The 115343-nt window shown below is 55.8% G+C and carries 108 protein-coding genes and 7 tRNA genes (1 of these 115 running past the window's edge); 72 read left to right on the top strand and 43 right to left on the bottom strand.

The window, feature by feature from the left end:
- A protein-coding gene (locus tag JTA15_RS02165; protein WP_014169167.1) for a citrate synthase crosses the window boundary here: on the top strand, positions 1-221 show its final stretch. Its footprint begins 1063 nt before the window's first position; only the last 221 of its 1284 coding nucleotides appear in the window; the start codon falls outside the window, past its left edge; its stop codon occupies positions 219-221.
- A 100-nt stretch (positions 222-321) separates the two neighbouring features.
- On the opposite strand, the gene nei is transcribed toward JTA15_RS02165, so the two are convergent.
- The 7 genes from nei to JTA15_RS02130 all read right to left on the bottom strand — a co-directional run bounded on the left by nei (position 322) and on the right by JTA15_RS02130 (position 6242).
- A complete protein-coding gene (gene nei / locus JTA15_RS02160; protein WP_181239676.1) occupies positions 322-1113 on the bottom strand; it encodes an endonuclease VIII in 792 nt (263 codons plus the stop codon).
- A gap of 21 nt (positions 1114-1134) precedes the next feature.
- Positions 1135-1872 (bottom strand): 5-oxoprolinase subunit PxpA, encoded by a 738-nt coding sequence (gene pxpA / locus JTA15_RS02155; protein WP_014169165.1) that lies wholly within the window; start codon positions 1870-1872, stop codon positions 1135-1137.
- Complete coding sequence (gene pxpC, locus JTA15_RS02150; RefSeq protein ID WP_014169164.1) at positions 1859-2791, bottom strand: 5-oxoprolinase subunit PxpC; 933 nt, start codon at positions 2789-2791, stop codon at positions 1859-1861. The genes pxpA and pxpC overlap by 14 nt, the downstream gene beginning before the upstream one ends.
- Complete coding sequence (gene pxpB / locus JTA15_RS02145) at positions 2785-3441, bottom strand: 5-oxoprolinase subunit PxpB (RefSeq protein ID WP_014169163.1); 657 nt, start codon at positions 3439-3441, stop codon at positions 2785-2787. The genes pxpC and pxpB overlap by 7 nt, the downstream gene beginning before the upstream one ends.
- A gap of 14 nt (positions 3442-3455) precedes the next feature.
- Positions 3456-4199, bottom strand: a complete 744-nt coding sequence (locus JTA15_RS02140) for a type 2 GTP cyclohydrolase I (RefSeq protein WP_086532787.1) — start codon at positions 4197-4199, stop codon at positions 3456-3458.
- A gap of 10 nt (positions 4200-4209) precedes the next feature.
- Entirely contained in the window at positions 4210-5622 is a 1413-nt protein-coding gene (gene phrB / locus JTA15_RS02135) for a deoxyribodipyrimidine photo-lyase (protein ID WP_181239677.1), read from the bottom strand.
- 413 nt (positions 5623-6035) lie between these two features.
- Complete coding sequence (locus tag JTA15_RS02130) at positions 6036-6242, bottom strand: YbfA family protein (RefSeq protein WP_014883027.1); 207 nt, start codon at positions 6240-6242, stop codon at positions 6036-6038.
- 307 nt (positions 6243-6549) lie between these two features.
- Between JTA15_RS02130 and kdpF the strand changes: the two genes are divergently transcribed.
- From kdpF to potE, 9 genes are all read left to right on the top strand, one after another.
- Positions 6550-6639, top strand: a complete 90-nt coding sequence (kdpF, locus tag JTA15_RS02125) for a K(+)-transporting ATPase subunit F (RefSeq protein WP_015386886.1) — start codon at positions 6550-6552, stop codon at positions 6637-6639.
- On the top strand, positions 6639-8318 hold the full coding sequence (gene kdpA, locus JTA15_RS02120) for a potassium-transporting ATPase subunit KdpA (protein ID WP_014169158.1): 1680 nt from the start codon (positions 6639-6641) through the stop codon (positions 8316-8318). The genes kdpF and kdpA overlap by 1 nt, the downstream gene beginning before the upstream one ends.
- Before the next feature lie 18 nt (positions 8319-8336).
- Complete coding sequence (gene kdpB, locus JTA15_RS02115) at positions 8337-10385, top strand: potassium-transporting ATPase subunit KdpB (RefSeq protein WP_014169157.1); 2049 nt, start codon at positions 8337-8339, stop codon at positions 10383-10385.
- A 12-nt stretch (positions 10386-10397) separates the two neighbouring features.
- A complete protein-coding gene (kdpC, locus tag JTA15_RS02110) occupies positions 10398-10973 on the top strand; it encodes a potassium-transporting ATPase subunit KdpC (protein WP_047743909.1) in 576 nt (191 codons plus the stop codon).
- Positions 10974-13661, top strand: coding sequence for a two-component system sensor histidine kinase KdpD (gene kdpD, locus JTA15_RS02105; RefSeq protein ID WP_181239679.1), 2688 nt, complete (start codon positions 10974-10976; stop codon positions 13659-13661). It abuts the gene before it with no gap.
- Positions 13658-14335: a two-component system response regulator KdpE gene (gene kdpE, locus JTA15_RS02100; protein WP_014169154.1), complete on the top strand. Its 678-nt coding sequence runs from the start codon at positions 13658-13660 to the stop codon at positions 14333-14335. The genes kdpD and kdpE overlap by 4 nt, the downstream gene beginning before the upstream one ends.
- A 278-nt stretch (positions 14336-14613) precedes the next feature.
- Positions 14614-14718 carry a leader peptide SpeFL gene (gene speFL / locus JTA15_RS02095; protein WP_106503839.1) on the top strand — a complete coding sequence of 35 codons (105 nt, stop codon included), beginning with the start codon at positions 14614-14616 and terminating at the stop codon, positions 14716-14718.
- Between the two features lie 256 nt (positions 14719-14974).
- Entirely contained in the window at positions 14975-17173 is a 2199-nt protein-coding gene (gene speF / locus JTA15_RS02090) for an ornithine decarboxylase SpeF (protein ID WP_020884975.1), read from the top strand.
- Positions 17170-18483 (top strand): putrescine-ornithine antiporter, encoded by a 1314-nt coding sequence (gene potE, locus JTA15_RS02085; RefSeq protein ID WP_014169152.1) that lies wholly within the window; start codon positions 17170-17172, stop codon positions 18481-18483. The genes speF and potE overlap by 4 nt, the downstream gene beginning before the upstream one ends.
- Before the next feature lie 70 nt (positions 18484-18553).
- Here the strand turns inward: potE and pgm are convergent, their stop codons facing one another.
- Both pgm and seqA read right to left on the bottom strand, forming a co-directional pair.
- Positions 18554-20194, bottom strand: a complete 1641-nt coding sequence (gene pgm, locus JTA15_RS02080) for a phosphoglucomutase (alpha-D-glucose-1,6-bisphosphate-dependent) (RefSeq protein WP_041162495.1) — start codon at positions 20192-20194, stop codon at positions 18554-18556.
- Between the two features lie 24 nt (positions 20195-20218).
- Positions 20219-20767, bottom strand: coding sequence for a replication initiation negative regulator SeqA (gene seqA, locus JTA15_RS02075; protein WP_151712020.1), 549 nt, complete (start codon positions 20765-20767; stop codon positions 20219-20221).
- Positions 20768-20950: 183 nt separating this feature from the next.
- Here seqA and ybfF point away from each other — a divergent pair, with 183 nt between their 5' ends.
- From ybfF to fur, 4 genes are all read left to right on the top strand, one after another.
- On the top strand, positions 20951-21724 hold the full coding sequence (gene ybfF, locus JTA15_RS02070) for an esterase (protein ID WP_219372811.1): 774 nt from the start codon (positions 20951-20953) through the stop codon (positions 21722-21724).
- Positions 21725-21852: 128 nt separating this feature from the next.
- A complete protein-coding gene (gene ybfE / locus JTA15_RS02065) occupies positions 21853-22140 on the top strand; it encodes a LexA regulated protein (protein WP_014169148.1) in 288 nt (95 codons plus the stop codon).
- Between the two features lie 155 nt (positions 22141-22295).
- Positions 22296-22826, top strand: a complete 531-nt coding sequence (fldA, locus tag JTA15_RS02060; RefSeq protein ID WP_008501067.1) for a flavodoxin FldA — start codon at positions 22296-22298, stop codon at positions 22824-22826.
- 288 nt (positions 22827-23114) lie between these two features.
- A complete protein-coding gene (fur, locus tag JTA15_RS02055; protein WP_014169146.1) occupies positions 23115-23561 on the top strand; it encodes a ferric iron uptake transcriptional regulator in 447 nt (148 codons plus the stop codon).
- A 108-nt stretch (positions 23562-23669) separates the two neighbouring features.
- Here the strand turns inward: fur and chiQ are convergent, their stop codons facing one another.
- The 4 genes from chiQ to nagE form a co-directional block, all read right to left on the bottom strand.
- Complete coding sequence (chiQ, locus tag JTA15_RS02050) at positions 23670-23999, bottom strand: ChiQ/YbfN family lipoprotein (protein WP_025204664.1); 330 nt, start codon at positions 23997-23999, stop codon at positions 23670-23672.
- Between the two features lie 47 nt (positions 24000-24046).
- The gene (gene chiP / locus JTA15_RS02045) at positions 24047-25444 is read right to left on the bottom strand and encodes a chitoporin (protein ID WP_020884980.1); all 1398 of its coding nucleotides are present in this window, start codon (positions 25442-25444) and stop codon (positions 24047-24049) included.
- Between the two features lie 446 nt (positions 25445-25890).
- Positions 25891-27558 (bottom strand): glutamine--tRNA ligase, encoded by a 1668-nt coding sequence (gene glnS, locus JTA15_RS02040; protein ID WP_181239681.1) that lies wholly within the window; start codon positions 27556-27558, stop codon positions 25891-25893.
- 169 nt (positions 27559-27727) lie between these two features.
- Positions 27728-29677, bottom strand: coding sequence for a PTS N-acetyl glucosamine transporter subunit IIABC (gene nagE / locus JTA15_RS02035; protein WP_149376176.1), 1950 nt, complete (start codon positions 29675-29677; stop codon positions 27728-27730).
- Positions 29678-30003: 326 nt separating this feature from the next.
- Here nagE and nagB point away from each other — a divergent pair, with 326 nt between their 5' ends.
- The 12 genes from nagB to JTA15_RS01975 all read left to right on the top strand — a co-directional run bounded on the left by nagB (position 30004) and on the right by JTA15_RS01975 (position 36876).
- A complete protein-coding gene (gene nagB, locus JTA15_RS02030) occupies positions 30004-30804 on the top strand; it encodes a glucosamine-6-phosphate deaminase (protein ID WP_008501061.1) in 801 nt (266 codons plus the stop codon).
- Between the two features lie 55 nt (positions 30805-30859).
- Positions 30860-32008, top strand: a complete 1149-nt coding sequence (nagA, locus tag JTA15_RS02025) for an N-acetylglucosamine-6-phosphate deacetylase (protein ID WP_020884983.1) — start codon at positions 30860-30862, stop codon at positions 32006-32008.
- A gap of 8 nt (positions 32009-32016) precedes the next feature.
- The gene (locus JTA15_RS02020) at positions 32017-33237 is read left to right on the top strand and encodes an N-acetylglucosamine repressor (protein ID WP_014169139.1); all 1221 of its coding nucleotides are present in this window, start codon (positions 32017-32019) and stop codon (positions 33235-33237) included.
- A gap of 45 nt (positions 33238-33282) precedes the next feature.
- Positions 33283-34035: a ribonucleotide monophosphatase NagD gene (nagD, locus tag JTA15_RS02015; RefSeq protein WP_020884984.1), complete on the top strand. Its 753-nt coding sequence runs from the start codon at positions 33283-33285 to the stop codon at positions 34033-34035.
- Positions 34036-34284: 249 nt separating this feature from the next.
- The gene (gene asnB, locus JTA15_RS02010) at positions 34285-35949 is read left to right on the top strand and encodes an asparagine synthase B (RefSeq protein WP_078774867.1); all 1665 of its coding nucleotides are present in this window, start codon (positions 34285-34287) and stop codon (positions 35947-35949) included.
- Positions 35950-36176: 227 nt separating this feature from the next.
- Positions 36177-36253: transfer RNA gene (locus JTA15_RS02005), tRNA-Met, on the top strand.
- A gap of 8 nt (positions 36254-36261) precedes the next feature.
- Positions 36262-36346: transfer RNA gene (locus JTA15_RS02000), tRNA-Leu, on the top strand.
- A gap of 23 nt (positions 36347-36369) precedes the next feature.
- Positions 36370-36444 (top strand) — tRNA-Gln (locus JTA15_RS01995).
- A gap of 32 nt (positions 36445-36476) precedes the next feature.
- Positions 36477-36551 (top strand) — tRNA-Gln (locus JTA15_RS01990).
- A 17-nt stretch (positions 36552-36568) separates the two neighbouring features.
- A tRNA-Met gene (locus JTA15_RS01985) sits at positions 36569-36645 on the top strand.
- A 44-nt stretch (positions 36646-36689) separates the two neighbouring features.
- Positions 36690-36764: transfer RNA gene (locus JTA15_RS01980), tRNA-Gln, on the top strand.
- A 37-nt stretch (positions 36765-36801) separates the two neighbouring features.
- A tRNA-Gln gene (locus JTA15_RS01975) sits at positions 36802-36876 on the top strand.
- A 96-nt stretch (positions 36877-36972) separates the two neighbouring features.
- Here JTA15_RS01975 and ubiF read toward each other — a convergent pair.
- Positions 36973-38148 carry a 3-demethoxyubiquinol 3-hydroxylase gene (gene ubiF / locus JTA15_RS01970; protein WP_219372810.1) on the bottom strand — a complete coding sequence of 392 codons (1176 nt, stop codon included), beginning with the start codon at positions 38146-38148 and terminating at the stop codon, positions 36973-36975.
- A 136-nt stretch (positions 38149-38284) separates the two neighbouring features.
- Between ubiF and miaB the strand changes: the two genes are divergently transcribed.
- The 10 genes from miaB (at position 38285) to rihA (ending at position 48493) form a co-directional block, all read left to right on the top strand.
- Positions 38285-39709 (top strand): tRNA (N6-isopentenyl adenosine(37)-C2)-methylthiotransferase MiaB, encoded by a 1425-nt coding sequence (gene miaB / locus JTA15_RS01965; protein ID WP_020884986.1) that lies wholly within the window; start codon positions 38285-38287, stop codon positions 39707-39709.
- 164 nt (positions 39710-39873) lie between these two features.
- Entirely contained in the window at positions 39874-40920 is a 1047-nt protein-coding gene (locus JTA15_RS01960; RefSeq protein WP_020884987.1) for a PhoH family protein, read from the top strand.
- Positions 40917-41384, top strand: coding sequence for an rRNA maturation RNase YbeY (gene ybeY, locus JTA15_RS01955; protein ID WP_014169133.1), 468 nt, complete (start codon positions 40917-40919; stop codon positions 41382-41384). The genes JTA15_RS01960 and ybeY overlap by 4 nt, the downstream gene beginning before the upstream one ends.
- Positions 41385-41473: 89 nt before the next feature.
- On the top strand, positions 41474-42352 hold the full coding sequence (gene corC / locus JTA15_RS01950) for a CNNM family magnesium/cobalt transport protein CorC (RefSeq protein ID WP_014169132.1): 879 nt from the start codon (positions 41474-41476) through the stop codon (positions 42350-42352).
- Between the two features lie 5 nt (positions 42353-42357).
- Positions 42358-43896, top strand: a complete 1539-nt coding sequence (lnt, locus tag JTA15_RS01945) for an apolipoprotein N-acyltransferase (RefSeq protein WP_219372809.1) — start codon at positions 42358-42360, stop codon at positions 43894-43896.
- A gap of 331 nt (positions 43897-44227) precedes the next feature.
- A complete protein-coding gene (locus tag JTA15_RS01940) occupies positions 44228-45133 on the top strand; it encodes an amino acid ABC transporter substrate-binding protein (RefSeq protein ID WP_020884991.1) in 906 nt (301 codons plus the stop codon).
- Between the two features lie 155 nt (positions 45134-45288).
- A complete protein-coding gene (locus JTA15_RS01935) occupies positions 45289-46029 on the top strand; it encodes an amino acid ABC transporter permease (RefSeq protein WP_020884992.1) in 741 nt (246 codons plus the stop codon).
- Positions 46029-46703, top strand: a complete 675-nt coding sequence (gltK, locus tag JTA15_RS01930; protein WP_014169128.1) for a glutamate/aspartate ABC transporter permease GltK — start codon at positions 46029-46031, stop codon at positions 46701-46703. Before JTA15_RS01935 ends, gltK begins: the two co-directional genes overlap by 1 nt.
- Entirely contained in the window at positions 46703-47428 is a 726-nt protein-coding gene (locus JTA15_RS01925) for an amino acid ABC transporter ATP-binding protein (RefSeq protein ID WP_014169127.1), read from the top strand. The genes gltK and JTA15_RS01925 overlap by 1 nt, the downstream gene beginning before the upstream one ends.
- Before the next feature lie 120 nt (positions 47429-47548).
- On the top strand, positions 47549-48493 hold the full coding sequence (gene rihA, locus JTA15_RS01920; protein ID WP_219372808.1) for a pyrimidine-specific ribonucleoside hydrolase RihA: 945 nt from the start codon (positions 47549-47551) through the stop codon (positions 48491-48493).
- Between the two features lie 79 nt (positions 48494-48572).
- Here the strand turns inward: rihA and JTA15_RS01915 are convergent, their stop codons facing one another.
- Complete coding sequence (locus JTA15_RS01915; protein WP_025204671.1) at positions 48573-49055, bottom strand: zinc ribbon-containing protein; 483 nt, start codon at positions 49053-49055, stop codon at positions 48573-48575.
- A 214-nt stretch (positions 49056-49269) separates the two neighbouring features.
- Here JTA15_RS01915 and leuS point away from each other — a divergent pair, with 214 nt between their 5' ends.
- From leuS to lipA, 14 genes are all read left to right on the top strand, one after another.
- Positions 49270-51852: a leucine--tRNA ligase gene (gene leuS / locus JTA15_RS01910; RefSeq protein ID WP_047743927.1), complete on the top strand. Its 2583-nt coding sequence runs from the start codon at positions 49270-49272 to the stop codon at positions 51850-51852.
- Positions 51853-51866: 14 nt separating this feature from the next.
- The gene (lptE, locus tag JTA15_RS01905) at positions 51867-52436 is read left to right on the top strand and encodes an LPS assembly lipoprotein LptE (protein ID WP_020884995.1); all 570 of its coding nucleotides are present in this window, start codon (positions 51867-51869) and stop codon (positions 52434-52436) included.
- A complete protein-coding gene (gene holA, locus JTA15_RS01900; protein WP_014169122.1) occupies positions 52436-53467 on the top strand; it encodes a DNA polymerase III subunit delta in 1032 nt (343 codons plus the stop codon). The genes lptE and holA overlap by 1 nt, the downstream gene beginning before the upstream one ends.
- Positions 53460-54125, top strand: coding sequence for a nicotinate-nucleotide adenylyltransferase (gene nadD, locus JTA15_RS01895; RefSeq protein ID WP_049023577.1), 666 nt, complete (start codon positions 53460-53462; stop codon positions 54123-54125). Before holA ends, nadD begins: the two co-directional genes overlap by 8 nt.
- A gap of 270 nt (positions 54126-54395) precedes the next feature.
- Positions 54396-54713: a ribosome silencing factor gene (gene rsfS / locus JTA15_RS01890; protein WP_003858696.1), complete on the top strand. Its 318-nt coding sequence runs from the start codon at positions 54396-54398 to the stop codon at positions 54711-54713.
- Positions 54714-54716: 3 nt separating this feature from the next.
- Entirely contained in the window at positions 54717-55184 is a 468-nt protein-coding gene (rlmH, locus tag JTA15_RS01885) for a 23S rRNA (pseudouridine(1915)-N(3))-methyltransferase RlmH (protein WP_003858701.1), read from the top strand.
- Positions 55185-55212: 28 nt separating this feature from the next.
- Positions 55213-57114, top strand: a complete 1902-nt coding sequence (gene mrdA / locus JTA15_RS01880) for a peptidoglycan DD-transpeptidase MrdA (protein WP_014169119.1) — start codon at positions 55213-55215, stop codon at positions 57112-57114.
- A 2-nt stretch (positions 57115-57116) separates the two neighbouring features.
- Complete coding sequence (mrdB, locus tag JTA15_RS01875; RefSeq protein ID WP_014169118.1) at positions 57117-58229, top strand: peptidoglycan glycosyltransferase MrdB; 1113 nt, start codon at positions 57117-57119, stop codon at positions 58227-58229.
- A 16-nt stretch (positions 58230-58245) separates the two neighbouring features.
- A complete protein-coding gene (gene rlpA, locus JTA15_RS01870; protein ID WP_032677680.1) occupies positions 58246-59358 on the top strand; it encodes an endolytic peptidoglycan transglycosylase RlpA in 1113 nt (370 codons plus the stop codon).
- 139 nt (positions 59359-59497) lie between these two features.
- Positions 59498-60709, top strand: a complete 1212-nt coding sequence (gene dacA, locus JTA15_RS01865; RefSeq protein ID WP_014169116.1) for a D-alanyl-D-alanine carboxypeptidase DacA — start codon at positions 59498-59500, stop codon at positions 60707-60709.
- A 105-nt stretch (positions 60710-60814) separates the two neighbouring features.
- On the top strand, positions 60815-61078 hold the full coding sequence (gene ybeD / locus JTA15_RS01860) for a DUF493 family protein YbeD (protein ID WP_003858718.1): 264 nt from the start codon (positions 60815-60817) through the stop codon (positions 61076-61078).
- 95 nt (positions 61079-61173) lie between these two features.
- The gene (lipB, locus tag JTA15_RS01855; RefSeq protein WP_020885000.1) at positions 61174-61815 is read left to right on the top strand and encodes a lipoyl(octanoyl) transferase LipB; all 642 of its coding nucleotides are present in this window, start codon (positions 61174-61176) and stop codon (positions 61813-61815) included.
- Between the two features lie 291 nt (positions 61816-62106).
- Complete coding sequence (locus JTA15_RS01850) at positions 62107-63060, top strand: YbeF family transcriptional regulator (RefSeq protein ID WP_020885001.1); 954 nt, start codon at positions 62107-62109, stop codon at positions 63058-63060.
- Positions 63061-63267: 207 nt separating this feature from the next.
- Positions 63268-64233 (top strand): lipoyl synthase, encoded by a 966-nt coding sequence (gene lipA, locus JTA15_RS01845; RefSeq protein WP_014169113.1) that lies wholly within the window; start codon positions 63268-63270, stop codon positions 64231-64233.
- Positions 64234-64314: 81 nt separating this feature from the next.
- Here lipA and tatE read toward each other — a convergent pair whose 3' ends face one another.
- Together tatE and JTA15_RS01835 are read right to left on the bottom strand one after the other, a co-directional pair.
- Complete coding sequence (gene tatE / locus JTA15_RS01840; protein ID WP_014169112.1) at positions 64315-64518, bottom strand: twin-arginine translocase subunit TatE; 204 nt, start codon at positions 64516-64518, stop codon at positions 64315-64317.
- A 126-nt stretch (positions 64519-64644) separates the two neighbouring features.
- Positions 64645-65433: a deaminated glutathione amidase gene (locus JTA15_RS01835; RefSeq protein WP_219372807.1), complete on the bottom strand. Its 789-nt coding sequence runs from the start codon at positions 65431-65433 to the stop codon at positions 64645-64647.
- A 67-nt stretch (positions 65434-65500) separates the two neighbouring features.
- On the opposite strand from JTA15_RS01835, the gene crcB reads away from it, so the two are divergent.
- Positions 65501-65884, top strand: a complete 384-nt coding sequence (gene crcB / locus JTA15_RS01830) for a fluoride efflux transporter CrcB (RefSeq protein ID WP_014169110.1) — start codon at positions 65501-65503, stop codon at positions 65882-65884.
- 220 nt (positions 65885-66104) lie between these two features.
- On the opposite strand, the gene cspE is transcribed toward crcB, so the two are convergent.
- Both cspE and pagP read right to left on the bottom strand, forming a co-directional pair.
- Positions 66105-66314, bottom strand: coding sequence for a transcription antiterminator/RNA stability regulator CspE (gene cspE, locus JTA15_RS01825; protein ID WP_002439184.1), 210 nt, complete (start codon positions 66312-66314; stop codon positions 66105-66107).
- Between the two features lie 190 nt (positions 66315-66504).
- Positions 66505-67122, bottom strand: coding sequence for a lipid IV(A) palmitoyltransferase PagP (gene pagP, locus JTA15_RS01820; protein ID WP_014169108.1), 618 nt, complete (start codon positions 67120-67122; stop codon positions 66505-66507).
- Positions 67123-67617: 495 nt separating this feature from the next.
- On the opposite strand from pagP, the gene dcuC reads away from it, so the two are divergent.
- Both dcuC and rna read left to right on the top strand, forming a co-directional pair.
- On the top strand, positions 67618-68985 hold the full coding sequence (dcuC, locus tag JTA15_RS01815) for an anaerobic C4-dicarboxylate transporter DcuC (RefSeq protein WP_020885003.1): 1368 nt from the start codon (positions 67618-67620) through the stop codon (positions 68983-68985).
- Between the two features lie 94 nt (positions 68986-69079).
- A complete protein-coding gene (gene rna, locus JTA15_RS01810; protein ID WP_041162488.1) occupies positions 69080-69889 on the top strand; it encodes a ribonuclease I in 810 nt (269 codons plus the stop codon).
- Here the strand turns inward: rna and JTA15_RS01805 are convergent.
- Complete coding sequence (locus tag JTA15_RS01805) at positions 69883-70500, bottom strand: flavin reductase family protein (protein ID WP_025204679.1); 618 nt, start codon at positions 70498-70500, stop codon at positions 69883-69885. The two genes, rna and JTA15_RS01805, sit on opposite strands and share 7 nt — an antisense overlap.
- Positions 70501-70589: 89 nt before the next feature.
- The gene (locus JTA15_RS01800; RefSeq protein WP_020885006.1) at positions 70590-71420 is read right to left on the bottom strand and encodes an alpha/beta fold hydrolase; all 831 of its coding nucleotides are present in this window, start codon (positions 71418-71420) and stop codon (positions 70590-70592) included.
- A 254-nt stretch (positions 71421-71674) separates the two neighbouring features.
- On the opposite strand from JTA15_RS01800, the gene rnk reads away from it, so the two are divergent.
- The gene (rnk, locus tag JTA15_RS01795; protein WP_014169101.1) at positions 71675-72085 is read left to right on the top strand and encodes a nucleoside diphosphate kinase regulator; all 411 of its coding nucleotides are present in this window, start codon (positions 71675-71677) and stop codon (positions 72083-72085) included.
- 137 nt (positions 72086-72222) lie between these two features.
- Complete coding sequence (gene yldA / locus JTA15_RS21880) at positions 72223-72312, top strand: small membrane protein YldA (RefSeq protein WP_271661446.1); 90 nt, start codon at positions 72223-72225, stop codon at positions 72310-72312.
- A gap of 9 nt (positions 72313-72321) precedes the next feature.
- On the opposite strand, the gene JTA15_RS01790 is transcribed toward yldA, so the two are convergent.
- Positions 72322-73560: a zinc-dependent alcohol dehydrogenase gene (locus tag JTA15_RS01790; RefSeq protein ID WP_020885007.1), complete on the bottom strand. Its 1239-nt coding sequence runs from the start codon at positions 73558-73560 to the stop codon at positions 72322-72324.
- 180 nt (positions 73561-73740) lie between these two features.
- Here JTA15_RS01790 and uspG point away from each other — a divergent pair, with 180 nt between their 5' ends.
- Positions 73741-74169 (top strand): universal stress protein UspG, encoded by a 429-nt coding sequence (uspG, locus tag JTA15_RS01785; RefSeq protein WP_020885008.1) that lies wholly within the window; start codon positions 73741-73743, stop codon positions 74167-74169.
- Positions 74170-74228: 59 nt separating this feature from the next.
- Here uspG and ahpF read toward each other — a convergent pair whose 3' ends face one another.
- Together ahpF and ahpC are read right to left on the bottom strand one after the other, a co-directional pair.
- Positions 74229-75794 (bottom strand): alkyl hydroperoxide reductase subunit F, encoded by a 1566-nt coding sequence (ahpF, locus tag JTA15_RS01780; protein WP_219372806.1) that lies wholly within the window; start codon positions 75792-75794, stop codon positions 74229-74231.
- Positions 75795-75969: 175 nt separating this feature from the next.
- On the bottom strand, positions 75970-76533 hold the full coding sequence (gene ahpC, locus JTA15_RS01775; protein WP_008501015.1) for an alkyl hydroperoxide reductase subunit C: 564 nt from the start codon (positions 76531-76533) through the stop codon (positions 75970-75972).
- 639 nt (positions 76534-77172) lie between these two features.
- Here ahpC and JTA15_RS01770 point away from each other — a divergent pair.
- A complete protein-coding gene (locus tag JTA15_RS01770) occupies positions 77173-78072 on the top strand; it encodes a LysR family transcriptional regulator (RefSeq protein ID WP_025204682.1) in 900 nt (299 codons plus the stop codon).
- 154 nt (positions 78073-78226) lie between these two features.
- On the opposite strand, the gene JTA15_RS01765 is transcribed toward JTA15_RS01770, so the two are convergent.
- Positions 78227-79387 (bottom strand): pyridoxal phosphate-dependent aminotransferase, encoded by a 1161-nt coding sequence (locus JTA15_RS01765; protein WP_068795111.1) that lies wholly within the window; start codon positions 79385-79387, stop codon positions 78227-78229.
- Positions 79388-79510: 123 nt separating this feature from the next.
- On the opposite strand from JTA15_RS01765, the gene JTA15_RS01760 reads away from it, so the two are divergent.
- The 3 genes from JTA15_RS01760 to JTA15_RS01750 are packed head-to-tail and all read left to right on the top strand — an operon-like array spanning position 79511 to position 81350.
- Positions 79511-80125, top strand: coding sequence for a methylthioribulose 1-phosphate dehydratase (locus JTA15_RS01760; protein ID WP_020885012.1), 615 nt, complete (start codon positions 79511-79513; stop codon positions 80123-80125).
- A complete protein-coding gene (gene mtnC / locus JTA15_RS01755; protein ID WP_149376185.1) occupies positions 80122-80811 on the top strand; it encodes an acireductone synthase in 690 nt (229 codons plus the stop codon). Before JTA15_RS01760 ends, mtnC begins: the two co-directional genes overlap by 4 nt.
- Complete coding sequence (locus JTA15_RS01750; RefSeq protein WP_014169089.1) at positions 80808-81350, top strand: acireductone dioxygenase; 543 nt, start codon at positions 80808-80810, stop codon at positions 81348-81350. Before mtnC ends, JTA15_RS01750 begins: the two co-directional genes overlap by 4 nt.
- 40 nt (positions 81351-81390) lie before the next feature.
- Here JTA15_RS01750 and JTA15_RS01745 read toward each other — a convergent pair whose 3' ends face one another.
- A complete protein-coding gene (locus JTA15_RS01745) occupies positions 81391-81861 on the bottom strand; it encodes an SRPBCC family protein (RefSeq protein ID WP_219372805.1) in 471 nt (156 codons plus the stop codon).
- A gap of 43 nt (positions 81862-81904) precedes the next feature.
- Positions 81905-82921, bottom strand: coding sequence for an S-methyl-5-thioribose-1-phosphate isomerase (gene mtnA, locus JTA15_RS01740; protein ID WP_219372804.1), 1017 nt, complete (start codon positions 82919-82921; stop codon positions 81905-81907).
- A gap of 105 nt (positions 82922-83026) precedes the next feature.
- Here mtnA and mtnK point away from each other — a divergent pair, with 105 nt between their 5' ends.
- A complete protein-coding gene (gene mtnK, locus JTA15_RS01735) occupies positions 83027-84226 on the top strand; it encodes an S-methyl-5-thioribose kinase (protein ID WP_219373227.1) in 1200 nt (399 codons plus the stop codon).
- A gap of 54 nt (positions 84227-84280) precedes the next feature.
- Here mtnK and JTA15_RS01730 read toward each other — a convergent pair whose 3' ends face one another.
- Genes JTA15_RS01730 through JTA15_RS01715 form a run of 4 tightly spaced genes read right to left on the bottom strand, consistent with a single transcriptional unit; the run spans position 84281 to position 89108 of the window.
- The gene (locus tag JTA15_RS01730; RefSeq protein WP_219372803.1) at positions 84281-85522 is read right to left on the bottom strand and encodes an LVIVD repeat-containing protein; all 1242 of its coding nucleotides are present in this window, start codon (positions 85520-85522) and stop codon (positions 84281-84283) included.
- Positions 85519-86583 (bottom strand): sugar ABC transporter substrate-binding protein, encoded by a 1065-nt coding sequence (locus JTA15_RS01725; RefSeq protein ID WP_020885017.1) that lies wholly within the window; start codon positions 86581-86583, stop codon positions 85519-85521. The genes JTA15_RS01730 and JTA15_RS01725 overlap by 4 nt, the downstream gene beginning before the upstream one ends.
- A 30-nt stretch (positions 86584-86613) precedes the next feature.
- A complete protein-coding gene (locus JTA15_RS01720) occupies positions 86614-87609 on the bottom strand; it encodes an ABC transporter permease (protein ID WP_025204689.1) in 996 nt (331 codons plus the stop codon).
- Positions 87606-89108 carry a sugar ABC transporter ATP-binding protein gene (locus JTA15_RS01715; RefSeq protein ID WP_219372802.1) on the bottom strand — a complete coding sequence of 501 codons (1503 nt, stop codon included), beginning with the start codon at positions 89106-89108 and terminating at the stop codon, positions 87606-87608. The genes JTA15_RS01720 and JTA15_RS01715 overlap by 4 nt, the downstream gene beginning before the upstream one ends.
- Before the next feature lie 161 nt (positions 89109-89269).
- Here JTA15_RS01715 and JTA15_RS01710 point away from each other — a divergent pair, with 161 nt between their 5' ends.
- Both JTA15_RS01710 and JTA15_RS01705 read left to right on the top strand, forming a co-directional pair.
- Complete coding sequence (locus JTA15_RS01710; RefSeq protein ID WP_219372801.1) at positions 89270-90358, top strand: oxidoreductase; 1089 nt, start codon at positions 89270-89272, stop codon at positions 90356-90358.
- Between the two features lie 57 nt (positions 90359-90415).
- Positions 90416-91159 carry an SDR family NAD(P)-dependent oxidoreductase gene (locus JTA15_RS01705; protein WP_014169080.1) on the top strand — a complete coding sequence of 248 codons (744 nt, stop codon included), beginning with the start codon at positions 90416-90418 and terminating at the stop codon, positions 91157-91159.
- A 53-nt stretch (positions 91160-91212) separates the two neighbouring features.
- Here JTA15_RS01705 and JTA15_RS01700 read toward each other — a convergent pair whose 3' ends face one another.
- Together JTA15_RS01700 and cstA are read right to left on the bottom strand one after the other, a co-directional pair.
- Positions 91213-91410 carry a YbdD/YjiX family protein gene (locus JTA15_RS01700; RefSeq protein ID WP_014169079.1) on the bottom strand — a complete coding sequence of 66 codons (198 nt, stop codon included), beginning with the start codon at positions 91408-91410 and terminating at the stop codon, positions 91213-91215.
- A gap of 58 nt (positions 91411-91468) precedes the next feature.
- Positions 91469-93574: a pyruvate/proton symporter CstA gene (gene cstA / locus JTA15_RS01695; protein WP_014169078.1), complete on the bottom strand. Its 2106-nt coding sequence runs from the start codon at positions 93572-93574 to the stop codon at positions 91469-91471.
- A 281-nt stretch (positions 93575-93855) separates the two neighbouring features.
- On the opposite strand from cstA, the gene JTA15_RS01690 reads away from it, so the two are divergent.
- From JTA15_RS01690 to JTA15_RS01680, 3 genes are read left to right on the top strand one after another with little or no spacing between them, the layout of a single operon-like run.
- Positions 93856-94578 (top strand): nucleoside recognition domain-containing protein, encoded by a 723-nt coding sequence (locus tag JTA15_RS01690; protein ID WP_020885022.1) that lies wholly within the window; start codon positions 93856-93858, stop codon positions 94576-94578.
- Complete coding sequence (locus tag JTA15_RS01685) at positions 94575-95039, top strand: YjiG family protein (RefSeq protein WP_219372800.1); 465 nt, start codon at positions 94575-94577, stop codon at positions 95037-95039. Before JTA15_RS01690 ends, JTA15_RS01685 begins: the two co-directional genes overlap by 4 nt.
- Before the next feature lie 13 nt (positions 95040-95052).
- Positions 95053-96165, top strand: a complete 1113-nt coding sequence (locus tag JTA15_RS01680; protein WP_219372799.1) for a M20 family metallopeptidase — start codon at positions 95053-95055, stop codon at positions 96163-96165.
- 47 nt (positions 96166-96212) lie between these two features.
- Here JTA15_RS01680 and entH read toward each other — a convergent pair whose 3' ends face one another.
- The 5 genes from entH to entC are packed head-to-tail and all read right to left on the bottom strand — an operon-like array spanning position 96213 to position 101042.
- A complete protein-coding gene (gene entH / locus JTA15_RS01675; protein WP_219372798.1) occupies positions 96213-96626 on the bottom strand; it encodes a proofreading thioesterase EntH in 414 nt (137 codons plus the stop codon).
- Complete coding sequence (gene entA / locus JTA15_RS01670; RefSeq protein ID WP_020885024.1) at positions 96627-97382, bottom strand: 2,3-dihydro-2,3-dihydroxybenzoate dehydrogenase EntA; 756 nt, start codon at positions 97380-97382, stop codon at positions 96627-96629.
- Positions 97382-98236 (bottom strand): isochorismatase, encoded by an 855-nt coding sequence (locus JTA15_RS01665; RefSeq protein WP_014169072.1) that lies wholly within the window; start codon positions 98234-98236, stop codon positions 97382-97384. The genes entA and JTA15_RS01665 overlap by 1 nt, the downstream gene beginning before the upstream one ends.
- Positions 98237-98246: 10 nt before the next feature.
- Positions 98247-99857, bottom strand: a complete 1611-nt coding sequence (gene entE, locus JTA15_RS01660; RefSeq protein ID WP_032677663.1) for a (2,3-dihydroxybenzoyl)adenylate synthase EntE — start codon at positions 99855-99857, stop codon at positions 98247-98249.
- A 9-nt stretch (positions 99858-99866) separates the two neighbouring features.
- Positions 99867-101042 (bottom strand): isochorismate synthase EntC, encoded by a 1176-nt coding sequence (gene entC, locus JTA15_RS01655; RefSeq protein WP_014169070.1) that lies wholly within the window; start codon positions 101040-101042, stop codon positions 99867-99869.
- Positions 101043-101229: 187 nt separating this feature from the next.
- Here entC and fepB point away from each other — a divergent pair, with 187 nt between their 5' ends.
- On the top strand, positions 101230-102189 hold the full coding sequence (gene fepB / locus JTA15_RS01650; protein ID WP_032677662.1) for a Fe2+-enterobactin ABC transporter substrate-binding protein: 960 nt from the start codon (positions 101230-101232) through the stop codon (positions 102187-102189).
- Between the two features lie 44 nt (positions 102190-102233).
- Here fepB and entS read toward each other — a convergent pair whose 3' ends face one another.
- The gene (gene entS, locus JTA15_RS01645; RefSeq protein WP_014169068.1) at positions 102234-103481 is read right to left on the bottom strand and encodes an enterobactin transporter EntS; all 1248 of its coding nucleotides are present in this window, start codon (positions 103479-103481) and stop codon (positions 102234-102236) included.
- Between the two features lie 108 nt (positions 103482-103589).
- On the opposite strand from entS, the gene fepD reads away from it, so the two are divergent.
- Genes fepD through fepC form a run of 3 tightly spaced genes read left to right on the top strand, consistent with a single transcriptional unit; the run spans position 103590 to position 106380 of the window.
- Entirely contained in the window at positions 103590-104594 is a 1005-nt protein-coding gene (gene fepD / locus JTA15_RS01640; RefSeq protein WP_032677660.1) for a Fe(3+)-siderophore ABC transporter permease, read from the top strand.
- Positions 104594-105583: an iron-enterobactin ABC transporter permease gene (fepG, locus tag JTA15_RS01635; protein ID WP_106504357.1), complete on the top strand. Its 990-nt coding sequence runs from the start codon at positions 104594-104596 to the stop codon at positions 105581-105583. The genes fepD and fepG overlap by 1 nt, the downstream gene beginning before the upstream one ends.
- Positions 105580-106380: an iron-enterobactin ABC transporter ATP-binding protein gene (gene fepC, locus JTA15_RS01630; RefSeq protein WP_219372797.1), complete on the top strand. Its 801-nt coding sequence runs from the start codon at positions 105580-105582 to the stop codon at positions 106378-106380. Before fepG ends, fepC begins: the two co-directional genes overlap by 4 nt.
- A 46-nt stretch (positions 106381-106426) precedes the next feature.
- Here the strand turns inward: fepC and entF are convergent, their stop codons facing one another.
- The 3 genes from entF to fes are packed head-to-tail and all read right to left on the bottom strand — an operon-like array spanning position 106427 to position 111703.
- Positions 106427-110284, bottom strand: coding sequence for an enterobactin non-ribosomal peptide synthetase EntF (gene entF, locus JTA15_RS01625; RefSeq protein WP_219372796.1), 3858 nt, complete (start codon positions 110282-110284; stop codon positions 106427-106429).
- Entirely contained in the window at positions 110281-110493 is a 213-nt protein-coding gene (locus tag JTA15_RS01620; RefSeq protein ID WP_014169063.1) for an MbtH family NRPS accessory protein, read from the bottom strand. Before JTA15_RS01620 ends, entF begins: the two co-directional genes overlap by 4 nt.
- Before the next feature lie 10 nt (positions 110494-110503).
- Positions 110504-111703: an enterochelin esterase gene (gene fes, locus JTA15_RS01615; protein WP_219372795.1), complete on the bottom strand. Its 1200-nt coding sequence runs from the start codon at positions 111701-111703 to the stop codon at positions 110504-110506.
- Between the two features lie 251 nt (positions 111704-111954).
- Between fes and JTA15_RS01610 the strand changes: the two genes are divergently transcribed.
- Positions 111955-114204, top strand: a complete 2250-nt coding sequence (locus JTA15_RS01610) for a TonB-dependent siderophore receptor (RefSeq protein WP_047357082.1) — start codon at positions 111955-111957, stop codon at positions 114202-114204.
- Between the two features lie 120 nt (positions 114205-114324).
- Complete coding sequence (gene entD / locus JTA15_RS01605) at positions 114325-115011, top strand: enterobactin synthase subunit EntD (protein WP_063156284.1); 687 nt, start codon at positions 114325-114327, stop codon at positions 115009-115011.
- Between the two features lie 64 nt (positions 115012-115075).
- On the opposite strand, the gene JTA15_RS01600 is transcribed toward entD, so the two are convergent.
- The coding region (locus JTA15_RS01600) for a hypothetical protein (protein WP_219372793.1) at positions 115076-115343 on the bottom strand (268 nt) is incomplete at its 5' end.

The raw sequence follows: 115343 nt of genomic DNA, 5'->3' as shown, positions 1-115343 counted from the left end.
AGAAGAAACTCTACCCGAACGTCGATTTCTACTCTGGCATTATTCTGAAAGCGATGGGCATTCCGTCTTCCATGTTCACCGTGATCTTCGCCATGGCACGTACCGTTGGCTGGATTGCGCACTGGAACGAAATGCACAGCGAAGGCATGAAAATCGCCCGTCCTCGTCAGCTGTATACTGGCTACGAGCAGCGTGATTTTAAGTCTGACATCAAACGCTGATGTTAACGGGGTGTGGCCTGATGTCCTCACCCCATCCCTCTCTTACTCCGAGAGAGTGAAGACATTAAAAACGGTAACCCCCTGGGTTACCGTTTTCATTTTACTTCTGGCAGTGCGGACACCAGTAAAACGGTCTCGATGACAGCGTGGTTTTCGCAATTAACCCGCCGCACCGCTCACACGCCTTCCCTTCACGATGAAACACCTTAAAGCGGAACAATGCCCCATGGTGCTTGTTGTCATCCACCATGCCACGCGTGTTGTACGACAGGCGCGGGATATCCAGCAGTGTGTGGGATAACGCCTCCAGCTGTTCATCACTGAGTTGCGATGCCTTATGCTGCGCCGCCAGGCCCACCTCCCAGAGGATCTCCACCCGCAGGTAATTTCCTAATCCAGCCAGAAACGCCTGATCGAGCAACAGTCCGGAAAACTGTCGGTTACGAAACCGAGGTGACACCAGACGGGTTTTCACCTCGCCCGGGGTCAGGCTCATATCCAGCACATCCGGCCCGACGCGCTGCAGGAACGGATGAGTGAGCAGCTGCTCTGGCGTTAACATTTCGATATCGGATGCGCTGTAGAGCAGAATCGCGTTGTCTGCCGTCTGTAGCCTGACGCGCAGCACGCGGGTAGTTTGCGGCTGCTCGTTTGCCTTCACCACGCGCCAAACGCCGTACAGCTGATTATGGCTATATAACGTCAGGTTATGGGAGAAATGCGTAAGCAGCGCTTTGCCGCGCGTTTCAATGTGTGTCACCGTCTGCCCCACCAGCTGGGTTTCAAACGGTTTCAGTTGAGGAAAAGCAAACCAGACATCCGTCAGCGGTTTGCCCTTTATCGCCGCCTCGAGGCTATCCGCTGCACGGCGGATCTCCGGGCCTTCAGGCATTTTTCTGTCCTTATCGTTATGTCATGCACTCACGAGAATACCCTGCTCCGCAAAGGCCGTCCGTAAGCGGCGTGCAAACTGCAGCGCATGCTCACCATCGCCGTGTAAACACACCGTATCCGCCTGGACTCTGGCCGTTGAACCATCAATTGCCTTTACCGAGCCCTCACATACCATCGCCAGCGTTTGCGCCAGCGCCTGTGATTCATCGGTAATAAGCGCACCGGGCAGTGAACGGGGAACCAGGCTGCCGTCCGGCTGATACCCTCTGTCAGCAAAAACTTCCTGACGGGTGGTTAACCCCAGCCGCTGTCCCGCGCGAATAAGCTCGCTCCCCGCCAGCCCCACCAGGATGAGCTGCGGGTTGCAGTCCCGCACCGCGCGGGCAATGGCATCCGCGAGAGCCGGATCTTTGGCCGCCTGATTGTAGAGCATGCCGTGGGGTTTCACATGGCGCAGCACGCCCTGCTGGGAACGCACAATCGCCTCCAGCGCGCCCGTTTGATAAAGCGTCTGGGCATACACCGTCTCAGGAGGGAGATCCATTGCCGTGCGGCCAAAATTATCCCTGTCAGGAAAACTGGGATGTGCCCCTATCGCCACGCCGTGCTTAATCGCATTACGCACGCTGTCCAGCATGGTTTGCGCGTCACCCGCGTGAAACCCGCAGGCAATATTGACCGAAGAGACCAGCGTCATCAGTTCAGCATCGGCACTTCCGCCCTCACCCAGATCGGCGTTTAAATCAATCTTTGCCATCGAGCCTCCATGCCAGTTGTTCCAGATAACGCTGCTGATCCTGGCGTGCCTTCAGCGCCTCCTCCAGCGAACATTGCACAAAATGAATCGGCTGTCCGAGAGGAATTTGCGCCAGATGGTAGCGATCTGCTTCAATGATGCAGGCAATACGCGGGTATCCCCCCGTGGTTTGCGCATCGTTCATCAGCACGATCGGCTGACCGTTACCCGGCACCTGAATGACACCAGGCAATAAACCGTGTGAGAGCAATTCCCGATCTGTCGTACGGGTCAATGGCTGCCCCTGCAGGCGGTATCCCATACGGTTACTTTGCGGGCTGATCTTCCACGGCGAACGCCAGAACGTCTCCTGAGCGACTTCATCGAACTCCTGATATTCCGGCCCCGGTAAGGCACGGATTTGGTTGGTCCATAACAGCTGTTTTACCCCCTGGGCCGTCGAGAAGTGGCGCGTTGAGGGGTTAACCGCCAGACGATCGCCGTCACGCAGCAGGCGCCCTTCATGACCGCCAATGCCGGCTTTCTGATCGGTACTGGATGAACCCAGAACCTCTGGCACATCAATCCCTCCTGCGACCGCAAGATAGCTTCGCACGCCGTGCACAGGACGTTTAAGGGTCAGACGCTGCCCGGCTTTCGCCCGCAGCCGCCAGCCTGTCCAGACCGCTTTGCCATCCAGCTCGGCGTCACAAGCGGCCCCGGTTAAGGCAAACCAGGTCTCCTCGCCGAATTCAATCACACACTGGCCAAGCGTAATTTCGAGTGCCGCCGTGCTGCCAGGGTTGCCCACCAGCACGTTAGCAATCTCCAGCGCAGGCCTGTCCAGCGCACCACAGTAGCTCACGCCCGACTGACGCATGCCAAAGCGGCCGGCATCCTGTACGGACGTGTAAAGCCCGGCGCGAATCAGCGTTAACATACCCCCTCCTTCTGCGGGATAAAGCGCAGGGTATCGCCGGGACGAAGGAGTATGGGAACCTCCTGCCCTGGTTCAAATAACGGCCTGGACGTATGCCCGATAAGCTGCCAGCCCCCCGGTGACGTCAGAGGATAAATGCCGGTCTGTTCACCACCGATAGCCACCGTGCCCGCCGGCACGCTCAGGCGGGGTTCGGCGCGACGCGGCGTATGCAATTGCGGTGAGAGCCCCCCCAGATAGGGGAAGCCCGGCTGGAAACCTAAGAACCAGACCACGTAATCAACGCAGGCGTGCAATTCAACCACCTGCTTTTCCGTTAATCCGCAGTGTTCCGCCACTACGCCAAGATCGGGTCCATGCTCGCCGCCATACACCACCGGGATCTCAATTGTCCGGGAATCCGGCTCCAGCGCCTCGCTCTCTTCCCACCAGCGCTGCAAACGTTCAATAGCATCCAGCGCCAGCGTATGCGGATTACGCAGCACCACGGTGATGTTATTCATACCCGGAATCGCTTCAACCACTTCAGGCACATCGGCCAGGCGCTGCGTTAGCCGCCAGATACGCTTTTGCGTGGCAAGGGTCACTGGCGGTTCCAGCTCCAGAACCACTGCCGTTTCCCCCAGAAGATAACAACGCGCTCGCTGCACTCAGATACCTCTCATCAGGCCGGGTTAGGGATATCAATAAACGTGACATCCAGATCGGTATTTTCGGTCAGCCATTCACTGAGGGCGCGAATTCCGCCACGCTCGGTGGCATGGTGACCTGCCGCGTAAAAATGCAGACCTTGTTCACGCGCCGAATGGACGGTCTGCTCGGACACTTCTCCAGTGATGAAGGCGTCGACACCAAAGCGTGCCGCGCTGTCAATAAAGCCCTGACCACCACCAGTACACCAGGCAACCCGCTTCACCGTATCCGGACCGGTGTCACCGCACCAGAGCGGACGGCGTCCCAGACGCGCTTCAATCCATGAGGCCAGCTCCAGGCCGGGCACCGGCATGGCCAGCTCTCCCCAGGGCACCAGCGGCTCAATTTCACCCATGACGGTAATCCCCAACAGCTGCGCGAGCTGTACGTTATTGCCCAGCTCCGGGTGCGCATCCAGCGGCAGATGGTAACCGTACAGGTTGATATCATTTGCCAGCAGCGTTTTCAGGCGGTTTCGCTTCATACCGCGAATGATCGGTGCTTCGTTTTTCCAGAAATAACCGTGATGGACAATAACGGCATCCGCTTCCTGACGGACGGCTTCGTCCAGCAGCGCCTGGCTTGCCGTCACGCCAGTGACAATTTTCTGCACCGTTTCGCGTCCTTCAACCTGGAGGCCGTTCGGGCCGTAATCGCTGAAGGAGGCGCTGTTCAGTTTTTCGTTAATCAGGCTTTCCAGTTCGCTGTTTTTCATCATCACTCTCTTAAGCTTTGCGGGCGGCCTCGTACGCCGCCAGCGTGGCGACACGCGCCTGTTTATGGTCAACAATCGGACGGGGATAATCGAGCTTCACACCCTGTTTATCCGCCCATGCCCACGGGTCGTGGATCGCTTTTGCAGGGACATTGCTCAGCGCGGGCAACCAGCGGCGGATAAACTCGCCGTCTGCATCAAATTTTTGTCCCTGCGTGGCAGGATTAAAAATACGGAAATAGGGCGCGGCGTCGGTTCCAGTGGACGCCGCCCACTGCCAGCCGCCGTTATTCGCCGCCAGATCGCCATCGATCAGCTGAGAAATAAAATACCGCTCCCCGACACGCCAGTCGATAAGCAGATCCTTCACCAGGAAGCTGGCGGTAATCATTCGCAGCCGATTGTGCATCCATCCGGTTTCATTGAGCTGGCGCATCGCGGCATCAACAATCGGGAAGCCCGTTTCGCCTTTCTGCCAGGCCTGTAAGTGGCTCTCGTTGTGTTGCCATTTTACGTTATCAGTCCAGGGTATAAACGGACGATGCTTACATAAATCAGGGTGATACGTCATCAAATGGCGATAAAATTCGCGCCAGATAAGTTCGTTAAGCCAGACGGAGCCGGGCCCCCCGTCCAGTGCCTGCGGTTGTTCCGCCAGAAGACGATGCAGACACTGGCGCGGAGAGAGCACGCCCAGCGCCAGACAGGCCGATAAACGGCTGGTGCCCTCTGTCGCGGGAAAATCCCTGCGCGCGTCGTAATCGCCTGCGCCCGCTTTACAAAACTGGCGCAGCTTCGCGATAGCGTTTTTTTCGGTAGCCGGGAACAGAGTCTCATCAAACGCCTGTTGCGGATAGTCAAACTCCCGCTCGGGTATCTCCGTTATGGCGTCTCCCCTCACGTTAGGTGCAGCCACGCATTCCGGCAGTGCCTCCTTCAGTCTTTTAATGAAGGCATTTTTAAACGGCGTAAAGACTTTATACATCTCGTGGTTGCCGGTCATGACACTGCCCGGCGGCAGCATGACGCTGTCATCAAAACCCTGACACTCTACATCCTGCAGGATTTCCTCCAGCTGACGATCCCGCTGACGTTCATTGAATTCGTACTGATAGTTGTAAAAAAGGTGGGTGACATCGTACTGCTCACAGATTGCCTTCACAGCCTGGCATTGCGTGGAGAAGTCACTGACCTCTTTATAAATGAGCGGGATCCCTTTTTCGGCAAGCGAACACTGCAAGCCATTCAGATGTGAGCTGAGGTAAGCCGCCTGGCGTGGTGCCATAGCATGCTGCTGCCACTGCCCGGGGGTGGCGATAAACACCGCCAGCACGCGGGCTTCCGGGGAGCGGCAGGCAGCCGCAAGGGCGAGATTGTCATGTACGCGCAGGTCCGCGCGAAACCAAACCAGATGGGTGGGCATAAAACTCCTGGCAATTATCCATTATGTCCGTAAGGCCATGCCATTAAAGAGAAAATGCGGCTGGCTTTTATCTACTTTGCCATGAAGTGTAGACGCGATGAAATAAAAAAGGCCGCCCGGGGCGGCCTTAACGCTACGTGTCCTGCGCCATCATGGTAAAAGCAATAAACACTGTCGGTTCATCACGTCTTACCACGAGTACGCTGGTGACAATGAACGCAATGCAAAAAGAGCGTTTCATCATGCGGCCCCTGCTGCTAACCGCTCCACCGTTCACCACCGATGATAAGTCGGTGGACACACGCTCTGACGAGAGCCCAAAAACGGCCCAACGGACCGCGGACCCTGAGGAATAAAAAAAACCGCCACATTGCTGTAGGCGGTTTTTTTTATTGCTGTGTGTCGTCTTCGTATCAGTAAAAATCGCAGGTCGCTTTCTCGGCCTGATCCATCCACACCGGCTTCTCGCTGGTTTTGGCCCAGACGCGGTGCAAATAGCTATAAAAACGTGCGCGGTCTTTCCAGAAGAGCATCACCGGCAGGGCCAGCACGCCAGCCACTACGGCGAAAGTGCGACGCATGAAAACGATATGAGCCGGATACGCTTTATAAAGATCCATATTTTCTCCCCTATAGTTGGCCGGAAACATGCTCCGGAAAATTTGAAATCTGTGATCTGGCTAAAATAATACCGCTTTGTTTGTAATTTTACTACTCATCAGACCAGTTATTTTCATCCATTTAGTGAATATTTACATTTCCGCCGTAAGTAAGTTACAAAAAAGTTAACGATTTACTTACCAATAGTTAAATTGTGCCTTTTCCATTTTTATACTTTTTTTACACCCACCCTGCGGATTTTTGCGAAATCTTTGCGCCATAAATCCTACCGTTAACACAAATACAAATGTCACTCGGAGGTGGATTGTGAGTGCAGGTCTGATTACCGGCATCGTGCTGGTGTTCCTGTTATTGGGTTATCTGGTCTACGCCCTGATTAATGCGGAGGCCTTCTGATGGCTGCTCAGGCGTTTTTACTTATAGCCAGCTTTTTACTGGTCTTATTGGTGCTTGCCAGACCGCTGGGAACGGGGCTCGCGCGGCTGATCAACAACGTGTCCTTACCGGGTACGGGAAGTATCGAAAAAGGGATCTGGCGCGTACTGGGAATACGCGATCAGGAGATGAACTGGCGTCAGTATCTGGTCGCTATTCTGTTGCTGAATATTGTTGGGCTGGTCGCGCTCTTTGTTATGCTGATGTTGCAGGGTAGCCTGCCGCTGAACCCGCAACAGTTACCGGGCCTGTCCTGGCATCTTGCGCTGAATACGGCCGTCAGCTTTGTCACCAATACCAACTGGCAATCCTACGCCGGCGAAACCACGCTGAGCTACTTCAGCCAGATGGTGGGATTAACCGTACAAAATTTCCTCTCAGCAGCCAGCGGCATCGCGGTTGTCTTCGCGCTGACGCGTGCGTTTGCACGTCAGAATATGGGTACGCTGGGCAATGCCTGGGTTGATCTCACGCGCATTACTCTGTGGGTCTTACTTCCAATTGCTCTGCTCATCGCGCTGTTCTTTATTCAGCAAGGTACGCTGCAAAACCTGCTGCCTTACGCCCCTTATACCTCGCTTGAAGGGGCAAAACAGCTTCTGCCGATGGGGCCTGTGGCCTCACAGGAAGCCATTAAGATGCTCGGTACGAATGGTGGCGGTTTCTTCAATGCCAACTCATCGCATCCGTTTGAAAACCCAACGGCACTGACCAACGCTGTGCAAATGCTGGCGATCTTCCTGATCCCCGCAGCGCTGTGCTTTGCTTTTGGCGATGTAGTGAACGATCGTCGTCAGGGTCGCACCCTGCTCTGGACCATGTCGCTCATCTTTGTCGTCTGTGTTGCGCTGGTGATGTGGGCCGAATGGCAAGGTAACCCGCATTTCCTGACGCTGGGCGCTGACGGCACCATGAATATGGAAGGGAAAGAGAGCCGCTTTGGCATTCTCGCCAGCAGCCTTTATGCCGTGGTCACGACGGCGGCATCCTGCGGGGCGGTCAATGCTATGCACGACTCCTTCACGGCACTGGGCGGCATGATCCCGATGTGGCTGATGCAGATCGGTGAAGTGGTATTCGGCGGCGTAGGCTCGGGTCTTTACGGCATGCTGCTGTTTGTTCTGCTGGCGGTGTTCATTGCGGGTCTGATGATTGGTCGCACCCCGGAATATCTGGGCAAAAAAATCGATGTCCGTGAGATGAAGTTAACCGCGCTGGCGATTCTGGTCACCCCCGCCCTCGTGCTGGCTGGTACCGCACTGGCACTGATGACGGAGGCCGGACGCAGCGGCATCTTCAACCCTGGCATCCACGGCTTTAGCGAAGTGCTTTATGCCGTCTCTTCTGCTTCTAACAATAACGGTAGTGCCTTCGCAGGCTTAAGCGCTAACTCACCGTTCTGGAACTGTCTGCTGGCGTTCTGCATGTTCGTGGGTCGTTTCGGGGTCATTGTGCCGGTGCTGGCGATTGCCGGGTCGCTGGTGAGCAAAAAAATTCAACCGACCACCAGCGGGACGTTGCCGACCCACGGCGCGCTGTTTATCGGACTGCTGACCGGTACCGTGCTGCTGGTCGGCGCCCTGACCTTTATCCCCGCCCTCGCGTTAGGCCCGGTCGCGGAATACCTCTCTTTACGCTGATTTTGCGGAGAATTTGTCATGAGTCGTAAACAAATGGCCCTGTTCGAACCGTCGTTAGTTCGACAGGCCCTCATGGATGCGGTGAAAAAGTTGAGCCCGCGCGTGCAGTGGCACAACCCGGTGATGTTTATCGTCTGGATAGGGAGTTTACTCACCACCGCGCTGGCGATTGCCATGGGAACGGGTCATCTGCAGGGGAATGCGATGTTCACCGGCGCTATCAGCCTGTGGCTGTGGTTCACCGTACTGTTTGCCAACTTTGCGGAAGCGCTGGCGGAAGGCCGCAGCAAAGCGCAGGCCAATAGCCTCAAAGGGGTGAAAAAGACCGCTTTTGCGCGCAAATTACGCGAACCGAAATACGGTGCCCAGATGGACCATGTCCCGGCAGATGAACTGCGTAAAGGTGACGTGGTGCTGGTCGAAGCCGGGGACATTATCCCCTGCGACGGTGAAGTCATCGAAGGCGGCGCGTCGGTAGATGAAAGTGCCATCACCGGGGAATCCGCTCCCGTCATACGTGAATCCGGGGGTGATTTCGCCTCCGTGACGGGCGGGACACGCATTCTCTCCGACTGGCTGGTGATCCAGTGTAGCGTCAACCCGGGTGAAACCTTCCTTGACCGTATGATTGCCATGGTGGAAGGCGCGCAGCGTCGTAAAACACCAAACGAAATTGCCCTGACCATCCTGCTGGTGGCGCTGACGATTGTCTTTCTGCTGGCAACCGCCACGTTATGGCCATTCTCCGCTTACGGCGGTACCGCGGTCACCACCACCGTCCTGGTGGCGCTGCTGGTCTGCCTGATCCCGACCACCATCGGGGGGCTGCTGTCGGCCATCGGCGTGGCCGGTATGAGCCGAATGCTGGGCGCGAACGTCATCGCGACCAGCGGACGTGCGGTCGAGGCCGCAGGGGATGTGGACGTTCTGCTGCTGGATAAAACCGGGACAATTACCCTCGGTAACCGCCAGGCGTCAGAGTTCTTACCTGCCCCCGGCGTGGATGAAAAAACGCTGGCGGATGCGGCGCAACTCTCTTCCCTCGCCGATGAAACGCCGGAAGGCCGCAGTATCGTGATCCTCGCCAAGCAGCGCTTTAACCTGCGCCAGCGCGACGTTCAGAGTCTCCATGCGACTTTCGTTCCCTTCACGGCACAAACCCGAATGAGCGGCATCAACATTCAGGACCGCATGATCCGTAAAGGCTCCGTCGACGCAATTCGTCGCCACATTGAAGCCAACAATGGTCATTTCCCACCAGAAGTGGACAACCTGGTCGAGAGCGTGGCACGTCAGGGCGCGACGCCGCTGGTGGTGGCTGAAGGGGCACATGTGCTGGGGGTGATTTCGCTGAAGGATATCGTAAAAGGCGGGATCAAAGAGCGCTTTGCCCAGCTGCGGAAAATGGGGATCAAAACGGTGATGATCACCGGGGACAACCGTCTGACCGCCGCCGCGATTGCTGCCGAAGCGGGCGTGGATGATTTTCTCTCGGAGGCAACGCCTGAAGCCAAGCTGGCGTTAATTCGTCAGTATCAGGCGGAAGGTCGCCTGGTGGCGATGACGGGTGATGGCACCAACGATGCCCCAGCCCTTGCGCAGGCCGACGTGGCGGTGGCCATGAACTCCGGTACCCAGGCGGCGAAAGAGGCGGGCAACATGGTCGACCTCGACTCGAACCCGACCAAGCTGATTGAAGTTGTGCACATCGGTAAGCAGATGCTGATGACGCGCGGTTCACTGACAACGTTCAGTATCGCCAACGACGTCGCAAAATACTTTGCCATCATTCCCGCGGCGTTTGCAGCCACCTATCCGCAGCTTAATGCGCTGAACGTGATGCATCTGCACTCGCCAGCATCAGCCATTCTCAGTGCGGTTATTTTTAACGCCCTGATTATTGTCTTCCTGATCCCGCTGGCGCTCAAAGGGGTGAGCTATAAACCGCTGACCGCGGCCGCCATGCTGCGCCGCAACCTGTGGATTTACGGGCTGGGTGGGCTGATTGTCCCCTTCATCGGTATCAAGGTTATCGACCTGCTGTTGACGCTGTTTGGGCTGGTTTAAAAGGTGAATCAAATGACGATGTTACGTCCCGCTATACTTCTGTTTATTCTGTTGTCGCTTATTACCGGCGGGCTTTACCCGCTGGTGACCACCGCGCTGGGCCAGTGGTGGTTTAAGGATCAGGCCAACGGCTCGCTGATCATGCAAAACGGTGAAAACCGCGGTTCGCGTCTGATTGGACAGAATTTTACCGACGCCCGTTACTTCCAGGGACGCCCTTCCGCCACTGCCGAAAGCCCGTATAATCCGATGGCATCCGGTGGCAGTAACCTGGCCGGCAGCAACCCGGAGCTGGATAAAGCCATTGCCGAACGTGTAGCCGCCCTGCGCGCCGCAAATCCACAGGCCAGCCGGGAGGTGCCTGTGGAGCTGGTGACGACCTCTGCGAGCGGGCTGGACTACAGCCTGACGCCGAAGGCGGTGGCATGGCAGATCCCCCGCGTCGCGGCGGCCCGTCAGCTGACGGTGGAACAGGTGAGCAAGCTGGTCGCAGAGCATACGCAAAAACCGCTGGTCAGCTTCATCGGCATGCCCGTGGTGAATATTGTTGAGCTGAATCTGGCGCTGGACGCGCTAAGGAAAAACTAAATGACCGACGAGCCCATGCGCCCGGATCCGGACAGGCTGCTTGAACAGACGGCTGAAGCCCATCGCGGCAAACTGAAAATCTTCTTCGGCGCCTGTGCTGGCGTCGGGAAAACCTTCGCCATGCTGACAGAAGCCCAGCGGCTTCGGGCGCAGGGGCTCGATATTCTTATCGGCGTGGTGGAAACCCACGGCCGGAAAGAGACGGCAGCACTGTTGAAGGGGCTGGCGACACAGCCGCCTCGCCGTATCAGCCATCGTGGGCGTCTGGTCACGGAGTTCGATCTCGACGCCGCCCTCGCCCGCAGGCCCGCGCTTATCCTGATGGACGAACTGGCACACAGTAATGCTTCAGGCTCGCGCCACCCCAAACGCTGGCAGGACGTTGAAGAACTGCTTGAAGCAGGCATTGATGTTTTCACCACGGTAAATGTTCAGCATCTCGAAAGCCTGAACGACGTGGTCAGCGGCGTGACCGGGATTCAGGTTCGCGAAACCGTACCCGATCCCTTTTTCGACTCTGCGGACGAAGTGGTGCTGGTCGATCTGCCTCCAGACGATCTGCGCCAGCGACTGCATGAAGGAAAAGTCTATATTGCAGGTCAGGCCGAACGCGCCATCGAACATTTCTTTCGCAAAGGCAACCTGATAGCCCTGCGCGAGCTGGCCCTGCGTCGCACGGCGGATCGCGTAGACGATCAGATGCGCGCCTGGCGTGACCTGCAAGGGCAGGAGCGCGTCTGGCATACGCGGGATGCCATTCTGCTGTGTGTGGGTCACGGCAGCGGCAATGAAAAGCTCGTCCGCACCGCAGCGCGCCTGGCGGCCAAGTTTGGCAGCGTCTGGCATGCGGTCTATGTCGAGACGCCGCAGCTTCACGCGCTGCCTGAAAACCAGCGCCGCGCGATCTTAAGTTCGCTGCGTCTGGCACAGGAGCTGGGCGCAGAAACCGCCACTCTCTCCGATCCCCAGGAAGATAAAGCCATTCTGCGCTACGCGCGTGAGCACAACCTCGGGAAAATTGTCATTGGCCGTCGTCAGCATCGTCGCTGGTTTAGCCGCGAATCCTTTGCTGACAAACTGGCCCGGCGTGCTCCCGACCTCGATCTGGTGATTGTCGCACTGGATGACAAACCCACCCCTTTACCCAACCGCGCACCGGACAGCCGCACTTTTAATGATAAATGGCGAATTCAGATCCGCGGCTGTCTTGTTGCCGTCGTGCTCTGCGCGCTGATCACCGCGATTGCCAGCCACTGGCTGATTGCCTTCGATGCGGCCAATCTGGTGATGATCTACCTGCTCGGCGTGGTCGTGGTGGCGCTCTTTTACGGGCGCTGGCCCTCGGTACTGGCAACGTTCATCAACGTCATCAGCTTCGATCTGTTCTTTATCGCGCCCCGCGGAACGCTCGCCGTTTCGGATGTGCAGTACATTCTCACCTTTGCCGTGATGCTTACCGTTGGGCTGGTGATCGGTAATCTGACGGCGGGCGTACGCTATCAGGCCCGTATCGCCCGCTACCGCGAACAGCGCACACGGCATCTCTATGAGATGTCTAAATCGCTGGCGGTTGGCCGTACACCGCTGGATATTGTGCAGACCAGCGAGCAGTTTATCCGCTCGACCTTTCACGCCAGCAACCTGATTTTACTTCCGGACGAACACGGGAAACTGCGCCCGCTGACCTCGGCCTCAGGTATGACGCCCTGGGATGAAGCCATTGCGCGCTGGAGCTTTGATAAAGGACTCCCTGCGGGTGCAGGAACGGACACCCTGCCCGGCGTACCGTATCAAATTCTGCCGCTGCGCAGTGCCGATAAAAATCAGGGGCTGGTGATCGTTGAACCTTCGAATCTGCGCCAGCTGATGATCCCCGAACAGCAGCGATTGCTGGAAACATTTACCCTGCTGGTGGCAAGCGCGCTGGAACGGCTGGCGCTTACCGCCAGCGAAGAACAGGCCCGTCTGGCAAGCGAGCGCGAGAGCATTCGTAACTCATTGCTGGCCGCCCTCTCCCACGACCTTCGCACCCCACTCACCGTGCTGTTTGGCCAGTCAGAAATTTTGACGCTGGATTTGGCAGCGGAAGGCTCGAAACATGCGTTGCAGGCCAGCGAGATCCGCCAGCATGTGCTGAACACCACACGCCTGGTAAATAATCTGCTTGATATGGCGCGTATTCAGTCGGGCGGATTTAACCTCAAAAAAGAGTGGCTCACGCTCGAAGAGGTGGTGGGTAGCGCCCTGAAAATGCTGGAGCCAGGCCTCGGTGGGCGCCATATTGCGCTGAACATGCCCGAACCGCTGACGTTAATTCACGTTGATGGCCCGCTGTTTGAACGCGTGCTGATCAATCTGCTGGAAAATGCCGGCAAATACGCAGGAGCAAACGCCCGGATTGGGGTGGATGCCACAGTGGAAGATCACACGCTACGGCTTGACGTCTGGGATACCGGGCCGGGTATCCCTGCCGGACAGGAGTTCGCTATTTTCGAGAAATTTGCCCGCGGTAATAAAGAGTCGGCCATTCCCGGCGTGGGTCTGGGGCTGGCGATTTGCCAGGCGATTATTGACGTTCATGGCGGTACCATTTCGGCGGAGAATCGCCCGGAAGGCGGCGCACGTTTTTGTGTTAAACTTCCTCTGGAAGCCCCGCCAGAACTTAATGAATTACCAGAGGATTTGTGATCAACGTTCTGATTGTTGAAGATGAGATCGCCATTAGCCGGTTTCTGCGTGCTGCGCTGGAAGGCGATGGCCTGCGCGTTCATGACGCCGGCACGCTCCAGCGGGGTCTGATTGAAGCGGCCACGCGCAAACCTGATCTGGTGATCCTCGATCTCGGCCTGCCGGATGGCGACGGCATCGATTTTATTCGTGAGGTTCGACAGTGGAGTCAGATGCCCATTCTGGTGCTGTCAGCCCGTACCGAAGAGTCGGATAAAATCGCGGCGCTGGATGCCGGAGCGGATGACTATCTGATTAAACCTTTTGGTATTGGCGAACTGCAGGCTCGCCTTCGTGTCGCACTGCGTCGTCACAGTGCCACCACCCCTGCCGACCCAACATACACGTTTGGTGATATTCGGGTTGATCTGGCAGCACGGCGCATTGTTCGCGGTGAAGAGGAAATCCATCTCACCCCCATCGAGTTTCGGCTACTCGCCGTTTTGCTCAATAATCACGGTAAGGTACTCACCCAGCGCCAGCTGTTGAGTCAGGTGTGGGGGCCAAACGCCGTGGAACATAGTCACTATTTACGCATATATATGGGACACCTTCGACAAAAACTGGAAGTTGACCCCGCGCGTCCTCGTCATTTATTAACTGAAACCGGTATCGGTTATCGGTTCATGCTTTGAATAACTATTCAGTTTATTTTTAAATAAATACCTACCCTCCCATAAAATACGCGCAAAAATAATCTCCGGGTTATTTTTTGGTGTATTTATGTCCATTCAGCACATTCATAACACAATCCGTTAACGCAACATCAACATATCAGCATTTTGATCTGCGATATTCATCAAAAGCGAATATTTATTTCTGATTTGATCGGTTAACGGTGATCTGTTTCACAGTTAATCGCTTTTTCCAGGATAAAATGTCCATGCTTTCAATTACTGAAAGGAAATGAAACATGGAAAACAATAATCGTTTAATGCCCCATATAAGGCGGACAACTCATATCATGATGTTTGCCCACCGAAACTGTTTTGACTTTCATATCTTTAATGCCCGGTAGTCCTTCGACTTCTGGCGCACCCGCTTACAGGTTATCCTGAAACACCCTATTTTACAGGCCTTTGCCTGTGAACCCGTGCGCTCATTCATCTTAATTCAGGCTCATCCGCGACCGGGCGGACTGAATTCTATTCAGCAAAAAACGCATTACTGATTTTTTTAATCAGCGGCCTCCTTTTGCTGTTTTCCGGCATATTATCGATTTCTTTTCTGCAAGAAATCGAGGGACTGTTATTACCTAAAATAAAGAGAGAAAGATGAAAAGTTTAAAAATTGCAGCCAGCCGCGCCTGCCCTGATTGCTTTACCACTCACCGTGAACTGGTGGATATCAACGCCACGGATTATATTGATGTTGCCGCCATTGTTCTGGCCGTCAGCGATATTTTCACTGGTCGTATAGAAGAAATAGAAGCAACCGGATTTGGCATTCCTGTTTTTGTCGCGACGCATAAAGAAGAAATTATCCCGGCAGAGTATTTATCGCGGATCCACGGCGTATTCGAAGCATCAGACACCAGCAACGACTTCCACGGACGCCAACTGGAAGCGGCCGCACAAAAGTATGAAACCCAACTGCGTCCGCCGTTTTTCCGGGCTCTGGTCGACTATGTCAAACAGGGTAACAGCGCCTTCGACTGTCCGGGTCACCAGGGCGGGCAATTCTTCCGCCGTCACCCTGCCGGCAATCAGTTTGTTGATTTCTTTGGCGAAACCCTTTTCCGCTCAGACCTGTGCAACGCCGACGTGGCGATGGGCGATCTGTTGATCCACGAAGGGGCACCCTGCATTGCGCAGCAGCATGCGGCGAAAGTCTTTAATGCCGATAAAACCTACTTCGTGCTGAACGGAACCTCATCGTCCAACAAAGTGGTGCTCAACGCCCTTCTCACTCCGGGCGACCTGGTCCTGTTCGATCGCAACAACCATAAATCCAACCATCACGGAGCACTTCTTCAGGCGGGCGCAACGCCGGTCTATCTGGAAACCGCACGTAACCCGTACGGCTTTATTGGCGGCATCGACGCCCACTGCTTCGAGGAGAATTATCTGCGTGAGCTGGTGTCCGAAGTGGCGCCGGGCCGTGCCCGCGACGCGCGTCCGTTCCGCCTGGCGGTGATCCAGCTGGGTACCTACGATGGCACCATCTATAACGCTCGCCAGGTCGTGGATAACATCGGCCATCTGTGCGACTACATCCTGTTTGACTCTGCCTGGGTGGGTTACGAGCAGTTTATTCCGATGATGGCCGATTGCTCTCCGCTGCTGCTGGAACTGAATGAAAACGATCCGGGGATTCTGGTTACCCAGTCAGTCCATAAACAGCAGGCCGGTTTCTCGCAGACCTCGCAAATCCACAAGAAGGACAGCCACATCAAAGGCCAGCAGCGCTATGTTCCGCATAAGCGGCTGAATAATGCCTTCATGATGCACGCGTCCACCAGCCCGTTCTATCCGCTGTTTGCTGCACTGGACATCAACGCCCGCATGCATGAGGGACAGAGCGGTCGCAACATGTGGATGGACTGCGTGGTGACCGGTATCGAAGCCCGTAAGCTGATCCTGCAGAACTGCCAGTATCTTCGCCCGTTCGTGCCGGAACTGGTTGATGGCCGTCCGTGGGAAAGCTGGGACACCGCTGAGATTGCCACGGACCTGCGCTTCTTCCACTTCGTGCCCGGTGAACACTGGCACGCCTTCGAAGGCTATGCCGAACATCAGTATTTTATCGACCCGTGCAAACTGCTGCTGACCACGCCGGGTATTAACGCCAGGACCGGTGAGTACGAGGATTTCGGCGTCCCCGCCACTATTCTCGCCAACTTCCTGCGTGAAAACGGCATCGTGCCGGAAAAATGCGATCTCAACTCCATCCTGTTCCTGCTCACGCCTGCCGAGGATATGGGCAAACTGCAGCAACTGGTCGCGCAACTGGTACGCTTCGAAAAACTGCTCGAGACGGATGCCCCTCTCAAAGAGGTACTGCCTTCTGTCTGTAAACAGTATCCGGAGCGCTATGCAGATTACACCCTGCGCCAGATTTGCCAGGAAATGCATGAGCTGTACGCCCGCCACAACGTGAAGCAGCTGCAAAAAGAGATGTTCCGCAAGTCTCACTTCCCGCGCGTCATGATGAACCCGCAAGAGGCGAACTATGCCTACCTGCGGGGTGAGGTCGAGCTGGTCTCGCTGCGCGATGCGGAAGGTCGCATTGCCGCCGAAGGTGCCCTTCCTTATCCACCGGGGGTGTTGTGCGTTGTGCCGGGTGAAGTCTGGGGCGGTTCCGTGCTGCGCTACTTTGCTGCGCTGGAAGAGGGTATCAACCTTTTACCGGGCTTCGCGCCGGAACTGCAGGGCGTTTACGTTGAGGAGTGTGACGGTCGTAAACAGGTTCGTTGTAACGTCATCAAACACGCTGCCGCTCAGCCATCGCTGCTGAAAGGAGAAAAATTATGAGCAAGTCCAATAAAATGGGCGTGGTGCAGCTGACCATTCTCACCATGGTAAACATGATGGGGTCCGGGATCATCATGCTGCCCACCAAGCTTGCGGAAGTAGGAACCATTTCGATTATCTCCTGGATGGTGACCGCCGTGGGGTCAATGGCACTGGCCTGGGCATTCGCCAAGTGCGGTATGTTCAGCCGCAAGCCCGGCGGGATGGGCGGCTACGCCGAATATGCCTTTGGCAAATCCGGTAACTTCATGGCCAACTACACCTACGGCGTCTCTTTGCTGATCGCTAACGTGGCGATTGCCATTTCCGCCGTGGGTTACGGTACGGAGCTATTCGGTGTGGCGCTGACCCCGGTGCAAATCGGGCTGGCGACCATCGGCGTGCTGTGGATCTGCACCGTGGCTAACTTTGGCGGCGCGCGCATTACCGGACAGATCAGCAGTATTACCGTCTGGGGGGTCATTATCCCGGTGGTTGGGCTGTGCATCATCGGCTGGTTCTGGTTTAGCCCCACGCTGTACGTCAACTCCTGGAACCCACACCATGTTCCGTTCTTCACCGCAGTGGGCTCTTCCATCGCCATGACGCTGTGGGCCTTCCTGGGGCTGGAATCTGCGTGTGCTAACGCCGAAGTGGTGGAAAACCCGGAGAAGAACGTACCGATTGCCGTGCTTGGCGGTACGCTGGGCGCTGCGGCCATTTACATTGTCTCAACCAACGTGATTGCAGGGATTGTACCGAACATGGATCTTGCCAGTTCCACGGCACCGTTCGGTCTGGCCTTTGCGCAGATGTTTACGCCGGGTGTCGGAAAAGTGATCATGGGGCTGATGGTGATGTCCTGCTGCGGCTCGCTCCTCGGCTGGCAGTTCACCATTGCTCAGGTCTTTAAATCATCCGCTGACGAAGGGTATTTCCCGAAAATCTTCTCCCGGGTCAGCAAAGCAGAGGCACCGGTTCAGGGCATGCTGGCGATTGTTATCTTCCAGAGTGGGTTATCTTTAATGACCATCAGCCCGTCGCTGAACAGCCAGTTCAACGTGCTGGTCAACCTGGCAGTAGTGACCAATATCATTCCATATATTCTGTCGATGGCGGCGCTGGTCATCATTCAGAAGGTGGCGAAGGTGGACGCAGGCAAAGCGAGGGTGGCGAATATTGTGGCACTGATTGGGGCAATTTACAGCTTCTATGCGCTCTACTCTTCCGGCCAGGAAGCCATGCTGTATGGTGCGATGGTGACCTTTATGGGCTGGACGCTGTACGGTCTGGTATCACCACGGTTTGAATTGAAAAATAAACACAGTTAATGCAAAAGCAAAACGGCAACCCTGGGGTTGCCGTTTTGACTGCATCGTGAGGGCATCAGCCCACCGCGATTTACGCGTTTTTCAGCACTTCGCTGACAATCTCTACCGCTTCTTTCTCAATCAGCTTACGGTGTTCGTCGCCGAGGAAGCTCTCACAATAGATTTTGTATGCATCTTCCGTACCGGATGGACGCGCGGCAAACCAGCCGTTTTCGGTCATCACTTTCAGACCACCGATAGAGGCACCGTTACCCGGGGCCGCCGTCAGACGGGCCGTGATAGGGTCACCGGCCAGCGTGCTGGCACTGACCATCTCCGGAGAGAGTTTAGACAGCGCCGCTTTCTGCGCAGAGGTCGCGCCAGCCTGAATACGGTTATAGCTTGGCGCGCCAAAGCGTGCCGCCAGCTCGTTATAGTGTTCCTGCGGATTTTTACCGGTGACAGCGGTGATTTCCGCCGCCAGCAGGCACATGATGATCCCGTCTTTATCGGTAGACCATGGCGTGCCGTCGAAACGCAGGAAGGATGCGCCCGCGCTCTCTTCACCGCCAAAACCGAAGCTGCCGTCGTGCAGACCGTCAACAAACCATTTGAAGCCTACCGGTACTTCCACCAGCTTACGGCCCAGCGCCTCAACCACGCGGTCAATCATCGCCGAGGAGACCAGCGTTTTACCTACAGCCACCTCTTTGCCCCACTGCGGACGATGCTGGAACAGGTAGTTGATGGCAACCGCAAGATAATGGTTCGGGTTCATCAGCCCTGCCGGGGTGACAATACCGTGGCGGTCATAATCCGGGTCGTTGGCAAACGCCAGGTCAAATTTATCACGCAGCGCCAGCAGGCCCGCCATCGCACACTCGGAAGAGCAGTCCATACGGATTGCGCCGTCTTTATCCAGGTGCATAAAGCGGAAGGTCTGATCAACGTGATCGTTAACGATGGTCAGGTTCAGCTTGTAATGCTCTGCGATGCGTTTCCAGTATTCGATACCGGAGCCGCCGAGAGGGTCAACGCCCAGCTTCAGACCGGCTTTCTGGATGGCCGCCATATCGACAATATCCGCCAGACCTTCCACAAATGGCTGCACCAGATCCTGCTCTTTCACATGGCCGGACGCCATGGCTGCATCCAGAGAGAGGCGTTTCACCCCATTCAGGCCATCCGCCAGCAGCGCATTGGCACGATCTTCAACCACTTTCGTGACGTTCGTGTCTGCCGGTCCACCGTTAGGCGGGTTGTATTTGATCCCACCGTCTTCCGGCGGGTTGTGTGATGGGGTGATCACAATCCCGTCAGCCAGCGCGCCGCCTTTTTTGTTGTGGACAAGGATCGCGTTAGAGACCGCAGGGGTCGGCGTGAAGCCGTTATTTTCCTGAACAATGACGTCAACGCCATTCGCCGTCAGCACTTCCAGCACGGAAATGAACGCCGGTTCAGACAGAGCATGGGTATCTTTTCCCACATAGCACGGACCGGTAACGCCGTTTTTAGCGCGCTCTTCCGCGATGGCCTGAGCAATAGCCAGAATGTGCGGTTCGTTAAAGCTATGGCGCGCCGCGCTACCGCGGTGGCCAGATGTACCAAACTTCACTGCGTGTTCTGCGTTGCCCACGACCGGTTTCAGCACGTAATACTGCGCGGTCAGCTGAGCGACGTTAATCAAATCGCTTTGTTGTGCAGGTTGGCCTGCACGGCTGTGATTTGCCATTACCGGGTCCTTCTGATGCAAGGGTTAAATTGTACCGCAAACCTTTTCAATCAATTCCGAAGGGAACTGCATGGACTGCATGATGTGTTCAACCATGCTGCACTTGCGGCCCGTATTGGTATTGGTGATGACCCAGTACGGCGTGCCTGGGACATGTTTAGGTTTGGTTTGGTTGCCATTTTGCAGCAGCGTTTGCTCGTCGCCCGCGAAATAGACGCGGGTACGACCGTGCAGCGACTCAGTCGCTTCAGCAAACGCTTTGTTATCCAGTGAATAGAGTGTAGACAGCACCAGCATGAAGCGGTTAACCGCTTTTTTCTGCTCGGCGTACTCATCAGAGAGCAGCAACTCGCGCATCGCACGTACTTTGTCTTTCACTTGCGCGACGGCAGGTTTTGCTTGTGCAACAACGTTTTGTTGAGACACGACATCTTTAGTGACTGGGGTAGCAGGCTGTGAGGCGGCGGAAATTTTAAGCATGCGCCGTAAAATGTCGGACGCGCTCTCCCCGATATGCCGCGTCTGGCTGGCAATATACTGATAGAGTTCGTCATCAACTTCGATTGTTTTCATCTTAATCCAGTGCGATATCTTATCTGAATACAAGTCGTTGGGATTATAAAGTTAAATTCCAACAGCGGATAGCGTCAAACCAGGTTGGCGGCAAAAGTCAGATTAAACTGGAACCTTGCAGCCGGGCGGCAGAATGGTCAACATGATACCCTAACCTGACATACGTAAAAAAAGAACTTTGCCATGAAATTGAATACCCGAGCGCAAACTGCACAATCGCCGAACAATAATTATCCCATCGTACTGGTTCACGGGCTTTTTGGCAGCCTGGATAACCTGGGGGTGCTGGCGCGCGATCTGGTTACCGATCACGATATTTTGCAGGTCGATATGCGAAATCACGGTCTTTCCGGGCGTTCAGAGGAGATGACCTACGCGGCAATGGCCCAGGATCTGCTCGATACGCTTGATGCCAACCATCTTCAGAAGGTGACGCTCATCGGGCATTCTATGGGTGGCAAGGCGGTAATGGCCCTGACGGCGCTGGCACCGGACAGAATCAACGGTCTGGTCGTGATCGACGTTGCCCCGGTGGATTACGACGTGCGCCGTCATGACGACATTTTTGCTGCCATCACTGCGGTGACAGAGGCTGGGGTTTCAACCCGCCAACAGGCCACAGCCGTCATGCGCGAACATCTTAATGAAGAAGGCGTAATTCAGTTTCTGCTGAAGTCGTTTGTCGACGGCCAGTGGCGTTTCAACGTGCCGGTACTCTGGGCGCAGTACAACAACATCGTCGGCTGGGATACGGTGCCCGCCTGGCAACACCCTACCCTCTTTATTCGCGGCGGTAACTCCCCTTATGTCACCGACGCCTATCGCGACACCTTGCTGGCGCAATTCCCGCAGGCCCGCGCCCATGTCATCGCCGGTGCCGGACACTGGGTTCACGCGGAAAAACCTGACGCCGTGTTACGCGCCATCCGCCGCTATCTCTCTGATACTGCGAATTGATTAAAAAGAGAGCGACTGGAAGGATGCGGGCTTCCAGTCGTTGGCGTGCCGTTTTTGGTGATGTATGATGGCGCGCTCATCGCCCGGGCAATAGCAGGGCGGCTTGTTTCCCCCGAAGTCTCAGAATCATGGCCAAAGAACAAACGGACCGTACGACACTAGATCTGTTCGCGAATGAGCGTCGACCGGGACGACCGAAAACGAATCCGCTTTCGCGCGATGAACAGCTGCGTATTAATAAACGCAACCAGCTTAAACGCGATAAAAATCGTGGGCTTAAGCGTGTCGAACTGAAGCTCAATGCCGACGCCGTCGATGCGCTTAACGAACTGGCTGAAGCGCGTAATATCAGCCGTAGCGAGCTCATTGAAGAGATGTTGATCGCCCAGCTTGAGACGTTGCGCCGCCAGGCATAAGTCTGAAAATCCCCTTTCTTACCCTTTTCATGTAGCACAGAGTGCAGTCCTGCGCGATAGCTGTTTCCGCGGGGTTGCCAGTTCTGCTATTATTGCCCTTATCCGTGGACAAATTGCGCCACCATACCATTAAGTTTCAAGAGGTTATTTTACTCATGGCAATCATCGGCATTTTCTTCGGCAGTGATACCGGCAATACCGAAAATATCGCAAAAAACATTCAAAAACAGCTCGGTAAAGACGTTGCCGATGTGCATGACATCGCCAAGAGCAGCAAAGAAGATCTCGAAGGCTATGACATCCTGTTGCTGGGTATCCCAACCTGGTACTACGGTGAAGCCCAGTGTGACTGGGATGATTTCTTCCCGACGCTGGAAGAAGTGGACTTCAACGGCAAGCTGGTCGCCCTGTTTGGCTGCGGCGATCAGGAAGACTACGCTGAGTACTTCTGTGACGCGCTGGGCACTATCCGCGATATCATTGAACCGAATGGTGCAGTTATCGTAGGCCACTGGCCGACTGCCGGTTACCACTTCGAAGCGTCTAAAGGCCTGGCCGATGACGACCACTTCGTGGGTCTGGCGATCGACGAAGACCGTCAGCCAGAACTGACCGCAGAGCGCGTTGAGAAGTGGGTGAAGCAGATCCGCGAAGAACTGCACCTGGACGATATTCTTAACGCCTGATTGTTATTGTGGCGCAACCCCGGTTGCGCCCAGGAACCAGGTCAAACGATTAAATTAATCGCTACAATCTTTTAACTTTTTCGCCCAGACCTGTACAATGTCTCCCAGGTAAAATGGGGTGCCATTGAGCAAGTTTGTCGGTGATACCACGTTTTTATAAGCATACTTTGCCTGAGACTTGCAGTTTTCATTTAGCCATGGCAGTTCTATAATGAGACGCATTATTCCAGGTGCATTTTCTGTCACTTCCTCCAGAAGTGAATCGTTTAGCAACAGGACAGATTCCGCATGACTGACAACAATACCGCATTAAAGAAGGCTGGCCTGAAAGTTACGCTTCCTCGGTTAAAAATCCTTGAAGTGCTTCAGGGTCCAGACAATCACCATGTCAGTGCGGAAGACCTTTACAAGCGTCTTATCGACATGGGTGAAGAGATTGGGCTGGCAACCGTCTATCGCGTGCTGAACCAGTTTGATGACGCGGGCATTGTTACCCGTCATAATTTCGAAGGCGGTAAATCTGTATTCGAACTGACCCAGCAGCAGCACCACGATCACCTGATCTGCCTGGATTGTGGCAAGGTCATTGAATTTAGCGATGATTCCATCGAAGCACGTCAGCGTGAAATCGCTGCTCGTCATGGTATCCGCCTGACCAACCATAGTCTGTATCTGTATGGTCACTGTGCTGAAGGTGATTGCCGCGAAGACGATCACGCACACGACGCCAAATAAGTCGAACTTTCATACTCTGAGCCAGCCGCAAGGTTGGCTTTTTTTTGCCTGTCACCCGGCGAAAAAAAGCCCGGTAAGCACAGCGCCACCGGGCCTTAACACGCTTAATTAATTTCCGTTGTTACTGCGTATTTCCTTCCAAATCTGGTCGCAACGCTTCGCCACTTCCTGATCGTTACCGGTTTTACGCGCCTGAATACAGGCCTGATAGTCCATTACGCGAACATTTTCCTGCGTCGCAAACTGCTCATGCGCCTTCTCTTTCTTCAGCACATTCAGTACGCTCTGGCAGGCTTCAATTTTCTCCGGTGAGCCTTCAGCGGTGTTAATGCAGGCGCTGTAAGCCTCCTTCAGACGAGAATCTTCTTTCGGCGCCGGGTCCTGGGCGCAAGCCACCAGCCCCGAGGCCAGCAACGCGACGATTACCATTTTTTTCATCATGTGCAGTCTCCATTCCGGCGGGACGGAACCCGCCGGAGCGTTCATCAGAAGATAGTGAATGGTGCGATAACCATGAATTTCACGTCACGTTCATCCTGGAAGATGTTGCCGTAACCGCCCGCGTAGCTTGGAATATCAGAGTGGTTGTCATACTGCGTGAAGTGCAGCTTGAACATCGTGCCTTTCGCACGTCCATCCTGCACGGTATAGATGGCATCCAGGCTGTAAGAGGACTCTTTCAGACGGTAGTTCGGATCGTAGTACGCATCCGGTGTGGCCATGTCGCCCGGTTTGGCATCCCAGGCATACGCGTAGGAGGCGCCCACCGCCCAGCCCGGCAGGTTCCAGTTTTTCAGGTCATACATTGCGCCGAAGAAGACCGCTTTTTCGCCGTCGGCGTTGAAGTCAGAGCGGTTATCCCACCAGATATCCAGACGACCGTTGGAAGATGCGTAAGTCGGGGTCATACGCTGCAGGAAGTAGCCCTGCTGCCCTTCCGCCTTCACCCATGTTCCTTCCAGACGCAAATCCACCTGACCCACTTTATAGCCAAAGGTCAGCGCCTGCAGCCAGGCCGTGCCGTCATAAATATCGTTGACGCCACCATCGCTGACTTTGTCTCGCGTGCCGTAGAACTGGTAACTGGTACTCAACGGACTCCCTGCGATATCAAACTTGTAGCTGGCTTTGGCAAAATACTGATCGATATAACCTTCAGCCTGACCAAAAGCGGCTTCTAACACGAGGTCGTTTTTAAAATCGTACTTCGCACCCAGCGAGTGGAGGTAATCCACTTTGGTCTTTTTATCGTTCTGGTAAAACTTATCCATTTCGATATGCCACGGGGCTTTGTATTCGTTGGTCCACATATAGGAGAAACTCAACGCACCCGCATCACCGTAGTCAAAGTTAGCGCCAGCTTCAGCGCCCTGGTAAGTACCAGGCATAAAACTCCAGTGTGGCGCTAACAGGGTTTGGCCAGTTGGCTGAATATATCCGCCGCGCGCCCAGACTGGACCATATTTGAATTTCGCAGCGGCTTTATACAGGCTGATACCGCTTTTATCGCCGGACCAGTCTTCTTTATAGGCCTTATTGCTGGACGAGAAGGCAATTTCGTTCGGATGTCCGCTGTCGCCATTTTCCGCCATTTCAATTGCCGTGAACGCGGCAATATCCAGGCCGAACATATCGGCGGCATAGCCTGACTGGAAGTCGAGGTTGGCGTTCCAGGTAGAGTGAGAAAGGTTGGTTTTGTATTTGTCTTCGGTAACGTCTTTACGGTCACGTTCACGCTGCCAGTAATAAATACCGCCCGTGAGGGTAGAATCTTCGATGAAACCTGCTGCCTTAGCCTCTGGCGCAATCACCAGGCCTGACATTGCTGTCACACCGGCGATAGCCAGCGCCAGCGCACTACGTTTGCCACTGAACGTACGCATAGATTATTCCTCTTTGACGAATTAAAACGCCTGAACGGCGAAAAATATAAAAGACCAAAAGGTCAGGGGTAGTCAGAAATACCCTCGAATTAACTACCGCCTTTAGGTTATTTTTCGCGACGCGAATTATCAATGCTTTTCAGTGGGCAAAAGTCAGGATTATGACGAAGTGCACATAATTAGTAGTGCTTTGTAACATTTAGCGGGAGACGAGATTTGGCGGGGCAAGTCATTAAATTTAAGCCAGTAATTGTGTAAATTACTGGCTATTTTCAGGCCTTCACTATTTTCAGAAATATACAAACTTTTTTTAGAAAAATAAGTAGCACCACATTGACCTGAATATTGCGCAGACATTATTTTTGCTCGCGCTTAACGATATGATCATTCAATAAAAAAACGCCGCATTACGCGGCGTTTGTCTCTCATTGACCAGAGCAGCGTTATTATTCGCCGACTTTAGTCCAGGTATCACGCAGACCAACGGTACGGTTAAACACCGGTTTTTCCGAGGTACTGTGACGGCTGTCGAGGCAGAAGTAGCCTTCACGTTCGAACTGGAACGCTTTGCCCGCTTCAGCGACTTTCAGAGACGGCTCAGCATAACCCTGCTTGATGACCAGAGATTCCGGGTTGATTGTCGCCAGGAAGTCTTCTGCTGCACCTGGGTTAGGCACGCTGAACAGACGATCGTACAGGCGAATTTCAACCGGCAGCGCATGTGTTGCACTTACCCAGTGGATCACGCCTTTCACTTTGCGGCCATCTGCCGGATCTTTGCTCAGGGTTTCAGCGTCGTAAGAGCAGAAGATGGTGGTGATATTCCCTTCTGCATCTTTCTCAACACGCTCAGCTTTGATCACGTATGCGTTACGCAGACGCACCTCTTTACCCAGCACCAGACGCTTGTACTGCTTGTTCGCTTCTTCGCGGAAGTCAGCACGATCGATCCAGATTTCACCGCTGAACGGCACGTCACGGGTGCCCATTTCCGGCTTGTTCGGATGGTTAGGCATGGAGACCATTTCGCTCGCGCCCTGCGGGTAGTTTTCGATAACCAGTTTTACCGGATCGATGACGGCCATTGCGCGCGGCGCGTTGTCGTTCAGATCTTCACGAATGCAGGATTCCAGAGAGGCGATCTCAATGGTGTTATCCTGCTTGGTCACGCCGATGCGCTTACAGAACTCGCGAATAGACGCGGCAGTATAACCACGGCGACGCAGACCAGAGATGGTTGGCATACGCGGATCGTCCCAGCCCTCAACGTGCTTGTCGGTCACCAGCAGGTTCAGCTTACGCTTGGACATCACCGTGTATTCCAGATTCAGACGAGAGAATTCGTACTGACGCGGATGCACCGGGATGGTGATGTTATCCAGAACCCAGTCGTACAGACGGCGGTTGTCCTGGAACTCCAGCGTACACAGGGAGTGCGTAATGCCTTCCAGCGCATCGCTGATGCAGTGGGTAAAGTCGTACATCGGGTAGATGCACCACTTGTTACCGGTCTGATGGTGTTCAGCGAACTTGATACGGTACAGAACCGGATCGCGCATCACGATGAACGGTGATGCCATGTCGATTTTGGCACGCAGGCACGCTTTACCTTCCTCGAAGCCACCCGCACGCATTTTTTCAAACAGCGCCAGGTTCTCTTCAACACTGCGATCGCGGAACGGGCTGTTTTTACCCGGCGCGGTCAGCGTGCCGCGGTATTCGCGGATCTCTTCAGCAGACAGCTCGTCGACATACGCCAGACCTTTATTGATAAGCTCGACCGCATAGGCGTACAGCTGATCAAAATAGTCAGAGGAGTAGCAGATATCGCCAGACCAGTTGAAGCCCAGCCATTGCACGTCATTCTTAATAGACTCAACGTATTCGATGTCTTCTTTTACTGGGTTGGTGTCATCGAAACGCAGGTTGCACTGTCCCTGGTAGTCTTGCGCGATGCCAAAGTTCAGGCAGATCGATTTTGCATGACCAATATGCAGGTAGCCGTTTGGCTCCGGTGGGAAACGGGTATGAACTGTGGTGTGCTTACCACTGGCCAGATCTTCATCGATGATCTGACGAATAAAGTTACTCGGGCGGGCTTCAGCCTCACTCATCGTGGATTCCTCAAAGCGTAAACAACGTATAACGGCATATGATCTTATAAGCCGGACGTAGTGACAACCCTTAAAACGTCTCTGAAGAAAATAATGGGGGCAATTGCTGCAAAAAAAAGCGGCGGAGGAAAACCCCCGCCGCTTAAGGCATGACTCTACTCAGGAGCGATTACTTGCCTTTAATCTCATACAGTGGCGTCTGGCCCGCAACGACCTGACCTTTCGCCTGAATCACCAGGCCGCTGAAGTCGTCGATATTGCTGCAAACGACCGGGCTAATCATGGAGCGCGCGTTAGCGTTCAGGTAATCCAGATCCATTTCCAGAATCGGCTGACCTGCCACCACGTCGGCCCCCTCTTCCACCAGACGAGTAAAGCCCTGACCGTTCAGCGCGACGGTATCGATACCCATATGGACAACGATCTCCGCGCCCTTTTCAGTTTCGAGGCAGAACGCATGGTTGGTGTTGAAGATTTTAACGATGGTCCCGGCAGCCGGTGACACCACGGTTTTGTCCGTTGGTTTCACCGCCACACCGTCACCGACAGCTTTGCTGGCAAACGCTTCGTCAGGCACCTGCTCAATCGCAACCACTTCACCGGTAATCGGTGAAACCAGCGCGGCAATGGTCGTTGCGTTAGGGACGGCCTGCGGTTTTGCCGCCGGGGCTTCCGTCACTGGCGCGCTGTTCGCTGCAGAAGCCGCGATCGGTCCACGGGCAACTACTTTCTTCATTTCATCGCCAATCGATTCCGCTTTCGCACCCACGATAACCTGGATGGTCTGCTTGTTCAGTTTCACCACACCGGATGCGCCAAGGCGTTTACACATGGCATCGTTAACGCGCGCAGAATCACCTACCGTCAGGCGCAGACGGGTAATACATGCATCGATAGCTTTCAGGTTATCCGTACCGCCTACTGCGGCAATATAATTGGTTGCCAGCTGGGTCAGCCCTTCTTCGGTATTGCTGTTAGCTTCGCCAGTAACGATGTCGTCTTTCGTATCTTCGCGGCCTGGTGTTTTCAGGTTAAACATACGAATGACTGCGCTGAACAGAACGAAGTAGATAACGAAGAACACCAGACCCATTGCGACCAGCATCCAGACGTTCTTGCTCGCCGCGGGCAGGTTGTACATCAACACGTAGTCGATCGCGCCGGCGGAGAAGGAGAAGCCCGCATGGATACCCAGCAGCGTTGCAACAAACAGGCTAATACCCGTCAGCACAGCGTGCATGAGGTACAGCAGCGGAGCCAGGAACATGAACAGGAATTCCAGCGGCTCAGTAACACCGGTCAGGAACGCGGTGATGGCAACTGACAGCAGCATCCCGCCAACCATTGGACGACGCGCTTTCGGTGCGGCCAGGTACATAGCCAGCGCCGCGCCCGGCAGACCAAACATCATGATAGGGAAGAAGCCCGACATGAACATGCCCGCGGTGCCGTCACCTGCATAGAAGCGGTTGATATCCCCGTGGAATACCGCGCCCGCGGCGTTGGTAAACTCACCAATCTGGAACCAGGCAATGGTGTTCAGCACCTGATGCAGGCCGGTTGGGATCAACAGACGGTTGATGAAACCGAAGATACCCGCACCCACTGCGCCAGCGGAAACAATCCACTCACCGCCCGCATGGATAGCGTGCTGCACCGGTGGCCAGATGTAGCCAAAGATCGCGGCCAGAATCAGACAGAAGAAGCCTGTCGCAATCGGCACAAAACGTTTTCCACCGAAGAAGCTCAGGAAGTCTGGCAGTTTGATCCCCGCCCAACGGTTATAAACAGCCCCGCCGACCAGACCGGTAATGATACCTGCCAGAACGCCCATGTTAATTTCTGGGTTTATCGTCACCATCGCTTTCGTCAGGATGAAGTAACCGACAGCCCCGGCCAGCGCCGCTGCACCCGCGCTGTCTTTTGACCAGCTGGATGCCACACCGATGGCGAAAATCAGCGCCAGATTGTCAAAAATCGCGCCACCCGCTTGCGCGATAAATGGCACATTAAGCAGATCGGGTTGCCCGAATCGCAGCAGCAGTGCTGCAACCGGTAGCACGGCGATAGGGAGCTGCAAAGCCCTACCGAGGCGCTGGAAAAAACCTAAAATATTCATCCTATTCCCCCTACGAGACCCTTATTAAGGCTCGTGCATAAACTATGTTTTTATTGTGTCGACAACGATAAATACAGTTGATGATTCACTGGCATTGTGAGTGTGTGAAAAATTAATTCGTATCGCAAATTAAACACGTATTTTTTGTGATTTTTGTCACCAAATATCGTTAATAACCCTCCCTTTCTCTGGCTAACAGTGAAAACTTATTTTATCATTCAAAAAATCAAGACGGATTGATCCGGCCTGAAAGGTTCCAGGTTACGCTTAGTTCAGGTTCCGATAGCCATCCGCCCACTCTTCTACTTTAACTCTTGAGGTGAACAATGAGACTGATTCCCCTGGCAACTGCTGAACAAGTCGGTAAATGGGCCGCCCGTCATATCGTTAACCGTATTAACGCGTTCAAACCCACCGCCGATCGTCCTTTCGTTCTCGGCCTTCCTACCGGCGGTACGCCGCTGACCGCGTATAAAGCCCTGGTTGAGATGCATAAAGCAGGCCAGGTTAGCTTTAAACATGTTGTGACCTTCAACATGGATGAGTATGTCGGCTTACCCAAGGATCATCCGGAAAGCTACCATAGCTTTATGCACCGTAATTTCTTTGATCACGTTGATATTCCGGCTGAAAACATTAACCTGCTGAATGGAAACGCGCCTGATATTGACGCAGAATGCCGTCAGTATGAAGAAAAAATCCGTTCCTACGGTAAAATCCACCTGTTCATGGGTGGCGTGGGCAACGATGGTCATATCGCGTTCAACGAACCGGCCTCTTCTCTGGCTTCCCGTACGCGTATTAAAACCCTGACCCATGACACGCGCGTGGCAAACTCCCGCTTCTTTGACGGTGATGTTAACCAGGTTCCAAAATACGCCCTGACCGTAGGCGTAGGCACCCTGCTGGATGCCGAAGAAGTGATGATTCTGGTTCTGGGCGGCGTGAAAGCGCAGGCGCTCCAGGCTGCCGTTGAAGGCAACGTTAACCACATGTGGACCATCAGCTGCCTGCAGCTGCATCCAAAATCAGTCATCGTGTGCGACGAACCGTCCACGATGGAGCTGAAAGTGAAAACGCTGAAATACTTCAACGAGTTAGAAGCTGAGAACATCAAAGGTCTGTAATTGAATAACCGCCTCTTCATCAAGAGGCGGCCGCTTTTTTTAACCGGGGGTCGTTATGTACGCTTTAACCCACGGTCGGATTTATACCGGCCATGATATTCTGGATGACCATGCGATTGTTATCGCCGATGGCCTGATTGAACGTGTTTGCCCGCTGGCAGAACTGCCGCCGGGGATTGAACAGCGCTCACTCAATGGAGCAGTAATCTCCCCCGGTTTCATCGACGTACAGCTGAACGGCTGCGGCGGTGTGCAATTTAATGATACCGCGGAGGCGGTGACGGTCGACACGCTGGAAATCATGCAGAAAGCCAACGAGAAATCGGGCTGCACCAGCTATCTGCCAACCCTCATCACCAGCAGTGATGATCTCATGAAACAGGGTATCCGCGTGATGCGCGACTACCTGGCAAAACACCCTAATCAGGCGCTGGGTCTGCATCTTGAAGGACCGTGGCTGAACATCGTGAAAAAAGGAACGCATAACCCGGATTACGTGCGTAAACCTGACGCTGAGCTGGTCGACTACCTGTGTGCCAACGCCGATGTGATCACCAAAGTGACGCTGGCTCCTGAAATCGCGGGACCTGACGTTATCAGCAAACTGGCCGCCGCCGGGATTGTCGTTTCAGCGGGCCATTCAAACGCAACGCAAAAAGAAGCGAAAGCAGGTTTCCGCGCCGGCATTACCTTTGCGACGCACCTGTACAACGCGATGCCGTATATCACCGGTCGTGAACCTGGGCTGGTCGGGGCAATTCTCGATGAGCAGGACGTTTACTGCGGCATTATTGCTGACGGCTTGCACGTCGATTACACCAACATTCGCAACGCCAAGCGCCTGAAAGGTGACAAACTCTGTCTGGTAACCGATGCCACCGCACCGGCAGGGGCAAATATTGAGCAGTTCATTTTTGCCGGTAAAACAATATACTACCGCAATGGACTGTGTGTTGATGAAAACGGTACGCTGAGTGGTTCCTCCCTGACGATGATTGAAGGGGTGCGTAACCTGGTTGAACATTGCGGGATTGCGCTTGATGAAGTCCTGCGTATGGCGACCCTTTATCCTGCGCGCGCGATGGGCGTAAATAAACAGCTTGGCGGAATTGCACCAGGTATGGTTGCAAACCTGACGGCATTCACACACGATTATAAAATTATCAAGACCATCGTTAATGGTAACGAGGTCGTCACTGAGTAAGTAAAAGTATGACACCAGGCGGACAAGCTCAAATCGGTAATGTCGATCTCGTTAAACAACTTAACAGCGCGGCGGTTTATCGTCTGATTGACCAACACGGGCCAATCTCGCGCATTCAGATAGCCGAACAAAGCCAGCTTGCTCCCGCCAGCGTGACAAAAATTACCCGTCAGCTCATTGAGCGCGGACTGATCAAAGAAGTCGATCAGCAGGCCTCCACCGGAGGCCGCCGCGCCATCTCCATTATTACCGAAACCCGCAATTTTCAGGCGATCGGCGTCCGTCTTGGTCGTCATGACACCACCCTTACGCTCTATGATCTGAGCAGCAAAGCCATCGCGGAAGAACACTACCCGCTTCCGGAGCGCACTCAGGAGACGCTGGAACACGCGCTGCTGAATACCATTGAACACTTTATCGAGAGCTGTCAGCGCAAAATCCGTGAACTGATTGCGATCTCGGTGATCCTGCCAGGCCTGGTAGACCCCGAAAGCGGCGTGATCCGTTATATGCCCCATATAAAGGTTGAGAACTGGGGGCTGGTAGATGCGCTGGAAAAACGCTTTAAAGTGACCTGTTTCGTGGGGCACGACATCCGCTCTCTGGCCCTGGCAGAGCACTACTTTGGTGCGAGCCAGGATTGTGAAGATTCGATTCTGGTGCGCGTACACCGGGGGACAGGGGCAGGCATCATCTCTAACGGCCGCATTTTTATTGGCCGCAACGGTAACGTCGGTGAGATTGGTCATATTCAGGTAGAGCCGCTTGGCGAACGCTGCCACTGCGGAAACTTTGGCTGTCTGGAGACGATTGCCGCCAACACGGCGATTGAACAGCGGGTGCGCCATCTGCTTGAACAGGGTTACCAGAGCCGCGTCACGCTGGACGATTGCAAGATAGGGACTATCTGCAAAGCCGCCAACAAAGGCGACGCGCTGGCCTGTGAAGTTATTGAGCAGGTGGGTCGCCATCTGGGTAAAACCATCGCCATCGCCATCAACCTGTTTAACCCGCAAAAAGTGGTGATCGCCGGTGAGATTGTGGAGGCCGAGAAGGTCCTGCTGCCCGCCATTGAAGGCTGCATTAACACTCAGGCGCTGAAAGCCTTCCGCCAGAACCTTCCCGTCGTTCGTTCTAAGCTTGACCATCGCTCAGCGATAGGCGCATTTGCGCTGGTTAAACGCGCCATGCTCAACGGTATTCTGTTGCAACATTTGCTGGAAAGTTGATCGGGTCTTATAGTAACGCCTTCTTTTTTTGATGTCGGAATGTCCATGACCATTAAGAATGTAATTTGTGATATCGACGGCGTGCTGATGCACGACAACGTTGCTGTACCAGGTGCTGCGGAATTTCTTCACCGCATCATCGACAAAGGAATGCCTCTGGTTCTTCTCACGAACTACCCTTCTCAGACCGGTCAGGACCTGGCAAACCGCTTTGCCACAGCAGGCGTCAACGTGCCGGACAGCGTGTTTTATACCTCTGCCATGGCCACCGCTGATTTCCTCAAGCGCCAGGAAGGAAAAAAGGCCTACGTGGTGGGTGAAGGGGCGCTGATCCACGAGTTATATAAGGCAGGGTTTACCATCACAGATGTGAACCCGGACTTTGTGATCGTTGGCGAAACGCGCTCCTATAACTGGGAGATGATGCACAAAGCCTCCTACTTTGTTGCCAACGGTGCGCGTTTTATTGCCACCAACCCGGATACCCACGGCCGTGGTTTTTACCCTGCATGCGGCGCGCTGTGTGCCGGTATCGAAAAGATCTCTGGCCGGAAACCATTCTACGTGGGCAAGCCCAGCCCGTGGATCATCCGTGCGGCGCTGAACAAGATGCAGGCCCACTCTGAAGAAACGGTGATTGTCGGCGACAACCTGCGCACCGATATCCTGGCCGGATTCCAGGCGGGCCTGGAAACCATTCTGGTGCTTTCCGGTGTCTCCACGCTCGACGATATTGACGCCATGCCCTTCCGACCGAGCTGGATTTATCCCTCCGTCGAAGAAATTGATATTATCTGATCCCAAACCACGCCTCAGCGCGTGGTTTTTTATTTTCACGCCCGATAAACAACCCCACATCTAACAAAACAGCCATTTTATTGCATAATCATCAATAAAAGCGTTTATGACGTACTCGTTTTTCACTATTCGGCAATCAGCATTGCACTATTTCCGTTTTATCCCGTAAAACCCTTGCGCGCCCTCCCCCTTTGCGGCATTTTCATAAGCAAGCAACATTACAAAGCAACAGGGTTAACGGAGAAGGTTATGTGTTCAATTTTTGGCGTACTGGATATTAAAACTGACGCAGGCGAACTGCGTAAAAAGGCACTCGAATTGTCCCGCCTGATGCGCCATCGCGGCCCGGACTGGTCCGGCGTTTACGCCAGCGATAAAGCCATCCTGGCACACGAACGTCTGTCCATTGTTGACGTCAACGCCGGCGCGCAGCCGCTGTATAACGAGAAAAAAACACACGCGCTGGCTGTCAACGGTGAAATCTATAACCATCAGGCGCTGCGCGCCGAGTACGGCGACCGTTACGCCTTCCAGACCGGTTCTGACTGTGAAGTGATCCTGGCGCTGTATCAGGAGAAAGGCCCGGAATTCCTCGATGATCTGCAGGGTATGTTTGCCTTCGCCCTGTACGACAGCGAAAAAGATGCCTATCTGATTGGCCGCGACCATATTGGTATTATCCCGCTGTATATGGGTCACGATGAACACGGCAACTTTTATGTCGCCTCAGAAATGAAAGCCCTGGTGCCGGTTTGCCGCACCATTAAAGAGTTCCCGGCAGGAAGTTACCTGTGGAGTAAAGACGGCGAGATCCGTGAGTACTATCAGCGCGACTGGTTCGACTATGATGCGGTTAAAGACAACGTGACTGATAAAGCCGAACTGCGTCAGGCGCTGGAAGATTCTGTTAAAAGCCACCTGATGTCAGATGTGCCATACGGCGTACTGCTCTCCGGCGGGCTGGACTCGTCCGTGATCTCCGCGATCACCAAGAAATTCGCCGCGCGTCGTGTTGAAGATCAGGAACGTTCAGAAGCCTGGTGGCCGCAGCTGCACTCCTTTGCTGTGGGCCTGGAAGGCGCACCGGATCTGAAAGCCGCGCAGGAAGTGGCAAACCATCTCGGTACCGTGCACCATGAGATCCACTTCACCGTGCAGGAAGGCCTGGATGCGATCCGCGATGTTATCTACCACATCGAAACCTACGATGTGACCACCATTCGCGCTTCCACGCCGATGTACCTGATGTCGCGTAAGATCAAAGCGATGGGCATTAAGATGGTGCTCTCCGGTGAAGGGTCTGACGAAGTGTTTGGCGGCTACCTCTATTTCCACAAAGCGCCGAACGCAAAAGAGCTGCATGAAGAGACAGTACGTAAACTGCAGGCGCTGCATATGTTTGACTGCGCACGCGCCAACAAAGCAATGTCTGCCTGGGGTGTGGAAGCCCGTGTTCCCTTCCTGGATAAGAAATTCCTCGACGTGGCAATGCGCATCAACCCGCAGGACAAAATGTGCGGCAACGGCAAAATGGAGAAACATATCCTGCGTGAATGTTTCGAATCCTACCTGCCGGCGAGCGTGGCATGGCGTCAGAAAGAGCAGTTCTCTGACGGTGTCGGGTATAGCTGGATCGATACCCTGAAAGAGGTGGCGGCAAAACAGGTTTCCGATCAGCAACTGGAAACCGCGAGCTTCCGCTTCCCGTACAACACACCAGGCTCCAAAGAAGCGTATCTGTACCGCGAAATCTTTGAAGAGTTGTTCCCGGTGCCGAGTGCGGCGGAGTGTGTTCCGGGCGGCCCGTCCGTTGCCTGTTCTTCGGCTAAAGCCATTGAATGGGATGAATCTTTCAAGTCAATGAACGATCCATCAGGACGTGCGGTAGGCGTACACCAGTCTGCCTATAAGTAATCGAAAAGCATCCAATCAGGCCCTGCGGGGCCTGATTTTTTTTGCCCCCTATTTCACTCCCTAAAAACGATAAATAACCAATAATTGCCGAATATTCGGTCACGCTGTTCGCAACCTAACCAAACAGTCACATTCCGGCTATTTTCGTTGAAAAAGGTGTTGACGCTGCAAGGGTCTATACGCATAATGCGCCCCGCAACGCCGATAAGGTAACGCGAAAAAAAGATGGCTACGTAGCTCAGTTGGTTAGAGCACATCACTCATAATGATGGGGTCACAGGTTCGAATCCCGTCGTAGCCACCATCTTTTTTGCGGGAGTGGCGAAATTGGTAGACGCACCAGATTTAGGTTCTGGCGCCGCAAGGTGTGCGAGTTCAAGTCTCGCCTCCCGCACCATTCCCAGGTAAGCGTTGCACGGATGGGGTATCGCCAAGCGGTAAGGCACCGGTTTTTGATACCGGCATTCCCTGGTTCGAATCCAGGTACCCCAGCCATATTTCTTCGATTTTGCGGTTCTCCGCGGTATTGGGGTATCGCCAAGCGGTAAGGCACCGGTTTTTGATACCGGCATTCCCTGGTTCGAATCCAGGTACCCCAGCCATCGAAGATTGCAGTACTGGCTACGTAGCTCAGTTGGTTAGAGCACATCACTCATAATGATGGGGTCACAGGTTCGAATCCCGTCGTAGCCACCAAATTAGTCATCTGTCGAATGATTCGGTAGACGAGAAAAAATTGTTGGGGTATCGCCAAGCGGTAAGGCACCGGATTCTGATTCCGGCATTCCGAGGTTCGAATCCTCGTACCCCAGCCAATTTAAAAAAGTCGTTAAGCACATTGTTTAACGCAATTGGGGTGTCGCCAAGCGGTAAGGCTCTGGTTTCTGATACCAGCATTCCGGGGTTCGAATCCCTGCACCCCAGCCACTTAGTAACAAAAAAGCCCGCTCTGCGGGCTTTTTTGTTTTTGTTGGATTATGTACCGCATCCGAAAGCCCTCTCCCGCAGGAGAAGGCACTCAGATTAAAGGCCTAACGCGTACTTCAGTGCCTGACGCTTCAGCCCACCGGCACGCTCCGCCGCCATCAAACCAATGTTACGCAGAATGCGCACCGGACCAAGATCGTTACTGAACCCGGCGTAAAACAGATCCATCCCCGACTGCATGATGAAGTTATCCGCCATACGTCGCGTCTGGTAACGTTTCAGTACCGGATGGCTGGCCCAGGCCTCCGCGTGAGCGCGCGCATTGCCCAGCACATCCAGTAAAGCCTCAACGTCACGGTATCCCAGGTTCACGCCCTGCCCCGCCAGCGGGTGAATGGTGTGTGCCGCATCCCCCACCAGCGCCAGCCCTGCACGGGCATACTGCAATGCATGGCGACGGGTAAGCGGAAACGCCCCGGCGGCAACCGGCATGACGTTGCCCAGACGGCGTGGGAAGTGCTGATGGATCTCTCGCTGCAGCTGCTCCATTGAAAGCCCCTGCAACTGACGAATGCGCGCCGGTTTGTCATACCACACCAGCGACGCCCAGCGATCAAACAACGGTAAAAAGGCATGCGGGCCATTCGGGGTAAAGTGCTGCCAGGTGCTCTCACCTGGGTCATTCTCACACTGCACGGTGATCAGCATGCACGCCTGCTGGTACTGCCAGGCATGAATACCAATTCCCGCCATTTGCCTGACCTGTGAGTTGGCACCATCCGCTCCGACAACCAGCCTCGCGGCCAGCTCATCACCCTTATCCAGCTCAAGCAAATACCCGCCTTCGTGGGGATGCAGTGCGTTAAGTGACGCCGGGACGCGCAGCGCCACTTTCGGATGCGCCTCCAGGGCCTGCCAGAGCGCCATCTGGAGGACCGTGTTTTCCACCATATAGCCCAGACGGGGCAGCTTCAGTTCAGCGGCATCAAACGCGACATGCGCATTCTCCCACTCCCAGGTTTCGAGACGGCTGTAGGGGTGCGCGCGCATCCCGAGCACGGCATCCCAGACGCCCAGCCCGCGCAGCAGATCGACAGAGGCGGCGCTGATAGCTGAAATTCGCACATCCGGCTTTGCCGTCGGGTCAAACGCAACAGGGGCAGCCTGCTCGATAACCGTCACCTCAAATCCCTGCTGCGCCAGCCCCAGCGCGAGTGCGCCGCCGACCATACCGCCGCCGACAACGGCAATTTCGGTTTGTTGGAGAGTCATGGTCAATTATCCTTAATGGTATATACCTTAAGTTTACCGGATTTTTTCGGTCTTGAGGTTGACAACCTTCATACTGGTCACAACCGCAGCAAAGCATTACAATACGCGCCCTGCATTCCTGAGCATGAGCAAGTCGATGACAAAAAAACTCCATATAAAAACCTGGGGCTGTCAGATGAACGAATACGATTCATCCAAGATGGCCGATCTGCTGGATGCCACGCACGGGTATCAACTGACTGACAACGCGAACGAAGCGGACGTGTTGCTGCTCAATACCTGTTCGATCCGTGAGAAGGCGCAGGAGAAGGTGTTCCATCAACTGGGCCGCTGGAAGCTTATCAAACGCAAAAGACCCGATGTGATCATTGGCGTGGGTGGCTGTGTGGCCTCGCAGGAAGGCAAACTGATCCGCCAGCGTGCTCACTATGTTGATATTATTTTTGGCCCGCAGACGCTGCACCGTCTGCCGGAGATGATCAACGCCGTTCGCGAGAATCGCCGCCCGGTGGTTGACGTAAGCTTCCCGGAAATCGAAAAATTTGACCGTCTGCCAGAACCACGCGCGGATGGTCCAACAGCCTACGTCTCCATTATGGAAGGCTGTAATAAGTACTGCACCTATTGTGTCGTACCGTATACCCGCGGCGAAGAAGTGAGCCGTCCGACCGACGACATTCTGTTTGAAGTGGCGCAACTGGCGGCACAGGGTGTGCGTGAAATTCATCTGCTGGGCCAGAACGTCAACGCCTGGCGCGGTGAGAACTACGACGGTACCACCGGCAGCTTTGCAGAACTGCTGCGCCTGGTGGCCGCGATCGACGGCATCGACCGCCTTCGCTTCACCACCAGCCACCCGATGGAATTTACCGATGACATCATTGATGTGTATCGCGATACGCCAGAGCTGGTGAGCTTCCTGCATCTGCCGATTCAGTGCGGTTCCGACCGCGTGCTGAACCTGATGGGACGTCCACATACGGTACTGGAGTACAAATCCATCATCCGCAAGCTGCGTGAAGCCCGTCCTGACATCCAGATTAGCTCCGACTTTATCGTTGGCTTCCCGGGCGAAACCACGGATGACTTTGAGCGCACGATGAAGCTCATTGGCGAAGTGAATTTTGACGTCAGCTACAGCTTTATCTTCTCAGCGCGTCCAGGTACTCCTGCGGCCGATATGGTCGACGATGTGCCGGAAGAAGAGAAAAAGCAGCGTCTGTATATTCTGCAGGAGCGTATCAACCAGCAGGCCAACGCCTGGAGCCGTCGTATGGTCGGCACCGTCCAGCGTATTCTGGTGGAAGGCACTTCCCGTAAGAGCATTATGGAGCTGTCAGGACGCACCGAAAATAACCGCGTCGTGAACTTTGAAGGCACGCCAGACATGGTCGGTAAATTTGTGGACGTGGAGATTGTCGACGTGTTGACCAACTCCCTGCGCGCGAAAGTGGTCCGTACCGAAGACGAAATGGGTCTGCGCATCGCACAGTCGCCGGAATCCGTCATGTCCCGCACCCGCAAAGAAAGCGACGCTGGCGTCGGTATTTACCAGCCATAACGCCATCCGGCCTGCCGTTTCGGCAGGCCTTGTATTTCCTCTCATCGCCCCCAATATCTTCCGCAACGCTTGCGCCTTTATTCTATGGCGTGAATAATTTCGGTAATGACCGTTTTATTACGCCACGTGGCACCGGGTCAGTAAAACAATCAAAGAGGAACAGTTTGAACATAGATACGCGTGAAATTAGCCTTGAGCCAGCAGACAACGCTCGCCTGCTGAGCCTGTGCGGGCCGTTTGATGACAACATCAAACAACTGGAGCGACGTCTGGGTATCGAAATCAATCGTCGCGATAATCATTTCAAACTCACCGGACGCCCTCTCTGCGTCAACGCCGCTGCGGATATTCTGCGTAGCCTGTATGTGGATACCGCCCCAATGCGCGGTGAAATACAGGATATCGAGCCAGAACAGATCCACCTCGCGATCAAAGAGGCGCGCGTGCTTGAGCAAAGCGCAGAAAGTGTGCCGGACTATGGCAAGGCCATCAATATTAAGACCAAACGTGGCGTCATTAAGCCGCGTACGCCAAACCAGGCGCAGTACATCGCCAACATTCTCGACCATGACATCACCTTCGGTGTGGGCCCGGCGGGTACGGGTAAAACCTATCTGGCCGTTGCCGCGGCGGTTGATGCGCTCGAACGCCAGGAGATTCGTCGCATCCTGCTGACCCGTCCGGCGGTGGAAGCGGGTGAAAAACTGGGCTTCCTGCCAGGCGATCTGAGCCAGAAGGTTGACCCTTACCTTCGTCCGTTATACGACGCACTGTTCGAGATGCTCGGCTTTGAGAAAGTTGAGAAGCTGATTGAGCGTAACGTGATTGAAGTTGCCCCGCTCGCCTATATGCGCGGCCGTACGCTGAATGATGCATTCATTATTCTCGATGAAAGCCAGAACACCACCATCGAACAGATGAAAATGTTCCTGACACGTATCGGCTTTAACTCAAAAGCGGTCATTACCGGTGACGTCACGCAGATTGACCTGCCGCGCAGCACCAAATCGGGTCTGCGCCATGCCATTGAAGTGCTGGCCGACGTCGACGAAATCAGCTTTAACTTCTTCCACAGCGAAGACGTGGTCCGTCACCCGGTTGTGGCGCGCATCGTTAACGCTTATGAAGCATGGGAAGAAGCAGATCAGAAGCGTAAGGCCGAACTGGCCGCAGAACGTAAGCGCGAAGCGCAGGAGCAAGAACAAAAATGAGTCAGGTGATCCTCGATTTACAACTGGCATGTGACGATAATTCCGGCTTGCCAGAAGAGGCGCAGTTTCAGACATGGCTGGATGCGGTTATCCCCCAGTTTCAGGAAGAATCAGAAGTCACGATTCGTCTGGTGGATGAAGCCGAAAGCCATGAGCTTAACCTGACCTACCGCGGGAAAGATAAGCCGACCAACGTGCTCTCTTTCCCCTTCGAAGCCCCGCCGGGAATTGAGATGCCGCTGCTGGGCGATCTGATCATCTGCCGCCAGGTCGTGGAACAGGAAGCTAAAGAGCAGCAAAAACCGCTGGAAGCCCACTGGGCGCATATGGTGGTACACGGTAGCCTGCATCTGCTCGGCTACGACCATATTGAAGATGACGAAGCGGAAGAGATGGAGTCCCTCGAGACAGAGATAATGCTTGCTCTGGGCTATGAGGATCCGTACATTGCCGAGAAAGAATAGTCAGTCGACCGACTGACTAACATGCCGCCGCGTAGGGAAATAGCGCGGCGGTAAACGTTGAACTAACAAGAGAACCCTTAACAAACGCCATGAGCGACGACAATTCACACAGTAGCGACACGACAAACACCAAAAAGGGATTTTTCTCCCTCATTCTGAACCAGCTTTTCCACGGCGAACCTAAAAACCGTGACGAACTGCTGGAGCTGATTCGTGATTCCGGGCAAAACGACCTTATCGATGAAGATACGCGCGAAATGCTCGAAGGGGTAATGGACATCGCCGACCAGCGCGTTCGCGACATCATGATCCCCCGCTCGCAGATGATCACCCTGAAACGTAACCAGACTCTGGACGAGTGCCTCGATGTGATCATCGAATCCGCACACTCGCGTTTCCCGGTCATCAGCGAAGATAAAGATCACATTGAAGGGATTTTGATGGCGAAAGATCTGCTGCCGTTTATGCGCAGCGATGCCGAAGCCTTCAGCATGGAAAAAGTGTTACGCCAGGCCGTGGTTGTGCCGGAAAGTAAACGTGTGGATCGGATGCTGAAAGAGTTTCGCTCTCAGCGCTACCACATGGCGATTGTTATTGATGAATTTGGTGGCGTTTCCGGTCTCGTCACGATCGAAGATATCCTTGAGCTGATCGTGGGCGAAATCGAAGATGAGTATGACGAAGAAGAAGATATCGACTTCCGTCAGCTTAGCCGTCACACCTGGACCGTTCGCGCGCTGGCCTCGATTGAGGACTTTAACGACGCCTTTAGTACCCATTTCAGCGATGAAGAGGTCGATACTATTGGCGGGCTGGTGATGCAGGCCTTTGGCCACCTTCCGGCACGCGGCGAGACCGTTGACATCGACGGTTACCAGTTCAAAGTGGCAATGGCCGACAGCCGACGTATTATACAGGTTCATGTCAGAACGCCGGACGACTCACCGGTGCCAAAACTGGAAGATTAATGTAAATGGCATTTGCCCCATTACTTGAACGCCAGCGCGTACGTTTGCTGCTGGCGCTGTTACTCGGAGCCAGCGGAACGCTGGCTTTTTCTCCTTACGATATCTGGCCTGCAGCCATTCTCTCCCTGATGGGACTTCAGGGTTTAACCCTGAATCGTCGTCCCGTCCAGGCGGCAGCGATTGGCTACTTCTGGGGACTGGGGCTGTTTGGCTCCGGCATCAACTGGGTCTATGTCAGCATCGCTCAGTTTGGCGGTATGCCAGGACCCGTTAACGTCTTCCTCGTGGTACTGCTGGCCGCTTATCTCTCGCTCTATACCGGTCTGTTCGCGGGTATCCTTTCTCGCCTGTGGCCAAAAACCACCTGGCTGCGCGTTGCCATTGCTGCGCCGGTTGTCTGGCAAATTACCGAGTTCCTTCGCGGCTGGGTACTGACTGGCTTCCCGTGGCTGCAGTTCGGTTACAGTCAGATTGATGGCCCGCTAAAGGGGCTTGCTCCGGTAATGGGCGTTGAAGCGATTAACTTCCTGTTGATGGTGGTGAGCGGACTGCTGGTCCTGGCGCTGGTCACACATAACTGGAAGACGCTGGTCGTGGCGCTGGTGTTGTTTGCCCTGCCTTTCCCACTGCGTTATATCCAGTGGTACAGCCTGGTGCCAGAGCGCACTACACAGATTTCAATGGTGCAGGGGAATATCCCTCAGTCAATGAAATGGGACGAGAAAGAGCTGCTGAACACGCTGAAGATCTACGCTAACGCCACCGAGGCGGTCATGGGTAAATCGCAGCTGATCATCTGGCCAGAGTCGGCGATTCCGGATCTGGAAATTAACCAGCAGCCGTTCCTGAACATGATGAACGATCTACTGCTCGCTCGCGGCAGTACGCTGGTTACCGGGATTGTCGATGCGCGTCTGAATCAGCAGAACCGCTATGACACCTACAACACCATCATTACGCTGGGTAAAGACAGCGAATACAGCTACAACTCCACTGACCGGTATAACAAGAATCACCTGGTACCGTTTGGCGAATTTGTACCGCTGGAGTCCATTCTGCGCCCGTTAGCACCGTTCTTTGACCTGCCGATGTCCTCATTCAGCCGTGGCCAGTACGTTCAGCCCCAGCTGCATGCGCACGGTTTTGCCCTGACGGCGGCCATCTGCTACGAAATTATCCTCGGCGAGCAGGTGCGCGATAACTTCCGTCCGGACACTGACTTCCTGCTGACTATCTCCAACGATGCCTGGTTTGGTAAGTCGATTGGCCCGTGGCAGCATTTCCAGATGGCGCGGATGCGCTCCCTGGAGCTGGCGCGCCCGCTGCTGCGTAGCACCAACAATGGCATTACCGCCGTGATTGGCCCGCAGGGCGAAATCCAGGCCATGATCCCGCAGTTCACCCGTGAAGTGCTGACGACCAACGTCACGCCTGCGACGGGCCTGACGCCTTATGCCCGCACCGGCAACTGGCCGCTGTGGATCCTGACCGCGCTGTTCGGATTTGGCGCGGTGCTGATGAGCTTGCGTCAGCGTCGTCGATAATTTCCCCTCCCTTCCCCTCTCCCGTTGGGAGAGGGCATTTCTGGCACGTCTCTTGCTTTATTTCCCCACGTAAACGCAGTTTGGCTTAACGTGCAACTTCGTCGCACCAGCGTAGATCACCGGTAGCACCGAAACGGTGCAACGAGAGATATTTGCCTCTGATTGGTGCGGCGCGCTTCGCAAAAATAAACAATAACGCAGCAAAATCTTTACATTAAGCCAGACTAAATGTTAACAAGCTTGCATAACACTGCACTCGCATAGCGCGAGATATAACAACATCACAATGGGTATCAATGCGTCACTGGCGCTGATAAGAAAGGAGTTGGGTATGCAATTACGTAAACTGGCCACAGCAATGCTGGTTATGGGAATGTCGGCAAGCGTCGTTCACGCTGAAGATGCTCCGGCTGCCGGGAGCACTCTCGACAAGATTGCCAAAAACGGCGTGATCGTGGTCGGCCACCGTGAATCTTCTGTCCCGTTCTCTTACTACGACAACACGCAAAAAGTCGTGGGCTATTCACAGGATTACTCCAACGCTATCGTTGAAGCTGTGAAGAAAAAGCTGAACAAACCTGACCTGCAGGTGAAGCTGATTCCAATCACTTCACAAAACCGTATTCCACTGCTGCAAAACGGCACGTTCGATTTTGAGTGCGGTTCCACCACCAACAACCTTGAACGTCAGAAACAGGCTGCCTTCTCTGACACCATCTTCGTCGTGGGCACCCGCCTGCTGACCAAGAAAGGCGGCGAGATCAAAGACTTTGCGGACCTGAAAGGCAAAGCCGTCGTTGTTACCTCCGGTACCACTTCCGAAGTGTTGCTGCACAAGCTGAACGACGAGAAGAAAATGGATATGCGCATCATCAGCGCGAAAGATCATGGCGACTCTTTCCGTACCCTGGAAAGTGGCCGTGCTGTGGCGTTTATGATGGATGATGCCCTGCTGGCAGGCGAACGTGCAAAAGCGAAGAAACCAGACAACTGGGATATCGTCGGCACGGCGCAATCTAAAGAAGCGTACGGTTGTATGCTGCGTAAAGACGATCCGCAGTTCAAGAAGCTGATCGATGACACCATCGCTCAGGTTCAGACCTCCGGTGAAGCGGAAAAATGGTTCGATAAATGGTTCAAGAACCCGATTCCACCCAAAAATCTTAACATGAACTTCGAACTGTCTGACGACATGAAAGCGCTGTTCAAATCACCAAACGACAAGGCTCTTAACTAATTAGAACAACAGGGGCGGGATCTCCTGCCCTCTCGATTGTCGGGAAGCATGGACAGACTATACGTTGAGTGGTCGTTCCCCACTCAGCGCGAAAAATGAGCTTCTCACCAATCTTCGAGGGTAGCGCTGCTACCCTTTTTTTTCTGGAGTTTATTATGTCAATAGACTGGAACTGGGGCATATTCCTGCAACAAGCCCCGTTCGGCAACACCACCTATCTTGGCTGGCTGTGGAGCGGTTTTCAGGTTACCGTCGCCTTATCGATCACGGCGTGGATTATCGCGTTTCTTGTCGGTTCACTGTTCGGTATTTTGCGCACCGTACCTAACCGTTTTCTCTCATCTCTCGGCACCCTGTATGTGGAACTGTTCCGTAACGTTCCGCTGATTGTGCAATTTTTCACCTGGTATCTGGTCGTCCCGGAACTGCTGCCGGAAAATATTGGCATGTGGTTTAAGTCGGAACTGGATCCGAACGTGCAGTTCTTTGTCTCCTCCATGCTCTGTCTGGGGCTCTTCACCGCCGCGCGCGTTTGCGAGCAGGTGCGTGCCGCCATTCAGTCACTGCCGCGCGGACAAAAAAATGCTGGCCTGGCGATGGGCCTGACGCTGCCACAAACTTACCGCTACGTACTGCTGCCTAACGCTTACCGCGTCATTGTTCCACCGATGACGTCTGAGATGATGAACCTGGTGAAAAACTCGGCCATTGCCTCGACCATCGGTCTGGTGGATATGGCCGCACAGGCGGGCAAGCTGCTGGATTATTCCGCCCACGCGTGGGAATCCTTCACGGCGATCACACTCGCCTATGTTCTGATTAACACTTTCATCATGCTGGTGATGAACCTGGTTGAACGCAAAATCCGCCTGCCGGGCAATCTGGGGGGCAAATAATGTACGAATTTGACTGGAGTTCTATCGTTCCATCCATGCCTTACCTGCTGGATGGCCTGCTGATCACCTTAAAAATCACCGTGATTGCTATTGTGGTGGGAATCGTCTGGGGCACCCTGCTGGCGGTCATGCGCCTGTCGGCCTTTAAACCGTTCGCCTGGTTTGCCACGGCCTACGTTAACGTTTTCCGCTCCATCCCACTGGTGATGGTACTGCTGTGGTTTTACCTGATTGTTCCCGGCTTTCTGCAAAACGTGCTGGGGCTGTCGCCGAAAACCGATATCCGCCTGATATCCGCGATGGTCGCGTTCTCAATGTTTGAGGCTGCTTACTATTCAGAGATTATCCGAGCGGGTATTCAGAGTATTTCCCGTGGTCAGTCCAGCGCCGCGCTGGCGCTGGGGATGACGCACTGGCAATCCATGCAGCTCATTATTCTGCCGCAGGCGTTTCGCGCCATGGTTCCCCTCCTGCTGACCCAGGGCATCGTACTGTTCCAGGATACCTCTCTGGTCTACGTATTGAGCCTGGCAGACTTCTTCCGTACCGCGTCTACCATCGGTGAACGTGATGGTACGCAGGTCGAAATGGTGCTCTTCGCGGGTGGCGTCTATTTTGTGATTAGTTTAAGCGCGTCGCTGTTGGTCAGCTGGCTGAAGAAAAGGACTGTATAATGATTTCCCTGAAAAATGTTTCTAAATGGTATGGGCACTTTCAGGTGCTGACCGACTGCTCAACCGAAGTGAAAAAAGGTGACGTGGTGGTGGTATGTGGGCCATCCGGCTCTGGTAAATCCACGCTGATCAAAACCGTTAACGGCCTGGAGCCGGTGCAGCAAGGTGAGATCCTCGTCAATGGCACCAAAGTCAATGACAGGAAAACCAACCTTGCTCAGTTGCGTTCCCACGTCGGCATGGTGTTCCAGCACTTTGAGCTGTTTCCGCACCTCTCCATTATTGAGAACCTGACGCTGGCGCAGGTAAAAGTGCTGAAACGCGATAAAAAGCTCGCGCGCGATAAAGGTCTGAAGCTGCTGGAACGCGTGGGGCTCTCTGCGCATGCTGATAAATTCCCGGCGCAGCTCTCTGGCGGTCAGCAGCAGCGTGTGGCTATTGCCCGGGCCCTGTGTATGGATCCGGTCGCCATGCTGTTTGATGAACCGACTTCCGCTCTCGATCCCGAGATGATCAACGAAGTGCTGGACGTAATGGTTGAGCTGGCGCACGAAGGGATGACGATGATGGTGGTGACCCACGAAATGGGCTTTGCCCGCAAAGTGGCGAACCGCGTGATCTTCATGGACGAAGGGAAGATTGTTGAAGACTCGCCGAAAGAAGAGTTCTTCGCCAATCCAAAATCCGAGCGAGCAAAAGACTTCCTCGCCAAAATCCTGCACTAATCTCCCCGGTGCGCAATCTGCGGATTGCGCACTGCTTCACGCTTTAGCTCTCTTCTTCTCGTCGGCGTCACATTGCAGCGTTAACCTTGTCACAAAATAATGCTACGTATGGAGCACGCTATGGCACAACCTATCCTTCTCGATTGCGACCCGGGTCATGATGACGCGATCGCCCTCGTCCTTGCACTTGCCTCCCCTGAACTGGACGTCAAAGCCGTCACGTCCTCTGCCGGAAACCAGACCCCGGAGAAAACGCTGCGTAACGTCCTGCGTATGCTGACGTTGCTCAAACGCACCGATATACCGGTCGCCGGTGGTGCCGTCAAACCGCTCATGCGCGATCTGATCATTGCCGACAACGTGCACGGTGAAAGTGGGCTGGATGGCCCGGCACTGCCCGAACCGGGGTTTGAAGCGCAACCCTGCACCGCCGTAGAGTTGATGGCAAAAGTACTGCGTGAAAGCGCGGAACCGGTCACGCTGGTGGCCACCGGCCCGCAAACCAACGTTGCGCTGCTGCTGAACAGCCATCCGGAATTGCACAGTAAAATCGCCCGAATCGTGATCATGGGCGGCGCAATGGGACTCGGGAACTGGACGCCAGCGGCGGAGTTCAACATTTTTGTCGATCCGGAAGCCGCAGAGATTGTCTTCCAGTCTGGCCTGCCGATTGTCATGGCCGGCCTGGACGTTACCCATCGCGCACAAATAATGGCGCACGACATTGCGCGCTTTCGTGCCATTGGCAACCCGGTGGCGACAACCGTCGCAGAATTGCTGGACTTCTTTATGGCGTATCACAAAGCCGAGAAATGGGGTTTTCACGGCGCGCCGCTGCACGATCCGTGCACCATTGCCTGGCTGCTCAAACCGGAGATGTTTACCACGGTAGAACGGTGGGTAGGCGTGGAAACCCAGGGGAAATACACTCAGGGTATGACGGTGGTGGACTACTATTCGCTGACGGGCAATCAACCCAACACCACGCTGATCGTGGATATCGACCGGGAAGCGTTCGTGGATTTGCTGGCGGAAAGACTCAACTATTACAGCCAGGCCCGGTAAGCGATGGCCACCGGGCATGGTAGACTGCTCTGCGGCATGATGCCCTCCCTCTGACCTGCAGGCAGAGGGCGGCTTTTACTTAGGGCTCAAACGGCCGACGCTGGAACTGATCGTGTCCACACTTTGGACACAGCGGCAACACATCCGGCGTATAGACTGCAATGTGGTGATGGCATTTCTCGCACACCAGATTCCCCAGTCCGACCACTTCTCCGCTGTGATAGACCCCGTGGTGGTTGAGGTCCTGAAAGACTTCACGCCACTCCAGCTGCGTTTTATCGGTGATATCCGCCAGCTCCTGCCACAGGCTTTCTTTAATTACCCGCATAAAGACACTGTCGGTAACCTCGTTCTGACTCTCTTCGTAGCTTCGCGCAAACTCTTCCAGGTCGCGGCGTACGGCGCGCGTCACCTCTTCCACTTCGGTTCGCGTTAACTCACCCGTTTGCGTCACGCGGGCCCGCGCCTGTTCCACCAGCGCATCGATATCACGCTCGCCGTTACGCAACCGTTCCGTCAGTGTTGTCACCAGTTCTCGGTAAAATTGAGCAACCTTGTTCATCATTTTGCCTCCCGGGTAAGTAACTGACTCTAATAATAGACCTTATTTCGCCACCGCTTTGCCAGGTGAACCACAGACCCGACAAATTCCTCACGCGCGCATTTGTGCGAAAGGCTGTTTTGGCGCGGGCGTTTGGGCTATGCTATGCGGATCTGAATTACCACATCCATTGGCTACATTTGTAGCTGTATTGAAAACAGGACCACTGGCTGCCATGCAAGAGCAATACCGCCCGGAAGAGATAGAATCAAAAGTCCAGCAACACTGGGACGAGAAGCGCACCTTTGAAGTAACCGAAGACGAGAGCAAAGAGAAGTATTACTGCCTGTCGATGCTTCCCTATCCTTCTGGTCGACTACACATGGGCCACGTGCGTAACTACACCATTGGTGATGTGATTGCCCGCTACCAGCGTATGCTCGGCAAAAACGTCCTGCAGCCAATTGGCTGGGATGCGTTTGGTCTGCCTGCAGAAGGCGCGGCGGTCAAAAACAACACGGCACCTGCCCCGTGGACGTACGACAACATCGCGTACATGAAAAACCAGCTCAAAATGCTGGGCTTTGGCTATGACTGGAGCCGCGAGCTGGCGACCTGCACCCCGGAATACTACCGCTGGGAGCAGAAATTCTTCACCGAGCTGTACAAAAAAGGCCTGGTGTACAAGAAGACTTCTGCCGTTAACTGGTGCCCGAACGACCAGACCGTACTGGCGAACGAGCAGGTTATCGACGGCTGCTGCTGGCGTTGTGATACCAAAGTTGAGCGTAAAGAGATCCCGCAGTGGTTTATCAAAATCACCGCCTACGCTGACGAGCTGCTAAACGATCTGGATAATCTGGAGCACTGGCCTGATACCGTCAAGACCATGCAGCGTAACTGGATCGGCCGTTCAGAAGGCGTGGAGATCACCTTCAACGTTGAGAACGACGATCGGACCCTGACCGTCTACACTACCCGTCCGGACACCTTCATGGGTGCGACCTATCTGGCCGTGGCCGCTGGTCACCCGCTGGCGCAGAAAGCCGCGGAAAACAACCCGGAACTGGCGGCCTTCATCGACGAGTGCCGCAACACCAAAGTGGCCGAAGCCGACATGGCGACGATGGAGAAGAAAGGCGTTGATACCGGCTTTAAGGCTATCCATCCACTGACGGGCGAAGCAATCCCTGTCTGGGCAGCCAACTTCGTGCTGATGGAGTACGGTACGGGCGCCGTCATGGCCGTTCCAGGCCACGATCAGCGTGACTACGAATTTGCCACAAAATATGGCCTGACCATCAAGCCTGTCATCCTCGCGGCTGATGGTTCTGAACCAGACCTCTCCGCACAAGCCCTGACCGAAAAAGGCACCCTGTTCAACTCGGGTGAATTCAGCGGTCTGAGCTTTGAAGATGGCTTCAACGCGATTGCCGACAAGTTAGCGTCGCTGGGCGTCGGTGAGCGCAAAGTCAATTACCGCCTGCGCGACTGGGGTGTCTCTCGCCAGCGCTACTGGGGAGCACCTATCCCAATGGTGACGCTGGAAGATGGTACCGTGATGCCAACGCCAGAAGATCAACTCCCGGTGATCCTGCCGGAAGATGTGATCATGGACGGTATCACCAGCCCAATCAAAGCCGATCCTGAGTGGGCAAAAACGACCGTTAACGGCCAGCCAGCGCTGCGTGAAACTGACACCTTTGATACCTTTATGGAATCGTCATGGTACTACGCGCGTTACACCTGCCCACAGTATCAGGAAGGCATGCTGGATTCCGATGCAGCAAACTACTGGCTGCCTGTGGACATCTACATCGGCGGTATTGAACACGCCATCATGCATCTGCTCTACTTCCGCTTCTTCCACAAGCTGATGCGCGACGCAGGCATGGTCAACTCTGACGAACCTGCAAAACAGCTGCTGTGTCAGGGCATGGTGCTGGCCGATGCCTTCTACTACGTCGGGGCGAACGGCGAGCGTAACTGGGTGTCTCCGGTTGACGCGATCGTTGAGCGCGACGAGAAAGGTCGTATTGTGAAGGCGAAAGACGCCGAAGGTCATGAACTGGTTTATACCGGCATGAGCAAGATGTCGAAGTCTAAAAACAACGGCATCGACCCTCAGGTGATGGTTGAGCGTTACGGCGCAGATACCGTGCGTCTGTTTATGATGTTTGCCTCTCCGGCTGACATGACCCTGGAATGGCAGGAATCGGGCGTTGAAGGGGCTAACCGCTTCCTGAAGCGTGTCTGGAAACTGGTTTACGAGCACACCTCTCAGGGTGATGCTCCGGCAGTGAACGTCGCGGCACTGACTGAAGATCAGCAGGCGCTGCGTCGTGATGTTCATAAAACGATTGCAAAAGTGACCGATGATATTGGTCGTCGTCAGACCTTCAATACCGCAATTGCGGCTATTATGGAACTGATGAACAAGCTGGCAAAAGCCCCGCAGGACGGCGAGCAGGATCGTGCCTTAATGCGTGAAGCGCTGCTGGCCGTCGTTCGCATGTTGAACCCGTTCACCCCGCACGTCAGCTTCACCCTCTGGCAGGAGCTGAAAGGCGAAGGCGATATCGACAACGCACCGTGGCCAGTGGCTGACGAATCCGCGATGGTGGAAAACACCACGCTGGTTGTGGTCCAGGTTAACGGCAAAGTGCGCGGTAAAATTACCGTGGCGGTCGATGCTACCGAAGAACAGGTTCGCGAACGCGCAGGCCAGGAACATCTGGTTGCGAAATATCTTGAGGGCGTTACCGTACGTAAAGTGATCTACGTACCGGGTAAATTGCTGAATCTGGTCGTTGGCTAAGCGCGGGAGGAAACGTGCGACAACTGGCAACAATACTCTTATCTCTGGCGGTGCTTGTCACCGCTGGTTGTGGCTGGCATCTGCGCAATACCACGGCAGTGCCTGCTGAAATGAAAACGATGATTTTCGACTCATCGGATCCGAATGGTCCACTCAGCCGGGCAATTCGAAACCAGCTGCGTCTTAACGATGTTGAGTTGATTGAGAAAGGGACGTTACGTCAGGATGTTCCATCCCTGCGCGTTCTGGGCTCAACCTTAGCCAAAGACACGGCGTCCATTTTCCAGGACGGCCGTACCGCAGAGTATCAGATGGTCCTGTCGGTTAATGCCGCCGTTCTGATCCCGGGTAAAGACATCTACCCAATCAGCACGAAAGTGTACCGTTCGTTCTTCGATAACCCGCAGACGGCTCTGGCAAAAGACGCCGAGCAGCAGATTATCATTAACGAAATGTACGATAAGGCCGCAGAGCAGCTGATCCGTAAGCTGCCGGGCGTTGCCGCGTCAACGAAACAGGGTTCTGACATCATCGAAAAACCGGATGCCACCACGCCTCCTGTTTCTGCCTCCATGGGTAACTGATGATCAGGCTGTATCCTGAACAACTCCGCGCGCAGCTCAATGAAGGGCTGCGCGCGGCGTATCTGCTTCTCGGAAACGATCCGTTATTACTTCAGGAAAGCCTGGATGCCGTCCGACAGGCGGCGGCCGCGCAGGGCTTTGATGAACACCACACCGTCCAGCTGGATAACAACACCGACTGGAATGCCCTCTTCTCGCTTTGCCAGGCGATGAGCCTCTTTGCATCGCGCCAGACCATACAGATCCTGCTGCCGGAGAATGGCCCTAACGCGGCCATCAATGAACAGCTGGCAACGCTGGTCAGTCTGCTGCACAGCGATCTGCTGTTTATTGTGCGCGGCAACAAGCTCACCAAAGCGCAGGAAAACGCGGCCTGGTTTACCCAGCTCGCGGCCAATGCGGTTATGGTGACCTGTCAGACGCCTGAACAATCCCATCTGCCAAAATGGGTCGCGACAAGAGCGAAGCAAAACAATCTTCAGCTGGACGACGCCGCAAACCAGCTTCTCTGCTACTGCTATGAAGGTAACCTGCTGGCACTGGCGCAGGCGCTGGACAGGCTCTCCCTGCTCTGGCCAGACGGTAAGCTGACACTGCCACGCGTGGAGCAGGCCGTTAACGATGCCGCGCACTTTACGCCCTTCCACTGGGTGGATGCGCTGCTGGCAGCGAAAAGCAAACGCGCCCTGCATATATTGCAACAGCTGCGTCTGGAAGGTAGCGAACCGGTTATTTTGCTGCGCACCCTTCAGCGTGAATTATTACTGCTGATTACGCTCAAGCGTCAGTCTGCACATACGCCATTACGTTCGCTGTTTGATAAACATCGGGTGTGGCAAAACCGTCGGGCGATGACCACCGAGGCCATCAACCGCCTGAGTCATGAACAGCTGCGTCAGGCCGTGCAGCTTCTGATGCGCGCTGAGCTTACGTTGAAACAAGATTATGGTCAGTCGGTCTGGGCGGAGCTGGAAAGTCTCTCTCTGCTGCTCTGCCATAAGGCGCTGGCAGACGTATTTATCGATGGATAGTATGCATTCTTTACAGGCCCTGTACGGTGGTACCTTCGACCCGGTCCATTACGGACATCTGAAGCCGGTTGAAATTCTGGCGAATCTGATCGGCCTTCAGCGCGTAATCATCATGCCCAATAATGTGCCGCCACACCGTCCGCAACCTGAGGCGAGCAGCGAGCAGAGAAAAGAGATGCTCGCTCTGGCCATCGCGGATAAACCGCTTTTTAGCCTTGATGAGCGAGAATTGCGCCGCAACACACCGTCCTGGACGTCGCAAACGCTGCAGGAGTGGCGAGCCGAGCAAGGGCCGGACACGCCGCTGGCCTTTATTATTGGTCAGGACTCCCTGCTCAATTTTCCCACCTGGCACCAGTATGAAACGATCCTGGAAAACAGCCACCTGCTTGTCTGTCGCCGTCCGGGCTATCCGCTGACCATGCGAGAAGAGCAGTATCAGCAGTGGCTTGAGGCGCATCTCACAGACAATATTGAAGACTTGCACAACCAGCCTGCCGGGAAGATTTATCTGGCAGAGACGCCGTGGTTCGATATTTCTGCGACCCTCATTCGCGAGCGTCTGCAGCAGGGATTAGCCTGTGACGATCTGCTGCCATCAGCTGTGCTGGACTACATTCACGCGCATGGGTTGTATCAGAAAAGCGCAGACGCATAGCGGGGGCGCATGAAAAAGCGGCGTAATGATTATCCTGCCTTGACAGGGTAAGCCATACTGTTATCCTCCGCTGCCAGACTTTCCCGCCGATCATTGCTTTACAGAAATTGTTTTACAAAAATGGCGATGCAATCTCAGGCGGAGGGTGGGATGATACCCGCCTTCAAAAGCCCGGCCGGAGACATTTGTCCCGACACTGGCGTCAGTTCAGGTATACTGTCTGGCCATGAATTCATAGTTATACAATCTCATTAACCCCAGGGGGAAAACTTGCAGGGTAAAGCACTCCAGGATTTTGTTATCGACAAAATTGATGACCTGAAAGGTCAGGACATCATCGCTATCGACGTTAAGGGTAAATCCAGCATCACCGACTGCATGATTATCTGCACCGGTACTTCAACGCGTCATGTTGTTTCGATTGCCGACCACGTTGTTCAGGAATCGCGTGCAGCAGGCCTGTTACCGCTTGGCGTTGAAGGTGAAGCGACCGCTGACTGGGTGGTTGTCGATCTCGGCGATGTGATTGTCCATGTCATGCAGGAAGAGAGCCGTCGCCTGTATGAGCTGGAAAAACTCTGGGGTTAATGCGTGAAGTTGCAACTGGTCGCCGTCGGCACCAAAATGCCGGACTGGGTACAAACCGGTTTTACTGAATATCTGCGTCGTTTTCCAAAAGACATGCCGTTCGAACTGGTGGAAATTCCCGCCGGGAAACGCGGCAAGAACGCCGATATCAAACGTATTCTCGATAAAGAGGGAGAGCTGATGCTGGCTGCCGCAGGCAAAAACCGCATCGTCACCCTCGATATTCCAGGTAAACCCTGGGATACGCCGCAGCTGGCGCACGAACTGGAGCGCTGGAAGCAGGATGGTCGTGACGTCAGTCTGTTGATTGGCGGGCCTGAAGGGTTATCTCCTGCCTGCAAAGCGGCGGCAGAACAAAGTTGGTCTCTCTCCGCGCTGACGCTTCCCCACCCGCTTGTTCGGGTACTGGTGGCAGAAAGCCTGTATCGCGCGTGGAGCATTACTACCAACCACCCATATCACCGCGAGTAGTGACTGACCAGGGTAGATTAAGCAGCGGATGAAACTACAGAATTCTTTTCGCGACTATACGGCTGAGTCCGCGCTGTTTGTGCGCCGGGCGCTGGTCGCCTTTACGGGGATTTTGCTGCTTACCGGCGTGCTGATCGCCAACCTCTATAATCTGCAAATTGTCCGCTTTACCGATTATCAGACGCGTTCAAACGAAAACCGTATCAAGCTGGTGCCCATCGCGCCCAGCCGCGGCATTATCTACGACCGTAACGGCACTCCGCTGGCGTTAAACCGCACCATTTATCAAATCGAAATGATGCCGGAAAAAGTCGATAATGTGCAGGATACGCTTGAAGCGCTAAAAGGCGTTGTCGATCTGACCGACGATGATATCGCCGCGTTCAAAAAAGAGCGTGCCCGCTCCCACCGTTTCACCTCAATCCCGGTTAAAACGAACCTGACGGAAGTCCAGGTGGCCCGCTTTGCCGTGAACCAGTATCGTTTTCCCGGCGTGGAAGTGAAAGGTTACAAGCGTCGCTACTACCCTTATGGTTCCGCGCTGACGCATGTCATTGGTTACGTTTCCAAGATCAACGATAAAGACGTTGAACGCCTCGATAAAGACGGCAAACTGGCGAACTACGCAGCGACACACGATATCGGTAAGCTGGGGATCGAACGCTACTACGAAGATGTCCTGCACGGGCAGACCGGCTATGAAGAGGTTGAAGTTAACAACCGTGGCCGCGTCATTCGCCAGCTCAAAGAAGTGCCACCGCAGGCGGGGCATGACGTCTACCTGACGCTCGACCTCAAGCTGCAGCAGTATATTGAAACCTTACTGGCAGGCAGTCGAGCTGCCGTTGTCGTCACCGATCCGCGTTCCGGCGGCATTCTGGCGATGGTGTCCATGCCAAGCTACGACCCGAACCTCTTTGTCGATGGTATCTCCAGCAAAGATTATTCCGGTCTGCTCAATGACCCGAATACGCCGCTGGTGAACCGCGCCACACAAGGGGTTTACCCGCCAGCGTCAACGGTAAAACCGTACGTGGCGGTCTCTGCGCTGAGCGCGGGTGTCATCAACCGCAATACCAGTCTGTTTGACCCGGGCTGGTGGCAATTACCAGGCTCTGAAAAACGCTATCGCGACTGGAAAAAATGGGGCCATGGTCACCTCAACGTTACCAAATCGCTGGAAGAGTCTGCGGATACCTTCTTCTACCAGGTTGCGTATGACATGGGCATTGACCGCCTGTCAGAGTGGATGAGCAAATTCGGTTACGGACATTACACCGGCGTTGACCTTTCAGAAGAACGTTCCGGTAACATGCCAACCCGTGAGTGGAAGCTGAAGCGCTTTAAGAAGCCGTGGTATCAGGGTGATACCATTCCGGTGGGTATCGGTCAGGGCTACTGGACGGCGACCCCGATTCAGATGAACAAAGCGATGATGATCCTCATCAACGATGGCGTAGTGAAAGTTCCGCACCTGCTGCAAAGTACGGTTGAAGACGGCAAAAAAGTGCCGTGGATCCAGCCGCATGAAGCCCCGGTGGGTGACATTCATTCCGGTTACTGGGAAATTGCCAAAGACGGTATGTACGGCGTGGCGAACCGCCCGAACGGGACCGCACATAAGTATTTCGCCGGCACACCGTATAAAGTGGCCGCCAAATCCGGTACTGCCCAGGTCTTCGGTCTGAAAGCCAATGAAACCTATAACGCGCACCGCATTGCTGAACGTCTGCGTGACCATAAGCTGATGACGGCCTTTGCCCCTTATGATAACCCGCAGGTTGCGGTGGCGATGATTCTGGAAAACGGCGGCGCAGGTCCGGCCGTGGGGACCATCATGCGCCAGATCCTCGACCACATTATGCTGGGTGATAACAACACCGAACTGCCGGCTGAAAACCCGGCCGCCGCTGCGGCGGAGGACCAATAATCATGACGGATAATCCAAATAAGAAATCGCTGTGGGATAAAATCCATATCGACCCAGCCATGCTGCTGATCCTGCTGGCTCTGCTGGTTTACAGCGCCCTGGTTATCTGGAGCGCCAGCGGCCAGGACATCGGCATGATGGAGCGAAAAATCGGCCAGATCGCGATGGGTCTGGTCATTATGGTGGTCATGGCGCAGATCCCGCCACGGGTCTATGAAGGCTGGGCACCGTATCTGTACATATTCTGTATTGTGCTGCTGGTTGCGGTAGATGCCTTTGGGGCTATCTCTAAAGGCGCGCAGCGCTGGCTGGATCTGGGCGTTGTCCGCTTCCAGCCCTCTGAAATAGCCAAAATAGCGGTTCCCTTGATGGTGGCGCGTTTTATTAACCGTGACGTCTGCCCGCCTTCGCTGAAAAATACCGCCATTGCGCTGGTGCTGATTTTCCTGCCGACGCTGCTGGTTGCGGCGCAGCCTGACCTCGGTACCTCGATTCTTATCGCCCTCTCCGGCCTGTTTGTCCTGTTTCTGTCGGGTTTAAGCTGGCGTCTGATTGGCATTGCAGTCGTGCTGGTGGCAGCGTTCATCCCGATTCTCTGGTTCTTTCTGATGCATGATTACCAGCGACAACGCGTCATGATGCTGCTCGATCCGGAAACCGATCCGCTGGGTGCGGGCTATCATATTATTCAGTCCAAGATTGCGATCGGTTCCGGCGGCCTGCGCGGTAAAGGCTGGCTGCACGGCACCCAGTCCCAGCTGGAGTTCTTACCGGAACGCCACACCGACTTTATCTTTGCGGTTCTGGCGGAAGAGCTGGGCCTGGTTGGCATCCTGATTCTGCTGGCGCTGTATGTGCTGTTGATCATGCGAGGGCTGTGGATCGCCGCACGTGCGCAAACCACCTTTGGCCGCGTGATGGCAGGCGGGTTGATGCTGATTTTATTCGTTTATGTCTTCGTAAATATTGGTATGGTGAGTGGTATTCTGCCGGTTGTTGGCGTCCCGCTCCCGCTGGTGAGCTACGGAGGCTCGGCACTGATCGTGTTGATGGCCGGGTTTGGTATCGTGATGTCGATCCATACCCACAGAAAAATGTTGTCAAAAAGCGTATAAAAATAAGGGGATCGGAATGCGTAAGCAGTGGCTGGGGATCTGCATTGCGGCAAGTTTACTTGCGGCCTGCACAAGTGATGATGGTCAGCAACAGGCAACCGTCGCGCCGCCGCAGCCTGCGGTTTGTAATGGCCCGATCGTTGAAATCAGCGGTGCCGATCCCGTTTATGAACCGCTCAATGCCAGCGCGAATCAGGATTACGAGCGCGACGGCAAAAGCTACAAAATTGTTCAGGATCCCTCCCGCTTTAGCCAGGCTGGCTTTGCCGCCATTTATGATGCCGAGCCAGGCAGCAACCTGACGGCGACCGGCGAAGCGTTCGATCCGATGCAACTGACGGCGGCTCACCCGACCCTGCCTGTCCCGAGCTACGCCCGTATCACCAACCTGGCGAATGGTCGTATGATCGTGGTACGCATTAACGATCGTGGTCCCTACGGTAACGACCGGGTGATCTCCCTGTCACGCGCGGCTGCAGACCGCCTGAACACCTCGAACAATACCAAAGTCCGTATTGACCCGATTATCGTGGCGCAGGATGGCACCCTCTCCGGGCCAGGTACCGCGTGTACGACGGTGGCGAAACAGACTTACGCCCTTCCCGACCGCCCGAACCTGGACGGCGGCATGGGAAGCGTCTCTTCTCCGGCAGAGCCTTCTCAGCCAGCAGGAGAAGTGCGCCCAATCAGCAATGATACGCTGCAGAGCGAAGACACGACGGGTGCGCCGGTAAAGAGTAGCGGCTTCCTGGGCGCGCCGACAACGTTAGCCACCGGCGTGCTGGAAGGCAGCGAACCTACGCCAGCACCGGCTCCTGTTGCCGCTCCTGCCACACAGCCTGCGCCCGTAACGGCTCCGGCGACGGCGCAAAGCACACCGGTTGCGGCTCCAGCGGCGGCCAGCGGCGGCTTTGTGGTTCAGGTTGGGGCGGTAAGCGATCAGGCCCGGGCGCAGCAGTATCAACAGCGTCTGAGCCAGCAGTTTGGTGTTCCGGGACGCGTTGCGCAAAACGGCGCAGTATGGCGTATTCAGATGGGGCCGTTTGCCAGCAAATCGCAAGCAGCGTCTCTGCAGCAGCGCCTGCAAAATGAAGCCCAACTACAATCATTTATCGCTGTTGCGAAATAATGAACTGGCGGCATCCAAAGTGTCAATTTGTGTAAAACACATTCACAAACTCATGCTTAAAGTCGGATGCCTGCCTGAATAGCATTTGCTATAGTAAGGCACTTTTTTTAATTCCATCACGGATGTCGTTGTTCTGACCATGAAGACCACTTTTTCTGCTCGTTTTGTGCAGCGCATGGCGCTGACCACGGCCCTTTGCGCAACTGCTCTCTCTGCAGCTCACGCCGATGACCTGAATATCAAGACCATGATCCCTGGCGTTCCGCAAATCGACGCGGAATCGTATATCCTGATCGACTACAACTCTGGCAAAGTGCTGGCTGAACAGAATGCCGACGCCCGCCGCGATCCGGCCAGCCTGACCAAAATGATGACCAGCTACGTTATCGGCCAGGCCATGAAAGCAGGGAAGTTCAAAGAAACGGATCTGGTCACCATCGGTAACGATGCGTGGGCAACCGGCAACCCGGTATTTAAAGGTTCATCATTGATGTTCCTGAAACCGGGCATGCAGGTTCCTGTTTCTCAGCTGATCCGTGGTATTAACCTGCAATCCGGTAACGATGCGTGCGTGGCAATGGCCGATTTCGCCGCGGGAAGCCAGGATGCCTTCGTCGGTCTGATGAACAGCTACGTCACCGCGCTGGGTCTGAAGAACAGCCATTTCCAGACCGTACATGGTCTGGACGCAGATGGTCAGTACAGCTCCGCACGTGATATGGCGTTGATTGGTCAGGCGCTGATCCGTGACGTGCCGAACGAATACTCCATCTATAAAGAGAAAGAGTTCACCTTCAACGGTATCCGTCAGACCAACCGTAACGGCCTGCTGTGGGATAACAGCCTGAACGTTGACGGCATCAAAACTGGCCATACCGATAAAGCTGGCTACAACCTGGTTGCTTCTGCCACCGAAGGTCAGATGCGTCTGATCTCTGCCGTGATGGGCGGTCGTACCTTCAAAGGTCGTGAGACAGAAAGCAAGAAACTGCTGACCTGGGGCTTCCGTTTCTTCGAAACCGTGAACCCGCTGAAAGCCGGTAAAGAGTTTGCTTCTGAGCCAGTCTGGTTCGGTGATAACGACCGTGCTTCCCTTGGTGTGGATAAAGATCTGTACCTGACCATTCCTCGTGGTCGCATGAAAGATCTGAAAGCCAGCTACGTGCTGAACACCACTGAGCTGCACGCGCCACTGCAGAAAAACCAGGTGGTGGGCACCATCAACTTCCAGCTGGATGGTAAAACCATCGATCAGCGTCCGCTGGTTGTTCTGCAAGAAATCCCGGAAGGCAATTTCTTCGGCAAAATCATTGATTACATTAAATTGATGTTCCATCACTGGTTTGGCTAAAAATTGAACACTTGAAAGTGTGATTTTGATCCCCATATACTAGATATCCTGATAACTCCCACCTGTCGTGGGAGTTATTCTTTTTGACGTTACGCCGGAGCTGACATGAAAACCAAACTTAACGAACTGCTTGAATTCCCTACCCCGTTTACCTACAAAGTAATGGGTCTGGCGAAACCTGAGCTGGTTGATCAGGTGGTTGAAGTGGTACAGCGCCATGCGCCGGGTGACTACTCTCCGTCAGTAAAACCAAGCAGCAAGGGCAACTACCACTCGGTATCTATTACCATTACCGCAACCCACATTGAGCAGGTTGAGACGCTGTACGAAGAGCTCGGCAATATCGAAATTGTTCGTATGGTGCTGTAGTCCCTCTGCGGTTACCCGGTTTGCCGGGTAACCAGCCTCCCCGCTTGTGATATACTCTCCCTCACCTTTTGTCCCTCGTCTTCGGAGACGTCCTTTTGTATCAGGATAAAATTCTTGTCCGTCATCTCGGGCTGCAACCTTACGAGCCTGTCTCCCAGGCCATGCATGATTTCACCGATTCACGCGATGACACCACCCCTGATGAGATCTGGCTGGTCGAACACCTGCCGGTATTTACACAGGGACAGGCGGGAAAAGCGGAACATTTATTGATGACGGGAGATATCCCGGTAATTCAAAGCGATCGCGGTGGGCAGGTCACGTACCATGGGCCTGGGCAGCAGGTGATGTACGTTCTGCTGAACCTGAAGCGCAGAAAGCTCGGCGTTCGCGAACTGGTTACCCTGCTGGAACAAACCGTGGTTAACACGCTGGCGGAATACGGTATTGAAGCCCATCCGCGTGCCGATGCGCCGGGCGTCTATGTGGGAGAAAGTAAGATTTGCTCACTGGGGCTGCGTATCCGCAAAGGCTGCTCCTTCCACGGGCTGGCACTGAATATTAATATGGATCTTACCCCTTTCCAGCGCATAAACCCCTGCGGCTACGCCGGAATGGAGATGACGCAAATGCGCCAGTGGGTTGAAAGCGCAACGCCAGAGAATATTCGTCCTGTGCTTTTGAAGAACGTTTTAGCCCTACTTAACAATCCATCTTACGAATATATCACTGCTTAATATATCATGCATCATGGCTCGATTATTTGACGAGCCACTGTTTATTTACCGCTTTTACGCTTTACAATAATCCGCTTATTCTATATTTTCGAAGCGCCCGAATATTACCGCTACATATTATTTAGCCTCCAGCCAGAACTGCATACAGGGCGTAAGTAACTTGCGTGATAATCACACAACTGTTTGTTTTTGATAAACAAGTGAAACAAAACCAACACTTTACGAATCTCTACAAGCATAATAAATAAATTCAACTATCATTCATAATGTGAATGTATACGGAGTGAAAGCGTGGAGTATAATAATTTACCAGCCAAACGACTGAATGACCCAGGTGGTGAGGACAAGCCACAAATTTTTCGGACTTTACGTAATATTGATCTCAATTTGTTGACTATTTTTGAGGCAGTATATGTCCATAAGGGTATCGTTAATGCTGCGAAAATTCTTAATCTCACGCCTTCAGCAATAAGCCAGTCAATTCAAAAACTGCGCGCTATATTTCCCGACCCGTTATTTATTCGTAAGGGCCAGGGGGTTACGCCGACGGCCTACGCTACCCATCTGCATGAGTACATCAGCCAGGGGCTGGAGTCGATTCTGGGTGCGCTGGATTTAACCGGCAGCTATGACAAACAGAGAACCATCACTATCGGCTGCACCCCGTCTGTCGGCGTGCTGGTGATGCCCGCTATTTTTCAGGCGATAAAAGAGCATGTTCCCCAGCTCCTGCTGCGAAATGTGCCGCTCAACGAGCCTGATATTCAGCTTGCTCAGTTTCAGACCGACCTGATTATAGAAAGCGGCAGCTTTAGCGCCCGAGCGCTCGGACAACATGTCCTGTATGCGGATAACCTGGTGCTGGTGTGCCGCCAGCAGCATCCCGCCCTGAGCGGGCCGTTGACCATTGAAAATCTGCGTAACTATGATCATTCGTCTTTCATGACCGAAGGACAGTCCAATCATGCGCTGCGTCAGCGAATCGATGAGATATTCCCGGAACGCCAGATCAGCTTCAGTAGTTACAATATGTTCACCACTGCCTCCCTGATTGGCAGCAGCGACATGCTCTGCATCATGCCTTCGCGTCTGTATACCTTGTTGCGTAAATGTTGGCCGCTGGAGAGCATTCCTCTCAACCAGCTCAATGCGGAATCTATCGAGATTTCACTGCATTACAACAAACTCAGCTTGCGCGATCCGGTGCTGGAAAACGTTATCCGCGTCATCCGCCAGGCCTTCTGACAGGTTGATACAGCACAAGCCCCTGCCCCCTGCCGGGCAAAACGCACAAAACAACAACTATTTTACAAATTGGCGACCTGGCAGGCTGCTTTACCGACCGTTTCAATGATATACTGCCTGTCGTTCGTTCAAAAATAGTTGATAAATACAACATTCCCTTGAATAGAAACGCTTTCCTTCGATATTCGCAACTGGAACACGCACGCTATGAGTAAACCCATTGTGATGGAACGCGGTGTTAAATACCGCGATGCCGATAAAATGGCCCTTATCCCGGTTAAAAACGTGGCTACAGAGCGCGAAGCGCTGTTAAGAAAACCGGAATGGATGAAAATCAAACTTCCGGCTGACTCTTCGCGTATCCAGGGGATCAAAGCGGCGATGCGCAAGAACGGCCTTCACTCCGTCTGTGAAGAAGCCTCTTGCCCGAACCTTGCTGAATGTTTCAATCACGGTACCGCGACGTTTATGATTCTGGGTGCCATCTGTACCCGCCGCTGCCCCTTCTGCGATGTGGCTCATGGCCGCCCGGTAGCACCCGACGCCAACGAACCTCAGAAACTGGCACAGACCATCGCCGATATGGCGCTGCGTTATGTCGTTATTACCTCCGTTGACCGTGACGATCTGCGTGATGGCGGTGCTCAGCACTTCGCTGACTGCATTACCGCTATTCGTGAGAAAAGCCCGAACATCAAAATTGAGACGCTGGTTCCAGACTTCCGCGGCCGTATGGATCGCGCGCTGGACATCCTGACCGCGACGCCACCAGACGTGTTTAACCACAACCTGGAGAACGTGCCACGTCTCTACCGTCAGGTACGTCCTGGTGCGGACTATAACTGGTCTCTGAAGCTGCTGGAGCGTTTTAAAGAAGCGCATCCCCATATTCCAACCAAGTCAGGCCTGATGGTTGGTCTCGGTGAAACGAATGCTGAGATCATCGAAGTGATGCGCGATCTGCGCCGCCACGGTGTGACCATGCTGACGCTGGGACAGTATCTGCAGCCAAGTCGCCACCACCTGCCCGTGCAGCGCTACGTGAGCCCGGATGAGTTTGATGAGATGAAAGCCGAAGCGATGGCGATGGGCTTTACCCATGCAGCCTGCGGCCCATTTGTTCGCTCCTCTTACCATGCCGATATGCAGGCAAAAGGCGAAGAAGTGAAATAAAGCTGTAATATTCACTTACAGTAATACAAAAAAACCGGCCTCTTGAGCCGGTTTTTTTTCGCAAGCCCTCAGGCATTGCCGTTACTCTTTGTGAGAAAGCTTCTCTGCCGGGATGTCACCCTCGGCGCTTTTCTTCGCAGCCGCATCATCGTCGTTCATTGCTTTCTTAAAGCCTTTGATGGCGGCACCCAGGTCACCACCCAGCGTGCGTAACTTCTTGGTACCAAACAGCAGGACGACCAGTGCGGCAACCACCAGCAGTTTGGTAATACTAATCTCACCCATAGATACCTTCTTTACATAAACCAGGCTGCATTCAGCGCCAAAAACCTGATTGTATTAACGGTCATTTGACGCGTGCACACAATAGCAATCTGTAACAAGGTGAATCAAGCATTGTTGAAAAAAACATCACAATAATTGCGGTGGCGCAAACCGACGGTTGCGAAGAACCGGTAATTGCTGCCGTGCAAGCGTAATCCTCTCCCGCTGTAACTCTGTCATCAGCAAAACCGGGGCCTCCGCCGCAGCGGCTATCGTAACTCCCAGCGGATCCACCACCCTGCTCTGCCCAATGTTCTTATTGCCGCACTCCCCCGAGGCCACAACATAACAGGTTGTATCCAGCGCACGCGCTGTAAGGAGCGTTGCCCAGTGATGCTCTTTAAGCGGCCCCTTGACCCACGCGGCAGGCACAACCAGCACGTCAGCCCCCTTTAACGCGAGCGTAAGTGCCAGCTCAGGAAAACGCAGGTCGTAGCAGGTCATCAACCCAATCTTAAAGCCATCGACATCAAGCAGCGGTGGGATGCTGTCTCCCGGATCCACCCGCCGTGACTCCTGAATGCTGAAGGCATCATAAAGATGGAGTTTGGCATAGCGCGCAACGACCGCGCCGTCACGGATGGCCACGAGGGTATTTACCGCCCGTCCCGCCGTCGAGGGGACATGCACCGTAAAGAGGGTGGTCAAACCATTGCCCGCACTTTCCGCCAGCAGGTGCTGTAAAAATCCGCCGTCCAGGGGCTGGGCAGACTTCACCGACAGGTCCGGGTCGTTGTCATCTCTTGCCAGCAGCGCCTCCGGCAGCACCAGCAAGGAAGCTTCTTTCAGGCGGGCCTGCCTCATCAGAGAGACACATTTATCTGCATTCTCTTGCCAGTCAGGCGTAACCGCAAACTGTCCTACCGCAACATACATATTTGTCCCCTCAGCAAAAACCGCGTTAAACTCGCCACTCTTACACATCAAATAGCAGGTATTTACAGTGTTACAACTACTTTTAGCCGTTTTTATTGGTGGGGGTACGGGTAGCGTTGCGCGGTGGTTCTTGAGTATGCGTTTTAATCCCCTGCATCAGGCTATTCCAATGGGTACGCTGGCGGCTAACCTGATAGGTGCTTTCATTATTGGCGTGGGGCTGGCCTGGTTTAACCGTATGACGCATATCGATCCCGTGTGGAAGCTATTGATTACCACCGGCTTTTGCGGCGGTTTAACCACCTTCTCAACGTTCTCGGCGGAAGTGGTTTTCCTGTTTCAGGAAGGGCGTGTCGGCTGGGCGCTGATGAACATTGCGATTAATATGCTCGGCTCCTTTGCGATGACGGGGATCGCATTCTGGCTATTTTCTTCCGCCACGACGCACTAACAGACGCTGCGTTAATGTTGGCTTAATTTTTCTCTGTCACTCTGAACGCAATACTGAACGAGGGTGACAGAATGAAACAGAACCTGATGAGCGCAGGTGTGGTGTTGTTGAGCGTGCTGATCGTTGCCAGCTTCCTCAAAATGTATCTGCTTAGCTGATTCCACGCGAAAAAAAACCCGCTCAGTGAGCGGGTTTTGAAATTCTTGCTGACGCGTCTGAATTACAGAGCGATTACGTTAGCAGCAGAAGGGCCTTTGGCACCGTTAGTGATTTCGAACTCTACACGCTGACCTTCAGCCAGAGTTTTGAAACCATTAGACTGGATTGCAGAGAAGTGTACGAACACGTCTTTGCTGCCATCTTCAGGAGTAATGAAACCGAATCCTTTGGACTCATTAAACCACTTAACGTTACCTTTAATCTTAGACATCAAAATTACCTTTACATTAAAAAACGACACAAATGCTGTGTCGGGTACCAGTACATCAATTGTGGGACCTTTTGTCCAGCGGTTCTTTGATAAAAAGTGACTAAAGTCGCGTTAATTTCTGCTGACGGTTTTTTATCTCAACGGAATCAACGGCTGCACACTTTTTCACCAGTACGTGACGTTTTTTCAGTTAAAACTGAAAACGCATCCAGGCGAAGTAAACGTTACCGTTGTTGTATGTCCCCGGAATATAGGTCATCTGGAACGTTGCCGGACCATAGCCGATAGAGGCCAGAGGCAGCAGCACCGGAATCGGAATGTAGTTCCAGTTGTCGCGTGCGGTCACACCGGCGGTGTAGCCCAGCCCCACATGGAAGTTTTCATCGGCTAACGGACGCCAGGTTTTCTCCCAGCCATAACCCCCGATTGGTTCCCACTTGTTAAAGGAATCTTTAAAGGCCATCAGATAGATGCCATGCCAGTTCCCTTTTTCGTCCCAACGCGACTGACCAAAACCAGCCCCCCACGGGCGCTCGTTATATTTGTCAGTCTTTTCTTTGTCATAGGCAAAACGCGCATGCCACGTTATTGCCGGAACATACAGGTCATAATGCTCTGGCGCAGTCCAGGTCTGCGACACATTATCAGTGAAGGTGGAGAACCAGCCTTTATCGGTTGCATTGCTCTCGGCGTGTGCAACAGACGACAATGCTAACTGCCCAAAAATAAACAACAAAATGAGGAAAAATTTATTACGTACAATCACAATGCAATTACCATTCTTAGTATTCGAGGCAAAGTTTACCATAAAATAGTTTAATCAAAGCTTAACAGCATCAGCGTTATTCCTAATTAATCAGCTTCTTCCTGGGAATATTCTGAGAGGAACATACCTTCACGCCATAATAATCACATAAAAAGTAAGCCTTTATTAGGCTTTAATACGCTGGACAACCTCACCAACGCCAGCAATGACGGTCTCCAGGGCCCGTTCCGGAGGGCTGCCGGCAGCCATTAAAAACTCAATTCCCAAAGGGTTTTTGCCTTTTCTTTCTGCGGCGAATTTAAACCCACAAAATATTTAACAACCCATTATCATTTAATTGACATATAGTGATATCTATACCGGTCAATATGCGCATGAGATAAATGCCGGGGCGATGGCAAAAATACCGTTAATATCTTCTTTAGTAGTCTGTTTATTGATTTTAATCAGCAAGGACAGAACATTAATTCGGCACATTTCATCCTTCTTTTTTATTGATTATTTGTGCTCTCGGGCAGCAAGGACACAGGGGAAACCATGCTTACGTTTATCGAGCTCCTTATCGGAGTCGTCGTCATTGTCGGTGTAGCGCGCTACATCATTAAAGGTTACTCGGCCACAGGGGTGTTATTTGTCGGCGGGCTAACCCTGCTCATTATCAGCGCCATCATGGGCCATCAGGTGTTACCGGCCAGCGCAGACAGTACGGGCTACACCGCCACAGACATTGTTGAATACATTAAAATCCTGCTCATGAGCCGCGGTGGCGACCTGGGTATGATGATCATGATGCTGTGCGGTTTTGCGGCGTACATGACCCATATCGGCGCGAATGATATGGTGGTTAAACTGGCGTCCAAACCGCTGCAGTACATTAACTCCCCGTATCTGCTGATGGTCGCGGCCTATTTCCTTGCCTGCCTGATGTCCCTCGCCGTGTCGTCCGCCACCGGTCTGGGCGTACTGTTAATGGCCACCCTGTTCCCGATTATGGTTAACGTCGGTATCAGCCGCGGCGCGGCCGCCGCGATTTGCGCCTCGCCGGCCGCCATTATTCTTTCCCCCACCTCCGGTGATGTCGTGCTCGCAGCCAAAGCCGCTGAAATGTCGCTTATCGACTTTGCGTTCAAAACCACGCTGCCCATTTCTATCGTCGCCATTGTCGGCATGGGCATCGCGCACTTCTTCTGGCAGCGTTATCTCGATAAGAAGGAGAACATCAGCCACGAGATGCTGGACGTGAGTGAAATCACCACCACCGCGCCGGCGTTTTATGCCATTCTGCCGTTCACACCTATTATTGGCGTGCTTATTTTTGACGGTAAATGGGGCCCGCAGCTGCACATCATCACCATTCTGGTGATCTGCATGCTGCTGGCCGCCCTGCTGGAGTTTGTGCGTGGGTTTAACACGCAGAAAGTCTTCTCGGGTCTGGAAGTGGCCTATCGCGGTATGGCGGATGCGTTTGCAGGGGTCGTTATGCTGCTGGTTGCAGCAGGCGTCTTCGCCCAGGGTCTGAGCACCATCGGCTTTATTCAGAGCCTGATTTCCATCGCCACCTCGTTCGGCTCGGCCAGTATTATCCTGATGCTGGTTCTGGTGGTGCTGACCATGCTCGCCGCCATGACCACCGGTTCAGGTAACGCGCCGTTCTACGCCTTCGTTGAGATGATCCCGAAACTGGCTCACTCCTCAGGCATTAACCCGGCCTATCTCTCCATCCCCATGCTGCAGGCGTCAAACCTCGGTCGCACCATTTCGCCGGTATCGGGTGTGGTTGTAGCCGTTGCCGGGATGGCAAAAATCTCGCCTTTCGAAGTGATCAAACGCACCTCCGTCCCCGTGATTGTGGGGCTGATTATCGTGATTATTGCCACGCAGGTGCTGGTACCCGGCGCAGCTTAAGCTAAATTCCTGATATCCAGAAAGCGCCTGCGGGCGCTTTTTGTGCTTTAATAATTTCCAGAAATTATTCATGCTCATTCGATCAGGAAATCACATGTTCAGGAAGGATATCGTTATTCCGTCTGGCGCAATCGCGCTGGCACTCTGTGTATTCTCCGCACAGGCCGACCCACTCAAGGCAACGCAGTATGGCGATTTCGATCGCTACGTTCTGGCTCTTTCCTGGCAAACCGGGTTCTGCCAGAGCATGGCCGACCGTAACCGCAACGAGCCCGAAGAGTGCCGTTTACAAAAAGAGAGTGATAACAAAACCGATTTTCTGACCGTGCACGGATTATGGCCGGGGCTGCCAAAATCTGTTGCCGCACGGGGTGTAGATGAACGTCGCTGGATGCGTTTTGGCTGCGCGACCCGTCCAATCCCGAACATGCCGGAGGTGAAGGCCAGTCGCAAATGCGCTGCAGCCGAAACCGGACTGTCGCTTTCAGGTGCTGCGAAGCTGAACAGCGTTATGCCAGGTGCTGGCGGTAACTCCTGCCTGGAACGCTACGAATATGCCAAACATGGCGTGTGCTTTGGTTTTGATCCTGACGCGTATTTCGGCACAATGGTGCGCATGAATCAGGAGATAAAAAACAGCGCGGTCGGCAAGTTCCTCGCCGATAACTATGGAAAAACCGTAAGCCGCCGCGACTTTGACAGCGCCGTGGCCAAAGGCTGGGGCAAGGAGAATGTCAAAGCGTTCAAGCTTACCTGTAATGGCAACCCGTCCTACCTGACCGAAATGCAGATCTCACTGAAGGCAGAGACCATTAATAATCCGCTTTCTGCGACCTCATTTGCTCCGCAGCCACACCCGGGTAACTGCGGAAAACAATTCGTCATTGATAAAGCCGGTCACTGATTGACGATCGGTCGGGTCATGTCAAACCGGTGCTCGTCACTGATGCCATAGTAAGCCGTCGGCCCACCCGCACGCAGGATGGGCTGCGCTTTCGCCGTCTGATAAATCCCCTCTTCCAGCAACGTTTCGGCGATGTGAATACCCACCACTTCGCCGAGCACCAGCCAGGTATCAACCGGTGTGCCGTCGGCCCCGGTAAGCTGAATACACTGCGACAGGCGACACTCAAAGTTAACCGGGCTTTCTGCCACCCGCGGGGCGTTCACCAGCTGGCTGGCCGCTGGCGTTAATCCCGCAAAGGTAAATTCATTTTCATCGTGGGGAAGCATCGCCGAGGTCGCATTCATCGCTTCAGCCAGATCGCGCGTCGCCAGGTTCCAGACAAACTCGCCGGTTTCGGTAATATTACGCACGCTGTCTTTCCAGCCGTTGCTGGAAAAACCGATGATGGGCGGACGATAGTTAAAGCAGTTAAAGAAGCTATACGGCGCGAGATTCAGCTGACCGGCGTTGTCGCACGAGGAGATCCAGCCAATCGGGCGTGGGCCAATAATCGCGTTCAGTGGGTCATGCGGCAGGCCGTGTCCCAGAGAAGGTTGATAGAAATACATAGTGCTCTCTTAATGGTGGGGCAGACACGAATTGCGTTTCGCTCAGTACCCTGGATCAGGACACTCAGCGTAACGCAATCCGCCAGGAATTAAGACTGAATAAATTTCAGCAAATCGTCATTGATCTGGTGCTTATGCGTGGTGCATATGCCGTGAGAACCCCCGGCATAGACCTTCAGTTCAGCGTTCGGCAGGATCTCTGCAGCCACCCGACCACAGGTCTCGATCGGGACTATCTGGTCGTCGTCGCCGTGGATCACCAGCGTCGGGATAGTCATCTTTTTCAGATCTTCACGCAGATCGGTTTCAGAGAACGCTTTTACGCAGTCATACAGCGCCTTGATCGACCCCTGAAGCCCCTGCTCAACGAAGCTCTCCCGCACCGCTTTGGACTCTTTCGCCCCCGGGCGGTTATAGCCATAAAACGCCTCGGTCAGCGCATAGAAGAAAGCTGCGCGATCGTTAATCACGCCTTCCCGAATACCATCAAACACCTCTTTCGGCACACCGTTCGGGTTGAAATCGGTTTTGATCATAATCGGTGTCACGGCACCAATAAGTACCGCTTTCGCCACGCGATCCGTACCATGGCGACCAATATAGCGCGCCACTTCGCCACCGCCGGTTGAATGCCCCACGTGAACAGCGTCTTTCAGATTCAGACGCGCCGTCAGCTCAGCCAGGTCGTCGGCGTACTGATCCATATTGTGCCCATCCCACGGCTGCGCTGAGCGGCCATGTCCGCGGCGGTCATGTGCAATTACGCGAAATCCTTTTGATCCCAGGTATAACATTTGGTCTTCAAAGGCATCCGCCGTCAGCGGCCAGCCGTGGCTAAACACCACGGGTTGCCCGCTTCCCCAGTCTTTAAAATATAAATAACTGCCGTCTTTCAACGTAATTTTGTCGTAATCGCTCATGAGATCTCCTGAGAAGAAACACTGAATGCGGATAGTCGCCCGCAGGGGGCGCTTAAAAAGAATAATGCAAATTGGCAAGGGAGCACGTTTTTCACCGAAAATTCATATGACCCATGAATGTGACCTGTATCACTTCAAAGTTGTGCGCTCAGCCAGTATCATCAGAAGAGTTAAACCCTCGCTGCCAGACGGCGAGGGTTTTCTTTTGGATTGGTTTCTGCGTTACACGCAGCATTAACGACATGGAGTAAAAAATGTCCAGACCCACCATCATCATCAATGAGCTTGACGCAGAACGTATTGACAGACTGCTGGAAAAAGCAGAATTCGCTTCGCTTCCGGTGGCTGACGCCCTGAATGAAGAGCTTGACCGGGCGCAGATGTGCACGCCTGAATCCATGCCTCACGACGTGGTCACCATGAACAGCCGGGTTAAATTCCGTAACCTGGCCACCGGTGAAGAGCTGACCCGAACGCTGGTCTACCCGGCGCAGATGACCGACAGCAGTGCACAGCTTTCGGTCCTTGCCCCTGTGGGTGCCGCGCTTCTTGGTCTGCGTACGGGAGACACCATCAACTGGGCGTTGCCAGGCGGTGCCGCGGCGCATCTGGAAGTGCTGGAGCTGCTCTACCAGCCAGAAGCCGCGGGCGACTACCTGCGTTAACCCCATCTGAACAAACGCTCCCGCGTTGCACAGAGGATGCACCCGCATCCTCTTTCCGCAAATTCACCCGATTATCCTATATCGCCCGAAAACCCCTTAACCCACGCTTAATCTGTTTGGGTGCCGCGGGGACGGTCATGAGTGAGATAGTGGTTATCACACTTATTTTTCTCATTATTCTGGCGATCATCGTCATGGCGGTGCTTTATCTTGAGCGTCATCGGTAAGCGATAATCTCACACCACCCCACCCGGGAAAGCATTGACCAGGCCTTTCACCTGCTGTGCCGCCGCGTCAGGCGTTTCCGCCCCCGGCACCAGAATGACCTTGCGGCACTCCTCCTCCCGTTTTTCGAAAATCTTGTAGGCGCGTTCCGCATCCGCCAGCGGCAGATAGTGGGTCACAATCTCCTCCGGCGTAAGCAGCCCTTTTTCGATAAGCGGCAGCAACTCGCCAAGCCAGGCGTGGACGTGTGTCTGCCCCATCCTGAAACTCAGCCCTTTATCGAAGGCATCGCCAAACAGGAAGCCGTGAATAAACCCGGCGTAAACGCCAGGGACGCTGACAACGCCGCCGCGCCGGACAGCCGCGATACACTGCCGCAGCGCTTTGCCGCTGCTGCCTTCAATTTTAAGGTTGCTGAGGATTGTTTCCGTGGTGCTGCCTTTGGCTTCGAACCCGACGGCATCAATCACCGCATCGACACCACGCTGGCCGGCAGTTTGCTCAATGATTTTTTCGGCGGCATCGTTATCATCATCAAAGTTGACAGGGATTGCGCCGTAGCGCGCCTGAGCGAATCGCAGGCGATACGGGTGATGGTCGATGACGAAGATCTGTTCCGCCCCGAGCAGTCGCGCGCAGGCAATGGTCAGCAACCCCACCGGCCCGGCGCCGAACACGGCCACGCTCGATCCTTTTTCGATCTGCGCATTTTTTGCCGCCTGCCAGGCGGTGGGTAAAATATCTGACAGGAACAGCGCTTTGTCATCGGACAACAGCGGCGGCACCTTGAACGGCCCAACGTTCCCCTTCGGTACGCGAACATATTCCGCCTGGCCTCCGGGCACGCCGCCGTAGAGATGGCTATAGCCAAACAGCGCGGCTGGCGCGGGAATCTGTTTTTTGTTCAGCGCGGCGCCCTGCCCTGCGTTGGTCGTCTCGCAGGCCGCGTATTGCTGCAGACGGCAGAAGAAACAGTCACCGCAGGCAATTACAAACGGGATAACCACGCGATCGCCTTTCTGTAAATTCTTCACCTCCCTGCCGCACTCAACGATTTCCCCCATAAATTCATGACCAAAAATATCGCCGTGTTGCACCTTCGGGATTTTGCCGCGATAGAGATGCAGATCGGACCCGCAAATCGCCGTAGCCGTGACCCGCAGAATAATATCGTCTGGCTGTTCAATGATGGGATCGGGGACATTCTCGACGCGAACATGATGTGGGCCGTGATACGTGAGTGCTTTCATGCAACCTCCGAAAGGATCCAGGACAGTGTATAAAGGGTAGCTACCCCAGAAGACTTGCCCGTGATGACGGATCTTTTGAGATTTTTCCTGGCGAGATCAAAAAGTGGCGCCGCGCTTACAGAAACCATTCATATTTTGTGGTTGAATGAATTCAGCGTTTATAAACAAGGAGAAACGGGTATGTATCAGACAATCATTATGCCGGTTGATGTTTTCGAGATGGAGCTGAGCGACAAGGCCGTACGCCACGCGGAGTTTCTGGCGCAGCAGGACGGGATCATCCATCTGTTACACGTGTTACCGGGTTCCGCCAGCCTGAGTCTGCACCGCTTTGCCGCCGATGTACGTCGCTTCGAAGAGCATCTTCAGCACGAAGCTGAAAATCGTCTACAAACCATGGTCGGGCATTTCAGCATCGACCCTTCACGTATCAAAACTCACGTCAGGTTCGGCAGCGTGCGGGATGCCGTTAATGAACTGGCCAATGAACTGAAAGCAGACGTCGTGGTGATCGGTTCCCGTAATCCTTCCATTACCACCCACCTGCTGGGCTCTAACGCGTCGAGCGTGATCCGCCACACCCACATTCCGGTGATGGTCGTCAGGTAAAAAAAAGAGGCCACCTTTCGGTGGCCTCTTGCTGTTGCAGGTGTAGTCTTGCTTTCTTTTTATGCCGTTTTGGTGCGAATCAGATAATCGAACGAGCTCAGAGACGCTTTCGCCCCTTCACCGGTGGCAATGATGATCTGTTTGTACGGAACCGTGGTGCAGTCCCCTGCCGCGAACACCCCTTTCACGCTGGTTTCGCATTTCGCATCGATAATAATTTCGCCCATGCGGTTGCGCTCAATCGCGCCGTCCAGCCAGGTGGTGTTTGGCAACAGACCAATCTGTACGAAGATCCCCGCCAGCGCCACGCTATGCACGTCACCGCTCACGCGGTCGCGGTATTCCAGACCGGTCACTTTGCTGCCGTCACCTTTCACTTCCGTGGTCTGCGCATTCAGCACGATATCGACGTTTTTCAGGCTACGCACTTTGTCCTGCAGCACCTGGTCCGCTTTCATTTCTGGGGCGAACTCCAGCAGGGTGACGTGTTCAACGATACCCGCCAGGTCAATCGCCGCTTCCACACCGGAGTTACCGCCGCCGATCACCGCCACGCGTTTACCTTTAAACAGCGGGCCGTCGCAGTGCGGGCAGTAGGTGACGCCTTTGGTGCGATACTGATCTTCACCCGGGACGTTCATGTTGCGCCATTTGGCGCCGGTGGCAATGATAATGCTGCGCGCTTTCAGCACCGCGCCGGAGGCAGTTTCAATCTGGTGTAATCCCCCTTCAACCGCGGCCGGAACCAGCTTGCTGGCGCTCTGGCTGTCGATCACATCCACTTCATAATCGCTGACGTGCGCCTTCAGTGCGCCAGCCAGTTTCTGGCCTTCGGTCTTCGGCACAGAGATGTAGTTTTCGATATCCACGGTGTCGAGCACCTGGCCACCGAAGCGTTCGCCCATCAGGCCGGTACGAATGCCTTTACGGGCGGAGTAAACCGCCGCCGCCGCGCCCGCCGGGCCGGAGCCGACAATCAGAACATCATACGCGTCACGTTTGTTCAGCGCTTCTGCCGCACGTTTTTCGGCGCCCGTGTCCACTTTGGCAACGATTTCGGTCAGCGTCATACGGCCCTGGCCAAACTCCTGACCGTTCATAAAGACCGCCGGAACGCCCATGACGTTACGGTCGGTGATTTCGTTCTGGAACGTACCGCCGTCAATCGCCGTGTGCTTAATGCGCGGGTTCAGCACCGACATCAGGTTCAGCGCCTGCACCACGTCCGGGCAGTTATGGCAGGAGAGTGAGTAATAGGTTTCAAACTCAAAATCGCCGTCAATGTCGCGGATCTGCTCGAGCAGCGCCTGCGCCTCTTTTGACGGATGACCACCGGTCCACAGCAGTGCCAGCACCAGCGAGGTAAATTCGTGGCCCAGTGGAGAACCGGCAAAACGCGGCCCCTGGTCAGAACCCGGAGTGGTGATCAGGAAGGAGGGCTTGCGCACCGCCAGACCGTTATCTTCTTTGAAGGTCACGTTCGGTGACAGTTCGGCGATCTCTGCCAGCAGTTCCTTGATCTCTGCCGATTTAGCGCTGTCGTCCAGCGTGGCAATCAGCTCAACAGGTTTGGTCAGTTTCTCAAGGTAGGCCTTGAGCTGGGTTTTCATATTGGTGTCGAGCATTGTTCTTCCCTCTCTAAAAACGTCATCATGCAAGCTGCCTTATTCGGGCGGCCTGAATGCAACTTGCATCATGGTGCTGGAATAAAATGGGCGCGGGCGCGCCCATTACAACTGTCATTTCCGGAGCCTGTCGCGTCAGAGCAGGCGATGCTCTGCGCGAAAGACGGCGGGAAACTTAGATTTTGCCAACCAGGTCTAAAGACGGTGCCAGAGTCGCTTCGCCTTCTTTCCATTTCGCCGGGCAAACTTCACCTGGGTGAGAAGCAACGTACTGCGCCGCTTTCACTTTACGCAGCAGGTCAGAAGCATCACGGCCGATACCTTCAGCGGTAACTTCGATTGCCTGGATAATGCCCTGCGGGTCAACAACGAAGGTAGCACGGTCAGCCAGGCCTTCATCTTCACGCATGTTGTCGAAGTTACGGGTCAGGGCGCCAGTCGGGTCGCCGATCATCGCATATTTGATTTTCGCGATGGTTTCAGAGCTGCTGTGCCATGCTTTGTGGGTGAAGTGGGTGTCGGTAGAAACAGAGTAAACGTCTACGCCCAGCTTCTGCAGTTCGTCGTAATGGTCTGCAACGTCACCCAGTTCGGTAGGGCAAACGAAGGTGAAGTCAGCCGGATAGAAGAAGAAGACGCTCCAGCGGCCTTCGGTATCTTTCTCGGTCACTTCGATGAATTCACCGTTTTTGAACGCCTGGTTTTTGAAAGGTTTAATTTTGGTATTAATCAAAGACATCTGTACTTCCTCCGTGTTTTCGTTGAGATGTAAGGTAACCAACTTTCGCCGGGTGGGCTAATGCGTTTGCTTTATCAAATCAATCAGCCATACCTAACAACCCGAACAAGACAACGTGATGAACTGAATTAACGAAAAGCCAAAAGTAAAAAGGCCGCCCTGGTGGGCGGCCCTGATACCTGAACTTTCCACAGGAACTTTCAGTACCAGCAATTGCTGGCGTTGCGTTGCGCTCTACAAACCTCATATCAAGGCCGTAACAGCGCCTTGATTACAACACCCGCACAGCGCGAGGGCAATGCACATGAGCGCCAATCGTATCTATGGCTGTGATAGGTTTCATCGAACACAGTTTATCGCGCAGGACTGAAGATGCGCCTACGAGGATTAATAAAAATGAATGATAATTATTTGTCTATATATAATTGAGACTATTTTAATGCAAACACTCTCGCAGTTTTAGAGATAAAAATATCTTAATATTCATTGAAGCTCTATTTTATAAATCTGCCATCGTGATATATTAAGTCAACATACAACTCTAATTAAGTAAGTTAATTGCATGGATGGCAAATGATTAACTTCCTTCTATAGTTATCAGTGATGTGTTAACGCAACGCAGTCCACTCAGGATGAAACATGGCTAATCTCTACGATCTGAAAAAATTTGATCTTAATCTGCTGGTAATTTTCGAGTGTATTTATCAGCACTTAAGCATCAGCAAGGCAGCAGAAACGCTCTATATTACGCCCTCGGCGGTCAGCCAGTCGCTGCAAAGGTTGCGTAATCAGCTCAACGATCCCCTGTTCATTCGTTCCGGGAAAGGGATTACGCCCACCACGGTAGGCGTGAACCTGCACCATCATCTTGAGCAAAACCTCAACCAGCTTGAGCAGACGATTAACATCATGCATGGCTCAACGCTAAAAAAGAATTTTGTGGTGTACAGCCCGCAAATCCTGACCACAGAAAATCTGTTGGGCCCGCTTAAATTATTGATGCGTGAGCACAATTACGAGATTGAACTGCATGACATGCTGCTCTCTGCTGACTCCGCAGAGGATCTACTGGCATACCGTAAGGCAGACTTAATTTTCTCAATGGCCCCGGTTAGCAACCGTTCAATGATTTGTGTGCCATATGCATCCTATTCCGTCCTGCTGGTCTGCAGCCAGGATCATCCGCGGATGAAAGAGGTGGCCACCATGGAAGAGCTTCAGGAAGAGAAGTTTACGATATTCCTCAGTGATGAGCCGGGCGTTAAAACCTATCAATCGATGGCAGAAAAAGTGCATGCGGAAAAGACAATCGGTTTTCGCTGTGACTCTGTATTTACTATTATTTCTATGATAAGTGCCTCTCAGTTAATTGGTTACGTACCCGAAATTTTATTTGATAAATACAGTGAAGTGCTAAGACTCAAAAAAATCACTGCACCGTTCACCCTTCCCTCGCTTGACATTTTTATGATTTATAACCGCTCGGCATTAAACAGTACGGCATTCGCGAAATTCATTAACGAAGTAACAGAAAAATAACAGCGACGGGCTGTGTCGCTCACAGCCCGTTTTCTCTGTTAATACATAATCCTGACTTATATTTTATAACGCTCTTTCGCGTTATTTTGACTGATATTACTCTCACTTATTACGGGCAGACCGCCGTTATTCTAACGTGAGAGGGATGACACGCTCAGAGTGTATTCAGCCGCTCCGCCGCCGCGAGAAGCGTCGATTCCTGTTTCGCAAAACAGAGCCGGATCAGCTTATGCGGGAACGGGTCGTCGCAAAATACGGACAGCGGAATGGCAGCAACGCCCACCTCTTTTGTCAGCCACTGGCAAAAACTCACGTCATCCCGATCCGAAATCGCGCTGTAGTCCGCCAGCAGGAAGTAGGTCCCTTCGCAGGGTAAAATCTCCAGACGGCTCTGGCTTAGCGCATTCACAAACAGATCCCGACGCTGACGGTAGAATGCCGGCAGGTCGCGGTAGTGCTCCGGTTCGGCGCGCAGCATATCAGCCAGGGCCAGCTGGGCCGGCGTGTTTACGGCAAACGTCAGGTACTGATGTACTTTACGCAGCTCAGCGCTGATGGCCGCGGGAGCCACGCAGTACCCCACCTTCCAGCCGGTCATGTGATAGGTTTTACCAAATGACGATACCGCCACGGCACGCTCGCGAAGCTGCGGATGGGCCAGCACGCTGGCATGCCCTTCCTGCGCAAAACAGATGTGCTCATACACTTCATCGCTCAGCACGTAAATTTCACGCCCGGCAATCGCCTGCCAAAGTTTTGCGAAATCGGCTTTCTGCCATGCGGTCGCCGACGGGTTGTGCGGAGTATTGATAATAACCAGACGGGTTTTGTCGCTCAGCAAGGCAGCAAACGCCTGCCAGTCCGGACGGAAATGCGGTGGCTGTAGCGCGATACGTTTCACCACGCCGCCGGAGAGTTCAACCGCCGGCGCGTAGCTGTCATAACTCGGGTCAAAGCAGATCACCTCATCACCCGTGCGCACCAGCGCGGTAATTGCGGCATACAACGCTTCGGTCGCCCCTGCCGTCACCGTGATGTCGCTGGTAGCGTCTGGCTTATAGCCATACAGCTCAGCCGTTTTGTCTGCTATGGCGTCCCGCAGTGCCTGCACGCCCGTCATCGGTGCATACTGGTTCGCCCCCTGCGCAACGTGGTACGCCAGACGTTCCTGCAAATAACGCGGGCCATCAAAATCAGGGAACCCTTGCGAGAGATTAATGGCGTTGTGCTGCTGGGCCAGTGCGCTCATTTGCGTAAAGATGGTGGTACCAAGACTGGGAAGTTTACTCTGAGGAATCAATGCGTTATTGCTCATTGTGTTGTGCCTGCATGTAATACTTATGTTGCTGACACTATAACACGATGTTAGTCTTTGGCAATCAAGACGCTTAGACGTCTAAACAATATGAATATTCCTGACCGAGAGGGAAAAAGGAAGATGACCGACAACCTGCAACTCACACACCTGGTCGACGCCTGCCGCTGGATCGGCGCCAAAGGCTGGGCTCCCGCGACCGGCGGTAACATGTCCGTGCGTCAGGATGCGCATCTGTGCTGGCTCAGTGAATCCGGCAAAGATAAAGGCAGCCTGACCACAGACGATTTTCTGCAGGTGGAGATTGCGACCAACCGTGCACCGTCTGGCCGCACGCCGTCGGCTGAAACCGGGCTTCACACGCTCATCTATCGTCTGTTTCCCGAAGCCAACGCGGTTCTGCACGTCCATACCGTCAATGCCACGGTCTTGTCGCGGCTGGTCAAAGAGCCCGAGCTGAAGATCACCGGCTTTGAGATGCAAAAATCCCTCTCCGGGCAGAGCACGCATCTGGATACGGTCGCCATCCCGGTGTTTGATAACGACCAGGATATCGACGCACTCGCCGTGCGCATTGCCGAATACGCTCAGGCGCACCCGTTTAATTATGGTTTTCTTCTGCGCGGTCATGGCTTAACCTGCTGGGGACGCGATGTGGCCGAGGCCCGCCGTCATCTGGAAGGACTGGAATTCTTATTTGAATGCGAAATGCGTTTACGACACTGGGAGAGAGTATGATTCGCGCGATTGTGACGGATATTGAAGGGACCACCAGCGATATCCGTTTTGTCCATGATGTTTTGTTCCCCTACGCGCGTGAGCGTCTGTCGGCCTTTGTGACCGCGCAGCAGTACGCCGAGCCGGTCAAATCCATTCTGGACAACCTGCGTGATGAAATTAACCATCCGCACGCCAGCGTAAGCGACCTTATCGACACACTCTTTACGTTTATGGATGAAGACCGCAAGTCAACCGCGTTAAAGGCGCTGCAGGGGATCATCTGGCACGACGGCTACGTTAACGGCGATTTTACCGGCCACCTCTACCCGGACGTCCTGCCTGCGCTGGAAAAATGGAAAGCGCAGGGTATTGATCTCTATGTTTATTCCTCAGGCTCCGTCGCGGCGCAGAAACTGTTATTTGGCTACAGCGACGAAGGTGATATTACTCATCTGTTCAGCGGCTATTTTGATACCCACATCGGTGCCAAGCGCGACGTCCAGTCTTACCAGAACATTGCGGCACAAACGGGTATCCCCCCGTCGCAGATCCTGTTCCTGTCGGATATACATCAGGAGCTGGACGCCGCTGAGCAGGCAGGTTTTCGCACCCTGCAGCTGATTCGCGGCGATGATGACGGTGCAAGCCATCACCATCAGGTACACCAGTTCGACGAGATTAACCCGGAGCAGATCCCTTCATGAGCGCATTGACCATTTATTCCGATAAAGACCCCAGTCAACCTCGCTGGCACAGCACCGACGCTGCCGACATCGCCCAACAGCTCAACGCCAGAGGGGTGCGTTTTGAACGCTGGGCCGCAGACCGCGACTTAGGCCGCGATCCTGCCCCCGATGCGGTTATCGCGGCTTATCAGCACGCGATCGACACGTTAGTGGCAGAGAAAGGTTATCAGAGCTGGGATGTCATCAGCCTGCGTGCCGATAACCCTCAAAAAGAGGCGCTGCGCGCTAAGTTCCTGAACGAGCATACCCACGGGGAAGATGAAGTGCGTTTCTTTGTTGAGGGTGCGGGGCTGTTTTGCCTGCACATTGGCGACGAGGTGTGTCAGGTATTGTGTGAGAAAAACGACCTGATTTCCGTGCCTGCCGGAACGCCGCACTGGTTTGATATGGGCTCAGAGCCGAACTTTACCGCCATTCGTATTTTTGATAACCCCGAGGGGTGGATTGCGCAGTTCACCGGCGATGCGATTGCGGATGCGTATCCGCGTCTGGCATGATTTTTCCCCTCTCCCTCCAGGGAGAGGGGGCGAAAAAACGTCAGTGTTTCAATCCCTTCGTATACGCCACCAGTTGGTCCAGCACAATGCCCCACCCTTCGTGGAAGCCCATCTGTTCATGCTGCTCGCGGATTTCCGCCGTTGGATGGCGAGCAATGGCGGTATAACGCGTTTTGCCCTCCCCCACATCATCCAGCAGTAGAATGGCCGTCATAAACGTCTTTTCGGCGGGCTTCCAGCCTTCCGTGTAACCGTCGGTAAAGACCAGCTTCCTGCCGGGATCGATTTCGAGAAACACACCCCGGTTATCCATCCGTTGCCCGTCTACCTCAAACACCGTGTTAAACCGCCCGCCAACGCGCAGGTCAAGGTCACACTCGGTCACTTTGTGCGGAACCGGAATGAAGAAGTTTTTGATGTGCTCGGGTGTCGTCCAGCAGAGCCACAGCAGATCGCGCGGGGCATCCACCACGCGTTCCAGTTTTAAGTCTGTATCAGGATCAAGCGTCACGTGACTGTCCTCCTAAAGGGAACCCCTTAAAGGATAGTCGTCCTCAGGCGAATTTCCCTTTTGCCACCTCTTCCGGCGTGACGATGCCCGTATCCAGCACCCAACCGCTTATCAATGCCGCTGGCGTGACGTCAAAGGCCGGGTTGTAGACCTGCGTGTTTTCAGGAGCCCACTGCACCGCGCCAAAACTCCCGGCCACGCCCGTTACTTCGCTGGCCGCACGTTGTTCAATGGGGATTGCCTCACCGTTTGGGCACGCCGGGTCAAGCGTGGTATGCGGGGCAGCGACATAGAACGGAATACCGTGGAACGTTGCCAGAACCGCCAGAGAATAGGTGCCAATTTTATTCGCCACGTCGCCGTTGGCCGCAATACGGTCTGCGCCCACCCACACCGCGTCAACCAGCCCTTTTGCCATCAGGCTGGCGGCCATGGAATCGGCGATCAGCTGGTACGGCACGCCCAGTTCGCCGAGTTCCCATGCGGTCAGTCTTCCACCCTGCAACAGGGGGCGGGTTTCATCCACCCAGACAGAGCTGACGCGTCCTTCCTGATGCGCGCGGGCAATCACGCCGAGCGCGGTGCCAACCCCTGCCGTCGCCAGCCCGCCGGTATTGCAGTGGGTCAACAGACGGCTGCCGGGTTTCACCAGCGTACTGCCGGCATTCGCGATGGCCTCGCACAGCTGCTTGTCTTCATCAATCAGACGCAGCGCTTCCGCCACCAGCGCAGGCACAAAATCCTCCTGCCAGAGAGCCAGCTTCATGCGGTCGAGGTTGTTCATCAGGTTCACCGCCGTCGGGCGGGATGCCCGCAGGGTCTCCAGCGCCACAGCCAGTTCATCACGGCTTTTGCCGTTTTCCGCCAGAAGGGCCAGCAGCAGGCTTGCAGAGAGACCAATCAGCGGTGCCCCGCGTACGCGCAGGGCGTGAATATGGCCGACCAGCGCCTCTACCGTCGAGGCGTCAAGCCAGCGTTTCTCCTGAGGAAGCGCCTGCTGATCGAGAATAAATAACTGATTCTCCGCCACTCGCAGGCTGGTCGTCTGTAATGTCTGCATGTCGTTAATTCCCTGTTGCGTTGTTGTAGCACATTGTGTCAGGATGAAATCCAGATGTATAGACGTCTAAATGTCTTTATTAGCAAAACCAGTGAGGAACAGGCAATGTCGCAATACCGTACCTTTACCGCCCAGGATGCCGTGGAGTATGCAAAGCAGTTCGGCGGCCTTGATGATCCCTCATCGCTGGTGGAGGCGCAGGAAGTGGGCGACGGTAACCTCAATCTGGTGTTCAAAATTTTCGATACCGAGGGCGTGAGCCGCATCGTTGTTAAGCAGGCGCTGCCGTATGTGCGCTGCGTCGGCGAATCCTGGCCACTGACCCTGGATCGCGCCCGCCTGGAGGCGCAAACGCTGATCGAACACTACCAGCACAGCCCGCAGCACACGGTGAAAATCCACCACTTCGACCCCGAACTGGCGGTGATGGTGATGGAAGATCTCTCCAGCCATGCCATCTGGCGCGGGGAGCTGATCAAAAATACCTACTACCCACAGGCGGCGCGTCAGTTGGGTGAATACCTCGCGCACACGCTGTTCCATACCAGCGACTTTTACCTGCACCCGCATGACAAGAAAGCGCAGGTCGCGAAATTCCTTAATCCGGAGATGTGCGAGATCACCGAAGATCTGTTCTTCAACGATCCGTACCAGGTCCACGAACGTAACAACTACCCTGCTGAACTGGAAAAAGACGTTGCCGCCCTGCGCGATGACGCTCAGTTAAAAATTGCCGTGGCCTCGCTGAAGCACCGCTTCTTCTCACACGCTGAAGCCCTGCTGCATGGCGATATTCACAGCGGCTCGATTTTCGTGGCAGACGGCAGTCTGAAAGCCATCGACGCAGAGTTCGGCTATTTCGGCCCCATCGGTTTTGACGTCGGCACCGCCATCGGCAACCTGCTGCTCAATTTCTGCGGCCTGCCGGGGCATCTGGGTATTCGCGATGCTGCCGCGGCCCGTGAACAGCGTCTGACCGACATTCAGACGCTGTGGAACACCTTCGCGGAGCGCTTCCAGATCCTGGCCAGTGAGAAAACGCGCGATGCGGCACTTGCTGCCCCGGGCTACGCCTCTGAATTCCTGAAAAAGGTGTGGAAAGACGCGATCGGATTCTGCGGCACGGAGCTGATTCGCCGCAGTGTCGGTCTGTCGCACGTGGCGGATATCGAGACCATTCAGGATGAAGCAATGCGCCACGAATGCCTGCGCCACGCGATTACGCTTGGCAAGGCGCTGATTGTGATTGCCGACCGTATCGACACCGCCGAAGATCTGGTGGCGCGGGTGCGTCAGTACAGTTAAACGCCTCGGCCCTCTCCCGATGAAGAGGGCCGTCAGAAAGACACCAGCGCGCCGTTACCCCAGATACTCAATCACCGACAATCCACCGTTATAATCCGTGCTGAAGATAATGCCCTGCGCATTGACAAACACATCGCATGACTGGATCACCTGCGGTCGATTCGGCCGCGTATCCATCATCCTCTCAGGCGCCGCCGGCACCAGCGCACCGGTTTCAACCGGACGGTAAGGATTGGAAATATCAAACGCGCGCACGCCCGCATTCTGCCAGGTCGCAAAAATCAGCGTAGAGCTGACAAAGCTTCCCGGCCGGTTCTCGTGCAGGTTGTGTGGACCAAAATGCGCCCCTTTCGCCACATAATCCCGCTCCTGCGGCTGCGGGAATGTGGAAATACTTACCGGGTTCGACGGCTCGCGAATATCAAACAGCCAGATGAACTTCTCACCGTCCTCCTGGTTATCCAGTACCGCTTCATCCAGCACCACCAGCAGGTCACGATCCGGCAATGGCAGCGCGGTGTGCGTGCCACCTCCAAACGGCGGGCTCCAGTTGCGATGGCTAATCAGCTTCGGCTGCGTGCGATCCTTCACGTCCAGCAGCGTCAGTCCCCCGTCGCGCCAGCTCCCGTAAGCGGTATCCCCGGCAATAATCGCGTGGTGCAGCGCGTAGCGTTTACCTTCCGGCCAATTGGGTTGCTCACCGTCGGCCTGGTTCATCCCCGGCAGCCACCAGCGCCCGGCCACCTCAGGCTTTTGCGGGTCGGCCAGATCGATCGTCAGGAAAATATAGTCGGTAAAGCCGTCGATCAGCGCCGAAACATACGCCCAGCGCCCGCCAACGTACCAGATACGGTGAATGCCGATGCCGCTCAGGGATAAAAAGCCGATTTCACGCGGTTTGTCAGGGGTGGAGATATCAAACACCCGCAACCCGGCGCTCCAGCCTTTGTCCTGCACGTCGCGTACGGTTTCTCCTACCTGACGGGTGTAGTAGACCTTTTCGTCAGCGAAACGGGCATCTGCGAACAAGTCTCGCGCATTAATGACCAGCAGGAGATCGTCGTGCGCCTGGAGATGAACGTTCCAGGTGCCGGGCGGCGCGGGCATATAGCCTGCCGGTTTGGGATGTTTCGGGTCGCGCACGTCCACAATGGAAAAGCCCTGCGAGACCATATGCCCGATGTACGCGAAACCGCGATGCACCATCAGCTGCACGCCGTCCGGGCGACCGCCCTGGTCGCTATGGCCAATCAGCCGCATATTGCGGCTGTATTCAGGCGTGGGAAGCACACTCATTGATGTTTCGCTTCAAGCGTCGCAAACCACGGGGCGATAAAATCTTCGGTCTGACCCCAGCCTGGAATGATTTTCCCCAGCGACGCCACGTTCACCGCGCCTGGCTGTGCGGTCAGCAGCGCCTGCGGGATCGCCGCCGCTTTGAAATCATACGTGGCGGGTGTGGTTTCACCGGCAATCTTGTTGGCAATCAGACGTACGTTGGTTGCACCAATCAGCTTCGGATCCACCGCCACGCTCACTTTCCACGGGCTGCCTGGCTCGCGCATCAGCTGAAGATCCTGGTTTGAGATATCGATGCTGTAGAGTTTGATTTCGGTGCGGCCGTTCTCTTTCAGAGCTTTGTAGGCCCCCTGGCTGAAGGCATCCCAGGTTCCCCAGATGGCGTCAATTTTGCCTTTCGGGTATTTCGCCAGAATAGCGCCCACTTTATTCGCGGTATCTCCCTGCACGTCAGACGAAACGGCACCGATAGACTCCAGCTCTTTAATGTCCGGATACTGCTTCTGCAGCGCTTTATAGGCTGCCTGACGACGTTCCATCGGCGGGAAACCGGCAACCCACAGCTTCACGATGTTGGCTTTACCGTTGAAATCTTTCGCCAGCTGGCCGAAGGAGAGATGGGTCAGGGAAGCATCATCCTGCTGGGTCACGGTCACCCCGGGGATGTCGCCCTGAACGGCGGTATCAAACACCGACACTTTAATGCCGGCATCGACGGCTTTTTTCACCAGCGCGGTCGCATAGGGGTCGCGCCCCTGAGAGAGGATAATCCCGTCATATTTCTGGCTGATCGCCTGATTGACGAAGTCCTGGAATTTGGCATCGTCGCCATTGCTCAAAAAGGTGCTGACCTTAAAGCCGAGCTTTTTGCCTTCCTGAATGGCACCGGCGACAAACTGCGTGGTGTTGTCGTCAGAGCCGAGGTTACGGATCACCGCAATGCGGATGGGGCCGTCATGATTTGCAATGGCGGGCGGAAGCGGTGCGGGGGTTGCCGCAAGGCCTGGCAGCGACGTCAGTAACCCTAATGCCACCAGAGAGAGGGTGATTTTTTTCATTCTGTTTTCCCGTTGTGTTGTGATCAATCGTTAGCGTTTTTGTATGTAGGTAATCGCCAGCGCCACGGCGAGCACCAGCCCTTTTATAATGTCCATCGCGTAATAGGGTACGGAAAGCATCACCAGACCGTTCGACAGCACGCCAAGAATGACTGCCCCGACGAGCGTACCCAGCGCGTTCGGTTTTCCGGACCCGGCAAGCGAGAAGCCAATCCACGCCGCCGCAACCGCATCCATCAGATAGCCGCCGCCCGCATTCACCTGTGACGATCCAATCCGCGAGGCCAGTAAAATGCCGCCTAATCCGGCGAGCAGAGAGGCAATCACGTAGGCCGCCACCTTGTAGCGCGTGGTGCGAATACCGGAGAGACGTGCCGCCTCCGGATTACCGCCGATGGCATACATGCGTCGTCCGTGGGTGGTCAGTGACAGCCCCAGCTGTGCGAGGATCGTTACCACCAGCATGATGATCACGATAGTCGGCACCTGTCCCAGCAGGCTGAATGCCGCCGGAATGGTCCCTTCAGCCATGTCGCCGCTCGGCAGCACCATGTTTTCGGTAATTGACCCGCCGTAGCTGTAGGTCATCGCCACGCCCTGGATAACAAACAGGCTGGCAAGCGTGGCAAGCATGTCCGGGATCCGCAGGATGACAATCAGAAACGCGTTAAACAGGCCAACCAGAGTACAAAGCGCCAGGGTAATCAGTATCGATTCGGTGGTGCCGAAGCCGTACCAGACGAACAGTGACACCACCAGCGCGTTAGCCAGCGATGCCGTTGAACCAACCGACAGGTCAAACCCGCCGATGGTCAGCGAAATTGATACCCCGATAGCAATCACCGTCACGATGGCAATGGAGCGCAGGATATTGATAATGTTGTTCGGATCGAGGAAGTTGTCCGACGCCAGGCCAAAGATGGCCACCAGCGCCACCACGGTCAGCAACATGCCCCACTTGTAGAGAAAATCAAAAATTTGCTGACGACCAGACGCTGCCGCCGTCACTGAAAGGGCCTTGCTCACGACGCCGTTCCTCCGGTTGAATAATAAAGTAGTGTCTCTTCGTGGGCCTCGGCCCCGGCGATTTCCGCCACGATACGTCCGTCCCACAGCACGCAAATGCGATCGCACAGCCCCACCAGTTCAGCGAATTCACCGGAAGCGTAAATCACCCCTTTGCCCTTGCGCGCCAGGCCGTCAATTAACTGGAACAGATCGGTTTTCGCTTTGACATCGACGCCTTTGGTTGGCTCATCGAAAATCAACACGCTGGCGTCGTTGCGCAGCCACTTGCCGATGGCAATCTTCTGCTGGTTGCCCCCCGACAGACGACGCAGCACCTGCCCCGGCCCACGCGCACGCACGCCGACGCGGGCAATCACCTCTTCCGCCCAGCGCCACGCCTGACGGTGGCCGAACAGGCTCCAGCGCGAGAAGCTGTTATCCGCAGTGACCGCCAGGTTCATGCTCACCGGTTCATCAATAAAAATGCCCTCTTTGCGCCGCTCCTCCGGTACCAGCGCCAGACCGCGCAATACCGAATCCGCCGGATCGCGCGGCTGCCAGGGCTGATGATTTAGCTCACCACGCGCTACACGGCTTTTGCTGGCCCCAAACAGCGCCTTGCAGAGTTCCGTTTTGCCCGCTCCCGCCAGCCCGGCAATGCCCAGAATTTCGCCTTTTCGCAGGTGCAGGGAGATATCTTTCAACAGCGCGTCATCGTGCAGCCCTTCCACGCGCAGTAATGTCTCGTCACTGTGCGCAGGACGGGCCGGCGGATAGATATCGTTAAGCTCATGGCCAAGCATCTTCTCAACGATTGCGTCACCGCTGAGGTTCGCCATCGGGCCGGATTCAATCAGCTTGCCGTCGCGCAGCACGGTTAAGGTGTCGCAAATAGCGTTCAGTTCGTGAATACGGTGAGAGATAAACACTACGCCAATCCCCTGCTTTTGCAGACGTCTCACTACGGCGAAAAGCCGTTCGCTTTCATGGCTATCCAGCGGCGCGGTCGGTTCATCCAGAATCAGAAAACGGCAGTGGTGTGAGAGCGCCCGCGCCAGCAAAATCTGCTGCTTTTCTGCCAGCGTGCAGGTGTCGACGATGCGTCGCACATCCAGAGCGATACCCAGCTGCGCCAGCGCCTGTTTCGCCTGCTGGCGGATTGCGCGCCAGCGATAGCGATGCCCCGGCTGTGCGAGCTGATCGAGCATGATGTTTTCGGCAATGCTCAGCCCTGGTATCAGCGCGACGTCCACTTCCTGCTGCACCAGGTGGATACCCAGCCGTTTGGCATCAAGCGGCTCGCGGATCGTCACCGGCTGGTTATTAATGCAGATCTCACCTTCGTAGCGATCGTAAGTGCCGCACAGCACCGCCATCAGCGTCGATTTCCCCGCGCCGTTTGCGCCGGTCAGCGCATGCACGGAGCCGCCCATTAACGTCAAATCCACGCGCGACAACGCCTGAAAGCCGGAAAAGGCCAGGCTGATACCGCGCATCTCAAGGCGACTGGAAACCATCCGCGTTAAATCCTTCTTTCATATTGTGATTTATCGAATTTTTCACAGCTCCGGTTGACTGACAACGACGGAAAAGGCATAAGATAAAGCGAAATATTATTAGCCATCCGGATGTCCAGACATAACATCGGGTTAGCGCTTGCTAAAAAAAAGGACAACACATGAGCAACACCGATATCCGCGTCGTGCCAGGCCCGGCGAACTATTTCTCGCATCCGGGAAGCCTTGCGCACCTGAATGAATTCTTTACGCCGGAACAGCTCTCCCGCGCGGTGTGGATTTATGGCGAACGCGCCATTGAAGGCGCGCGCCCTTTCCTGCCGGAAAGCTTTCACACACCGGGGGCGAAACATCTGCTCTTTAAAGGGCACTGCAGCGAACGTGACGTCACCGATCTGGTGACGGCGTCTGGCAATAACGCCAGCGTGGTGATTGGTGTCGGCGGTGGCGCACTGCTTGATACCGCCAAAGCGGTGGCGCGCCGTCTCGGCGTGCCGGTGGTGGCTATTCCCACCATCGCCGCCACCTGCGCCGCCTGGACGCCGCTCTCCGTCTGGTATAACGATGCCGGTCAGGCGCTGCAGTTTGAGGTGTTCGACGATGCTAACTTCCTGGTGCTGGTGGAACCGCACATTATCCTCAAAGCCCCAGCGGAGTACCTGCTGGCAGGCATCGGCGATACGCTGGCGAAGTGGTATGAAGCGGTGGTCCTGGCCCCTCAACCTGAAAACCTGCCCCTGACCGTACGTCTGGGGATCAATGGCGCGCTGGCGATCCGCGACGTGCTGCTTTCCCGTAGCGAAGAGGCGCTGGCCGACCAGCAGCGTGGCGAAGCGACGCAGGCGTTCAGGGACGTTGTGGATGCCATTATTGCCGGGGGCGGAATGGTGGGCGGTCTGGGCGAGCGCTATACCCGCGTGGCGGCCGCGCATGCGGTGCACAACGGTTTAACCGTTTTGCCGCAAACGGAAAAATACCTGCACGGTACCAAAGTGGCCTATGGCATCCTGGTGCAAAGTGCGCTGCTCGGCCAGGATGACGTGCTGGCCGAGCTGGTGGCGGCCTATCAGCGCTTTACCCTGCCCACCACGCTTCGCGAACTGGAGGTGGATATCAACAACCGCGACGAGCTGGACAAGGTCATTGCCCATACGCTGCGCCCGGTGGAATCTATCCACTATTTGCCGGTCGCGCTCACCCCTGCGGTTCTGCGCGCCGCGTTTGAGAAAGTGGAATCCTTCAGCCGTTAATCGTTCCGACCGACTATACCTAATGATGATTCTCATCACTCTCGCAACGAGGTCATCATGCAGATCGATTTAACAGGTAAGAAGGCGCTGGTTACCGGCGCCAGCCGTGGGTTGGGTCGTGCCATCGCACTTTCACTGGCACGCGCCGGTGCCGATGTGGTTATTACGTATGAAAAATCCGCCGACAAAGCCCAGGCGGTCACCGAAGAGATAAAGGCGCTTGGGCGCCACAGCGAGGCGATTCAGGCCGACAGCGCCAGCGCACAGGCCATTCAGGATGCGGTTACCCATGCGGCGCGCTCCCTGGGCGGGCTGGATATTCTGGTCAACAACGCCGGGATCGCACGCGGCGGTCCGCTGGAGTCCATGACGCTGGCGGATATTGACGCCCTGATTAACGTCAATATCCGGGGCGTGGTGATCGCCATTCAGGAAGCGCTGGTGCATATGTCTGACGGCGGGCGCATTATCAACATCGGCAGTTGTCTGGCAAACCGTGTGGCGATGCCCGGTATTGCCGTCTATTCGATGACCAAATCTGCGCTCAACTCCCTTACCCGGGGTCTGGCTCGCGATCTCGGCCCGCGCGGCATTACCGTGAACCTTGTGCATCCTGGCCCGACAAACAGCGATATGAACCCGGAGGATGGAGAACAGGCTGAATCTCAGCGCCAGATGATTGCGGTAGGACATTACGGCCAGCCGGAAGACATCGCCGCCGCGGTCACCTTCCTGGCCAGTCCTGCCGCCGGACAAATATCCGGCACGGGACTGGATGTCGATGGCGGGTTAAACGCCTGATCGCATGTTGAATGTAAACAAAAGCAGATCAGCCTTTGTTTACCGAAAGAGGGTTAACAGCACTTCGCGCCGCCCTTGCCGCCGTAGCGGGCGTCCTGGCGGTCGCGGAAGAAAGCTTCATAGGTCATTGGCGTCTGGTCAGGGTGGTTGACGCGCATATGCTCGACGTAGTTGTCGTAATCCGGTACGCCGATCATCATTTTGGCGGCCTGGCCCAGGTATTTTCCTGCTTTGGAGAGGGTGTCGAACATAGTGGATGTCTCGTCTTTTATCCCCTCTCCCCGGCGGGGAGAGGGTGAGGTTGAGCGATTAATGCGCCCCTTTCGCCTGGGTCACAATCTCTTCCAGGTTCTCAGGCATTGGCTCATACGGTGTCTCTTTTGCCGTCGGCTTGTCTTCTTTCAGCGCCGCCAGTGCAGTCTTCAGAGAATACAACGCCAGCACCACAACCACCACCATAAAGAAGATGGTCAGTCCGGCGTCCAGACGGTTGTTAAACACCAGCTGCGACAGTTGTGATTCCGTATATTGCGCCGGGATCTTACCGCTGTCGATCATCGCCTGGAACTTGTTGGCGATAGCCAGGAAGCCCACTTTGTTGTCCGGGCTGAAGGCTTTCTGCCAGCCTGCCGTCAGGGTACAAATCAGCAGCCATGCGGTTGGCAGTAACGCCACCCACGCATAACGCTGACGCTTCATCTTGAACAACACTACCGCACAGAGCATCAGCGCCATGCCCGCCAGCATCTGGTTGGCAATACCAAACAGCGGCCACAGGGTGTTAATCCCCCCCAGTGGATCGACGACGCCCTGATGGAGGAAATATCCCCACGCCAGTACGCACAGCGCCGTTGCCAGCAGGTTCGCCGGTAATGAATCGGTACGTTTCAGGTTCGGTGAGATCACCCCCAGCAGATCCTGTAGCATGAAGCGTGCCGCACGCGTTCCTGCATCCACCGCCGTCAGAATAAACAGCGCTTCAAACAGAATGGCGAAGTGATACCAGAACGACACGTCCATCAGCCCGCCCAGCGCGCCGTGCAGAATATACGCCATGCCCACCGCCAGCGTTGGCGCGCCCCCCGCACGGGAAATAATTGACTGCTCGCCCACTTCACTGGCGATATGGGTCAACGTGTCAGGGGTAATGGCAAAGCCCCAGCCGCTTACCACCTGCGCGGCAGAGGCCACCACGTCAACGGTGCCGGCCGGTGCCAGCAGCGCCATTGGGCTGTTCATCGCGAAGTAAACGCCCGGGTCGATAATACAGGCCGAGACCAGCGCCATTATCGCCACGAACGATTCCATCAGCATGCCGCCGTAGCCAATCAGGCAGGCCTGATTCTCATTGGCGAGCATTTTCGGCGTGGTACCGGAGGCAATCAGCGCGTGGAAGCCAGACACCGCGCCACAGGCGATGGTGATAAACAGGAACGGGAACAGGTTGCCGGTCCAGACCGGGCCGGTGCCATCAATAAATTTGGTCAGCGCAGGCATGGTCAGCGTCGGGCGCATAATCAAAATGCCGATTGCCAGCCCCACAATCGTGCCAATTTTCAGGAAGGTGGAGAGGTAATCGCGCGGGGCCAGCAGCAGCCACACCGGCAGCACCGCCGCCACAAATCCGTACCCTACCAGCATCCACGTCAGCTGTACGCCGGTGAAATCGAAGAACGGCGCCCACGTCGGGCTCTCAGCCACCCAGCCGCCGGAGATAATGGCAAACACCAGAAAGACCAGGCCGATGACCGACACTTCACCAATGCGTCCCGGACGCAGGTAGCGAATGTAGATCCCCATAAACAGCGCCAGCGGAATGGTAAAGGCCACGGTATAGGTTCCCCACGGACTGTGGGTTAGCGCTTTCACCACAATCATCGCCAGCACCGCGAGGATGATCACCATGATCATAAAGGTCGCGATCAGGGCGATCACCCCGGCCGTGGCTCCCATCTCCTCTTTCACCAGCTCACCGAGCGAACGTCCGTCGCGGCGGGTGGAGACGAACAGCACCATAAAGTCCTGCACCGCACCGGCCAGTACGACGCCCGCGAGGATCCAGATCATCCCCGGCAGATAACCCATCTGCGCCGCCAGGACTGGCCCCACCAGCGGGCCCGCGCCGGCAATCGCCGCAAAATGGTGACCGAACAGCACTTTCTTGTCGGTAGGCACATAGTCCAGACCGTCGTTATGACGAACCGCAGGCGTCATGCGCGTGCCGTCGACCCCTAACACCGTCTTCGCGATATAGCGGCCATAAAAACGGTACGCGATCAGATAAATACAGACCGAGGCGACAACGATCCACAGCGCGTTGATCTGTTCCCCCCGGTTGAGGGCGATATAGCCCAGGGCAAATGCTCCCACAACGGAGAGCCCTGCCCACGTAAGGTATTTCCCTGAGTTGTTCATAGTTGTTGTCCGTTGTTGTGAAACAGTGAGATGTTACATTTTGTTTCTAGAACAACGCTCAAAATTTAACAACTTTGAAACGCAATAATGCGTGGTCAAACCAGACATTTACACCACATTGTTAAGCCGATCACCTTCCGCTGAAACACCCCTGCCGCCACGGGTCACACTTTTGCCTTTTTCGTCCCGACACCGCCTTACGAAATGATTTGTATCATTTTTTTTGCTCAAAACCTCGCCAGAATGACCCTGCGCAATCGCGTGCATACAAGGAAAAGGATATGAACAGTTCAGTACCTCAGGATCTCAAGGTCGGGCCCGGCGCGTACGTTGCGCTGGCGTTCGCAGCCGTTTTCTTCTCTGGCCTGCTGGGCGGAAAAGAGTGGTACGGCGTGTTTGATTTCACCACCCTCAACGGTGCGTTTGGCAAGGTGGTCAGCAAGGCCAGCCTTGAAGACGGCACCCTGACCACCGCCACCAGCGCCTTTCGCGGTACCGGCGGCAGTGGCGCAATGGACGGGTTTCTCTTTGCGCTCGGTTTAATTCCAGCCGTGATGTTTGCCCTCGGGATGATCAACGTGCTGGAGCACTATGGTGCGCTGCGTGCGGCACGTAAGCTGTTAACGCCGCTGCTGCGCCCGCTGCTGGGCATTCCCGGTACCACCGGGCTGGCGCTGATTGGCAGCCTGCAGAGCACCGATGTGGGTGCATCCCTCACCCGCAACCTGTCCGATGAAGGGCAGATTAGCGAAAAAGAGAAAGACGTTTTCGCCATGTTCCAGTTCTCCGCCGGGGCGATGATCACCAACTTTTTCTCCTCTGGTGCCATCCTCTTTACCCTGGTCGCCGTTGACGGGACGGCCGCGGTACCAACCTCCATTGGTGCCTGCATCGCCGTGATGTTCATCATGAAGATTGTCGGCGCGAATCTGCTGCGCCTGATCCTGACCGTCATCGGCAAAGATGCCCCTGAGCAACAACCGACACAAGGAGAGACCGTATGAGTGCCCCACAATCTCATCCCGTGATTACCGATGTGTTTGTCGAAGGCGCACGCAAGGGCTGGAGTATTGCCACCGGCAGCACCCTGCCCAACGTGGTCATGGCTTTTATCATCATCAAGGCGCTGGAAATTACCGGGGCACTGAAAGGGCTGGGGATGATCTTCTCCCCGCTGATGTGCCTGTTTGGCCTGCCGGGTGAAGCGGCTGCCGTGCTGATTGGCGGCTGGATGTCGATGGGCGGTGGGATCGGCGTGGCGATCGGCCTGTTTGATAAAGGCATTATTACCGGCGAGCACCTGGCGATTCTGGCACCTGCTATCTATCTGATGGGCTCACAGGTGCAGTATCTCGGCCGCATTCTGGGTGTGATCGGCACCCGCGCTAAACGTATTCCGCTGATGATTGCCATTTCGGTCATCAACGCCTTCTTAGCCATGCTGCTGATGCGCATTATTCTCTGAACAGGACGTTATTATGAACCTTGACCATTATATTGAAGAGCTGAAAACCCTGGTGAACGTGGACTGCGGCACCCGTACTGTCGCAGGCGTCGAAACCGTGGCTGGCATTATTGAAACGCTCTGGCAGCGCGAAGGCTGGCACACCGAACGGGTCAATCTGGGCGACAAAGTTGGCCCGGGCGTATTCGTCAGTAATAAGCCACAGGCGGCACAGTTCGACGTTCTGCTGGTCGGCCATCTTGATACGGTATTTGCCCCCGGCACCGTCGCCGAGCGTCCGCTGAGCGAGGACGCCACCCGTCTTTATGGCCCTGGCGTATCGGATATGAAGAGCGGCCTGCTGAATATCTTGTGGGCGATGCGTGAGCTGGACGCAGCCGACCGCGATCGTCTGGCCATTGCGATCGCCATGAATCCCGATGAGGAGACCGGCTCCGTCTATTCACACGAATGGATTGGCGAACTGGCAAAACGCGCCCGCTGCGTGCTGGTATGCGAAGCCGCGCGTGCCGACGGTTCGCTGGTGAAGGCTCGCAAAGGGATGGCGGGCTATCACCTGACGTTCAGCGGCGTGGCGGCACACGCGGGTAACGAACCGGAGAAAGGCCGCTCGGCGATAACCGCCCTGGCAAACAGCATTATTGCCATTAATGCCCTGACCGACCAGGAACGTGGCACCATGCTCAACGTCGGCGTGATCCACGGCGGCAGCGCGGCAAACGTGGTGGCCGATAAAGCCGTTGCCGAACTGGACGTGCGTTTCTGGGAAAACGATGAGTACAGCCGGGTGAACCAGGCGCTGGAGGCATTGTGTGAAAAAGGCTTTTTAGAGGGCGTCACGACCTCGTTGACGCGCGTGAACCACAAACCGGCGATGGCAGCGAGTAAAGCCACGCAGGCGCTGATGCAGCAGGTTGAAGCGGCAGGTCAGGCGGAAGGAATAGCCATTACCTGGCAGGCGGTCGGTGGTGGCAGTGATGCCAACCACACCGCCGCGCTGGGCATTCCGACCCTGGACGGGCTGGGGCCGATCGGTGCCGGGTTCCACAGCCCGGCGGAGTGGCTGGATAAAGCGTCGATTGCGCCGAGAATACGCTTGTTGAAGCGGGTGATTTCAATGCTGTAAGCCTTATCCCTCTCCCCAACGGGGAGAGGGATGTTGACCGTGCAACGCTAGCCCAAAATTTGGGTACTCAACCGGCAGGTACAGCACCGCCGTCCCTGCTCGTCGAACACCACAATCTCCCAGCTCTGGCTGGTTCGCCCAAGATGCAAGGGCTGACACACTCCGCGCACCTTCCCATGCGATACCGCGCGATGGTGCGTTGCGTTCAGCTCCGTTCCCACCACGCTTTGTCCGTCGCGGGTCATCAGAAACCCGGCCATCGACCCCAGCGTTTCCGCCAGCGCCGCCGACGCCCCGCCGTGCAACAGACCGAACGGCTGATGGGTACGCGCATCCACGGGCATTTCGGCCTCAAGCGTATCGTCACCGATGCAGGTATAGACGATGCCCAGATGCGCCACCATGGAGTTCAGACTGGTGGCGTTCATTTCTTCACGCGATAAGTGACGTTTCCAGATCATCTACGCCCCCAGCGTGGAGCCGCCGTCCACCACGATATCCTGCAACGTGATATGGCTGGCAGCATCGGAGGCGAGGAACAGCACCGTGCTGGCAATCTCCTGCGGACGGGCGATTTTGCCCAGCGGAATACCGAGCTTGAACTGCTCACCAAAGCCGCGAATACGCTGCTGCTCAGCGTCGTCGCTTTTCCACAGGGTGCGCTGCATATCGGTATCCGTTGACCCGGGCGACACCAGATTACAGCGCACGCCACTGCCCGCCAGCTCAAGCCCGACGGTCAGCGCCAGGCTTTTTAGCGCCGCTTTCGACGCACCGTAGGCGCTCATTCCGATACGCGGCGTGTGGGCCGCGTCAGACGCCACGGTGACAATCGCCCCGCTTTGCTGGCGACGGAACTGGCCCATCGTCTGCTGGAACAGGTTAAATGCCCCGCCGACATTAACCGCGAAGGTTTGCTGCCAGTCCTCCTGCGCAATCTGGTCGGTCGCGCCCATACGCAGTATTCCCGCCGCGTTCACCAGCACGTCCAGACGCTCAAGCCTTGCCAGCGCGCGCCCGCACACCTCGCGGACCTGTGCGGCATCCGCGATGTCCAGCGTTTCGGTGGCAAAGGGATACGCTTCCTGCGGGAAGGCCAGGTCGAATCCGGTGACCTGCGCGCCCGCTTCAACAAACGCCCGCGCCGTCGCGTAACCGATGCCCTTACCCGCGCCCGTTACCCAGACGGTTTTGCCGGTAAAATCGAACCCCGCCATCACTTCACCTCGCGGGAAAGCAGCGCCCACCAGGCGTCGAGGGTGGGATTTTTCGCCAGCATCACAAAGTCGATATCGCCGTGCACTTTGCGCCAGCGGGCGGCCAGCGCCATCATGCGCACCGAGTCCAGACCGTAGTCGATCAGGTTTTCGTCATCCATCGGCTCATCTGATTCATCCAGCAGCGGCAGGATGATGTCACGCAGCGCCGCTTTCGTGGCCGGAATGGACGGCAGCAGGTCGTCCGTCATGACCACCCGGCCGGCGCGCCCTGCGACGTAGTTCAGGGACATCAGGTGCTCATCGCGGGTAAAATCGGCCAGCGCATCGGCGATAAAGAACGGTTTGATATCCCGCATAAAAGCGTCTGTAGCGGTCGTCATGCAGCCAATATGGGCGTAAACCCCGGTGATCAGCAGCTGGTTGCGCCCCGTCTCTTTCAGCATCAACTCCAGCGGCGAGCGGTGGAACGCGCTGTAGCGCCACTTCACCAGTACCGTATCGGCTTCATCCGGCGTCAGCTGAGACACAATGCGCTGCTGCTCTGGTGAGCGGGTCAGCCCCGGTCCCCACATATCGTTCAGCAAGGCGCGGTCTTCATCGCTCTGCGCTTTCGGCTGAGCGGTGTAGTAAACCGGAATATTGTGTTGCTTGCAGTAATCGCGAAGTCTGGCGATATTCGCGACCACCTGGGCCATCATCGGGCTGTTTTCGCCCCAGAAGTTCAGGAAATACTCCTGCATATCATGGATCAACAGCGCGGCACGTTCTGGCTCAAACGCCCAGTTCACTTTGTTATCTGGCAGGTCTGCGGCCGTCGGCAGCGCATAAGCGGTTAATTGTGGAATGGCCATACTCTGTTCCTTAGCCCCGGGCGCGTTCAGCTAGCCACAGGCGCAACTGTTTCTTATCGACTTTGCCGACGGGCGTTAACGGAAGCGCATCAACGCTCTCCACGCGGTCCGGCAGTTTAAATTCTGCAACGCCCTGCTCACGCAGGAAGCGGCGCACCTCCACCGCACGCAGTGGCTCTTTCACCACCAGATACGCGCAGCTCTTTTCACCCAGCAGGCTGTCCTCCATGCTCACCAGGGCCGCGTGGATCACCGCGTCGTGGCGCAGCAGCAGGTTTTCAATCTCTTCTGCGGCAATCTTTTCGCCGCCACGGTTGATCTGATCTTTCTCCCGTCCCTGAACGGTGATGTAGCCCTGTTCGTCAATGGCGATCAGATCCCCGGAGCAGTAAAAGCCGTCCGCATCAAAGGCGCTGGCGTTGTGCTCCGGACTGTTGAAATAGCCGCGGAAGGTATACGGCCCGCGGGTCATCAGGCGCCCGACTTCACCGCGCGGGAGCGGATTACCGTGCTCGTCCGCCACCCACACTTCGTCATCCGGGCACATCGGGCGCCCCTGCGTATTGATAATGCGTTCCGGCGTATCATCGAGCGCGGTGTAGTTCACCAGCCCTTCCGCCATACCAAACACCTGCTGCAGCTGGCAGCCAATTTCTGCCGGAATACGCGCCGCGAGCGTCGCGGACAGGCGCGCCCCACCGACCTGCAGCAGCGTCAGCGATGAGAGCGGGGCATTCCCTGCACCGTCGGCAATCGCCTGCAGCCACAGGCTGACCGCCGGGGGCACCAGCGAGGTAACCGTGATCTGATGTTTTTCTATCAGCGGGAAGCAGATTGTGGCGCTCGGATCGTTTGCCAGCACCACGCAGCCCCCCGCCGTAAAGACGCCTAACGAGCCGGGCGAGCTCATGGCGTAGTTATGGGCCGCTGGCAGCGCATTCAGATAACGCGTGTCCGCGGTAATCCCGCAGATCGCATTGCTGCGACGGATGCTGTAGTCATAGTCGTTATGCGTACGCGGGATCAGCTTCGGCGTGCCGGTACTCCCGCCCGAGAGCTGGAAGAACGCCACTTCGTCGGCAGGGGTCGGGTTCGGAATGAAATTTTCTGCCGGATGCGCAATCGCCGCGTCCAGCGCATGTTCACCCTTGTCGCCGCGCAGCAGCACGACGCGCACCGAACGGTGCTCATCGACAAAAGTATTGAGGAAGTCATCCCCCGCAAACAGGGCGTGCTCGCGATCGGCTATCAGCAGTGCAGGTTTGATCTGCGCGGCGTAGGCGTTCAGCTCCGAGCGCTGATGGCTAAAGAGCGCATTGACCGGCGCCACGCCCACCTGCAGCAGGGCGAAAAAGGTCATGTAAAACTCGCACACGTTGCCAAGCTGCACCAGCGCCGTTTCACCGCGATGGAGCCCCAACGCCTGCAGCCGCGATGCCAGGTTATTCACGGCCTGGTTAAACTCGCGGTACGTTATGCGACGGTCACCGTCGACGATCGCCACCGCATCGTTATTCGCCTGATCCGTCAGGATGTGGGTCAGCGGCAGATCCTGCCAGTAGCCTTTTTCACGGTAGCGCCGGGCAAAATCCTCGGGCCAACGGGTAAAGGGAAGGGTCATGAGTGTTCCTTAGTGCAAACCAAAAACATTGAGCATGGTGGAGAGTTTTACGCCGGTTTCACGCCACTCGCCCACGGGTGAAGAGGCCGGGACAATGCCCGCGCCGGCAAACAGGCGAACGGTATTCTGCTGCAGACGTGCGCAGCGGATGGTGACCACCCATTCGCCATTGCCTTCACTGTCACACCAGCCGACGATGCCGCCGAACAGCTCGCGATCGAACGGCTCCAGCCCGGCGATCAACGCCTTAGCAGCCTGATGCGGGAAACCGCTCAGGGCTGGCGTCGGGTGCAGTAGGCAGGCCAGCGTCAGCGCGTTTTCGTTTTCACGCGCCTCACCTTCCACCGGCGTGGCCAGATGCCAGAGCGTGGGGGTGGTGATCAACTGTGGGGAGGACGGCATGCTGAGGTGATGGCTGCGCGGTTTGAGAATGGCTTTCATCGCCTGGGTCACCAGGTCATGCTCGTGACGATCTTTTTCGGACGCCAGCAGCTTGTTGCCCGCCTCGCGATCCAGCACGTCATCCGGCTGACGACGCGCGGAGCCTGCCAGCGGCAGAGAGCTAAAATGCGCCCCTTCTTTACGCAGCAGCAGTTCCGGGCTTGCGCCGAGCAGCACGCCACCGTCTTCCAGCGGTACGTGGAAGTTGTAGCTGGCCGGGTTCTGGGCGATCAGCCGCTCCATGAGCGCACCGCTATCAATCGGTTTGTCGGTAACGATATCAATCAGGCGCGACAGCACCACTTTGTTCACCTGCGGCGTGGCGGTGAGGGCAGCCGCGCGGGCGACCATCTCTTCAAATACCGGCTGCGGTGGGATCTCGGTGCGTTTTTCCACCTTCAGCGCCTGTGAGCCAGCAACATAGCGGGCGGACTGCTGACGCGCCGGGCGAGAAAAGGTCTGCCAGCGTTGCGGAATAAACAGCGACGACGGCTTGCGGGTATCAAACGGAATGGCACCCACCATCACAGGATGGGCAATGCCGCTGGCTTTTGCGTTGCGGAAAGCCTGGGCTAATTTCTGCTGAAACTGTCCTGCCGGATCGTCACCCCCGACGGCGGATTCAGAGAAGCGGGAAAAACAGCCGGACGTGGTAAAACTGCGGTAAGGCGACATAAAGAAAAAGCTGTCTGATTGCAGCGTGCTGGCGGTGTGCTGAACTTCCTCAGCCAGGGACGTATCCATTTCATCCTCCTAAAATGATAAAGGCAGTAATAATGATTATCATTTATATTTACGCTCGCTAACCTAATCTCACATCGCGTCGCTGTCAACCGCAGAGCAAACATCTTCTTCGGGTAACGCTTGCATCCCGTCGTCGCAGACATGAAAATGAGAAGCATTAACTTCAACAGAAACAGGATGCCACGTTGTGAAATGTCTTGCCGTCTGCCGTAATCCCCTGCTTTTCATCGGACTTTTTGTTTTAGGACTTACCTCAGCGCTTGCCGCCGACTGGCCGCGTCAGGTGACAGACAGCCGCGGCGTGCATACGCTTGAGCACAAACCGACGCGCATCGTCTCCACCAGCGTGACCCTGACCGGCTCCCTGCTGGCGATTGACGCGCCGGTCATTGCCAGCGGCGCCACCACGCCCAACAATCGCGTGGCGGATGCGCAGGGATTCCTGCGCCAGTGGGGCGATATTGCGAAACAGCGTCAGCTTGCGCGTCTGTACATTGGCGAGCCGAGCGCCGAAGCGGTGGCCGCCCAGATGCCGGACCTGATTTTGATCAGTGCCACCGGCGGGGATTCGGCGCTGGCGTTGTATGACCAGCTTTCAGCTATCGCGCCGACGCTTGTTATTAACTACGACGACAAAAGCTGGCAGGCGCTGCTAAAACAGCTCGGCACAATCACGGGTCAGGAAAAACAGGCCGCCGAGCGCATCGCCGCGTTTGATAAGCAGCTTGCCCAGGTGAAACAGCAGATGACATTACCGCCGCAGCCGGTGAACGCCATCGTCTACACCGCCGCCGCACACTCGGCAAACCTGTGGACGACGGAATCCGCTCAGGGCCAGTTATTACAGCAGTTGGGCTTTACGCTGGCTGAACTGCCTGCCGGATTGCACACCTCCAAAAGCCAGGGTCAGCGTCACGATATTATTCAGTTAGGCGGGGAAAATCTGGCAACCGGGCTGAACGGCGAAGGGCTGTTCCTGTTTGCCGGTGATCAGAAAGATGTGGATGCGATTTACGCCAATCCGCTGCTGGCGCACCTTCCTGCCGTGCAGAACAAGCGCGTCTGGGCACTGGGAACAGAGACGTTCCGCCTGGATTATTACAGTGCAATGCGGGTACTGCAGCGTTTAGACGCACTGTTCAGGTAAGAGGCTAACCCGGCCCTCTTGGTGAGAGGGCCGGTGTGAACGCGTCAGGCCGCACTGTCGTTCAACACAACCTCCTGCCTGAACCGACGCAGCTCAACCAGGACCACCAGCAATATCACTCCCAGCATAGCCAGGACAAAGCCGCTGCTGCTCGCTGAAGCCACCGGGGTCATTATCGCCCCCAGCCCGCCGAGGATAGCCGCGCCAATGGCATCGCCCGTCACGTTCTGCGCGGTCCACAGACCGTTGATACGCCCCAGCATCCCTTCCGGCGTCTGGGTCTGGATCAGGGTGTACTGCAGCAATGAACTGATGGCGCTTAGCCAGCCAAAAATCACCAGGCACATTACGCCCAGCGCCCATACCGGCATCAGGCTGAAGAAACCAATCGCAATAAACGACGCCAGGGTAGCCAGCAGCATGATCAGCCCGGGACGCGCACTCTGCGCCAGGTTACCGCTGGTCAGCGCGCCGCATGCCGCGCCGAGCGGAATAGCCGCGTACAGCACGCCGATTTCCGACGCGCTCATCTGCCACACGCCCGCCAGCGCCGGGTAAAGCACGCGTACGGCGCTGGCCATCGTCAGCAGACCGCCGAGCAGCGCAATGCCACCTATCAACGGATTGCTGAACAGAAAACGGATAGCGGCCATCAGTGATGTCAGCGGATGTTCGCGCGGCTGTGGCGGAGGCGGCAGACGCGGCAAACGCAGGAGCGTGAGCGTAGTGATAAAGGTGCCCGCCGCCGCCAGCCCGTAGTTCCACGCCACGTTGCCGGTCGCCAGCAGCAGGCCACCGACCATCGGTGAAATTACCGACCCAAGGCGCACGGTCAGCATGGTGATTGCCCCCGCCTGCATCAGGTTTTCGCGCCCGACCAGCGCGGGCGTGGCTGCCAGCAGCGCCGTGACGCCGAGTGACGCAAAAAAACCGTCCCACAGACCGAGGGCGTAAATGGCAATCAGTGACGGCTCCGGCAGCATGGCGTTCAGACACAGCCCGATAAAGCCTACGCCGCAGGTGCCGCGTGCCAGCAGGATCAGTTTTTTACGCTCGTACCGGTCCGCCAGCACGCCGCCCACCATCAGGCCGATAAACATCGCCCCACCGGTTAAGGTGACCGAAAGCCCCACCAGCCAGCTGGAGTGGGTCATGGACTGGATCTGCACCGGCACGGCAACCCCAAGCAGGCCGAGGGAGAGGATGGAGATAAAACGGGCGATAAAGACAGCGCGGTATGCGGGGTGCGTCTTCAGCAGGCTGAGGTTGAGCAGCCAGGATTTTTGATTCATGACAAGGCCTTGAGTGTATTTCTACCAATTCCATTGGCGCACATGCTAACATAGCCAAATAAGATAGATAACGATAATCACTATCATTATCAAATCATGGATGTTGCTATGTCGTTTTCCTCTTCCGCGGTGCGCGCCGTTGCCGTGCCCGTGTTATTGCTACTGTTAATCCTTGCGATTGCACTCAGTTTGCTGGTCGGCGCGAAGCCGCTGCCCGCGTCCGTTATTGTCGATGCGCTCACTGGCAGCTGTCAGAGCGCCGACTGCACCATCGTGCTCGATGCCCGCCTTCCCCGTACCCTTGCCGGACTGCTGGCCGGGGGTGCGCTGGGTCTTGCCGGTGCCTTAATGCAAACGCTCACCCGTAACCCGCTGGCCGACCCCGGTATTCTTGGGGTAAACAGCGGTGCCAGCTTTGCGATTGTGCTTGGCGCGGCGCTCTTCGGTTTTACCTCTCCGTCTGAACAACTGGTGATGGCCTTCTGCGGCGCGCTGGCGGCGTCGCTGGTGGTGGCGTTTACCGGTAGCCAGGGTGGCGGACAGCTGAGTCCGGTACGCCTGACGCTGGCGGGCGTGGCGCTCGCCGCCGTGCTGGAAGGGTTATCCAACGGCATCGCCCTGCTTAACCCGGATGTTTACGACCAGCTGCGCTTCTGGCAGGCCGGTTCGCTGGATATCCGCACCCTGGCAACCTTAAAAGTGGTGGTGATCCCGGTCGTCATCGCCGCCGCCGTCGCGCTATGTTTAAGCCGGGCGCTCAACAGCCTGAGCCTCGGGAGCGACACCGCAACCGCGCTCGGCAACCGCGTGGCGCGCACGCAGCTAACGGGTCTTGTCGCGATCACCGTACTGTGCGGCAGCGCAACTGCGGTAGTCGGCCCCATTGCTTTTATCGGCCTGATGATGCCCCACATGGCACGCTGGCTGGTGGGTGCCGATCACCGCTGGTCGCTGCCGGTCACGCTGCTTGCTACCCCTGCCCTGCTGCTGTTCGCGGATGTTGTGGGTCGCCTGCTGGTGCCTGGTGAACTGCGCGTCTCGGTGGTAAGCGCGTTTATCGGTGCACCGGTGCTGATCTTCCTCGTGCGACGTAAACGCGGAGGTGGCGCATGATGGCCCCGTCCCGACGTTTAGTCACCAGCGTGTCGTTGCTGGCCGTCGTCATTCTGATGCTGGCGGTCTGGAGCCTGCGCAGCGGCGCGGTCACGCTCGATTTCGCGCAGATTTTTAACGCGCTGCTTGGCAGTGCGCCGCGCAATGTCACCCTGGTGGTCACCGAGTGGCGACTGCCGCGCGTGGCGATGGCGATTCTGGTGGGCGCGGCGCTCGGCGTCAGCGGTGCCATTTTTCAGTCGTTGATGCGCAACCCGCTTGGCAGCCCGGACGTAATGGGGCTGAACACCGGCGCCTGGAGCGGCGTGCTGGTGGCGATGGTGCTGTTTGGTCAGCACCTGACGGCCATCACGTTCACCGCGATGACCGGCGGGATAGTCACCGCGCTCATTATCTGGGCGCTGGCCTGGCGCAACGGTATCGACACCTTCCGCCTGATCATTATCGGTATCGGCATTCGCGCCATGTTGATGGCTTTCAACACCTGGCTATTGCTGCAGGCTTCGCTCGACACCGCGCTCTCTGCCGGTCTGTGGTATGCCGGTTCACTCAATGGCCTGACGTGGGGCAAAACCTGGCCCGCTGCCCCGCTGATCCTGGTGATGTTTATTGGCGCGGTGTTGCTGGTACGCCGGATGCGCCTGCTGGAGATGGGTGATGACAGCGCCTGCGCGCTGGGTGTGGGCGTTGAGCGCTCGCGCCTGATGCTGATGCTGGTGGCAGTGTTACTGACCGCTGCCGCCACCGCCATCGCCGGGCCGATCTCGTTTATCGCGCTGGTTGCACCGCACATTGCCCGGCGCATCAGCGGCACGGCGCGCTGGGGATTAACCCAGGCGGCGCTGTGTGGCGCAGCGTTACTGCTGGCCGCCGACCTCTGCGCCCAGCGGTTATTTATGCCTTATCAACTTCCGGTAGGCGTCGTGACCGTCAGCCTCGGCGGGATTTACCTCATCGTCTTGTTAGTTCAGGAGTCACGCAAGAAATGACAAACAGCACAACCCGCTTGCGCGGCGAATACTTAACCCTCGGCTATGGCAAAAAAATCATTGCCCGTGACCTGACGGTGGCTATCCCGGACGGCCATTTTACGGCGATTATCGGCCCGAACGGCTGCGGTAAATCGACCCTGCTGCGAACCCTCAGCCGCCTGATGACGCCGGTTGAGGGCTGCGTGTATCTCGACGGCGAGCAGATCCAGCGCTTTGCCAGCAAAGAGGTGGCGCGCCGTATCGGCCTGCTGGCGCAAAACGCCACCACGCCCGGGGATATCACGGTGCAAGAACTGGTCTCGCGCGGGCGCTATCCGCATCAGCCGCTGTTTACTCGCTGGCGTAAAGAGGATGATGAGGCGGTGAAGCGAGCAATGCAGGCGACGGGCATTACCGACCTGGCCCGGCAAAGCGTGGATACGCTCTCCGGCGGACAGCGCCAGCGGGCGTGGATTGCGATGGTGCTGGCGCAGGAAACCGCCATCATGCTGCTGGACGAGCCTACCACGTGGCTGGATATCAGCCATCAGATCGATCTGCTGGAGTTGTTGAGCGAGCTGAACCGCACGCAGGGCTATACGCTGGCGGCCGTGCTGCACGATTTAAATCAGGCATGCCGCTATGCCACACATTTGATTGCGTTGCGCGACGGCGAAATTGTGGCGCAGGGTGCGCCAAAAGAGATTGTGACGCCGGATCTGATCGCGCAGATCTACGGCATGCGCTGCATGATTATCGACGATCCCGTGGCCGGTACACCGCTGGTGGTGCCGTTGGGCAAGCGTGCACTCTGATGCCCTCACCCTCTCCAGGAAAAGAGGGTGAGAGTAGGGGAAACCGCTACCCCAATATCGCCTTCAGCACCGGTCCTATCGTCTCAAACGCCTGCGGTGAAATGATATCCACGTGGGCACAATCCTGGCTGTAAACCTCCAGTTCCCCCACCCACGGCGCCCAGGCCTGCTGCGGATCCAGCGTTTGCGTGCGCCCGGCAACAAACAACGTCGCTTTACCGTCGAACCGTGAACTGTGCGCCGTTGTCAGGAGGCGGACGGCATCGGCGTAATTCCCTTCGATGGCGTTAAAGAGCTCGCCAGAGCCTTGCCCTTGCTGCGCGGCGATAAACGCCTGCCGCTCGCGTTCAATTTCTGCCAGTACGTCCGGATCGAGACCATTGGCCTCTTTCTCTGCCCAGTTCTGGGTTTCCGGCGGCCAGGTATCCAGCAAGCCGAGAAACGCCACCGCGTCACCCTGCTCGCGCAGACGGGCCGCAATGCCCTGCGCCAGCGTGCCGCCAAGCGAGTAGCCGAACAGATAATACGGCCCCTGCGGCTGTTGCCCGCGCAGAGTCTGCAGATGATGTTCGATCACCTCGTCCAGCGTAGCGCACTGCTGCATCGGCCCTTCCGGACGCGGCGACTGAATGCCGGTGATTGACCAGCGCGGGCTGAGATAGCGCGCCAGCACGCTAAACTGCCAGGCAAAGCCGGATGCCGGATGGAAGCAGAACAGCGTCGGACCGTTGCTTTCACGCAGCGGCAGAAGGGTCTCGTAGCCCAGACGCTGTGCCTGTTCGTCATTCATCGATGAATCCAGCAGCGCGCTGAGCATGCTGACCGTCGAGGCCACCATAATCTGCCCCGGCGTGACCCTGCGGGCAAACGTACGGCTGAGCTGCGCGGCCAGGCGCATCGCCAGCAGGGAATGACCACCGAGGGCGAAGAAATCGGCATCGATGTCGTTCACCTCACAACCGAGCAGGGCAGAAAATGCCTGCGCGACGGCCACTTCAGCGTCTGTTTCTGGCGCCCGCCCGGACGTCTTGCGGGTCAATTCCGGCAACGGAAGCGCCTTGCGGTCAAGCTTTCCGTTGGCAGAGAGCGGCAGCGCGCTGATTTGCAGCAGCACCACCGGCACCATATGGGGCGGCAATTGAGCTTTAAGCGAGTGCAGCAGCGCATCGCGGTCCAGCGGCAAGCCGGACCCGGAGACGACATACCCTACCAGCTGTCGGGCATCGCCCCCGGTTGCCGCCGCCTGATTAAAGACGCACGCGTGCGCTACGGCCTGCGCCACGTCAGGCAGCAAAAGCATCGCACGATCGATTTCGCCGAGCTCGATACGCTGACCACGAATTTTGAGCTGATCGTCACTGCGGCCCAGATATTCCACCGCGCCGTTATCCAGCCAGCGCGCCACGTCACCGGTGCGGTACATCCGCTCGCCAGGTGCAAAGGGATCGGCAATGAAGCGGCTGGCGGTCAGGTCCGGCCGACCGAGATACCCCTGCGCAAGCTGGGTCCCGGTAAGATAGAGGTCACCGGCCACGCCGAACGGCACCGGACGCATCATCGCATCCAGAATGCGCAGCCCGGTATTCCACACCGGGAAGCCAATCGGCACGCTGTTGCCCGCCACCGCAGCCAGTTCCGGACCCGACGCCGGATACCAGCTCACGTCCACCGCCGCTTCTGTTGGACCATAAAGGTTATGCAACGGGACATGAGTAAGGTGCTCCCACTCCCGACACAGTTCTGTCGGCAGCGCTTCCCCGCTGCAGAACACCTGCTTCAGGGTCTGACAGCAGTCGGCATTTTCCGGCGTCAGCGAGGCAACGAATGCCGCCAGCATCGACGGCACAAAGTGTGTCGTGGTCACGCCATAATGCGCGAAGAAGTTCTGCATCGCCTGCGGATCGCGGTGCGCGTCCGGCTCGGCCATCACCAGCTTCGCGCCGGCGATAAAGGGCCACCAGAACTCCCAGACCGAGACGTCAAAACTGCACGGCGTCTTCTGCGCCACCACGTCATGCGCGTCCAGCGGATAGTGATCCTGCATCCACATCAGGCGATTAACGATGGCGGTATGCCCTACCATCACGCCTTTTGGCCGCCCCGTTGAGCCTGAGGTAAAGATGATGTACGCCGTGTGCGCCGGCTTTGCCAGCCGCAGCGGTTCACTGCCCGCTGGGGGTAATAGTGTGTTGTAACTAAATACAGGGACCGGCAGATCGCTAAAGCGCGAAAGCTGATCGTCAGAGGCGATCAGCAGGGACGGTTTCGCGTCCTCCAGCATCATGCGCAGACGATCGTCCGGGTAACCGGTATCCAGCGGCAACCACGCGGCGCCCGCCTCCACGATGCCGTGCAGCGCCAGGGTAAGAAACACCGAGCGCGGCAGGGCTACCGCCACGCTGTCGCCAGGCTTAACGCCGCGTTCCCGCAGTAATGTCGCAAGAGCCACCACCTGCTCGCGCATCTGGCGGTAATTCAGTTCGATGTGCGCATCAGCAAGCGCGGGGGCATCCGGCGTTTTGCCCGCCTGGTCTGCCACCAGCTGAGCCAGCGTGGTTGACGGTAGCGCCAGCCCGGTATCATTGATACGCGCCAGCTGCTGGTATTCCTGCTCTGAAACGGTTTCTGCTTCGCCGCAGCGCAAATCCGGGTTGGCAGCAAACTGCATCAGCATGGCGTTCAGGCGTGCAACGTGGCGCGTTAGCGTCGCTTCATCGTAGCGCTGCTTATTGGCAAGGATTTCAATACTCAGTCCGCCCTGCTCGTCCGGGAACAGCGCCAGTTCAAGGTCATTGACCGGGCCAGTGGCCAGCGTATGGGTGATGGCGTCCACGCCATCCATATCCAGCTGATAATCAAACACCTTGACGTTCAGTACCGGGCCAAACAGCGCGTCATCGCCCGCGGCACGTCCGCTGTCGCGCACGATCTGCTCGGCGTCATAACGCTGATGGCGACGCATTTTTTTCAGCTGATTTGCCAGACGATGCGCCAGCGCAGGCAGGCTTTCGTGCGGGGCAATGTTCACCGCCAGCGGCAGCACGTTCAGCACCGGGCCGGTTGCCGTTAAGGCCGCCGACCCCATTCGGCGCATAAAGATAAACCCGGCGGCGTAGTCCAGCCGTCCGGTCAGACGCCCGATCCACAGTGCCACCAGCGCAAGCGCCAGATCGGTACGCTGAACCGGCCCCGCCGCCTGAGCAAGCCGGGTAAAGGCGCGGCGGTCAGCCGTCACCTTCAGACGCAGAATATCGGTGGTCGCCGCACGGCCCGGCAGCGGTGCCGACGACAGCGAGACCGGGGAAGGAAGCTGCTTACGCTGCTCCGCCCAGAACGCCCCGTCGCGCTGATACGCTTCGCTATCGCGATAGCGCTGGTACTCCCCCACCACCTCGGCGAAAGGGGTAAACGGCGACACGGGCGTGGGCTCGCCGTTTTGCCATGCGCGATAAATGGCGACGATCTGGCGGGTAATCGCCGGAAAACTGAAGCCATCCACCACCAGATGATGATATCGCTGATACCAGTACCAGTGCCCTTCGCCTACCTGAATCAGCTGATGGAACGCCAGCGGCTGACCGCTGTCCACGCGCAGGTTCTGGTTTAAATCCGCCGCCATCAGGGCCATCGCCGCGTCATGGGATTCGGCGCGAACCACGGACGGTTCAGGCAGTGACATAGCGTCATCCACCCACTGCCACACCTCGCCATTCTCTTGCACAAAACGCATGCGCAGGGTGTCGGCCTGCCGCATCCCTTCAACAATGGCTTTTGCCAGCAGCGGTGCGTCAATATTGCCCTTCAGCTCGGTGTAGTGCGCCACGCTCCAGGCGTTTGGCAGGGAGGAAAGCTGCTCCGCCATCCAGATACCCGGCTGGGCGGCGACAAGAGGAAGACGGTTCATGCTTTCTCTCCCGCAAAATACGACGGTTGCAGGGTTTGCCAGTGGTCGGCGAGCCACTGCTGACAGGCTTCCTGAGATTGTGCTTCACAGACCACGCGCCAGCCCGCCGGCAGCTGGCACTGCTGCGGCCACAGACTGTACTGTCCCTGGTCGTTACGCAAAATCGCAAACTGCCCCTGCGGATTATCGAAAGGGTTGCTGAATTCCATACAGACTCCGTTAGTGAATAAGCGGCTGCCAGAGGGTCATCAGCCCCTGCGTCAGCCCACCGCGCCAGCAAAGCGCGTCGTGTCCGCCGTCAACCTGACGCCAGATAACCGGTTGCTGCGGGTGCAGTTCGGCGTAGATCGCCTGATTCGCGCGGAAGATGAGCGGCTCATTGCGCCCGGCCTCAAGAACGATACGCAGCCCGCGCGCGGTGAGGTCGCCCGCTTTAAGTTGTTCGATGAGCAACCCGTCCTGCTGACCGCCACGGTGCGGCCACCAGTAGGAGCCGGACTGGCTTAATACGCAGCCAAAGCGCTCGGGCCAGTTAAGCCCGGCATAAAGTGAAGAGAGGCCGCCAAAGCTTTGACCCGCGACTACCGTTCGGTCGGCGCGGTCGCTGAACGGAGTGCGGCTGTTCACCCGCGGGAGAAGTTCCTCCTGCACCGCCCGCCAGAAATCCGGGTTGCAGGGCAACTCGTGATTGCGGTGCGCCATGTCGATCACATCGATTAAGACGTAGACGGCAGGCGGCAGTTTGCCCGCGTTTGTCAGCGCGGTCAGCGGAGACCACACGGGCATGCTTTCGGCCCAGAACTGGCCGTCGAGCAGTACGGCAAGCGGCCGCTCCGGGCTGTCTTCACCGGTGGTGAAAACCCACACCCGGCGGCGGTTATTCAGACGCACGCTTTCCCATTCAAAGCAGACGGGCGCGTTGCCGGGCGTTGCGGGCGTGTTCCAGCCGGGCTGAACCGGGGCCTCGGGCATTTCGAGCGCCGAGACGGGATGCCCTCGCCCGCCGCGCCAGCTTTGCGGATTTAAAGGGTCGGCCATCGCCGCGGGGAGCAACTTTCGCCAGCCTTCACGCAGCGCCAAACGATCGGGTTGCTCGCCGTGGAAGACCGCGTCGGCAAAATCATCTTCGTTCACTGAGGGGATAAAACAGTAGCTGCCACGCCATTGCGGGGTGAACGCGCCCTGCCACTGCCAGACGTCAGTATCAGGAATGCGCTCAAGGGATTGCGGACGGGCATTTTGATGGTGATCGGTCACGCCGGTGATGTAGAGCCAGACGCGTTTTAGCGGCGAGGTTTTTTGCGTTCCTGCCGGATCACGCCACCAGAGAGTGACGCGATAGTGCCCCTTCTCGCGGGTCCATTCGGGTCCATTTTTCGACTGCCACCAGGCTTCACTTCCCGTTTTTAACCCCGTCACCCGTATAACCTCATGTTTATCAGTCTTTTTTGTTTCAGGATAAATTTTATTGATAATATTATTGATAACTATTTGCATTTGCAATAGCGTAGTGGCCGCGCTGTGGGAAGCGCGCTCATAAAACAACCATGCCACGCGTTGTGTGCGCTCGAGGACGGGGCTGCTTACGCAAACTGCGGGTGACACCATGCCGCCTCCTCTCCCTTTCGGGAATGGAGCCCGGGGATGCGGCGCGAAAAGCAGGACGTACAATGAATAAGAAGATTCACTCCCTGGCCTTGCTGGTCAACTTAGGGATTTACGGCGTTGCGATGCCAGCGCTGGCAGACGACAACACCGCCGACGCGCAGCACGAAGACACCATGGTGATCACCGCCGCAGAGCAGAACCTGCAGGCACCAGGGGTATCGACCATCACCGCCGATGAAATCCGTAAAAACCCGCCCGCACGTGACGTGGCCGAAATCATTCGCACCATGCCTGGCGTTAACCTGACCGGGAACTCCACCAGCGGACAGCGCGGCAATAACCGTCAGATTGATATTCGTGGTATGGGTCCGGAAAACACCCTGATCCTGATTGACGGCAAGCCGGTCACCAGCCGTAACTCCATCCGTCTGGGCTGGCGCGGCGAGCGAGATACCCGCGGTGACACCGGCTGGGTACCCCCAGAGATGATTGAACGCATTGAGGTCATTCGTGGCCCGGCCGCAGCTCGCTACGGTAACGGTGCGGCAGGCGGCGTGGTGAACATCATCACCAAAAAATTCGACAACCAGTGGCATGGCTCCTGGAACACCTATCTGAATGCTCCAGAACATAAGGATGAGGGTTCCACTAAGCGCACCAACTTCAGCCTGAGCGGCCCGCTGGGCGGCGACTTCAGCTTCCGCATGTTTGGTAACCTGGACAAAACCCAGGCCGATGCGTGGGACATCAACCAGGGCCACCAGTCCGATCGTACCGGTACTTATGCTGACACCCTGCCTGCAGGCCGTGAAGGGGTCGAGAACAAAGACATTAACGGCGTGGTCCGCTGGGACTTCGCGCCCATGCAGTCCCTGGAGTTTGAAGCGGGCTACAGCCGCCAGAACAACCTCTACGCGGGTGATACCCAGAACACCAACAACGACAACAGCTCCAGCGGTCTGGTGAAGAAAAACTACGGTAAAGAGACTAACCGTATCTATCGCCAGAACTTTGCGGTGACCTGGAACGGCGGCTGGGATAATGGCATCACCACCAGCAACTGGGCGCAGTACGAGCACACCCGCAATTCGCGTCTCGGCGAAGGCCTGGCAGGCGGTACGGAAGGATTATTCAACAGCAATAAATTCACCGACACCGACCTGGCTGATGTGATGCTGCACAGCGAAATCAACCTGCCGATTGATTTTCTCGTCAACCAGAACCTGACGCTGGGCACCGAGTGGAACCAGCAGCGCATGAAGGACTCGACCTCCTTCTCGCAAACCCAGCAGGGCGGGACCATTCCGGGGCTCAGCAACGATCGTAGCCCGTATACCTCGGCGGAGATCTTCTCCCTGTTCGCTGAAAACAACATGGAGCTGACGGACAGCACCATGCTGACCCCGGCGCTGCGCTTCGATCACCATACGATCGTCGGTAACAACTGGAGCCCGTCCCTGAACCTGTCGCAAGGCCTGGGTGACGACTTTACGCTGAAGATGGGTATCGCCCGCGCCTATAAAGCGCCGAGCCTGTACCAGACCAACCCGAACTATCTGTTGTACAGCAAAGGCCAGGGCTGCTACGCAAGCTCCGACGGCGTGGGTTGTTACATGATGGGTAATGACGACCTGAAAGCCGAAACCAGCATCAACAAAGAGATTGGTCTGGAGTGGAAACACGACGGCTGGCTGGCGGGCGTGACCTGGTTCCGTAACGACTACCGCAACAAGATTGAAGCGGGGTATGCGCCAGTCGGCCAGACCTCCACCAGTAAAGTGACCACCGATATTTACCAGTGGGAAAACGTGCCTAAAGCGGTGGTTGAAGGTCTGGAAGGCTCCCTGAACGTGCCGGTCAGCGACACGATCAACTGGACCAACAACATCACCTATATGCTGCAAAGTAAGAACAAGGAGACCGGCGACCGTCTGTCGATCATCCCGGAGTACACGCTGAACTCAACCCTGAGCTGGCAGGTACATCAGGATGTGTCGCTGCAGTCGACCTTCACCTGGTACGGCAAGCAGCAGCCGAAGAAGTACAACTACAAAGGCCAGCCGGTGACCGGGTCTGAGAAAGACGAAGTCAGCCCGTACAGCATCGTTGGCCTGAGTGCGACCTGGGACGTGACCAAAAACGTCAGCCTGACCGGCGGCGTGGATAACGTCTTTGATAAACGCCAGTGGCGCGCGGGTAATGCCCAGACCACCGGCAACGCCACAACCGGTGCGTATATGTACGGCGCGGGTGCATACACCTATAATGAGCCGGGCCGAACCTGGTTTATGAGCGTGAACACGCACTTCTAAGGCGGGCTGTGTCTCCCCTCTCCTGCCGGGAGAGGGGCTGAATGTCTCCCTCTCCCGGCAGGAGAGGATCGGGGTGAAGGCATCAGGCCGCACTATTCCTCAACGTCAGGACGAGAAAACATGCGTACCACCCACTCCACATTTCGTCTTGCCGGAACCACGGTCCACCAAATTACCTTCGATCCCACCACCTTTACCGACGCAGACCTCCTCTGGCTTCCTCACCATAACGCGCTTGCTCACGCTGCCTCCAAACGTAAAGCTGAACACCTGGCCGGACGCCTCGCCGCCGCCTACGCCCTGCAGGAATATGGCTTTACGGCCATACCGGCTATCGGCAGCAGCGGCGAGCCGCTGTGGCCTGTCGGCATGACGGGCAGCATCAGCCATACGGCCAGTCGTGCGCTGGCCGTTGTAACGCCGCACGGGCTAACGGGTATCGACGGGGAAATTATCCTCGCTGATGACGAAGCGGTGGAGATCAAAGACGGGATTATTGGCCCCGCAGAGGACACGCTGCTGCGCCACACCGGCCTGCCATTTGCGCAGGCGCTGACGCTGACGTTTAGCGCCAAAGAGAGCCTGTTTAAGGCGCTGTTTTCACAGGTTAACGCGATGATGGGCTTTGATTGTGCCCGCGTCACGGCGCTCGACGAGAACACCCTGACGCTGGCGCTAACCCGCCCGCTGGCGGGGTTTTCGCAAGATGATGCCTTCACGCTGTTTTGGCTGCGTGACGGCAACACGCAGATCACACTGCTTCCGCCTTTTCCCGCCGCTTCACACAAGTCATCATCACGGCGTTGAACAATACGCCAGACTGCAGTCTTTTCAATCCTTGCCCCAGGTGCAGCGCAGATAAGGCTGGGTGTTACTTCTTACTGAACAAAAACCTCATGCAAATGACTGTTATCCCAGTGGCACCAATGGCCGAGACGGACAGAGCAAGAATCGAAGCAAAATCATGCACACCCTCTATGCCGTAAATACTAAACACGTTTGCCAGACGTTGAATGTTGTCCAGTGGAAAAAAGGCTGCCCATACCAGGCCGCAAACGAAAAACCAAAATACTATTTGTACGCAAAAAAGGAAAAAACCGGTGAAAGTCCTCATCGGGTCACCGTTATTGCTCCGCAGG

Origin of the sequence: Enterobacter sp. BIDMC 29 (assembly GCF_019378755.1) — a bacterium.
Classification (GTDB): domain Bacteria; phylum Pseudomonadota; class Gammaproteobacteria; order Enterobacterales; family Enterobacteriaceae; genus Enterobacter; species Enterobacter ludwigii.
Note: the sequence above shows the minus strand (reverse complement) of the source record. Positions and strands in the feature narration are given on the sequence as shown.

Coding starts and splice junctions, on each gene's coding strand:
- nei (WP_181239676.1), bottom strand. CDS start 1,113: ATGCCTGAAGGCCCGGAGATCCGCCGTGCAGCGGATAGCCTCGAGGCG.
- pxpA (WP_014169165.1), bottom strand. CDS start 1,872: ATGGCAAAGATTGATTTAAACGCCGATCTGGGTGAGGGCGGAAGTGCC.
- pxpC (WP_014169164.1), bottom strand. CDS start 2,791: ATGTTAACGCTGATTCGCGCCGGGCTTTACACGTCCGTACAGGATGCC.
- JTA15_RS02140 (WP_086532787.1), bottom strand. CDS start 4,199: ATGAAAAACAGCGAACTGGAAAGCCTGATTAACGAAAAACTGAACAGC.
- phrB (WP_181239677.1), bottom strand. CDS start 5,622: ATGCCCACCCATCTGGTTTGGTTTCGCGCGGACCTGCGCGTACATGAC.
- JTA15_RS02130 (WP_014883027.1), bottom strand. CDS start 6,242: ATGGATCTTTATAAAGCGTATCCGGCTCATATCGTTTTCATGCGTCGC.
- kdpA (WP_014169158.1), top strand. CDS start 6,639: ATGGCTGCTCAGGCGTTTTTACTTATAGCCAGCTTTTTACTGGTCTTA.
- kdpB (WP_014169157.1), top strand. CDS start 8,337: ATGAGTCGTAAACAAATGGCCCTGTTCGAACCGTCGTTAGTTCGACAG.
- kdpC (WP_047743909.1), top strand. CDS start 10,398: ATGACGATGTTACGTCCCGCTATACTTCTGTTTATTCTGTTGTCGCTT.
- kdpD (WP_181239679.1), top strand. CDS start 10,974: ATGACCGACGAGCCCATGCGCCCGGATCCGGACAGGCTGCTTGAACAG.
- speFL (WP_106503839.1), top strand. CDS start 14,614: ATGGAAAACAATAATCGTTTAATGCCCCATATAAGGCGGACAACTCAT.
- speF (WP_020884975.1), top strand. CDS start 14,975: ATGAAAAGTTTAAAAATTGCAGCCAGCCGCGCCTGCCCTGATTGCTTT.
- potE (WP_014169152.1), top strand. CDS start 17,170: ATGAGCAAGTCCAATAAAATGGGCGTGGTGCAGCTGACCATTCTCACC.
- pgm (WP_041162495.1), bottom strand. CDS start 20,194: ATGGCAAATCACAGCCGTGCAGGCCAACCTGCACAACAAAGCGATTTG.
- seqA (WP_151712020.1), bottom strand. CDS start 20,767: ATGAAAACAATCGAAGTTGATGACGAACTCTATCAGTATATTGCCAGC.
- ybfF (WP_219372811.1), top strand. CDS start 20,951: ATGAAATTGAATACCCGAGCGCAAACTGCACAATCGCCGAACAATAAT.
- ybfE (WP_014169148.1), top strand. CDS start 21,853: ATGGCCAAAGAACAAACGGACCGTACGACACTAGATCTGTTCGCGAAT.
- fldA (WP_008501067.1), top strand. CDS start 22,296: ATGGCAATCATCGGCATTTTCTTCGGCAGTGATACCGGCAATACCGAA.
- fur (WP_014169146.1), top strand. CDS start 23,115: ATGACTGACAACAATACCGCATTAAAGAAGGCTGGCCTGAAAGTTACG.
- chiQ (WP_025204664.1), bottom strand. CDS start 23,999: ATGAAAAAAATGGTAATCGTCGCGTTGCTGGCCTCGGGGCTGGTGGCT.
- chiP (WP_020884980.1), bottom strand. CDS start 25,444: ATGCGTACGTTCAGTGGCAAACGTAGTGCGCTGGCGCTGGCTATCGCC.
- glnS (WP_181239681.1), bottom strand. CDS start 27,558: ATGAGTGAGGCTGAAGCCCGCCCGAGTAACTTTATTCGTCAGATCATC.
- nagE (WP_149376176.1), bottom strand. CDS start 29,677: ATGAATATTTTAGGTTTTTTCCAGCGCCTCGGTAGGGCTTTGCAGCTC.
- nagB (WP_008501061.1), top strand. CDS start 30,004: ATGAGACTGATTCCCCTGGCAACTGCTGAACAAGTCGGTAAATGGGCC.
- nagA (WP_020884983.1), top strand. CDS start 30,860: ATGTACGCTTTAACCCACGGTCGGATTTATACCGGCCATGATATTCTG.
- JTA15_RS02020 (WP_014169139.1), top strand. CDS start 32,017: ATGACACCAGGCGGACAAGCTCAAATCGGTAATGTCGATCTCGTTAAA.
- nagD (WP_020884984.1), top strand. CDS start 33,283: ATGACCATTAAGAATGTAATTTGTGATATCGACGGCGTGCTGATGCAC.
- asnB (WP_078774867.1), top strand. CDS start 34,285: ATGTGTTCAATTTTTGGCGTACTGGATATTAAAACTGACGCAGGCGAA.
- ubiF (WP_219372810.1), bottom strand. CDS start 38,148: ATGACTCTCCAACAAACCGAAATTGCCGTTGTCGGCGGCGGTATGGTC.
- miaB (WP_020884986.1), top strand. CDS start 38,285: ATGACAAAAAAACTCCATATAAAAACCTGGGGCTGTCAGATGAACGAA.
- ybeY (WP_014169133.1), top strand. CDS start 40,917: ATGAGTCAGGTGATCCTCGATTTACAACTGGCATGTGACGATAATTCC.
- corC (WP_014169132.1), top strand. CDS start 41,474: ATGAGCGACGACAATTCACACAGTAGCGACACGACAAACACCAAAAAG.
- lnt (WP_219372809.1), top strand. CDS start 42,358: ATGGCATTTGCCCCATTACTTGAACGCCAGCGCGTACGTTTGCTGCTG.
- JTA15_RS01940 (WP_020884991.1), top strand. CDS start 44,228: ATGCAATTACGTAAACTGGCCACAGCAATGCTGGTTATGGGAATGTCG.
- JTA15_RS01935 (WP_020884992.1), top strand. CDS start 45,289: ATGTCAATAGACTGGAACTGGGGCATATTCCTGCAACAAGCCCCGTTC.
- gltK (WP_014169128.1), top strand. CDS start 46,029: ATGTACGAATTTGACTGGAGTTCTATCGTTCCATCCATGCCTTACCTG.
- JTA15_RS01925 (WP_014169127.1), top strand. CDS start 46,703: ATGATTTCCCTGAAAAATGTTTCTAAATGGTATGGGCACTTTCAGGTG.
- rihA (WP_219372808.1), top strand. CDS start 47,549: ATGGCACAACCTATCCTTCTCGATTGCGACCCGGGTCATGATGACGCG.
- JTA15_RS01915 (WP_025204671.1), bottom strand. CDS start 49,055: ATGAACAAGGTTGCTCAATTTTACCGAGAACTGGTGACAACACTGACG.
- leuS (WP_047743927.1), top strand. CDS start 49,270: ATGCAAGAGCAATACCGCCCGGAAGAGATAGAATCAAAAGTCCAGCAA.
- holA (WP_014169122.1), top strand. CDS start 52,436: ATGATCAGGCTGTATCCTGAACAACTCCGCGCGCAGCTCAATGAAGGG.
- nadD (WP_049023577.1), top strand. CDS start 53,460: ATGGATAGTATGCATTCTTTACAGGCCCTGTACGGTGGTACCTTCGAC.
- mrdA (WP_014169119.1), top strand. CDS start 55,213: ATGAAACTACAGAATTCTTTTCGCGACTATACGGCTGAGTCCGCGCTG.
- mrdB (WP_014169118.1), top strand. CDS start 57,117: ATGACGGATAATCCAAATAAGAAATCGCTGTGGGATAAAATCCATATC.
- rlpA (WP_032677680.1), top strand. CDS start 58,246: ATGCGTAAGCAGTGGCTGGGGATCTGCATTGCGGCAAGTTTACTTGCG.
- dacA (WP_014169116.1), top strand. CDS start 59,498: ATGAAGACCACTTTTTCTGCTCGTTTTGTGCAGCGCATGGCGCTGACC.
- ybeD (WP_003858718.1), top strand. CDS start 60,815: ATGAAAACCAAACTTAACGAACTGCTTGAATTCCCTACCCCGTTTACC.
- lipA (WP_014169113.1), top strand. CDS start 63,268: ATGAGTAAACCCATTGTGATGGAACGCGGTGTTAAATACCGCGATGCC.
- tatE (WP_014169112.1), bottom strand. CDS start 64,518: ATGGGTGAGATTAGTATTACCAAACTGCTGGTGGTTGCCGCACTGGTC.
- JTA15_RS01835 (WP_219372807.1), bottom strand. CDS start 65,433: ATGTATGTTGCGGTAGGACAGTTTGCGGTTACGCCTGACTGGCAAGAG.
- cspE (WP_002439184.1), bottom strand. CDS start 66,314: ATGTCTAAGATTAAAGGTAACGTTAAGTGGTTTAATGAGTCCAAAGGA.
- pagP (WP_014169108.1), bottom strand. CDS start 67,122: ATGGTAAACTTTGCCTCGAATACTAAGAATGGTAATTGCATTGTGATT.
- dcuC (WP_020885003.1), top strand. CDS start 67,618: ATGCTTACGTTTATCGAGCTCCTTATCGGAGTCGTCGTCATTGTCGGT.
- rna (WP_041162488.1), top strand. CDS start 69,080: ATGTTCAGGAAGGATATCGTTATTCCGTCTGGCGCAATCGCGCTGGCA.
- JTA15_RS01805 (WP_025204679.1), bottom strand. CDS start 70,500: ATGTATTTCTATCAACCTTCTCTGGGACACGGCCTGCCGCATGACCCA.
- JTA15_RS01800 (WP_020885006.1), bottom strand. CDS start 71,420: ATGAGCGATTACGACAAAATTACGTTGAAAGACGGCAGTTATTTATAT.
- rnk (WP_014169101.1), top strand. CDS start 71,675: ATGTCCAGACCCACCATCATCATCAATGAGCTTGACGCAGAACGTATT.
- yldA (WP_271661446.1), top strand. CDS start 72,223: ATGAGTGAGATAGTGGTTATCACACTTATTTTTCTCATTATTCTGGCG.
- JTA15_RS01790 (WP_020885007.1), bottom strand. CDS start 73,560: ATGAAAGCACTCACGTATCACGGCCCACATCATGTTCGCGTCGAGAAT.
- uspG (WP_020885008.1), top strand. CDS start 73,741: ATGTATCAGACAATCATTATGCCGGTTGATGTTTTCGAGATGGAGCTG.
- ahpF (WP_219372806.1), bottom strand. CDS start 75,794: ATGCTCGACACCAATATGAAAACCCAGCTCAAGGCCTACCTTGAGAAA.
- ahpC (WP_008501015.1), bottom strand. CDS start 76,533: ATGTCTTTGATTAATACCAAAATTAAACCTTTCAAAAACCAGGCGTTC.
- JTA15_RS01770 (WP_025204682.1), top strand. CDS start 77,173: ATGGCTAATCTCTACGATCTGAAAAAATTTGATCTTAATCTGCTGGTA.
- JTA15_RS01765 (WP_068795111.1), bottom strand. CDS start 79,387: ATGAGCAATAACGCATTGATTCCTCAGAGTAAACTTCCCAGTCTTGGT.
- JTA15_RS01760 (WP_020885012.1), top strand. CDS start 79,511: ATGACCGACAACCTGCAACTCACACACCTGGTCGACGCCTGCCGCTGG.
- mtnC (WP_149376185.1), top strand. CDS start 80,122: ATGATTCGCGCGATTGTGACGGATATTGAAGGGACCACCAGCGATATC.
- JTA15_RS01750 (WP_014169089.1), top strand. CDS start 80,808: ATGAGCGCATTGACCATTTATTCCGATAAAGACCCCAGTCAACCTCGC.
- mtnA (WP_219372804.1), bottom strand. CDS start 82,921: ATGCAGACATTACAGACGACCAGCCTGCGAGTGGCGGAGAATCAGTTA.
- mtnK (WP_219373227.1), top strand. CDS start 83,027: ATGTCGCAATACCGTACCTTTACCGCCCAGGATGCCGTGGAGTATGCA.
- JTA15_RS01730 (WP_219372803.1), bottom strand. CDS start 85,522: ATGAGTGTGCTTCCCACGCCTGAATACAGCCGCAATATGCGGCTGATT.
- JTA15_RS01725 (WP_020885017.1), bottom strand. CDS start 86,583: ATGAAAAAAATCACCCTCTCTCTGGTGGCATTAGGGTTACTGACGTCG.
- JTA15_RS01715 (WP_219372802.1), bottom strand. CDS start 89,108: ATGGTTTCCAGTCGCCTTGAGATGCGCGGTATCAGCCTGGCCTTTTCC.
- JTA15_RS01710 (WP_219372801.1), top strand. CDS start 89,270: ATGAGCAACACCGATATCCGCGTCGTGCCAGGCCCGGCGAACTATTTC.
- JTA15_RS01705 (WP_014169080.1), top strand. CDS start 90,416: ATGCAGATCGATTTAACAGGTAAGAAGGCGCTGGTTACCGGCGCCAGC.
- JTA15_RS01700 (WP_014169079.1), bottom strand. CDS start 91,410: ATGTTCGACACCCTCTCCAAAGCAGGAAAATACCTGGGCCAGGCCGCC.
- cstA (WP_014169078.1), bottom strand. CDS start 93,574: ATGAACAACTCAGGGAAATACCTTACGTGGGCAGGGCTCTCCGTTGTG.
- JTA15_RS01690 (WP_020885022.1), top strand. CDS start 93,856: ATGAACAGTTCAGTACCTCAGGATCTCAAGGTCGGGCCCGGCGCGTAC.
- JTA15_RS01685 (WP_219372800.1), top strand. CDS start 94,575: ATGAGTGCCCCACAATCTCATCCCGTGATTACCGATGTGTTTGTCGAA.
- JTA15_RS01680 (WP_219372799.1), top strand. CDS start 95,053: ATGAACCTTGACCATTATATTGAAGAGCTGAAAACCCTGGTGAACGTG.
- entH (WP_219372798.1), bottom strand. CDS start 96,626: ATGATCTGGAAACGTCACTTATCGCGTGAAGAAATGAACGCCACCAGT.
- entA (WP_020885024.1), bottom strand. CDS start 97,382: ATGGCGGGGTTCGATTTTACCGGCAAAACCGTCTGGGTAACGGGCGCG.
- JTA15_RS01665 (WP_014169072.1), bottom strand. CDS start 98,236: ATGGCCATTCCACAATTAACCGCTTATGCGCTGCCGACGGCCGCAGAC.
- entE (WP_032677663.1), bottom strand. CDS start 99,857: ATGACCCTTCCCTTTACCCGTTGGCCCGAGGATTTTGCCCGGCGCTAC.
- entC (WP_014169070.1), bottom strand. CDS start 101,042: ATGGATACGTCCCTGGCTGAGGAAGTTCAGCACACCGCCAGCACGCTG.
- entS (WP_014169068.1), bottom strand. CDS start 103,481: ATGAATCAAAAATCCTGGCTGCTCAACCTCAGCCTGCTGAAGACGCAC.
- fepD (WP_032677660.1), top strand. CDS start 103,590: ATGTCGTTTTCCTCTTCCGCGGTGCGCGCCGTTGCCGTGCCCGTGTTA.
- fepG (WP_106504357.1), top strand. CDS start 104,594: ATGGCCCCGTCCCGACGTTTAGTCACCAGCGTGTCGTTGCTGGCCGTC.
- fepC (WP_219372797.1), top strand. CDS start 105,580: ATGACAAACAGCACAACCCGCTTGCGCGGCGAATACTTAACCCTCGGC.
- entF (WP_219372796.1), bottom strand. CDS start 110,284: ATGAACCGTCTTCCTCTTGTCGCCGCCCAGCCGGGTATCTGGATGGCG.
- JTA15_RS01620 (WP_014169063.1), bottom strand. CDS start 110,493: ATGGAATTCAGCAACCCTTTCGATAATCCGCAGGGGCAGTTTGCGATT.
- JTA15_RS01610 (WP_047357082.1), top strand. CDS start 111,955: ATGAATAAGAAGATTCACTCCCTGGCCTTGCTGGTCAACTTAGGGATT.
- entD (WP_063156284.1), top strand. CDS start 114,325: ATGCGTACCACCCACTCCACATTTCGTCTTGCCGGAACCACGGTCCAC.